General features: G+C 40.9%; 111 protein-coding genes (2 of these 111 cut by a window edge). 79 read left to right on the top strand and 32 right to left on the bottom strand.

Going from position 1 to position 115,343, the window contains the following annotated elements:
* The 6 genes from HPE63_RS07940 to HPE63_RS07915 form a co-directional block, all read left to right on the top strand.
* Positions 1-1,239 carry the 3' portion of a DUF6909 family protein gene (locus HPE63_RS07940; RefSeq protein ID WP_188313715.1) on the top strand. Its footprint begins 447 nt before the window's first position, so only the last 1,239 of its 1,686 coding nucleotides appear in the window; its start codon lies off the left edge, out of view; its stop codon occupies positions 1,237-1,239.
* A 6-nt stretch (positions 1,240-1,245) separates the two neighbouring features.
* Positions 1,246-2,247, top strand: coding sequence for a hypothetical protein (locus tag HPE63_RS07935; protein WP_188313714.1), 1,002 nt, complete (start codon positions 1,246-1,248; stop codon positions 2,245-2,247).
* A gap of 377 nt (positions 2,248-2,624) precedes the next feature.
* The gene (gene rfbC, locus HPE63_RS07930) at positions 2,625-3,170 is read left to right on the top strand and encodes a dTDP-4-dehydrorhamnose 3,5-epimerase (RefSeq protein WP_188313713.1); all 546 of its coding nucleotides are present in this window, start codon (positions 2,625-2,627) and stop codon (positions 3,168-3,170) included.
* 883 nt (positions 3,171-4,053) lie between these two features.
* Entirely contained in the window at positions 4,054-5,340 is a 1,287-nt protein-coding gene (locus HPE63_RS07925) for a flippase (protein ID WP_188313712.1), read from the top strand.
* A 4-nt stretch (positions 5,341-5,344) separates the two neighbouring features.
* Positions 5,345-6,334, top strand: coding sequence for a nitroreductase family protein (locus HPE63_RS07920; RefSeq protein WP_223198086.1), 990 nt, complete (start codon positions 5,345-5,347; stop codon positions 6,332-6,334).
* On the top strand, positions 6,331-7,437 hold the full coding sequence (locus HPE63_RS07915; protein ID WP_188313711.1) for a polysaccharide pyruvyl transferase family protein: 1,107 nt from the start codon (positions 6,331-6,333) through the stop codon (positions 7,435-7,437). Before HPE63_RS07920 ends, HPE63_RS07915 begins: the two co-directional genes overlap by 4 nt.
* 39 nt (positions 7,438-7,476) lie before the next feature.
* Here HPE63_RS07915 and HPE63_RS07910 read toward each other — a convergent pair whose 3' ends face one another.
* Positions 7,477-8,670 carry an O-antigen ligase family protein gene (locus tag HPE63_RS07910; protein ID WP_188313710.1) on the bottom strand — a complete coding sequence of 398 codons (1,194 nt, stop codon included), beginning with the start codon at positions 8,668-8,670 and terminating at the stop codon, positions 7,477-7,479.
* Positions 8,671-8,965: 295 nt separating this feature from the next.
* On the opposite strand from HPE63_RS07910, the gene HPE63_RS07905 reads away from it, so the two are divergent.
* The 6 genes from HPE63_RS07905 to purD all read left to right on the top strand — a co-directional run bounded on the left by HPE63_RS07905 (position 8,966) and on the right by purD (position 15,528).
* Positions 8,966-10,291: an O-antigen ligase family protein gene (locus tag HPE63_RS07905; RefSeq protein WP_188313709.1), complete on the top strand. Its 1,326-nt coding sequence runs from the start codon at positions 8,966-8,968 to the stop codon at positions 10,289-10,291.
* A complete protein-coding gene (locus tag HPE63_RS07900; protein WP_188313708.1) occupies positions 10,288-11,340 on the top strand; it encodes a glycosyltransferase family 4 protein in 1,053 nt (350 codons plus the stop codon). Before HPE63_RS07905 ends, HPE63_RS07900 begins: the two co-directional genes overlap by 4 nt.
* On the top strand, positions 11,337-12,038 hold the full coding sequence (locus HPE63_RS07895) for a WecB/TagA/CpsF family glycosyltransferase (protein WP_188313707.1): 702 nt from the start codon (positions 11,337-11,339) through the stop codon (positions 12,036-12,038). The genes HPE63_RS07900 and HPE63_RS07895 overlap by 4 nt, the downstream gene beginning before the upstream one ends.
* A gap of 116 nt (positions 12,039-12,154) precedes the next feature.
* Positions 12,155-13,234, top strand: a complete 1,080-nt coding sequence (locus HPE63_RS07890) for an MraY family glycosyltransferase (RefSeq protein ID WP_223198094.1) — start codon at positions 12,155-12,157, stop codon at positions 13,232-13,234.
* Positions 13,235-14,215, top strand: a complete 981-nt coding sequence (locus tag HPE63_RS07885; protein WP_188313705.1) for a UDP-glucuronic acid decarboxylase family protein — start codon at positions 13,235-13,237, stop codon at positions 14,213-14,215.
* 41 nt (positions 14,216-14,256) lie between these two features.
* Positions 14,257-15,528 carry a phosphoribosylamine--glycine ligase gene (gene purD, locus HPE63_RS07880; protein WP_188313704.1) on the top strand — a complete coding sequence of 424 codons (1,272 nt, stop codon included), beginning with the start codon at positions 14,257-14,259 and terminating at the stop codon, positions 15,526-15,528.
* On the opposite strand, the gene HPE63_RS07875 is transcribed toward purD, so the two are convergent.
* On the bottom strand, positions 15,523-15,744 hold the full coding sequence (locus HPE63_RS07875; protein ID WP_188313703.1) for a DUF6341 family protein: 222 nt from the start codon (positions 15,742-15,744) through the stop codon (positions 15,523-15,525). The two genes, purD and HPE63_RS07875, sit on opposite strands and share 6 nt — an antisense overlap.
* Positions 15,745-15,785: 41 nt before the next feature.
* Here HPE63_RS07875 and HPE63_RS07870 point away from each other — a divergent pair, with 41 nt between their 5' ends.
* The 3 genes from HPE63_RS07870 to HPE63_RS07860 are packed head-to-tail and all read left to right on the top strand — an operon-like array spanning position 15,786 to position 18,418.
* On the top strand, positions 15,786-16,721 hold the full coding sequence (locus HPE63_RS07870; RefSeq protein ID WP_188313702.1) for a DUF6427 family protein: 936 nt from the start codon (positions 15,786-15,788) through the stop codon (positions 16,719-16,721).
* A gap of 36 nt (positions 16,722-16,757) precedes the next feature.
* Complete coding sequence (locus tag HPE63_RS07865; RefSeq protein ID WP_188313701.1) at positions 16,758-17,360, top strand: DUF4254 domain-containing protein; 603 nt, start codon at positions 16,758-16,760, stop codon at positions 17,358-17,360.
* Positions 17,361-17,374: 14 nt separating this feature from the next.
* A complete protein-coding gene (locus tag HPE63_RS07860; RefSeq protein ID WP_223198085.1) occupies positions 17,375-18,418 on the top strand; it encodes a glycosyltransferase family 9 protein in 1,044 nt (347 codons plus the stop codon).
* 11 nt (positions 18,419-18,429) lie between these two features.
* Here the strand turns inward: HPE63_RS07860 and HPE63_RS07855 are convergent, their stop codons facing one another.
* From HPE63_RS07855 to HPE63_RS07835, 5 genes are all read right to left on the bottom strand, one after another.
* Positions 18,430-19,047, bottom strand: coding sequence for a TetR/AcrR family transcriptional regulator (locus HPE63_RS07855; RefSeq protein WP_188313700.1), 618 nt, complete (start codon positions 19,045-19,047; stop codon positions 18,430-18,432).
* 232 nt (positions 19,048-19,279) lie between these two features.
* Positions 19,280-20,335, bottom strand: coding sequence for an arsenosugar biosynthesis radical SAM (seleno)protein ArsS (gene arsS / locus HPE63_RS07850; protein ID WP_188313699.1), 1,056 nt, complete (start codon positions 20,333-20,335; stop codon positions 19,280-19,282).
* Between the two features lie 82 nt (positions 20,336-20,417).
* Positions 20,418-20,753 carry an arsenosugar biosynthesis-associated peroxidase-like protein gene (locus HPE63_RS07845; RefSeq protein ID WP_188313698.1) on the bottom strand — a complete coding sequence of 112 codons (336 nt, stop codon included), beginning with the start codon at positions 20,751-20,753 and terminating at the stop codon, positions 20,418-20,420.
* A gap of 131 nt (positions 20,754-20,884) precedes the next feature.
* Entirely contained in the window at positions 20,885-21,580 is a 696-nt protein-coding gene (locus HPE63_RS07840; protein ID WP_188313697.1) for a TIGR04282 family arsenosugar biosynthesis glycosyltransferase, read from the bottom strand.
* 319 nt (positions 21,581-21,899) lie between these two features.
* On the bottom strand, positions 21,900-22,952 hold the full coding sequence (locus tag HPE63_RS07835; protein ID WP_188313696.1) for a ferredoxin--NADP reductase: 1,053 nt from the start codon (positions 22,950-22,952) through the stop codon (positions 21,900-21,902).
* A gap of 141 nt (positions 22,953-23,093) precedes the next feature.
* On the opposite strand from HPE63_RS07835, the gene HPE63_RS07830 reads away from it, so the two are divergent.
* From HPE63_RS07830 to HPE63_RS07740, 19 genes are all read left to right on the top strand, one after another.
* Positions 23,094-24,563: a DUF5687 family protein gene (locus HPE63_RS07830; protein ID WP_188313695.1), complete on the top strand. Its 1,470-nt coding sequence runs from the start codon at positions 23,094-23,096 to the stop codon at positions 24,561-24,563.
* Positions 24,564-24,574: 11 nt separating this feature from the next.
* A complete protein-coding gene (locus HPE63_RS07825; RefSeq protein WP_188313694.1) occupies positions 24,575-25,270 on the top strand; it encodes an ABC transporter ATP-binding protein in 696 nt (231 codons plus the stop codon).
* A gap of 266 nt (positions 25,271-25,536) precedes the next feature.
* A complete protein-coding gene (gene porW, locus HPE63_RS07820) occupies positions 25,537-28,089 on the top strand; it encodes a type IX secretion system periplasmic lipoprotein PorW/SprE (RefSeq protein ID WP_188313693.1) in 2,553 nt (850 codons plus the stop codon).
* Positions 28,090-28,091: 2 nt separating this feature from the next.
* Positions 28,092-28,556: a bactofilin family protein gene (locus HPE63_RS07815; RefSeq protein ID WP_188313692.1), complete on the top strand. Its 465-nt coding sequence runs from the start codon at positions 28,092-28,094 to the stop codon at positions 28,554-28,556.
* Complete coding sequence (locus HPE63_RS07810) at positions 28,534-28,764, top strand: AtpZ/AtpI family protein (protein WP_188313691.1); 231 nt, start codon at positions 28,534-28,536, stop codon at positions 28,762-28,764. Before HPE63_RS07815 ends, HPE63_RS07810 begins: the two co-directional genes overlap by 23 nt.
* Complete coding sequence (locus HPE63_RS07805) at positions 28,764-29,156, top strand: DUF6168 family protein (protein ID WP_188313690.1); 393 nt, start codon at positions 28,764-28,766, stop codon at positions 29,154-29,156. The genes HPE63_RS07810 and HPE63_RS07805 overlap by 1 nt, the downstream gene beginning before the upstream one ends.
* Before the next feature lie 118 nt (positions 29,157-29,274).
* Entirely contained in the window at positions 29,275-30,408 is a 1,134-nt protein-coding gene (atpB, locus tag HPE63_RS07800; RefSeq protein ID WP_188313689.1) for a F0F1 ATP synthase subunit A, read from the top strand.
* Positions 30,409-30,477: 69 nt separating this feature from the next.
* On the top strand, positions 30,478-30,669 hold the full coding sequence (gene atpE, locus HPE63_RS07795; protein WP_089889166.1) for an ATP synthase F0 subunit C: 192 nt from the start codon (positions 30,478-30,480) through the stop codon (positions 30,667-30,669).
* A gap of 88 nt (positions 30,670-30,757) precedes the next feature.
* A complete protein-coding gene (locus tag HPE63_RS07790; RefSeq protein ID WP_188313688.1) occupies positions 30,758-31,258 on the top strand; it encodes a F0F1 ATP synthase subunit B in 501 nt (166 codons plus the stop codon).
* A gap of 6 nt (positions 31,259-31,264) precedes the next feature.
* Positions 31,265-31,804 (top strand): ATP synthase F1 subunit delta, encoded by a 540-nt coding sequence (atpH, locus tag HPE63_RS07785; RefSeq protein WP_188313687.1) that lies wholly within the window; start codon positions 31,265-31,267, stop codon positions 31,802-31,804.
* A gap of 45 nt (positions 31,805-31,849) precedes the next feature.
* A complete protein-coding gene (gene atpA, locus HPE63_RS07780) occupies positions 31,850-33,430 on the top strand; it encodes a F0F1 ATP synthase subunit alpha (RefSeq protein ID WP_188313686.1) in 1,581 nt (526 codons plus the stop codon).
* A gap of 37 nt (positions 33,431-33,467) precedes the next feature.
* A complete protein-coding gene (locus tag HPE63_RS07775) occupies positions 33,468-33,809 on the top strand; it encodes a four helix bundle protein (RefSeq protein WP_188313685.1) in 342 nt (113 codons plus the stop codon).
* 30 nt (positions 33,810-33,839) lie between these two features.
* Positions 33,840-34,700 (top strand): ATP synthase F1 subunit gamma, encoded by an 861-nt coding sequence (gene atpG, locus HPE63_RS07770; RefSeq protein WP_188313684.1) that lies wholly within the window; start codon positions 33,840-33,842, stop codon positions 34,698-34,700.
* A gap of 176 nt (positions 34,701-34,876) precedes the next feature.
* Positions 34,877-36,337 (top strand): lipopolysaccharide biosynthesis protein, encoded by a 1,461-nt coding sequence (locus tag HPE63_RS07765; RefSeq protein WP_188313683.1) that lies wholly within the window; start codon positions 34,877-34,879, stop codon positions 36,335-36,337.
* Positions 36,334-36,768 carry a dUTP diphosphatase gene (gene dut, locus HPE63_RS07760; protein ID WP_188313682.1) on the top strand — a complete coding sequence of 145 codons (435 nt, stop codon included), beginning with the start codon at positions 36,334-36,336 and terminating at the stop codon, positions 36,766-36,768. Before HPE63_RS07765 ends, dut begins: the two co-directional genes overlap by 4 nt.
* A gap of 151 nt (positions 36,769-36,919) precedes the next feature.
* On the top strand, positions 36,920-37,846 hold the full coding sequence (locus HPE63_RS07755) for a tetratricopeptide repeat protein (RefSeq protein ID WP_188313681.1): 927 nt from the start codon (positions 36,920-36,922) through the stop codon (positions 37,844-37,846).
* 3 nt (positions 37,847-37,849) lie between these two features.
* On the top strand, positions 37,850-38,635 hold the full coding sequence (locus tag HPE63_RS07750; protein ID WP_188313680.1) for a DUF4292 domain-containing protein: 786 nt from the start codon (positions 37,850-37,852) through the stop codon (positions 38,633-38,635).
* Between the two features lie 25 nt (positions 38,636-38,660).
* The gene (locus HPE63_RS07745; RefSeq protein ID WP_223198084.1) at positions 38,661-39,866 is read left to right on the top strand and encodes a murein hydrolase activator EnvC family protein; all 1,206 of its coding nucleotides are present in this window, start codon (positions 38,661-38,663) and stop codon (positions 39,864-39,866) included.
* 9 nt (positions 39,867-39,875) lie between these two features.
* Positions 39,876-40,724: an aldo/keto reductase gene (locus HPE63_RS07740; protein ID WP_188313678.1), complete on the top strand. Its 849-nt coding sequence runs from the start codon at positions 39,876-39,878 to the stop codon at positions 40,722-40,724.
* A gap of 36 nt (positions 40,725-40,760) precedes the next feature.
* Here HPE63_RS07740 and HPE63_RS07735 read toward each other — a convergent pair whose 3' ends face one another.
* Positions 40,761-41,282, bottom strand: coding sequence for an acyl-CoA thioesterase (locus HPE63_RS07735; RefSeq protein ID WP_188313677.1), 522 nt, complete (start codon positions 41,280-41,282; stop codon positions 40,761-40,763).
* A gap of 55 nt (positions 41,283-41,337) precedes the next feature.
* Positions 41,338-42,288 (bottom strand): HU domain-containing protein, encoded by a 951-nt coding sequence (locus HPE63_RS07730; RefSeq protein WP_188313676.1) that lies wholly within the window; start codon positions 42,286-42,288, stop codon positions 41,338-41,340.
* A gap of 104 nt (positions 42,289-42,392) precedes the next feature.
* On the opposite strand from HPE63_RS07730, the gene dprA reads away from it, so the two are divergent.
* Positions 42,393-43,496: a DNA-processing protein DprA gene (gene dprA, locus HPE63_RS07725; RefSeq protein WP_188313675.1), complete on the top strand. Its 1,104-nt coding sequence runs from the start codon at positions 42,393-42,395 to the stop codon at positions 43,494-43,496.
* 222 nt (positions 43,497-43,718) lie between these two features.
* On the opposite strand, the gene trpS is transcribed toward dprA, so the two are convergent.
* Positions 43,719-44,687, bottom strand: a complete 969-nt coding sequence (trpS, locus tag HPE63_RS07720; RefSeq protein WP_188313674.1) for a tryptophan--tRNA ligase — start codon at positions 44,685-44,687, stop codon at positions 43,719-43,721.
* A 71-nt stretch (positions 44,688-44,758) separates the two neighbouring features.
* Here trpS and HPE63_RS07715 point away from each other — a divergent pair, with 71 nt between their 5' ends.
* On the top strand, positions 44,759-45,529 hold the full coding sequence (locus tag HPE63_RS07715) for a lysophospholipid acyltransferase family protein (RefSeq protein WP_188313673.1): 771 nt from the start codon (positions 44,759-44,761) through the stop codon (positions 45,527-45,529).
* Between the two features lie 39 nt (positions 45,530-45,568).
* Here the strand turns inward: HPE63_RS07715 and HPE63_RS07710 are convergent, their stop codons facing one another.
* The 4 genes from HPE63_RS07710 to recA form a co-directional block, all read right to left on the bottom strand.
* On the bottom strand, positions 45,569-47,089 hold the full coding sequence (locus tag HPE63_RS07710) for an outer membrane beta-barrel protein (protein WP_188313672.1): 1,521 nt from the start codon (positions 47,087-47,089) through the stop codon (positions 45,569-45,571).
* Positions 47,090-47,149: 60 nt separating this feature from the next.
* Positions 47,150-47,716, bottom strand: a complete 567-nt coding sequence (locus HPE63_RS07705; RefSeq protein ID WP_188313671.1) for an RNA polymerase sigma factor — start codon at positions 47,714-47,716, stop codon at positions 47,150-47,152.
* Between the two features lie 26 nt (positions 47,717-47,742).
* Positions 47,743-48,162 (bottom strand): hypothetical protein, encoded by a 420-nt coding sequence (locus HPE63_RS07700; RefSeq protein ID WP_188313670.1) that lies wholly within the window; start codon positions 48,160-48,162, stop codon positions 47,743-47,745.
* 166 nt (positions 48,163-48,328) lie between these two features.
* Complete coding sequence (gene recA / locus HPE63_RS07695; RefSeq protein ID WP_188313669.1) at positions 48,329-49,333, bottom strand: recombinase RecA; 1,005 nt, start codon at positions 49,331-49,333, stop codon at positions 48,329-48,331.
* Between the two features lie 493 nt (positions 49,334-49,826).
* On the opposite strand from recA, the gene HPE63_RS07690 reads away from it, so the two are divergent.
* The 7 genes from HPE63_RS07690 (at position 49,827) to HPE63_RS07660 (ending at position 58,372) form a co-directional block, all read left to right on the top strand.
* Positions 49,827-51,068: a peptidase U32 family protein gene (locus HPE63_RS07690; protein WP_188313668.1), complete on the top strand. Its 1,242-nt coding sequence runs from the start codon at positions 49,827-49,829 to the stop codon at positions 51,066-51,068.
* Positions 51,068-51,298 carry a ferredoxin gene (locus HPE63_RS07685; protein ID WP_188313667.1) on the top strand — a complete coding sequence of 77 codons (231 nt, stop codon included), beginning with the start codon at positions 51,068-51,070 and terminating at the stop codon, positions 51,296-51,298. Before HPE63_RS07690 ends, HPE63_RS07685 begins: the two co-directional genes overlap by 1 nt.
* 55 nt (positions 51,299-51,353) lie before the next feature.
* Positions 51,354-52,385 carry an oxygen-dependent tRNA uridine(34) hydroxylase TrhO gene (trhO, locus tag HPE63_RS07680; protein ID WP_188313666.1) on the top strand — a complete coding sequence of 344 codons (1,032 nt, stop codon included), beginning with the start codon at positions 51,354-51,356 and terminating at the stop codon, positions 52,383-52,385.
* 139 nt (positions 52,386-52,524) lie between these two features.
* Positions 52,525-53,688 carry a PSP1 domain-containing protein gene (locus tag HPE63_RS07675; protein WP_188313665.1) on the top strand — a complete coding sequence of 388 codons (1,164 nt, stop codon included), beginning with the start codon at positions 52,525-52,527 and terminating at the stop codon, positions 53,686-53,688.
* Complete coding sequence (locus tag HPE63_RS07670; RefSeq protein WP_188313664.1) at positions 53,681-54,166, top strand: gliding motility lipoprotein GldH; 486 nt, start codon at positions 53,681-53,683, stop codon at positions 54,164-54,166. The genes HPE63_RS07675 and HPE63_RS07670 overlap by 8 nt, the downstream gene beginning before the upstream one ends.
* Positions 54,159-56,516, top strand: a complete 2,358-nt coding sequence (locus tag HPE63_RS07665) for a penicillin-binding protein 1A (RefSeq protein WP_223198083.1) — start codon at positions 54,159-54,161, stop codon at positions 56,514-56,516. Before HPE63_RS07670 ends, HPE63_RS07665 begins: the two co-directional genes overlap by 8 nt.
* A 701-nt stretch (positions 56,517-57,217) precedes the next feature.
* The gene (locus HPE63_RS07660; protein ID WP_188313663.1) at positions 57,218-58,372 is read left to right on the top strand and encodes a serine hydrolase domain-containing protein; all 1,155 of its coding nucleotides are present in this window, start codon (positions 57,218-57,220) and stop codon (positions 58,370-58,372) included.
* On the opposite strand, the gene HPE63_RS07655 is transcribed toward HPE63_RS07660, so the two are convergent.
* From HPE63_RS07655 to HPE63_RS07635, 5 genes are all read right to left on the bottom strand, one after another.
* Positions 58,369-59,523 (bottom strand): methionine aminotransferase, encoded by a 1,155-nt coding sequence (locus tag HPE63_RS07655; RefSeq protein ID WP_188313662.1) that lies wholly within the window; start codon positions 59,521-59,523, stop codon positions 58,369-58,371. The genes HPE63_RS07660 and HPE63_RS07655 overlap by 4 nt on opposite strands.
* A 48-nt stretch (positions 59,524-59,571) precedes the next feature.
* The gene (locus HPE63_RS07650) at positions 59,572-60,039 is read right to left on the bottom strand and encodes a very short patch repair endonuclease (RefSeq protein WP_188313661.1); all 468 of its coding nucleotides are present in this window, start codon (positions 60,037-60,039) and stop codon (positions 59,572-59,574) included.
* A 64-nt stretch (positions 60,040-60,103) separates the two neighbouring features.
* Complete coding sequence (locus HPE63_RS07645) at positions 60,104-60,853, bottom strand: succinate dehydrogenase/fumarate reductase iron-sulfur subunit (protein ID WP_188313660.1); 750 nt, start codon at positions 60,851-60,853, stop codon at positions 60,104-60,106.
* 7 nt (positions 60,854-60,860) lie between these two features.
* Positions 60,861-62,861 carry a fumarate reductase/succinate dehydrogenase flavoprotein subunit gene (locus tag HPE63_RS07640; protein ID WP_188313659.1) on the bottom strand — a complete coding sequence of 667 codons (2,001 nt, stop codon included), beginning with the start codon at positions 62,859-62,861 and terminating at the stop codon, positions 60,861-60,863.
* A gap of 12 nt (positions 62,862-62,873) precedes the next feature.
* On the bottom strand, positions 62,874-63,551 hold the full coding sequence (locus tag HPE63_RS07635; RefSeq protein WP_188313658.1) for a succinate dehydrogenase cytochrome b subunit: 678 nt from the start codon (positions 63,549-63,551) through the stop codon (positions 62,874-62,876).
* 377 nt (positions 63,552-63,928) lie between these two features.
* Here HPE63_RS07635 and HPE63_RS07630 point away from each other — a divergent pair, with 377 nt between their 5' ends.
* From HPE63_RS07630 to HPE63_RS07620, 3 genes are all read left to right on the top strand, one after another.
* Entirely contained in the window at positions 63,929-64,819 is an 891-nt protein-coding gene (locus HPE63_RS07630) for a RimK family alpha-L-glutamate ligase (protein ID WP_188313657.1), read from the top strand.
* Positions 64,785-65,768 (top strand): succinylglutamate desuccinylase/aspartoacylase family protein, encoded by a 984-nt coding sequence (locus tag HPE63_RS07625; protein ID WP_223198082.1) that lies wholly within the window; start codon positions 64,785-64,787, stop codon positions 65,766-65,768. The genes HPE63_RS07630 and HPE63_RS07625 overlap by 35 nt, the downstream gene beginning before the upstream one ends.
* A 192-nt stretch (positions 65,769-65,960) precedes the next feature.
* Positions 65,961-66,299, top strand: coding sequence for a hypothetical protein (locus HPE63_RS07620; protein WP_188313656.1), 339 nt, complete (start codon positions 65,961-65,963; stop codon positions 66,297-66,299).
* A 27-nt stretch (positions 66,300-66,326) separates the two neighbouring features.
* On the opposite strand, the gene HPE63_RS07615 is transcribed toward HPE63_RS07620, so the two are convergent.
* The gene (locus HPE63_RS07615) at positions 66,327-66,734 is read right to left on the bottom strand and encodes a DUF2721 domain-containing protein (protein ID WP_188313655.1); all 408 of its coding nucleotides are present in this window, start codon (positions 66,732-66,734) and stop codon (positions 66,327-66,329) included.
* A gap of 3 nt (positions 66,735-66,737) precedes the next feature.
* The gene (locus tag HPE63_RS07610) at positions 66,738-67,721 is read right to left on the bottom strand and encodes a ThuA domain-containing protein (RefSeq protein WP_188313654.1); all 984 of its coding nucleotides are present in this window, start codon (positions 67,719-67,721) and stop codon (positions 66,738-66,740) included.
* A 198-nt stretch (positions 67,722-67,919) separates the two neighbouring features.
* Between HPE63_RS07610 and HPE63_RS07605 the strand changes: the two genes are divergently transcribed.
* Together HPE63_RS07605 and HPE63_RS07600 are read left to right on the top strand one after the other, a co-directional pair.
* The gene (locus tag HPE63_RS07605) at positions 67,920-68,207 is read left to right on the top strand and encodes a hypothetical protein (protein WP_188313653.1); all 288 of its coding nucleotides are present in this window, start codon (positions 67,920-67,922) and stop codon (positions 68,205-68,207) included.
* A gap of 131 nt (positions 68,208-68,338) precedes the next feature.
* The gene (locus HPE63_RS07600) at positions 68,339-68,905 is read left to right on the top strand and encodes a peptidylprolyl isomerase (RefSeq protein WP_188313652.1); all 567 of its coding nucleotides are present in this window, start codon (positions 68,339-68,341) and stop codon (positions 68,903-68,905) included.
* A gap of 28 nt (positions 68,906-68,933) precedes the next feature.
* Here the strand turns inward: HPE63_RS07600 and HPE63_RS07595 are convergent, their stop codons facing one another.
* A complete protein-coding gene (locus HPE63_RS07595) occupies positions 68,934-72,095 on the bottom strand; it encodes a WD40/YVTN/BNR-like repeat-containing protein (protein ID WP_188313651.1) in 3,162 nt (1,053 codons plus the stop codon).
* 166 nt (positions 72,096-72,261) lie between these two features.
* Between HPE63_RS07595 and HPE63_RS07590 the strand changes: the two genes are divergently transcribed.
* Both HPE63_RS07590 and HPE63_RS07585 read left to right on the top strand, forming a co-directional pair.
* Positions 72,262-73,554 (top strand): aminopeptidase P family protein, encoded by a 1,293-nt coding sequence (locus HPE63_RS07590; RefSeq protein WP_188313650.1) that lies wholly within the window; start codon positions 72,262-72,264, stop codon positions 73,552-73,554.
* Positions 73,555-73,966: 412 nt separating this feature from the next.
* On the top strand, positions 73,967-74,704 hold the full coding sequence (locus HPE63_RS07585; RefSeq protein WP_188313649.1) for an ion transporter: 738 nt from the start codon (positions 73,967-73,969) through the stop codon (positions 74,702-74,704).
* Between the two features lie 1,141 nt (positions 74,705-75,845).
* Here the strand turns inward: HPE63_RS07585 and HPE63_RS07580 are convergent.
* A complete protein-coding gene (locus tag HPE63_RS07580; protein ID WP_188313648.1) occupies positions 75,846-76,739 on the bottom strand; it encodes an SDR family oxidoreductase in 894 nt (297 codons plus the stop codon).
* A 1,355-nt stretch (positions 76,740-78,094) separates the two neighbouring features.
* Here HPE63_RS07580 and HPE63_RS07575 point away from each other — a divergent pair.
* Together HPE63_RS07575 and HPE63_RS07570 are read left to right on the top strand one after the other, a co-directional pair.
* Complete coding sequence (locus tag HPE63_RS07575) at positions 78,095-78,385, top strand: DUF2188 domain-containing protein (protein WP_188313647.1); 291 nt, start codon at positions 78,095-78,097, stop codon at positions 78,383-78,385.
* Between the two features lie 210 nt (positions 78,386-78,595).
* Entirely contained in the window at positions 78,596-79,903 is a 1,308-nt protein-coding gene (locus HPE63_RS07570; RefSeq protein WP_317172907.1) for a cyclic 2,3-diphosphoglycerate synthase, read from the top strand.
* 810 nt (positions 79,904-80,713) lie between these two features.
* Here the strand turns inward: HPE63_RS07570 and HPE63_RS07565 are convergent.
* Positions 80,714-81,193 carry a hypothetical protein gene (locus HPE63_RS07565; RefSeq protein ID WP_188313645.1) on the bottom strand — a complete coding sequence of 160 codons (480 nt, stop codon included), beginning with the start codon at positions 81,191-81,193 and terminating at the stop codon, positions 80,714-80,716.
* An 836-nt stretch (positions 81,194-82,029) separates the two neighbouring features.
* Here HPE63_RS07565 and HPE63_RS07560 point away from each other — a divergent pair.
* The 9 genes from HPE63_RS07560 (at position 82,030) to HPE63_RS07520 (ending at position 92,523) form a co-directional block, all read left to right on the top strand.
* Positions 82,030-82,587 (top strand): hypothetical protein, encoded by a 558-nt coding sequence (locus HPE63_RS07560; RefSeq protein WP_188313644.1) that lies wholly within the window; start codon positions 82,030-82,032, stop codon positions 82,585-82,587.
* Entirely contained in the window at positions 82,587-83,231 is a 645-nt protein-coding gene (locus tag HPE63_RS07555) for a DNA methyltransferase (RefSeq protein ID WP_223198081.1), read from the top strand. The genes HPE63_RS07560 and HPE63_RS07555 overlap by 1 nt, the downstream gene beginning before the upstream one ends.
* Positions 83,218-84,714 (top strand): Eco57I restriction-modification methylase domain-containing protein, encoded by a 1,497-nt coding sequence (locus HPE63_RS07550; protein ID WP_188313643.1) that lies wholly within the window; start codon positions 83,218-83,220, stop codon positions 84,712-84,714. The genes HPE63_RS07555 and HPE63_RS07550 overlap by 14 nt, the downstream gene beginning before the upstream one ends.
* Before the next feature lie 18 nt (positions 84,715-84,732).
* Complete coding sequence (locus HPE63_RS07545; protein WP_188313642.1) at positions 84,733-85,104, top strand: hypothetical protein; 372 nt, start codon at positions 84,733-84,735, stop codon at positions 85,102-85,104.
* An 8-nt stretch (positions 85,105-85,112) separates the two neighbouring features.
* The gene (locus HPE63_RS07540) at positions 85,113-87,632 is read left to right on the top strand and encodes a DEAD/DEAH box helicase family protein (RefSeq protein WP_188313641.1); all 2,520 of its coding nucleotides are present in this window, start codon (positions 85,113-85,115) and stop codon (positions 87,630-87,632) included.
* Positions 87,629-87,808, top strand: a complete 180-nt coding sequence (locus HPE63_RS07535) for a hypothetical protein (RefSeq protein WP_188313640.1) — start codon at positions 87,629-87,631, stop codon at positions 87,806-87,808. The genes HPE63_RS07540 and HPE63_RS07535 overlap by 4 nt, the downstream gene beginning before the upstream one ends.
* A gap of 172 nt (positions 87,809-87,980) precedes the next feature.
* Complete coding sequence (locus tag HPE63_RS07530; RefSeq protein WP_188313639.1) at positions 87,981-91,049, top strand: AAA family ATPase; 3,069 nt, start codon at positions 87,981-87,983, stop codon at positions 91,047-91,049.
* Entirely contained in the window at positions 91,050-92,297 is a 1,248-nt protein-coding gene (locus HPE63_RS07525) for an McrC family protein (protein ID WP_188313638.1), read from the top strand.
* 1 nt (position 92,298) lies between these two features.
* A complete protein-coding gene (locus tag HPE63_RS07520; protein WP_188313637.1) occupies positions 92,299-92,523 on the top strand; it encodes a hypothetical protein in 225 nt (74 codons plus the stop codon).
* Between the two features lie 263 nt (positions 92,524-92,786).
* Here HPE63_RS07520 and HPE63_RS07515 read toward each other — a convergent pair whose 3' ends face one another.
* Both HPE63_RS07515 and HPE63_RS07510 read right to left on the bottom strand, forming a co-directional pair.
* Positions 92,787-93,689 carry a hypothetical protein gene (locus tag HPE63_RS07515; protein ID WP_188313636.1) on the bottom strand — a complete coding sequence of 301 codons (903 nt, stop codon included), beginning with the start codon at positions 93,687-93,689 and terminating at the stop codon, positions 92,787-92,789.
* 72 nt (positions 93,690-93,761) lie between these two features.
* Complete coding sequence (locus tag HPE63_RS07510; protein ID WP_188313635.1) at positions 93,762-94,454, bottom strand: DUF6799 domain-containing protein; 693 nt, start codon at positions 94,452-94,454, stop codon at positions 93,762-93,764.
* A gap of 468 nt (positions 94,455-94,922) precedes the next feature.
* Between HPE63_RS07510 and HPE63_RS07505 the strand changes: the two genes are divergently transcribed.
* The 4 genes from HPE63_RS07505 to HPE63_RS07490 all read left to right on the top strand — a co-directional run bounded on the left by HPE63_RS07505 (position 94,923) and on the right by HPE63_RS07490 (position 97,571).
* Complete coding sequence (locus HPE63_RS07505; RefSeq protein WP_188313634.1) at positions 94,923-95,468, top strand: RNA polymerase sigma factor; 546 nt, start codon at positions 94,923-94,925, stop codon at positions 95,466-95,468.
* 36 nt (positions 95,469-95,504) lie between these two features.
* Positions 95,505-96,062 carry a hypothetical protein gene (locus HPE63_RS07500; RefSeq protein WP_188313633.1) on the top strand — a complete coding sequence of 186 codons (558 nt, stop codon included), beginning with the start codon at positions 95,505-95,507 and terminating at the stop codon, positions 96,060-96,062.
* 64 nt (positions 96,063-96,126) lie between these two features.
* A complete protein-coding gene (locus HPE63_RS07495; protein WP_188313632.1) occupies positions 96,127-96,642 on the top strand; it encodes a hypothetical protein in 516 nt (171 codons plus the stop codon).
* A gap of 14 nt (positions 96,643-96,656) precedes the next feature.
* Positions 96,657-97,571, top strand: coding sequence for a hypothetical protein (locus tag HPE63_RS07490; protein WP_188313631.1), 915 nt, complete (start codon positions 96,657-96,659; stop codon positions 97,569-97,571).
* Positions 97,572-97,736: 165 nt separating this feature from the next.
* Here HPE63_RS07490 and HPE63_RS07485 read toward each other — a convergent pair whose 3' ends face one another.
* Positions 97,737-98,585, bottom strand: coding sequence for a C-GCAxxG-C-C family protein (locus HPE63_RS07485; RefSeq protein WP_188313630.1), 849 nt, complete (start codon positions 98,583-98,585; stop codon positions 97,737-97,739).
* Positions 98,586-99,131: 546 nt separating this feature from the next.
* Between HPE63_RS07485 and HPE63_RS07480 the strand changes: the two genes are divergently transcribed.
* Entirely contained in the window at positions 99,132-99,944 is an 813-nt protein-coding gene (locus HPE63_RS07480; protein ID WP_188313629.1) for a helix-turn-helix domain-containing protein, read from the top strand.
* Positions 99,945-99,987: 43 nt separating this feature from the next.
* On the opposite strand, the gene HPE63_RS07475 is transcribed toward HPE63_RS07480, so the two are convergent.
* The 3 genes from HPE63_RS07475 to HPE63_RS07465 form a co-directional block, all read right to left on the bottom strand.
* Positions 99,988-100,242: a hypothetical protein gene (locus tag HPE63_RS07475; protein ID WP_188313628.1), complete on the bottom strand. Its 255-nt coding sequence runs from the start codon at positions 100,240-100,242 to the stop codon at positions 99,988-99,990.
* A 505-nt stretch (positions 100,243-100,747) separates the two neighbouring features.
* Positions 100,748-100,933 (bottom strand): hypothetical protein, encoded by a 186-nt coding sequence (locus tag HPE63_RS07470; protein ID WP_188313627.1) that lies wholly within the window; start codon positions 100,931-100,933, stop codon positions 100,748-100,750.
* A gap of 91 nt (positions 100,934-101,024) precedes the next feature.
* A complete protein-coding gene (locus tag HPE63_RS07465; RefSeq protein WP_188313626.1) occupies positions 101,025-101,717 on the bottom strand; it encodes a hypothetical protein in 693 nt (230 codons plus the stop codon).
* Between the two features lie 220 nt (positions 101,718-101,937).
* On the opposite strand from HPE63_RS07465, the gene HPE63_RS07460 reads away from it, so the two are divergent.
* The 9 genes from HPE63_RS07460 (at position 101,938) to HPE63_RS07420 (ending at position 108,508) form a co-directional block, all read left to right on the top strand.
* Positions 101,938-102,126, top strand: a complete 189-nt coding sequence (locus HPE63_RS07460; RefSeq protein WP_188313625.1) for a hypothetical protein — start codon at positions 101,938-101,940, stop codon at positions 102,124-102,126.
* A gap of 30 nt (positions 102,127-102,156) precedes the next feature.
* Entirely contained in the window at positions 102,157-102,345 is a 189-nt protein-coding gene (locus HPE63_RS07455) for a hypothetical protein (RefSeq protein WP_188313624.1), read from the top strand.
* 54 nt (positions 102,346-102,399) lie between these two features.
* Complete coding sequence (locus tag HPE63_RS07450; protein ID WP_188313623.1) at positions 102,400-102,792, top strand: hypothetical protein; 393 nt, start codon at positions 102,400-102,402, stop codon at positions 102,790-102,792.
* 128 nt (positions 102,793-102,920) lie between these two features.
* Positions 102,921-103,415 (top strand): DinB family protein, encoded by a 495-nt coding sequence (locus HPE63_RS07445; RefSeq protein ID WP_188313622.1) that lies wholly within the window; start codon positions 102,921-102,923, stop codon positions 103,413-103,415.
* A 171-nt stretch (positions 103,416-103,586) separates the two neighbouring features.
* The gene (locus HPE63_RS07440; RefSeq protein ID WP_188313621.1) at positions 103,587-103,937 is read left to right on the top strand and encodes a bleomycin resistance protein; all 351 of its coding nucleotides are present in this window, start codon (positions 103,587-103,589) and stop codon (positions 103,935-103,937) included.
* 36 nt (positions 103,938-103,973) lie between these two features.
* Complete coding sequence (locus HPE63_RS07435; RefSeq protein WP_188313620.1) at positions 103,974-105,548, top strand: amidohydrolase family protein; 1,575 nt, start codon at positions 103,974-103,976, stop codon at positions 105,546-105,548.
* A 350-nt stretch (positions 105,549-105,898) separates the two neighbouring features.
* On the top strand, positions 105,899-106,615 hold the full coding sequence (locus HPE63_RS07430; protein WP_188313619.1) for a 3-keto-disaccharide hydrolase: 717 nt from the start codon (positions 105,899-105,901) through the stop codon (positions 106,613-106,615).
* A gap of 468 nt (positions 106,616-107,083) precedes the next feature.
* Positions 107,084-107,956 carry a hypothetical protein gene (locus tag HPE63_RS07425; protein ID WP_188313618.1) on the top strand — a complete coding sequence of 291 codons (873 nt, stop codon included), beginning with the start codon at positions 107,084-107,086 and terminating at the stop codon, positions 107,954-107,956.
* Between the two features lie 240 nt (positions 107,957-108,196).
* A complete protein-coding gene (locus HPE63_RS07420) occupies positions 108,197-108,508 on the top strand; it encodes a hypothetical protein (RefSeq protein ID WP_188313617.1) in 312 nt (103 codons plus the stop codon).
* Between the two features lie 116 nt (positions 108,509-108,624).
* Here HPE63_RS07420 and brnQ read toward each other — a convergent pair whose 3' ends face one another.
* The gene (brnQ, locus tag HPE63_RS07415; RefSeq protein ID WP_188313616.1) at positions 108,625-109,890 is read right to left on the bottom strand and encodes a branched-chain amino acid transport system II carrier protein; all 1,266 of its coding nucleotides are present in this window, start codon (positions 109,888-109,890) and stop codon (positions 108,625-108,627) included.
* A gap of 264 nt (positions 109,891-110,154) precedes the next feature.
* On the opposite strand from brnQ, the gene HPE63_RS07410 reads away from it, so the two are divergent.
* Entirely contained in the window at positions 110,155-110,373 is a 219-nt protein-coding gene (locus HPE63_RS07410; RefSeq protein ID WP_188313615.1) for a hypothetical protein, read from the top strand.
* Here HPE63_RS07410 and thiL read toward each other — a convergent pair whose 3' ends face one another.
* Positions 110,374-111,423 carry a thiamine-phosphate kinase gene (gene thiL, locus HPE63_RS07405; protein WP_188313614.1) on the bottom strand — a complete coding sequence of 350 codons (1,050 nt, stop codon included), beginning with the start codon at positions 111,421-111,423 and terminating at the stop codon, positions 110,374-110,376. It lies immediately after the preceding gene.
* Between the two features lie 175 nt (positions 111,424-111,598).
* Between thiL and HPE63_RS07400 the strand changes: the two genes are divergently transcribed.
* The 3 genes from HPE63_RS07400 to glgP form a co-directional block, all read left to right on the top strand.
* Positions 111,599-112,834 carry a choice-of-anchor B family protein gene (locus HPE63_RS07400; RefSeq protein ID WP_188313613.1) on the top strand — a complete coding sequence of 412 codons (1,236 nt, stop codon included), beginning with the start codon at positions 111,599-111,601 and terminating at the stop codon, positions 112,832-112,834.
* Positions 112,834-114,183: a hypothetical protein gene (locus HPE63_RS07395; RefSeq protein WP_188313612.1), complete on the top strand. Its 1,350-nt coding sequence runs from the start codon at positions 112,834-112,836 to the stop codon at positions 114,181-114,183. The genes HPE63_RS07400 and HPE63_RS07395 overlap by 1 nt, the downstream gene beginning before the upstream one ends.
* Positions 114,184-114,408: 225 nt before the next feature.
* Positions 114,409-115,343, top strand: partial view of an alpha-glucan family phosphorylase gene (gene glgP / locus HPE63_RS07390; RefSeq protein WP_188313611.1) — the 5' portion only. The gene runs 706 nt beyond the window's last position; the window shows 935 of its 1,641 coding nt (coding positions 1-935); it begins with the start codon at positions 114,409-114,411; the stop codon falls past the right edge of the window.

Here is a 115,343-nt window from a genome sequence, read left to right as displayed (position 1 = left end):
GTTCTAATTGAGGATACCGATAAGACGATCCGTGATTGGGGCAAATTAGAGGCTGCCGTTAAAAAGCAGGAACTATCGCGGTCAGATCGTGAAGTAGCTCTGATACATACCGCAAATATCTTAAACCGATCTTTTGAGGAAGTACTTACGTATTATAAGAAATTCGCCACTAAAAAGGAGCCCGAAAAATTTCTTCATATCATCTACTGGATGGGTAAATTGGCTATTGAAGAAGAAGTTACTGGAGATAAGCGGGCCATAACCTTCACTTCGCTATTACGCGAACGGTTGGGACATCATATACATGGGGAACGTTGGGCGAACAGGATAAAAGAGGTTTTGGCAAAAAACGATTTATTATCAAGGCCTATACATATAATCAGTGCCAATATGCACAGTGTCATGAATTCACTTTTCGCAAAAAAGGCTTTGCATAAGGAATACCCCAACAATGGCTCTTTGGATATTTACAAGGCTTTGAGTTCTTCTGAAAACCATTTATTACAAAAGAAAGTAAGTGATATCGCCAAAAAAAACGGTATGATCATCATTAACGATGATTCAGGAACCAATATTGATGTGCAGATCTTTGATTTGGCCAAATTGGGCAAAGATGCCTGTTGTTACGATTTAACAATGGATATTCCAAATGATCAAAAACCAGTTATATTTGTGATGGACTATGCCTTTGGGGAGCAAGCTTATGAAACGATTGATGAACTATTGAAACCATACAAAAGCACTAAGACAGGGGACATTTTCCTTGATGTAGCATCGATTTCAATAATGGGAAAGGCCGGTATTTTGGAAGGAGGCAAGGGAGATTTAATGATTCCGTCGGCCCATATTTTTGAAGGCACATCTGACAATTATCCCTTTAAGAATGAATTATCCGCAAAGGATTTTCAGGGGCACGGACTTGAGGTTTTTGAAGGTGCAATGGTAACTGTTTTGGGAACTTCCCTTCAAAATAGGGATATTTTGAAGTTTTTCCATAAATCCACCTGGAATGTCATCGGCCTGGAGATGGAAGGCGTACATTATCAAAAAGCCATTCAATCGGCTTCAAAGATACGCAAGAGCATTCGCGAGGATGTGAAGGTAAGATATGCCTATTACGCCTCGGATAATCCGCTGGAAACTGGAGGCACCTTGGCTTCCGGAGGATTGGGTACTACTGGGGTGAAACCGACGTATTTGATAACAGATAGGATTTTAGAACAAATATTTAATTCGTAAAGTATAATGAGCAACCAAGTACAACCACAAACCCCACCACCATCCGATGAAATAGATTTGGGACAGTTGTTCCAGATGATAGGAAAAGGACTTAATCGTATTTTCAGGAGTTTCTTAAGATTGTTCCTTTATTTAAAGAAGAATGCCCTTATTCTCCTAGGGCTTGTTATTTTGGGCGGTGCCATAGGATTTGGTTTAAATCAAATCATATCGAAAAAATTAAAGACCGAAGTTATTGTTAAACCTCAGTTGGAGAGCAAAAACTATTTATATGACGTGATCAGTGAAATACAGGCGAATATTAAGGCAAAGGACACGGCATTCTTTGCTATTAATGGTATTGATGTATTCAACTTTGATGGGCTCGGGGTTACTATCGCCCCTATGAATGAAAATAGGGTGAGTAGTGAAAGTGAAATTAAGTATTTGGAATTGCTACAAAGTTTTGAAAACACTGAGGCAATCGCGGATATTGTTAGGGCCGAATTGCAGAATAAAAGCTCTTTTAACCATCGAATCACTTTTTTCTACAAAGATGCGAAGGTTGGACAGCAATTTGCAAAAGGTGTGATGAAGTATATCAACACCAATGAATATTTTGATGGACTGATAACCGTGTATAGGGAAAATGCCACCTCTCGAATAGCTGAAAATAAACAACTTTTAAAGCAAGTGGATGAAATAATTACCGGTTATACCACAAAAATGGCCGAAAAGGATGCTATGGTCGGTAATGATAGAATCGTTTTGGACAATCAGGAAACGGTGAATATTACTGGTTTATTTGATCTTAAGAATAGACTGATCCAGGATATTGAATCCAAAAAAATGGAATTGGAACAACGTACAGAGCCTATAAAAGTTATAAATTTTGGAAAACCACAACAAATCCAAAAAGCTTTTTTTGGAAAGAATATAGTACTGATTCCCTTGATATTTGTTGGCGTGTTCTTCTTGGTTTCATTTTTGAAATATTTGAACAATAAATCAAGCGAAATAATAGTATAAAATATTTGTTACTATCGTAAAGGAAATTATGACCATTAGGTAGCTTAAACTTGAAGACATAGAATTTAAAGAACTTGATTGGCAATAAGCTGACCAGTAGTTTGAATCGCGCTACTACTACGCTGATTTACAGGTCAATTTTGTTTCTTGAAGCAGTCTTCCTAATTTGTTGAGGCAACTTGAAATCAACAGATATTGAAAACCGGATTCATAGAGATAGTAACGTATAATATGGGATTTATCGAAACGGAATAATTATTAAAGCTGGTACAATCCCTATTAAAAATGGTTGCTGAGAATACTTATTACAACTAGAATGAAAATTAATCGCAATATCATATCGAGCGCAGTCAAAGGGTTTTTATAGTTGAGAAAAAATGAAATATATAGAGACCAAACTTAAGGGTTGTTTTATAATTGAACCTTCATTATTCAATGATGATAGAGGGCTGTTTTATGAGTCCTATAAAAAGGTTGAATTTGAAGACCAACTAGGGGAAAGGGTTGATTTTGTTCAAGACAACGTATCGATTTCCAAAAAGGGAGTGTTGCGGGGGTTGCATTTTCAAAATGGGATTCATGCGCAGGCCAAATTGGTACAGGTAATAAAGGGAGAAGCTTTGGACGTGGTTGTCGATTTAAGGAAAAACAGCCCTTCTTATAAGAAACATTTTAAAATAAGACTTTCTGAAAATGATCATAAATTACTTTTTATACCAAAAGGTATGGCTCATGGATTTTTAGCACTTGAAGATAATACGGTATTTGTCTACAAATGCGACAACTACTACGATAAAGCCTCTGAAGCTGGTATAATTTATAATGATATTGATTTAAATATAGATTGGGTAATATCAGCCGATAAGCTAATTCTTTCGAAAAAGGATTTAGTTCTTCCAACAATGAAGGATTTGAACATATAAAATAAATTTTGGTTAATAGTATTCTTTTAAATTGTGAAAATATCCCCAAAAAGCATATAGATCCATATTATTTGTTAAGAATACAAAGGAAGAGGTTATTACGAAATTGAGAATGTCTGGGAAGCATTCCAATGGCGTTATTTAGATTATTGGATATAATTGTATAGTCTATGCAAATGTTGTATTGGCAGAAATTTAGATAAAAAAGGTCTTTGCCTTAAATGACGATGTCGTAATGACGTTTCCTATGGCTTATAAACCAGTTATGTGGACCCAATACAAAATTCTAGTGGAATGGGAATTCGATGAAGGCAAAGGAATGCACTGCATGTCAGAAAGCAGATTCAATTTAATCTATGAATAAGATAGATTCAAACATTAAGGATGGCAATTTTTTAAACAAATATTGGAAAATTAATATTTAGTGGAGTGCTTTTAGGGGAATTCTGATTTTGGAGATGATTTCTATATAACGTTATTGATGAAATCACCGGCCACATTGTTTATTTATTTAATTGTAGGGAAACAGTATGTTAATCTAATGCCATAATTCGGAAGAATATTCAATAACAATTGTCTGGGAGAACTAAGATTATGGAACATGCAACTCTACATGTGGCGAAGTAATCTTGTAGATTAGTTCCTTTGAGAGCACTTATTTTATAGTAATTTGATTAGGACGAGTAAGGTTGTTAGGGACAATAATTATTGTAGTTTTGCCAAATGACCAATATAATGTTTAAAGAACAGTAATAGTTTAGTAGATTGAACATAAACCGATTAATAATATTTAGCACACATCCTGAAGCCATAAAAATTGCACTTTGAGTAAAAGTATTTCAAAAACATTTAGAGTATTTTTAAGCCAAGGTATGTTTGTCCTATGATAAGAAAGAAAAAGGCAATAAAATCACTATCATTACTTTGGGCAGGCTCATTGATTGGCAGTGGAAGTACATTTGTTATTTATACGGTGCTTGCAAGGAAAATTGGACCGGAATCGTTTGGTCTTTTTTCATCTGCCCTAGCTACAATATCTATTTTTTCCCTACTTGCTGGCTTTGGAGTATCAAAAGTGTGGCTTAAACTCTTGGGAAAAGAGGGATGGGAAGGGATCAGATGGATTAAACCTTCTCTTAGTTTCGTTGTATTAACTCTCATCTTTATTACAATTGCTATTTTCTTGCTAACACTATTAGAGTTACACGATGATACTACTAGAAAGCTACTGATTATTCTAATATGCTATATCTATGGCTATATTGGTGTTGAACTGGTATGCTCCAAACTACAATTGGAAGAACGCTATAATCAATTGGCCATTTGGCAACTTCTTCCCAATTTATCAAGATTGCTCATTATATTGGCGTTTTATTATCTTTTGGATATTTCCCTATCAGTTATAAATGTTGGGTACATATATGCGATTATTGGATGTGTCTTTGCCCTTCTAGGAAGCTATCAATTAAATAAAATGAGTATGGGTAAGTTTGCGCTAAAAGGGCATGAACAGACTCAAAGAAAAATAGTGGAGACACCTAAAATCAAAGATGTACTCATAGAAGCATGGCCTTTTGGTTTAGCTAATTTGTTTGCCTTTATTTATGTTCAGAGTGATATAATTATGGTCAAATATATTTCGGGTGATACTGAAACGGGATATTATAATGTGTCTTTTGTAATACTTTCTGCTATTCTTATAATTCCTACTATTTTGTTTGGCAAGTTTTTGATGCCCAAATATCATAGATGGGCGAATCATGATACTGATAGGTTTTACAGGGTCTATAAGCAAAGTAATTTCATCATGCTTGTCACGGGGAGTTTAATTATGATAATAGTACTTTTGTCATCACAATTTTGTATACCAATAATTTTTGGAAGGGAATATATACCTTCAATTGTAATGATGAATATTTTGTCAATTACATTGCCAATTTCCTTTCTTGCCTATAGTGTTGGCGCCACCCTTGTTACAAAGGAACATATGAAATTAAAGGTAAAACTAATGGGAATTATTGCATTTTTAAACATTGTCCTCAATGTTTTTTTAATACCAAATTATGGGGCAAAAGGCGCTGCAATTTCGACCGTAATAAGTAATGTATTGCTTTTAGGCCTATATTACAAAGCAGTAAATAAACAAGTATTTGCTCAACAAAAAAAATAAAGAAATGAATCCTATCTGGAAAGAAGTCAGGCTCCTATTAAGAGGCACTTATCGGATAATTAGTGGCCTTAACGGGTTTGCCTATGATTTTAAGCGATTTCTATTTTATGGTGGCTGGCGGGAAAACTTATCTGATATGGAAATCAGAAATTATAACACTGTTATGGCTTATCATGGTTTAGAAAAAAGTTTAAGTTTTAAAAATCGAAACCCAACTTCCGGCTGGGGTAATGCTGAGCGTGTATTCTTACGCCTTAAAATTGCAAAAATGGCAGGGGATTATGGCTACCATGATAAAGCTGCCAAACAAGTTCTGATGAAATTCTTAAGTCTCCCTGAAAATATTGAATTGGAAAAATCAAGAAAGATGATTTTAGAAATGAATTCTATGGAATTTGATTCGGACGATGTTCATGGTGCAATTCTGTACCCTTTAAGTAACTACAAAATGGGAATTCTTAAACATCCAGAGGATTTTTTCTTATCAAGATACTCGCTTAGGGAATTTAGAGAAGATATTGTACCTCAAGAACAAATTAAAAGGGCATTGAAGCTTGCGATGAAAACTCCATCAGTATGCAATAGACAAGCTTGGCACGTATTTCATTCCAATGATTCCAGCATAATTAAGAAAGCATTAAGTTACCAAAATGGGAATAGGCCTTTTGGAGACAAAATACCAAATTTAATGATTGTCACCACAGATTTAAAAGCATTTTTCGCTGGCTCTGAGCATTATCAACATTGGATTGATGGCGGCCTTCTTTCAATGTCAATAATGTATGCTTTGCATTCGTTGGGGATTGCATCTTGTCCATTAAATTGGAGTCAGACACCGAAAAGGGATAAACAGCTCAGAAAAGCTATTAACATCAGCCCAAATCAAACAGTTATTATGATGATAGCTGCTGGTTATCCAAAGGATGTTAACAAGGTATGTAGCTCAACCAGAAGACCTTTGGAAGAAATATTTAGTAATATAGAATTAAAATGAAAATAGCACTAGTTACAATACATAAGGTTACAAATTATGGTGCAGTTTTGCAGGCTTATGCTACAAAGGTTGCCCTGTCCAAGCACGGGGAGGTGAGTATAATTGATTATCAAAATCGGCACCTAGCACAACATATGGATTTGGTGCGCTTTGAACTATCTGTTCATGGAATAAAAATGTTAGCTCATGATCTATTAAACTTGCCCAACCGTTACAAGTTGCTCTTAAGGTTTAGGAAGTTTATTTCCTCAAATATGAGTTTAACAAATGAATTCAAATCATCAGAACTTCTTGAGGGCAAAGCAGATAATTTTGACATCTATGTATGTGGAAGCGACCAGATATGGAACCCTGGTGTCGTTAGCGCAATACGTAAGCTAGACCCAATTTTTTTTCTTTCTTTCGTAAAAAGTGACTCTAAAAAGTTCTCATTCGCTTCAAGTATTGGCCATCACCAATATTCTGAGGACGAGAAAAAAGAAGTAAGAAAGTTGTTAAAAGATTTTAGCATGATTTCTGTTCGGGAAAAAGATGGACAAATAAAGCTACAGGAAATATTACCTGAAAAAGATGTATATCACGTAGTTGACCCAACATTATTGTTGTCTAAAAAAGAATGGTATGATAGTTTTAATATAAAAGAAGAGGAGCCAAATGAGAACTATATTTTGGTGTATTCTGTGCCAAGAACGACCTTAATTAAAAAGGCAATTGAATTCTTTGCAAAGAAACTAGACATGAAAATCGTGGCAATTGACAGAATGTTGTTGCCCATCACAAAAATAGATATGCATGTTAGAGACGCCGGTCCAAATGAGTTCATTCACTTATACGCAAATGCTAGTTTTGTTATAACCGATTCTTTTCATGGAACCTGTTTTGCAGTTAATTTTGAAAAACCATTTGCTTGTATTTCTGCTAATGAGAAAGCCAATAGACAAGAAAGTCTTTTGGAATTATTAGGATTAAGGGAACGGATTATGTACAAAGAGAACGATTTTAACACCTTGCCGTCTTTAGTGGATTATGTAAGCGTAACCAGGAAACTGGAAATAATTAGAAATGCATCTTTACAATATATAGCCGCTGCTGTGGATAAGTAGAGAATCAAAGCATCATTACAAATCATGTTTAATCCCGATTTACATGACATCAAGATTCCATTGAGGTTGTTTTAGATACATCAGACTAAACAATAGCCCAATGAATACAGCAGACATGCCCGCTCCAAAAACATGTCCCACTATTGTAGAAATAATCATTAGTATAGCCACCATTAAAAGAACCAGACTTGCGAATGGACGGTCACTTGTTATTGAAAATCGTTTAGCTTGGACAATTACATAAATTAACATTATGATAAAAAGTATAATTCCTAAGAATCCGTATGCAAAAAAAATATCGATAATGTCCATTTCAACAACTTTATGCCCATTCAGATATTCATATTTTGTTTGCCCAACACCTATTAGCTTTTCAAGTATATTATAGTCCTTCCAATAAGTCTCGAATGAATTTTGCAAGTAGGTGTTTCTGCTTGATAATATAAAGGTCCAGAAATCAAATTTGTCATAAAAATATTGTATTCTTAAAATCAAAGCCGAATTTTGTATGAATTTCCAAGAAGCAAAAAAAACAATAGGTAAAAAAACAACTAAAGATGCAACCAATGCGATTAGCTTTTTTGGGTTAAATGCTTTTTTGTAAAAAGGAATTGCAAAAAAGATTAGTATAATACCCAATATTGCTGTTTTAGAACTTATGGTTAATCCTGCTAGTAAATTAAGAATCAAAAAGAGATAATACGATTTCTTTTTCCCGTTTAACCACAATTTAAAGCCTAGAATAGAACTTAAAATAATAAGTAATGCAGAAAGTTCATTGCCAGCAAAAAAGAAACCCTTACTTCCTATATTACCATGTTCATAGGAGGGATAGCCAAGGCCTACGTACTTCAAAAAAATATTTATTACTAGGACCGTAAATGAAAACCGCACCAGCTGCATCAACTTGCGGTTAGCATAATCATTACTATTTTCAATGAATTCAACAAAAAATAGAAAACAGAAAAAAGGAGTAAGATATTTTGTTATTTTGATAATATCTTTAAATAGAAAAGAACTTTGATCGTCTGTTAGGAGTTGAGAGATGGATGGGGTTAATAAGAGTAATCCGATTAGTAAAGAAGTAATTAATAATTTTGGCTTAAAAAAAAACCTAATAAAGAGAAAAACAAGGATGAAAAATTTATAAAATTGTCCAAGACTAATAGGTAAATCAACGTTATTCTTTAACAATATCCCATTTACCATATCCACAGGTAAAAGAGCGAACATGAGAAGAATTATAAAACTGTCTATGTAGCTTAACTTTAGCATTAATAAAGGGTAAGATAATTACTTAGAAGGCTAAAAATACCATTTTATTCTTAGTTTCAATGGTTCTTTTGTAAACAGCCTAATCAAGAATATGGTAATTCAATATAGCTTAAATATGTTCAATAAATCTTAGAAGATGGTTTGCCAAAACGCAAAATATTTTCATTGGTTTAAACGAAGGTGTGGATATTAAACAATAGCTTTAAAAAGTAGAATTTAATCGTGTTATTTAAAAACCAAATTGCAAAGGAGCATGAATGGAAAATTTTTCTCAATTGTTAAAAAAAATAGACCAATAATCGGTTGGCAACTGTTTTTGAGAAGTAGTTTTTTCCTTTTTTCATTTTTCCTTCCACTAAATACTAGATTAAGTAATGCCTTTTTAATTGTATCCATGGTATTAGCTGTGATCTTTTTACATCAAAATCCGAATGCTAGAAACTTAGGTGTTCAAAAGAAAATGCTCATTTATTCTGTACTGCCTTTCTTTTTACTACATATAATGGGGCTTCTTTATACCAGTTATTTGGAAGACGGTTATCGGTATTTAGAGAAGACCATTTCTTTTTTACTAGTGCCAATTATTTTTCTGTTCTTTCGTAGGGAGCAACTATTGCAGATTTTGTCAGTACTTTTAAAAGGACTTTTATGCGGCTCAGTTATTTCTGTGCTGGTACTTGTGGGACTAAACCTGTCCAACTATTTTTTAAATCGAGAGACTTATTATATCAGCAGGGATTTATTTGACTATTACCATACCTATCAATATTATACTAAACCATTAAACCAGCACCCTACTTATTTAGGATTATATTATTTAACCAGTCTTATTTTCATGAATGAAATACTTCAAAGGATTTGGATTAAAATTACTTTAGTGATAGTATTTCTTATTGGTTTTCTATTTCTAAATTCCCGTATTATTTTTTTAGTAATACTATTATCTATGATACTATTTGTTCTTATATGGGGATACAGATTGCTAAAGATTAAAAAATATAAACTGCTATTAATGTATATCTTAGGCCTCGGTATTTTTCTTTTTACCACATTAAAGTTTATCTCCGGCACCTATATTGGTTATAGGATTAAGAATATATACAAGTTCGAAATTTCTACGGAAAATGAGGAAAAGTTTAATTCCAAAGCGAAATCCAACCCTAGAATGTCAAGATGGATTTCTTCATTGAAACTGGTAGAGGAACGCCCTTTATTTGGATATGGAATTGCAGACGAATATCCAAATTTAAAAATACAGTTTGAGAAAGATAAAATGTATGTTGCTTCAAAAATGGGATATAATGCACACAACCAGTTTATTGGCTATGCTATAAGATTTGGAATGGTAGGTGTTTTTTTACTTTGTTTTTTCTTTCTTATTAATGCAAAACTTGCTCTGACCATTAAAAATTATCGCTATTTTGTATTAATCCTAATAGTTTTTTGTGTTGCTATGGTCGAAAATTTCTTTGATAGAAATTACGGCATCACTTTTAGTGCTGTATTTTTCACCTTGTTTTCATATATCGGTTTCCAAACTCTTAAATCCAATATTGAAAACCAAAAATTGAATTCATGAAATTATACCTTGTTTCTAATATGTACCCATCGGCAAAAAATGTCAGGTACGGTATTTTTGTTAAAAGATTCAGGGAAGCCATTGAGAAGGATTATGATATTACGGAAATCGTTTTAACTAAGAAAAAAAGTTTAATAGCTAAAGGGTTAGGCTATTTTATCCTATACCTAAAGGTGATAAAACTATGGTTTATAGTCAAGGAAAAAGATATCGTATATGTGCATTTTCCGCTTTATTTTTCTCCAGTACTACTGCCACTTACTTGGAAAAAAACAACTCTTGTCTTAAATTTTCATGGAAGTGATGCGATTTTTGAAACCCCATTAAAGCGAGTTTTGGCAACTGCACTTAAGCCAATATTAAGCCGAAGCAACATAGTTGTTCCTTCGGCCTTTTTCCAAAAGGAAATTCAAGATGTTTTTAATTCAACAATCAAATCTATATTTGTTTATCCTTCGGGTGGCGTAAATGGGAAAATCTTTTATCCTAAAAAAACTGCTTCCAAAACGTTTGTTTTTGGCTTTGTATCTAATTTTATTGAAACAAAGGGATGGTCAGTATTTTTAAATGCACTTATTATGTTAAAAGCCTCTGATAAGATCACGAGATTCGAAGCCATTATGGTTGGAGATGGTACCGATTTAGAGAAAATCAGAGAGCAAATTAAAAGTAAAGAGTTACCCGTTATGCTTATCAAAAGTGTAAAGCAAGACCAGCTTGTAGATATTTATAGAAGATTTAATGTATTTGTATTCCCCACATATAGAGAGAGCTTAGGACTTGTTGGCATAGAGGCTATGATGTGTGGCATTCCCGTAATCGCAAGCAGGGTCCAAGGACCTATGGATTATATGGAACAGGGATATAATGGGTATTTGTTTAATATGGGAGACAGTAAAGATTTGGCGGAAAAAATGATGAAATTTTATAGACTCTCAGAGGAGGAAAAAGAAAAAATGAGCTTGCATTGTCTGGAGACCTCTAAAAAATATGATAATATAAAAGTTAAAAAAGAGCTGCTAACATGGCTGAAAACTATTAACTTATGACACAGATAGAAAGTGAGTCTATTAATAAAAAAAGGGTTTTTGCATTCAAAAGCAAAGAGCAATTTTTAGCTTATATAAATCTGAAAAAAGGATTACTGATAGCGCTTAACGCTGAAAAATTAAATAAATCGGATTCAAGATTAAATAAGATTATTAATGATAATATAGGTTATCCTGATGGTATTGGGGCTGTATTGGCATTAAGGAGAAAAGGGCTTGAATCAATAAAAATACCAGGAGCAGAATTCTGGTTAGATATTATATCCACTTTTTATAAAACCAAATCTTTTTATTTATTAGGCGCTTCACAACCGGTAATTGATGCAACGGTTAATAAGCTAAAACGTGAATTTCAAAATATTGATATTAAGGGTTTTAGAAACGGGTATATCAAAGATGGGGATGAAACAACAATATTGAAAGAGCTCAAAGAAAAAAAACCAGATTTTGTTTTTGTTGCTATGGGAAGTCCAAAGCAGGAATTTCTAATGACTGAATTTCTACATCATTACCCAGCTTTATATATGGGTTTGGGCGGAAGTTTTGATGTTTATTCAGGAGCGAAAAGTAGGGCCCCAAAAATATTCATTGGTTTGGGGCTTGAGTGGTTATATAGATTATTAAAAGAACCTACAAGAATATCCAGACAATTAAATTTAATTAAGTTCTTTTTTAAAATTATCTTTGGAAGGATATAAATGAACATAAACGGTTGTACTTTCTTGAAACAGCAATAGTATTATTCATAGGAGCTTTCCTTCTTACATACTTGACCATACCAAAAATAATTAATGTGGTTGAGTATAAGCGGTTAATGGACAAACCGAACCAAAGAAGTTCCCATACCTCCAGAACGCCAACATTAGGTGGCATTGCTTTTTTCTATACTCTGGTTTTCGCTCTTTTTTTTATTAGGGGGAGAGATGCTTTTGATGAGGCGATTTACATTATACCTGGCCTTACCATACTTTTTATTGTGGGATTAAAGGACGATTTGGTGGTGATATCACCAGGGGCGAAATTAATAGCCCAAGTTTTTGCAATTGCCTTTATTTTGAGCAATCCCAGTTTCACTATAGGCTCGCTTAACGGTTTTTTGAACATCAATGAAATACCGTATTATCTGTATTTGATTATTGGTGGCTTCATGATGCTAACTATCATTAATTCTTATAACTTAATTGATGGCATAGACGGGTTGGCATCAGTTGTGGGTATTGTCATTTTGGTAATTTATACAACTATTTTTTATTTGACGGAAGAGTATTTTTTTGCATTAATAAGTATTACTATGAATGCAAGTCTTATTGCCTTTTTGGGTTTTAATCTTTCCTCGGAAAAAAAGATTTTTATGGGGGACACTGGATCATTGATTGTAGGTTTCATTATAAGTATTTTAACTCTAAAATTTTTGGCATTAAAACCCCATGTTTATACAGATTTACCTTTTTTACTTGAAAATGCTCCATTAATTGCTATAAGTATATTAATAGTTCCTCTTTTTGATACAGCAAGAGTATTCGCTATACGAATTGCGAACAAAAAAGCGCCGTTTTCACCAGACCGCAACCATACACATCATGTGCTTATCGATTACTGGGGACTAAGTCATAAACAAGCAAGCTTTATTATTGGATGTTTTAATTTGCTTTTTGTTATGCTCTTTATTGTATTGGGTAGTACGGCAAAAAATTTGGGTATGGTTATTATGTTGGTCTCAGTGGTTGTACTTTTGAGTTATATTTTTTTTAAATACAACTACAATATCACCACCTTGAAGCAAAAAATAATGCTTAAACGAAGGGTTGACAAGATTAAGGCTAAAGTGGAGAGCAAAAATGACACACGGAAGAACAAGAAAAAAGTCGATCAAGACACAAAAGCGAAAGAGTAAATGAAAAAAGTATTAATAACAGGTGCCGCAGGATTTTTAGGATCCCATTTATGCGATAGGTTCATCAAGGAAGGTTTTCATGTAATCGGCATGGATAACTTGATTACCGGTACCCTTAAAAACATAGAACATCTTTTTCCTTTAGAGCAGTTTGAGTTCTATCACCATGATGTGACCAAGTTTGTACATATCCCTGGAAAGTTGCATTATATCCTGCATTTCGCCTCCCCCGCCAGTCCCATCGACTATTTGAAAATCCCTATCGAAACCTTAAAGGTCGGTTCCTTGGGCACTTTGAATCTATTAGGGGTAGCCAAAGAAAAAAAAGCCCGGATTTTAGTCGCCTCAACGTCAGAGGTCTACGGGGATCCTTTAGTTCATCCCCAAAATGAAGATTATTTTGGCAACGTAAGCCCTATAGGCCCACGTGGCGTGTATGACGAGGCAAAACGTTTTATGGAATCCATTACCATGGCCTATCATCGTTTTCATAATGTGGATACCCGTATCGTTAGGATTTTTAACACTTACGGATCAAGAATGCGATTAAATGATGGTAGGGTTGTGCCTGCTTTCATGGGCCAGGCGTTGAGGGGTGAGGATCTGACCGTTTTTGGGGATGGTTCCCAAACACGATCATTTTGCTATATCGATGATCAGGTTGAAGGGATTTATCGCCTACTCATGAGCGATTATACCAATCCTATTAATATTGGTAATCCGCACGAAACTACCATACTGGAATTCGCCCAGGAAATTATAAGATTGACCGGTACCGATCAGAAAATCATTTATAAACCGCTGCCCAAAGATGACCCCACGCAACGGCAACCGGATATAACAAGGGCTAAGGAAATTTTAGGCTGGGAACCTAAGGTAGGTAGGGCGGAAGGCCTAAAAAAAGTTTTTAATTATTTTAAGTCGCTTACTCCAGAAGAGCTGCACGACAAAGAACATAGGGATTTTTCAGGTATTGCATAGATTATTACAGGGCAAGCTGTATTTTTACGCAAACTTTTATTATGGATATTCTTATTCTTGGGTCTGGAGGCCGTGAACATGCCATCGCATGGAAATTAAAGCAAAGCCCTAAACTTAAAAATCTTTTTATTGCTCCTGGAAATGCGGGAACCGCGACCATCGGCACGAATATACCCATTGGTGTAAATGATTTCAAAGAGATCAAGAAAACGGTACTTTCCAACGCCTTGGATATGGTGGTTGTTGGTCCCGAAGATCCATTGGTGAATGGCATCCATGATTTTTTTCTTAATGATCCCGAACTTAAGCATATTCCGGTTATAGGCCCGCAAAAGGCTGCTGCCACCTTGGAAGGGAGCAAGGAATTTGCCAAGGAATTCCTGTTCAGGCATAATATCCCAACGGCTGCTTATCAAAGTTTTACTGTAGACAAATTAGAGGAGGGGTACGCTTTTCTAGACACACTTACACCGCCTTATGTTCTAAAGGCCGACGGATTAGCGGCTGGCAAAGGGGTCGTGATCTTAAATAATCTGCAGGAAGCCAAGGAGGAACTTAAAAATATGCTGGTCGGCAGTAAATTTGGGGATGCGAGTTCCAAGGTCGTCATCGAGGAGTTTTTAGCGGGAATTGAATTGAGTGTTTTTGTGCTTACCGACGGCAAGGGGTATAAAGTTTTGCCTACGGCCAAGGACTATAAACGAATTGGTGAAGGGGACACCGGTTTGAATACAGGGGGTATGGGGGCCATATCACCGGTTCCTTTCGCAGATAAGGTTTTTATGGATAAGATACATGAGCGCATCGTGAAACCGACGGTAGAGGGCCTTAAAAAAGATAACCTACCTTATAAAGGGTTTATATTCATCGGATTGATTAAAGTGGGGGATGATCCTTATGTAATTGAGTACAACGTGAGAATGGGAGACCCGGAGACCGAAGTGGTGATTCCGAGGATAAAAACCGATTTAGTCACCATTTTTCAAGCCGTAGCCAATCAAACACTGGATGCCATAGACCTTGAACTGGATGACCGCACGGCCTCAACAGTCATGCTGGTTTCAGGAGGCTATCCTGGTGCCTATGAAAAGGGAAAAGTCATTAGCGGTTATGAAAACTTTGCGGATTCAATCGTGTTTCATGCCGGTACGGACTATAAAAACGGGAATGTAGTAACCAATGGGGGCAGGGTTATGGCAATCACCTCCTACGGAAATGATTTTAAGGAAGCTTTACAAACATCTTATCAAAATATCAAGAAGATACATTTTGATATGATGAACTTTCGTAAGGATATCGGGTTTGACTTATAAATACGAATGGGAAGTAATCGATTTGTCTTCCTCCCCACTATCATTGTACTTTTTAAGCTGAAGCATCCAATATACAAATGCAATGGAACATAACGCAAAGAAAATCCAGTTCACCGTATTGGCTACCCACCAGTTTTCCATAAACCTAAAAAAGTCGTAGGGCCAGAAAAGTCCATTTACGAATAAATCCTGTATGCCTTCAAAAAATGCCTTCATCTAATTAGTATATTTACGAAGCAAAAATATAAAAACCCGAGATGATTACAAGCATTTTTGGCAAAACTAAACCCATTAACTACATAATTGTACTCACTTTTTTGTTTTTGTTCTACTGGGGGGTACATTTTTCGCTTTACGATAGGGTTTATGAGCCAGAGGAATTATTAGGGCAAACCTTCATTTTAGGGCTTCTACTTTTTTCTGTTTTTATTGTCAACTTTGTTGTAAAAAGAAATAAGATAACCTTGGCAAATTCATATGCCATTTTATTTTATGCACTCCTATTGGTTGTTTTTCCGGAAACGTTGACCGATAATATGGCCATCCTAAGCAATTTCTTTGTTCTGTTGGCCATAAGAAGGTTAATTAGTATGCGTTCCTTGAAAAAATTAAAAATCAAGATTTTCGACGCATCGATTTGGATTATGTTTGCCAGTCTTTTTTATGATTGGGCCATTCTATTCCTGCTTGTGGTCTTCATTGCGATATATATCTATGAGCCTAAGAATTTTAAAAATTGGCTAGCCCCTATTGCAGCTATTTTTGCGGTACTCATGATAAGTTCCGCTTACCTGGTATTGACCGATAACCTCGAATTCCTTTTTACCCATTATCAGTTTTCTATACAGTTCGATGTGGGGTATTACTTAAATTGGGCAAGCAGTTCCAAACTTATCATCTACATGCTGCTTTTGTTTATTTTGACTATTATGGCCTTTATTAAACTCGGTAATTCAGGTATTGGAAAAATAGTGACAACTCGACTAATTGTATTTTCCTTGATCATTGGGTTGATCTTGAATGTATTGATTTCTTCAGAGGACCTCCATCCCATTCTCCTCACTTTTTTCCCTGCCTCTGTGTTGATGACAAGTTATGTTGAGTCGATCAAGCGTGATAATATTAAGGAAATAGTATTGATATTCTCAATTTTGATTCCCTTTGCCGTCTTCTTGTCCATCATTATTTTATAGGAAATAAAGGGTATCTTTACAAAAAATAAAAGTTAGATGTTCAGTTCTTTTGCCAATCGTATTTTTAAGGAGTGTATTTTAAAATACCATAAAATCGATACCGTAGACCAACCTTTTGAAAACCCATATCCAAAAGATGATATAGCCCATTTGTTATATCGTAAGAATTGGATCGATACGGTACAATGGCATTACGAAGACATTATTCGAGACCCGAATATAGATCCGATCGCCGCCCTGGATCTAAAAAGAAAGATCGATGCGAGCAATCAGGATAGGACCGATTTGGTGGAGTACATCGATAGTTATTTCCTTAAAAAATACCAATCGGTTGAAATTAAGGAAAACGCTACGATTAATACAGAGAGCCCGGCTTGGGCCATTGACCGATTGTCTATTTTGGCGCTAAAGATCTATCATATGCAAGAAGAGGCCGATCGCAGGGATGCCTCAAAAGACCATATTGAAAAGTGCCGTCAAAAATTGGATGTGCTCTTGGAACAACGAAAGGATTTATCCACTGCCATAGACCAATTATTGAGCGATATTGAAACCGGGAACAAGTACATGAAGGTTTATAAGCAAATGAAAATGTACAACGATGACGAGCTCAACCCGATACTCCGCGGGCAAAAATAATCTTCTTGTTTTTTATGAAAACTAAGAGCAAACACCTATTGGTAATCAGATTATCTGCCATGGGTGATGTTGCCATGACGGTTCCGGTCCTGAAATCGCTGCTGGAGGCCTATCCTGAACTTAGGGTCACTGTTTTGACCAGAGGCTTTTTTGCACCAATCTTCGATGGATTGGAAAATGTATCGGTTCATGTTGCCGATGTCTCCGAAAAACACAAAGGGATTTATGGAATTTGGAAGCTCTATCGCGAACTTCGAACACTGAAATTTCATGCCGTTGCCGATTTGCACAACGTATTGCGTAGTAATATCCTCAAACCGTTTTTCCGTTTGGGCGGTACTCCGTTTGTGCAAATTGATAAAGGAAGAAAAGAGAAAAAGGCATTGACGGCCCCAAAAGGCAAGGTTTTCTCACAACTTAAAAGCACCCACCAACGTTATGCGGATGTTTTTACCCAATTAGGATATCCTTTTACACTTCCCAATACGAACTTCTTAGGGAAAAGAAAAATGACGGCTAAGACCTTGGAAATTATTGGAAGCAATTCGAAGAAATGGGTGGGTGTAGCCCCTTTTGCCGCGTATTCCGGTAAAATGTACCCCTTGGATTTAATGGAAAAAGTAGTAAGCGAACTAAATAAAACCAATCAGTATAAAATATGTATGCTTGGGGGTGGTCAAAAAGAAAAAGAACTATTGGAAATCTGGGAATCTAGATATAATAATTGTCTTTCCCTTATCGGCAAACTTTCATTCGAAGAGGAGATAGCATTGATTTCCAATTTGGACCTAATGCTTTCCATGGACAGTGGTAATGCCCACTTGGCGGCCCTATTTGGGATACCCACGGTAACCCTTTGGGGGGTGACCCATCCGTATGCAGGGTTTTATCCCTATGGGCAAGATGCAGACAATGCTTTTTTATCCGACAGAAAAACTTATCCCTTGATACCCACTTCCATCTATGGGAATAAAGTGCCCCAAGGCTATGAAAATGTAATGGCCACCATAGACCCGGATAAAGTTCTTAAAAAAGTTACTCTTCTATTGAACGCCTAATCGCTTATGGGCTATAGTGTCGGTTGTTTTACCTCTATCGATTTAAAGTATTGTTTAAGTTGTGCCATGAATCTGTATTTTCGCGCACTGGGAGAATTTTCTACCATAAGGGTACGAACGCCAATGTACGAACTCATTAAGAACAGTGCTACGCCCTCAGCATCAACATGCCGATCAATATGTCCGTTGAATTTTCCTTTTTGGATAGCCGATACCAAGTTCACTTCCCAGATTTTAAGAATGTCGTTCAAGTGTTTCATGATTCTTTCATTCTTACCATTGAATTCATTCAGGAAGTTGTTTAAGACAAATCCACAATCCATCTCATTATGAACAGCGGTTTCCAATGCATTCTCAAAACAATTGGTAATTAAAAATAAGGCATTATCATGTCCTTCTATAGGCTCAATGAGCATACTATATACTCTGCGCACCAATAAATTTTCGATAATTTGGATAAAGTAATCCTCCTTCGAATCAAAATGATAATAGAACGCGCCTTTAGAAAGCGATAGCTCTTTTAAAATGTCATCAACACTGGTATTGTAATAGCCATTTTTGTAAAACAATTCCAAGCCTGTTACTTGCATTCGTTGCATGGTTGCCATGCGTTTTAGGTTCTTATCCATAAGATTGGGTTTAATGGTTAAATAGACCGTTGAGTCTATACAAAGAACCTCCAACCTTAAGTTATGCACAGTAAATTAGGACGTGGCAAGGGAAAAAATCGTTAAAATGCAGAAATCCCGATGTACTACATAACTTTTTAAACAACCCACAAACCACCCGGTCGGTTTAAAGGTATAATTATACGGACAAATGGGTAGGCTAAATCCTACAAAACGCTGATTTCGAATAAAACTAGGCTACTGTTCCTTGACAACTACTACCTGCACCCGCTGTACAGCCATAACAATGTTGGGAGATAATAATGTTCCTGTCATTAAGGATATCTTCATTATAGTCCTTAATATGTTTTATTCTACTGGCCACCTTTAAATCCAACATCTGGTTAAAATCACAATCATAGAGCCAGCCATCCCAACTGACCGAAATCGTGTTGGTACACATTACATTTTCAACAGCCGTAGGGTTATAGGCCTCAACCAATGCATACATATAGTCTTCATAATTTTCAGAAGCGATCAAATAATCCAAAAATCGGGCAATAGGGAGATTTGTTATCGCAAACAGATGATGAAACTTGATATTAAAATCCTCTTGCAAGGCTTTTTTGAAATCCTTTTCCATAGCAACCTGATCTCCGGGCAAAAAGGCACCGGAAGGGTTATAGACCAAATCCAATCGCAAATCACTCTCGGGCAGTCCATAACCTACGGCATTTAATTCCTGTAAAGCTTTTATCGATGCATCAAACACTCCTGATCCACGTTGTTTATCCGTTTTACCACGCGTATAATGGGGCATCGAGGAAACAATATGGATGTTGTGTTTTTTAAAAAACCTTGGTAAATCATGATATTTTTTATTAGCCCTCATGATAGTTAGGTTGGAACGTACGATAAAATCCTGTATCCCAGCCTTGGCCGCTTCTTCAACAAACCATCGAAAGTCGGGGTTCATTTCGGGCGCACCACCGGTAAGATCCAAAGTATGGGCACCCGTATTGCGAATAACCTCCAAGCAATATTGCATGGTTTCACGGGTCATGATCTCCTTGCGATCCGGCCCGGCATCGACATGGCAATGCTCACATACCTGGTTACACATATAGCCCACATTGACCTGAAATATCTCCAACTTTTTCGGGGTCAAGGGGAAATGGCCCGTAAGGGCTATTTTATCCTTAAAATAAGGCAGTTCCCCTGCTTCGAAAATACCTCCGTTAAGGATTTTCAATTGATTATTTGTTTCAGCAAGCTCGTTATGCCTTGCATGTAGTGATTTTGTAATCATTTTTTCGTTGTTCGTTGTTCGTAGATCGTTCTAATTGTCAGTTACTAAACCGACAACCGTCAACAATCAATACACAACTATTCTACATTGATAATTTATTGTATTTGTTCATCATTTGTACGCCATGCACCAAGGTTGCCCCACTTTCAATGGCGGCCCCTGCATGAACGGCTTCCATCATTTCTTCTTTCGTAATTCCTTTTTGCAAACCGTCTTTGGTATAGGCATCGATGCAATATGGACATTTGACGACATGGGCAACAGCCAGGGCTATCAAGGATTTTTCGCGTGCCGACAAGGCCCCCTCTTCAAACACCTTTCCGTAATAGTCAAAAAATTTCGTTCCTAATTCCTCACTCCATTCCGTAATATTTCCAAATTTTCGAAGATCTGCCGGGTCGTAATATGATTTTGTCATTTGATGTATATAAATTGTTTAGTATTTCACGGTGATATGCCCATTCCATTTGAAATGTAAAGGGCGATGATCACCAATTTGATGCGTTATTTTACGGTTGTTAAAAAAATAATGGGAAGGGCATAGTGATGCTATGCTACCATAGGCAGCGGCGACCCCCTATTTTGATGGGCCTTGAAGATAAACTGAGCAATGTAAGGATGTTCAGTCTTATAATAGGAAACGGTTGTCGCAATCAAGGACAAAACAATCCTTTTGATACAATAAGTAAGCTGATTTGTGTATTTGGATAAAATAGTAAGATCCTGACTGTCGTCGATATCAACTAATCGTTCAAGGGGCACAAATTCGAATGGTGTGTTCAAAAAATCCCTTTCTAGTCGGGATGCCAATTTGGAGGTTTGCCATGGCAAATCCTTGAATTTTTCCGGATCAAAGTTTTTTCGGTGCAATCCCATCAGGTAAAAGCCACCATCTGCTGAAGGACCAATGACCGACTTATTTTGGGCCAAAAGTAGTGCCGCCCTTTGAATATGGGAAGCTTTTAATTGGGGGGAATCGTTTCCGATGGTGATAATCTGCCTATAACCCCTATTAAAAATGTCCTGTATGGCGTTTGTAAATCGTTCGCCAAAGGAATCACCTTCTTGCTCCTTCTCCGAATAATGAAAATATGGCAGTTCGGTTCTAACCGCTATTCTCAAGGTATGTTCGGAAAACGCAGTGAACAACTGATCTGCATTTTGGATTTTTTTGCGCTTTTTCTCCGCCTTCGAAGAGAGTGCAAAAACCAAAATAGCGGTATGATGTTCGTTAGATGCGTTCATGTAATCCTAGTGACCCGTAAATTTAAATAAATCCTATTTCAATTAGGTCGAAACGGCACATTATTCTTTACAAAGAAAAGGGGTTATCTATATATAAATATTAAAAGGATAACCGACCGGTGAGTTTAATCCTGGCATTATTATAAAGCGGGAATAAGCAAAATGGCAGTTTAAACCGACTCAAAACAGGACGAGTTGCAACACTTGTATGCTTTTTATAATTCAAAAGGGAATTCACAAACCAAAGAGTTTGTAAAAGGGATAACTTAAGCACCCCATTTGGGGCTAGTCCTTTGCTGGGATTAGTCGGGGTAAGGGTTTAAACATCGTCATAATCGATTTTAAGTGTTGGCGTAAGGGGCCTAGCCTGGCAGGTAAGAATCAATCCCTCTTCAATTTCACCATCGGTGAGTATCTGGTTTTTTACCATTTCGGCTTTCCCTTCAGTGATCCGGGCAACACAACTGCTGCAAACACCCCCTTGACAGGAGTACGGAGCGTCAATATTTTCTTTTAAGACGGAATCAAGAACAACATCGTTCTTACCCATGGTCAAGGTAAATTCCTCCTCATCCAGGATAATGGTTACTTGGGTTTTACCCCCAGTAGCCGCTGGTGTAGCTTTGGCAATGGTCTCGGTGGTCGTGAACAATTCAAAATGGATGATATCCTTGGCAACCCCATTTTCTTGAAGCGTATCGCTCACTACTTGGATCATTTCTTCCGGCCCACATAGATAATAGGCGTCAAAGCGGATATTCTTATGTTTGTTTTTTAGGGCATAATTTACCGATGAAGTATCGATTCGCCCAAATAACGAACCTTCTTCTTGCACTTTACTATTGGTAAAGTAGACAAAAAAACGAGTGGCATATTCTAACTGGAGTTTTACTAGATCTTTATAGAACATGGTCTCCGTATTCGATTTGTTGCCATAAACCAATACGAGTTTATTATGGGGATTACTCGTCAAAACCTCTTTAATAATGCTCATAATTGGCGTAATACCGCTACCTGCGGCAAATGCGGCCACATTTTTGGGGGCACTGGTAGGTTTAAAGGTAAAACGACCTTCGGGTGGCATTACTTCTAGCTGATCACCTATTTTCAATTTGGTATTGGCATAATCAGAGAATCCGCCTTTGTGGGTACGTTTAACGCCCACCGTGATATAATCGCGTTTTGGGGAAGAACAAATGGAATAGGCCCTACGTACTTCCTTTCCCTTTATTTCCTTTTTAATTGTGATATATTGCCCAGCATCAAAGGCAAAGGTTTGTTTTAGTTCCTTGGGGATAGTAAAGGTAATCGCAACAGAAGTTGGGGTAAGCGATTTAATACCTTGAACCGTTAGGACGTGAAAATTGGACATGTCTTACTCTTTCATTGATTTTTGAAGTGCAAAACTAAGCAAAGCAGTGACCATATAAAATGGGATTTTAAAAAATGTTCCTAAAATGTAACAATAGCCTGCATTCTAATACTAACACCACAGAACAAAAGACCAACCTGTATGTTCAAACATTTTGTAAACCTTCAATGGAAATCTTTTTTTAGGTCTTCCAACTTTGGAAAAGGTCTTGCCCTTAAATTACTAATGGGCTTTTTTGCCATCTATATGATGGTGTCATTCGCGGGTTTAGGCGTGGCGCTTTATTTCATTCTAAAAAAAGCATTTCCCGACACCGACCCCATGCTGATCGTTAGTGGGTACATGTTGTATTGGGTATTAATAGAACTTTTCTTTAGATATTTCATGCAAAAGTTGCCAGTAATGGATATTAAGCCGCTCCTGCTTTACCCCATCAATAAAGGGAAGATTACACATTATATTTTGGTGAAGTCAGGCCTTTCGGGCTATAATTTTCTGTCGCTTTTCTTTGCCGTACCATTTTCGATTGTTTTGATGGCACAAGGGTATCCTATCCTTAATGTTCTAGGCTGGTTGGGTGCGATTATTGGCATGGTCCTAACGATAAATTACACGAACTTTATAATCAATAAGAGCGATAAGGTGCTCCTGATTATAGGAGTAGTTATTTTAGTGCTGTATGGTTTGGAGTATTTTAAGGTTTTTCCTGTAAAGGACTATGTAGGCCAATTGTTTTACAGCCTATTTGAAAATCCTATTTTGGTAATAATCCCCTTAGGCTTAGCCGTAGGCACGTATTTCATCAATTATGCCTTCCTTAGAAAAAGGCTGTATCTGGATGCATCGATTAAAAAAAAGACTATAGAGGCCACAACATCCGAATTGGGCTGGACCAAGCGTTTTGGGGATATTGCCCCCTTTCTTCAACTGGATTTAAAACTGATCTGGCGAAACAAGCGTACCAAAATGCAGGTTTTTATTTCTTTGGCCTTCATTCTCTACGGCTTGATTTTTTATGGTATGGATCCCTATGGGGAGACCAGCACCATTTTCCTCTTTGTAGGCATTTTTATGACGGGTGTTTTCCTTTCCAACTTCGGCCAATTTATTCCCGCATGGGATAGCGAGTATTATAGCATGATGATGTCCCAGAACATTCCTTTGCGAAAATACCTCGAATCGAAGGCCGGTCTTATTTCAGTTAGTGTCGTTGTGATGTTTTTGCTTTCGATCCCTTATGTATACTTTGGATGGAAGATCTTGGCGATCAACTTGGGTTGCGCCCTATACAATTTAGGGGTAAACGTGCCGGTAATTCTGTTTTTCGGATCTTTCAATAAAAAACGGATTGACCTGAATAAAAGTGCGATTGGCAACATGCAAGGCACCAGTGCCACACAATTTCTGGTACTATTGCCCCTTATGGTGGTTCCGAGCGTAATATATTTTACCTTAAAAACTTTCGTATCCTTCGAAGCGGCCCTGATAACCCTTTCCGTTATGGGAATTATTGGTTTTGCGCTAAGAAAAACACTTTTGGACAAGGTGACTGAAGCCTATAGAAAAAGAAAATATAAAATGATTGCCGGATTTAGGGAACAAAACAGTTAATGGATTGTATTATGATCACAACACAGCATTTGACCAAAAGATATGGAAACCAATTGGTTTTGAATATAGAGTATTTGGAAATCCCAAAGGGCCAAAGTTTTGGTCTGGTCGGGAATAATGGAGCCGGAAAGACCACCTATTTCAGTTTATTATTGGATTTGATTCAGCCCACTACCGGCCATATCGTCAATAACGACATACAAGTGAACACCAGTGAAGAATGGAAACCATTCACCTCATCCTTTATTGATGAGTCTTTCCTGATCGGCTATCTAACCCCGGAAGAGTATTTTCACTTCATCGGGGAGCTACGAGGTCAGAATAAGGCCGATGTCAACGCGTTACTTTCCAATTTTGAGGATTTTTTCCATGGGGAGATATTGGGCCAACGAAAATATTTGCGGGACCTCTCCAAAGGGAACCAGAAAAAGGCGGGTATTGTGGCTTCATTTATCGGTAATCCCGAAGTGATCATTTTGGACGAACCTTTCGCCAACTTGGACCCAACAACACAGATTAGGTTAAAGGCGATTATAAGGGATTTGGCGGCCAAACAAGGAATCACCGTTTTGGTCTCAAGCCATGATCTTATGCATATAACCGAAGTATGTGAGCGCATCGTGGTCTTGAATAAGGGGGAAATCGTTAAAGATATACAGACCTCAACGGAAACCCTCCGGGAATTGGAAAGCTTCTTTGCGGGATGACCTGCTAAACAATCTGCGGGGCATGCCGAAGTATAGAACCATCGTAAGAGGCTTCCTTGTAAGTCTTGTTGACCGGGATATTCATAAGAGTTCAACCCAAGACGATAAGGGACAAACCCTTGAGGTAGAATAAAACCTTACCAACTATTCTTCATGCTTTTGGTAATAAGCATTTGTCAAGACAGTTAAAAAACTGCATTTTATCGACCAACTACATAATAATCCGGTCGTTTTTAAGTTAACTAGATGTACGAATACCGAGAATTTTGAAGCTTCGATATAAAATCATCTTTTTGGCCGTTTTGGCTGCAATCATCCTAAGTGCCTGTTCCACTAAAAAAGACGCATTCCTAAATAGAAATTGGCATGCCCTGAATACTAAGTATAATACCTTGTACAATGGCGAAATTGCCTTTGAACAGGGTCGCGAGGAACTCAATTCCGGATACAGGGACGATTATTGGGAAGTGCTGCCCATTGAACGTCTTGAGGTTACTGATGATATCAAATTGGATTCCGAGGACAATAACCCCAACTTTATAATAGCAGAGGAAAAAGCCACCAAGGCTATTCAAAGGCATAGCATGGATATCGCAGAGGTAGAACGGAATCCGCAGACCGATGAGGCTTTTTTGCTCTTGGGCAAGGCTCGGTATTTTGACCAGCGCTATATCCCCGCTTTGGAAGCCTTTAATTATGTATTGAGAAAATACGAAGAAAGCGATAAATTGAATGAGGCCAATATTTGGAGGGAAAAAGTGAACATTCGTTTAGAGAATGAAGAATTGGCCATAAAGAACCTGAAACGCTTGATGAAGTTGGAAAAACTACAGGATCAGGAATATGCCGATGCCCGGGCAATGATGGCACAAGCCTATATCAACTTAAATGCACCCGATACCGCCATACAACATTTAAAGATCGCATCGTATTATACGAAGAAGAACCCTGAAAAAGGAAGGTATTACTATATCATTGGCCAATTATACAATCAATTGCAGCACAAAGACAGTGCGGGCTATGCTTTTGATAGGGTCATTGAACTGAACAGAAAATCGCCCCGTGTGTATATGATCAATGCACATTTGCAAAAAATAAAGAATACTGAACTGACCAGCGAGAATCGCGAAGAACTATTGGAGTATTTGACCGAATTGGAGGAAGACAGGGAAAACCGCCCTTTTTTGGACAAAGTCTATCGCCAAATTGCGGAATATCATTTGGCCAACGAAGCCGATAGCTTGGCCCTGGTATATTTCAACAGATCATTGCGTTCTACCCAGAACGATACGAAGCTCAATGCACTGAATTATGAGAACTTGGCGGAACACAATTTTGATCTCAACGAATACCAAACCGCAGGGGCCTATTACGATAGTGTTTTGACCAATCTACCCGAAAACACAAAGAAATATAGATCCATAAAAAAGAAACTGGACAATTTAGAGGATGTTATCAAGTACGAGAACATCGTTCAATATTCGGATAGTGTAATTACTTTGTTTAACCTACCAAAGGATAAACAAATAGCTTTTTTTGAGGCGCATATCGAAGCCTTGCAAAAAGCCAAAGAAGAGGCCGAAAAGAAAGAGGTAGAACGTATTACCGAGGGTTTCGCGGCCTTTACGCAAAGCAAGGGAGGAAAAGAAAACAAAGGCAAGTTTTATTTTTATAACATCACCAGTTTGGGTTATGGCAAGAACGATTTCACCAACAAATGGGGAAAAAGGGTTTTGGAAGACGATTGGCGATGGTCGAATAAGAATACTATTTCGATATCTGAAGAAGATGCTGGTATTGTAGACGGAGGTCCTCAAGAGTTGGATCCGACAGACGAAGAGAAATTTTCCTTGGATTTTTATATGGATAGGATTCCAACCGATATCGCTATTATTGATAGTCTAGGTACTGAACGTAATTTCGCCAACTATCAATTGGGATTGATCTACAAGGAAAAATTCAAGGAGAACTTATTGGCAGCCGGAAAATTGGAAGAGGTTCTGAAATCGAACCCAGAGGAGCGATTGATCCTTCCTTCCAAATACAATCTCTACAAGATTTATGAGGAAGAAGGGAGTCCGTTGGCCAGTGATATGAAAGCGAATATCATTCAGAATCATTCCGATTCGCGATATGCCGAGATACTGTTGAATCCTGCTGCGGTACTTACGGGCAATTCGAATAGTCCCGACGCCCAGTACGAGCACCTTTATAAAATGTTTCAAAATCAGGAGTTCTTAAAAGTAATTACCGCGACCGAGGAAAGTATAAATAAATATACGGGCGACCCCATTGTTCCTAAGTTTGAAATGCTGAAGGCCAATGCCATTGGCAGATTACAGGGTTTTGAGGATTATAAGGAAGCGTTGAACTATGTGGCCCTGACCTACCCGAACAATCCGGAAGGTAAAAAGGCGGAACAGATGGTCGCCGAACAATTGCCCAAGTTGGAATCCAAGGAATTTTCACCTGAATCCGTTGCTAGTGGCACTGGGAATTGGAAAGTGGTCTTTCCGTTTAAAAGACATAGTAACCAAGAAGCATTACAATTGATGCAACGTTTGGAAAAATCAATTCAGGATTTAAAGTATAAAAATATCGTTTCAAAGGATATCTATAATCTGGAAGATCAATTTGTCGTTGTTCACGGATTCAAGTCAAGGGATTTTGCCTTGGGTTATGTTGAACTGCTAAAAAATAATAGGGATTACAGAATTAGCAAGGAGAATTTTGTAATTTTATCTTCCAACTATAAAACCATACAAGTACATAAAAACCTATTGGATTACAAGAATTACGTTTTAACCCCAAAACCATAAACATGTTTTCAGACAAACAAAAACCCAGAGCTATGAATGAACTAGGTGGACAACCCAACAGAATCGAAAAAAACACAAAAATCAAGGGAGATATCATTTCCGAAGCCGATTTCCGTATCGATGGTAAACTCGACGGCAATGTTAAGACCTCAGGAAAGGTGGTCATTGGCAAGGATGGCTATATCCATGGTAAAGTGGAATGTGTAAATGCGGATATCGAAGGCAATTTCAATGGCGAACTTTTAGTATCGGACCTATTATCCTTAAAAGCATCAGCGGTGATCGAAGGAACGGTTTCGGTAACAAAATTGGCCGTGGAACCTGGAGCTACGTTTAATGCTTCCTGTACCATGAAAGGCAAGGGAGGGTCGTTTAAAAGCAGCAATCCCGCCATTACCACCAATGAATTTAAATCATCGTTAAGCAGCAGTGCTAAAACCAGTAATGGACCAGCAAAAGCCTCCTAGTAAAAAGAACAATCTTAAAAATATAGCATTGCTCTCAGGTATCGCTTTTGAGATGGGTGCAATCATCTTTTTAGCGGCCAAAGGAGGGATATGGCTCGATGAACACTATCAAACCGATAAAAGAATATTTACGGCAATTGCCACACTTTTTGGTGTGGCAATTTCAATTTGGGTAGTTTTGCGGCAACTGAAAAGAATTAAGTATTAATGTCAAAGATCAATCCCATTGTACAGTTTCTTATTGTATTGACCCTATCGTTAGGTTTCGCCTTTTTGCTCCATATAACGGTTCTTAATGCCGAAGGACTGCCTCAATATGACAATTTGATTGGGCTTTCTTATCTGGTGAATAGTATTCTGGCCGCAATAATTTTTATTGCCCTTTATATTTTTAGGGGTAAACTGAAAAACCAGATCGGTTTTCTTTTTATGGGCGGTAGTTTTTTGAAATTCATCTTTTTCTTCCTATTGTTTTATCCAGCTTATAAAATGGATGGTGAAATGAGCAGATTGGAATTTGCCGCTTTTTTCATACCCTATGGAATCTCTTTGGTAATCGAAACGGTTTTCACGGCTAAAATGCTTAAAAAACTATATTGAAAATTACATTCTGTTATCTTACTTAAATCCAACAAAATAAACTCCAAAATGCTTTTTTCTTTTTAGGAGAATAGCTTACATTTGCACCGATTTTTAGAGACCGATATTTTTAAGCGATATGCGTAAACCGTTATTATTGAAAATTTTTTTGGCCGCTGTGCTTCTTCTGGGTAATAGTTCTTTTGCGAATGTAAAAGAGGCTGCTTCCGATGAACCAAAAAAGGATCTCAAGACCGAAATCAAGGAATACATTAGCCACCACTTACAGGATTCACATGATTTTTCATTGTTTTCATATACCAATGATGCAGGTGAACATGTATATGTCGGATCACCTTTACCGGTTATTTTATGGGACAATGGTCTTAAAATCTTTTCTTCATCCAAATTTCACCATGGCGAGACTTTAGCTGAGGTAGATGGGAATTATTATAAATTATACCACAGTAAAATATACAAAACCGATGCCGAGGGGACCATCAATTACGATGGGGAGCACCACCCTACCAATGTAAAGCCTTTGGATTTTTCCATTACAAAAAGTGTGGTTATGATGATGGTAACAGGTCTGTTGTTGTTATGGCTTTTCAGCAGCCTTGCGAAAAGCTATGTTAAGAATAACAGTGTACCTACGGGTATTGGCCGCTTCTTTGAGCCAATTGTACTATATATCCGAGACGATATTGCCATTGCGAACATTGGTGAAAAGAAATATAAAAGATATATGCCCTTTTTATTGACCGTATTCTTTTTCATCTGGTTCCTGAATATGTTTGGTCTGACCCCTTTGGGGGTTAATGTGACCGGTAATATTGCCGTAACCACGGCTTTGGCCGTTATTGTTTTCTTGATTACGAATTTTACGGGAACGAAGGATTATTGGAAGCATATTTTTGACCCACTAGGTGATGGAATGCCTTGGTATGGTAAATTGATCATCTATATTATTTTGGTCCCCATAGAAATTTTAGGATTGTTTATTAAGCCATTTGCACTCTTGATACGTTTGTATGCGAACATGACGGCCGGTCATGTAGTTTTGATGAGCTTGATCGGACTGATATTTATTTTTAAGAGTTGGATAGGAGGTCCATTATCGTTTGGTCTTTCCTTTGCCATAACGCTTATTGAGGTATTGGTAGCGCTTTTACAGGCTTATATTTTTACGATGTTGGCTGCCTTGTATTTTGGGTTTGCATCCGAGGAACATGACCATGGGCATGAAGAAGATGCGGAATTGGTTCATTTGTAACTGAAAATGTGATGCCGTTATTTAAAAGTAGGCAATAAAATTGAATGTTTAATTTTTAATATATATTTTATGGAAATCCCTAGTGTAATAGGTGCAGGTTTAGCGGTTATCGGTGCTGGTATCGGAATCGGAATGATTGGTGGAAAGGCAATGGAAGCTATTGCCCGTCAGCCTGAAGCTTATGGAAAAATTCAAACAGCGATGTTGATAGCAGCAGCGCTTATTGAAGGAATTGGTTTCGCCGCTATTTTTGCCGGATAAACGAGACAAGAAAAACAAACAGTTATGACGGTTGGTCATAACTGTTTGTTATTGTTTTAAAATTTAGGGGATAGCATAACAAAACATTATGGAAAAATTAGTAAATGACTTTTCATTCGGCCTTTTCTTTTGGCAGATTATTTTGTTCGTTCTTTTGCTTTTATTACTGCGAAAGTTCGCATGGAAACCTATTTTGAATGCCGTGAACGATCGGGAAGATGGTATTAAGGATGCCTTGGCCGCTGCTGAAAACGCAAAAAAAGAAATGCAGAATGTAACCGCGGACAGTGAGAAATTGTTAAAGGAAGCCCGTGCTGAGCGCGAAGCCATGTTAAAGGAAGCCCGTGAAATCAAAGACAAAATGATTTCCGATTCAAAAGAGCAAGCGAAGATCGAAGGTGATAAAATGATAAAGCAGGCACAAGCTGCCATTGAGAGTGAAAAGAAATCCGCAGTTGCGGATATAAAGAACCAAGTGGCGGAACTATCCATTGATATCGCCGAGAAAGTCATCAAAGAGCAATTGGCCAATAAAGACAAGCAATTGAAATTGGTCGACGATATGTTGGGCGATATTAAATTGAACTAATCGAGAATGAACGATACGAGAGCCGCCATACGATACGCGAAAGCAATTTTGGATATTGCCGTTGAAAACAAGGCAACAACTGCTGTCGAAAATGATATGCGTTCTGTGGTCAAAACTATTTCCGATAGTAGGGAATTAAAGGATATGTTGGCGAGCCCGATTATAAAGGCCGAGTCCAAAAAGAAAGCCTTAAAAGGTATTTTTAAAGGCGTGCACCCAGTTACCGAAGGTTTGATAGGTCTTCTCGGAAGCAACAAACGAATCGGGATGTTGAACGAGGTGGCGCTGAAGTACATCATTCTCAATGAGAAATTAAAAGGTCAAGATGTAGCTTTTGTAACTACAGCTGTGGCATTAACGGCGGAATTGGAAAAGAAAATATTGGCGCAAGTAACCAAAATAACCGGCAATAAGGTTACTATTGAGAACAAAATCGATGCGGGTATCATCGGTGGTTTTGTCTTAAGGGTCGGGGATTTACAATTTGATGCTAGTATCGCCAATAAATTGAGCAATCTAAAAAGGGAATTTACAAATAGTCTATAATATTTTTTAAGGCGCAAGAAGCCTAAAACTTTATATCTAAAACAAATGGCAGGAGTAAAAGCCGCTGAGGTATCAGCAATCTTAAAACAGCAACTATCAGGATTTGAAGCAAACGCTACTTTAGACGAAGTAGGCACCGTTTTGCAAGTAGGTGATGGTATTGCAAGGGTATATGGACTTTCCAATGTACAATATGGTGAATTAGTTGAGTTCGAGGGTGGCCTTGAAGGTATCGTTTTGAACCTGGAAGAAGATAATGTAGGGGTTGTACTTTTGGGCCATTCCAAGGAAATCGTTGAAGGGGCCGTCGTAAAACGTACCCAACGAATCGCATCGATCAAAGTTGGTGAAGGCATCGTTGGTAGAGTAGTCGACACCTTGGGATCTCCTATCGATGGTAAAGGACCAATTTCGGGTAAATTGCTTGAAATGCCTTTAGAGCGTAAAGCTCCAGGGGTAATTTTCCGTCAGCCAGTTACAGAACCTTTACAGACAGGTATAAAGGCTATTGACGCTATGATCCCAGTTGGTCGTGGACAACGGGAACTGGTCATTGGCGATCGTCAAACAGGTAAAACAACGGTTTGTATCGATACCATCCTGAACCAAAAGGAATTTTATGATGCAGGGGAACCTGTTTATTGTATCTATGTTGCGATTGGCCAAAAGGCTTCTAACGTGGCGAATATTGCGAAGGTCTTGGAAGACAGGGGCGCATTGGCATATACAACAATAGTTGCCGCCAACGCATCGGATCCTGCCCCCATGCAAGTATATGCTCCGTTTGCAGGCGCCGCTATTGGAGAATATTTCAGGGATACTGGTAGACCGGCCTTGATTATATATGACGACCTTTCCAAACAGGCAGTAGCGTATCGTGAGATATCATTACTATTAAGACGTCCACCAGGACGTGAGGCATACCCTGGGGATGTATTCTACTTACATTCCAGATTATTGGAACGTTCTGCCAAGGTAATCGCAGACGATAAGATTGCAAAAAACATGAATGATTTACCCGACCCATTAAAATCTATGGTTAAAGGTGGAGGTTCACTTACTGCACTCCCCATTATCGAGACCCAAGCAGGTGATGTATCGGCTTATATTCCAACAAACGTAATTTCCATCACCGACGGACAGATATTCTTGGAGCAAGATTTGTTCAACCAAGGGGTTCGTCCTGCGATTAACGTTGGTATCTCGGTATCCAGGGTTGGGGGAAATGCCCAGGTAAAATCAATGAAGAAAGTTGCTGGTACCTTAAAATTGGACCAAGCACAGTTCAGGGAATTGGAAGCCTTTGCCAAATTCGGTTCCGATTTGGATGCGGCAACATTGAACGTGATAGAAAAAGGACGACGTAATGTTGAAATCCTTAAACAGGCACAAAATGACCCTTTTAAGGTCGAAGATCAGGTGGCCATTATTTATGCAGGTTCTAAAAACCTATTACGTGATGTCCCCGTTGAAAAAGTAAAGGAGTTTGAAAACGATTTCCTTCAATTTATGAATGCCAAGCATAGGGGTGTATTGGATTTGCTTAAAGCGGGCAAGTTAACCGATGAGGCTATCGAAACATTAACCTCGGTTTGCAAGGATTTGACAGGAAAGTACAGGAATTAAATGAAGAATTCTGAATTCTGAATTCAGAATAAGAAGGATGGGATATCAAGAAAAGAACAACCCAATCGTAGATAAAAGTTTTTATTTTGGATGTGAAATAGTTCTTTTTTGTCGGATTCTTAGAGAAAAGAAGGAGTTTGAGATTGCCCATCAATTGATAAAATGTGGAACAAGTATTGGCGCTAATGTGAGGGAATCCCAGAGAGGAGTAAGTATTAAGGATTTCAAAAATAAATTGGGAATTGCACTTAAGGAAGCAGATGAAACAGCATATTGGTTGGATATTATAGAAGAAACGATAATAGAGATTCCAAGTCAATTAAAGTTCAAATGCGAAGAGTTAATTAAAATGTTAGTTACAATAATCAAAAATTCTTAATTAAGAATTCTGAATTCATAATTAAAAAAAATGGCCAACTTAAAGGAAATACGAAACAGGATATCATCGGTTTCTTCAACGATGCAGATAACCAGTGCCATGAAAATGGTATCTGCCGCAAAGTTAAAGAAGGCACAGGACGCCATTACCGCGATGAGACCCTATGCGAACAAGCTTACTGAGCTATTACAAAGCTTAAGTGGTAGTTTGGATGCGGATACCGGTAGTGCCTATGCCGATAATCGTCCGATTAAGAAAGTATTGGTAGTTGCAATTACTTCGAACCGTGGATTATGTGGCGCTTTTAATACCAATATCATTAAGCAGAGTACAACTTTGGCCACTGAAACTTTCCAAGGAAAGCAGGTCGATTATATGGCCATTGGAAAGAAAGCCAACGATATTTTAGGCAAAAAGGGAAGAATTGTGGCTAACCATAGCGATGTCTTTGATCATTTGACTTTTGAGAATGTCGCATTTATTGCCGAGGAAATGATGGAGTTGTTTAAGAATGGATCCTATGACAGGATTGAATTGGTATATAACAAGTTCAAGAATGCTGCGACCCAAATAGTCATGTCAGAGCAGTTTTTACCCATAGTCCCAGCTACAGAAACCCAAGGTTCAAGTTCCGATTATATCTTTGAACCTTCCAAAGCGGATATTGTAGAACAATTGATTCCAAAATCCCTTAAAACACAGTTGTACAAAGCAGTGCGCGATTCGTTTGCCAGTGAGCATGGTGCCCGTATGACGGCAATGCACAAAGCAACTGATAATGCAACCGAGTTGAGAGATCAACTCAAATTGACGTATAACCAAGCAAGACAAGCAGCGATTACCAATGAAATCCTAGAGATCGTTGGTGGAGCGGAAGCATTGAACAATTAATAACATAACATATGGGGTGCAATCCAAATATCATCTTTGGTAATCAAAAGCACCACAATCGTATTAATATACAGACCTCACATTATGTGGGGTTTTTTTTGGCCATATTGTCATAAATCAAATCTGCTTTGTCGCCTTGGTATAAATACCTATTTTTAAACCCTAATTATCCTTGATTGAACCTCTTTAAGAAACTTTTTAAGCAGACCGCTATCTATGGTTTGGCAACTGTTTTGCCGAGGATGCTTTCCTTTCTGTTATTGCCCTTCCATACTGATATATTGGAAACCGCGGATTATGGTCAACTTTCTGTCATTTATGCCTGGTTTGCTATCTTCAATGTGTTTTTGGCCTATGGGATGGAAACGGCATTTTTCCGCTTCTACAATGGCTCTGATAAGCGCGAAAGGGTGATTGCCACTTCCTTATTGTCTATTGCGGGTACGACCCTATTGTTTATGGTCTTTGCCCTATTGCTTCAAAAAGGGATTGCCCAGGCATCGGGCATCAATCCATATTACCTGAAATTTGCAATTTTGATATTGACGTTAGACGCGTTGGTCATTATTCCGTTTGCATGGTTACGTGCAACTGAAAAACCTATGCGTTACGCTGTAGTGAAAATATTGAACGTTGTTGTTAATCTTGGCTTGAATGTATTTTTCCTGTACTTTTTGCCAAAGGCCGCCACTTCTAACCCGGGCGGGCTATGGGGAAGTATCTACAAACCTGATTTTGAAATATCCTATATATTCATTGCAAACCTGATTGCAAGCGCACTAACGCTTCTGTTAATGCTTAAATTGTATGTTAAGACCAAGTATGTATTCGATAAAATAATATGGAAGAAAATGGTAAAATATGCCCTCCCTGTGCTAGTGGCCGGCGTTGCTTTTACTATAAATGAAGTTTTCGATAGGATCTTATTGGAAAAGCTATTGCCGGCCGATGTGGCCGATAGCCAAGTGGGCATGTATTCAGCCTGTTATAAATTGGCATTGTTCATGACATTGTTCGCGACGGCGTTTCGCATGGGTATAGAGCCATTCTTTTTCAGTCACTCAAATACGGCCAATCCTCAAAGGGAATATGCCCAAATAACCAACTATTTTGTAGTTTTAGGGAGTATAATTTTACTGGGTGTTGTCGTTTTTGCCGATGTTCTCAAAGAATTGTTCGTAAGGGATCCGAAATATTGGGAAGCAATGGATATTGTTCCCATAATCATTCTTGCCAGTTTTTTCTTGGGCATTTACCATAACCTTTCGGTGTGGTATAAGATTACCGATAGGACCAAAATCGGCGCTTATATTTCCATGATCGGGGCGATTATCACAATCATTATAAACTTTGTATTTATTCCCTATTTTGGGTATATGGCTTCAGCTGTGGCAACGCTTTCCGCTTATGGGAGCATGATGCTTCTATCTTTGTTTTTTGGTAGAATGTATTATCCCATCCCCTATAACTTTAGGAAAATTTCCTTTTACCTAGCAATCTCTATACTATTCTCCTTCTTGTCATTTTATGTTTTTAACCGTAATCTGTTCTTTGGCATTCCATTATTGCTTTTATTTTTAGGAATGGTTTATAAACTTGAAAATGATAACCTTAGAAAAATATTCTTGAAAAAATGAAGATAAAAATCATTAATAAATCGACCCATGCCTTGCCCCATTATGAAACCAAGGCTTCGGCTGGCATGGATTTAAGGGCCAATAATCCGGAGTCCATTATTCTACAACCCTTGGAGCGAACTATTGTTAAGACCGGACTTTTCATTGAGTTGCCCATCGGTTATGAAGCCCAGGTGCGCCCTAGGAGTGGCTTAGCCGCCAAAAAGGGAATTACAGTACTCAATGCCCCTGGAACGGTAGATGCGGACTATCGCGGCGAGATTGGGGTTATTTTGGTCAATGTGTCCAACGAACCTTTTACCATTAAAAATGGGGAACGCATAGCCCAACTGGTCATTGCAAAGCATGAACGTGCGGAATGGAATGAGGTCGACGTATTATCCGATACCAGTAGGGGCACAGGAGGCTTTGGAAGTACCGGAACAAAGTAAGAATATCGCCAAATTGTTTTGTTAATTTTCCCAATTTGCCGGCATCAAAAAGGCTTTAAGGGTGTTTTAACAAAAAAGTTGAAATCTCTGGAATACTTATTGATAATTTTAACCCGTTATTCAGTATAATGGTTTTTCTCAAGATCCAATAATGAAACTAATGTATGCTATAGTGCTTTTATCTTTACTGGCCTTTCCTTTTTCGGGAGGGGCACAGGTCCGGGAAATGGATATAGATGAAAGTGCTGAGGTCTTTTTGGAGGACTATTCCGATGCGTTTCAGGAGCATTTTTTTGAAGCCTTGAAACAGAAGGGAATCGAGAATTATGACAAGGCCATCAACCTGCTTTTGGAATGTAAATTGATTGATGCGACCAATTCTGTGGTAGACCACGAATTGGCCAAGGTTTATTTGGTAGACAAGCAATATGCCATGGCGCAGGATTATGCCATTTCCGCCCTGTTGTCAGAACCCGAAAATTTATGGTACCTCGATACCTTGGTGACCGCCATTCAAATGCAAGGTAGTTCCTTGGATCAGATGGATATCAACATACCCCTTGAAAATGACAAGCTTAGGGAAAACTTGGCGCTGATCTATTTTAAACAAAAGAATTATGAAAAGGCGTTGACTATTCTATCCAGCACCAAAAACTCTACGTTCACTAAGGATCTAACAGCCAAGATCAAGGATTCAATAAGCAAATATGAGGTTCAGGAAGAAAAGGAGGAATTGGTTATCGATGAAGAAAAAAGAACCAATCCAATTGAAGAACTCAAGGGGCAATTGGCCGATTTAATGATAAAAAATGAATATACCAAATTGGCCGAGCTTAGTGAGGAAGCTATGGAGGATTTTCCGTCCCAGCCTTATTTTTATTATCAAAACGGATATGCATTGAACAAATTGGGCAACCATAAGGCGGCCATAGAGGTATTGGAAGCTGCTTTGGATTATATGTTGGATGATATCCCACTCGTGAACAAAATATATCAGGAATTGGTCGATGCGCATACGGCCTTGAATAATTCTTCGAAGGCAAATATGTATCTTCGTATGATAAAACCCGGGTTTTAGACTATGGCTACCGTAATAAGATGGGCACGATTCAGTGTTTTGATACTATTGATATTTTCATGTAAATCCAAGAAAATCGTCACCGATGATGCGGTCAAGGAAAACTTGTCGGCAAAGGCTGTTATCCGAACACATTATCAAAATCAAATCCGCTTCAACACCTTGAGTGGTAGAATGAAAATCGGTTATTTTGATGGGGAGTCCACGAAAAGTGTTACCGTTAGTTTACGAATGCAAAAAGACAAGGCCATTTGGATCAGTGCTCCATTAGGGGTGGTCAAGGCCTATATTACACCGAACAGGGTCTCATTTTACAACAAACTTCAGAATGAATATTTTGACGGGGATTTCTCCTATCTGAGTAATTTATTGGGTACGGAACTGGATTTTGGAAAAATGCAAAATTTACTTTTGGGCCAGGCCCTTTTTGATTTAAAAACCGAAAAGTATGATATTTCCCATACAACATCCGATTATATATTAAAGCCCAAACAACAATTGGCATTATTCAAGACACTTTATAGGATCGAACCAGAAAATTTTAAGATAGCTTCCCAGCAATTGTCCCAACCCTTAAAACAAAGGGTATTGGATATTACCTATCAGAATTATCAGAAAATCAATAATAGGGTATTGCCCAATGAAATAATAATCACGGCCATCGAAGGTGACTCCAAAAACATCATCGATTTGGATTATCGGAGTATCGAGTTCAACCGGTCCTTGAACTTTCCATATAAAATACCGAAAGGTTTTAAAAAGATAGAAATAAAAACCGATGCCCTGTAGACGTATTATCTTCGTTTGCTTCCTTATGTTATCGACGTTACTATCGATACAGACCTCCTACGCACAAACTAATGAACAGAAGGCATTGGAAGCGAAAAGGGAACAACTTCAAAAAGAAATAAGCGAAATAAACCGTCTATTGTTTGCGGAAAAAAAGGAGAAGGGCAATGTTTTGGACCAAATGGAGGCATTGGATAAAAAAATCAATGTACGCCAACAATTGATTCGGGTCACCAACCAACAATCGAACTTATTGAACAGGCAGATAAATGCCAATATCCGGAATATCTCAAAATTACGGGAGGATCTTAATGTATTGAAGGAGGAATATGCCACGATGATACAAAAGTCGTATCAGAATAAATCGCAGCAAAGTAGATTGATGTTCCTGTTGTCTTCCGAGAATTTTTACCAAGCCTTTAAGCGCATGCAGTACATGAAACAATATACGCAGTACCGCAAGGAACAAGGCGAAAAGATCATAAGTAAGACCGATGAGCTAACCCAATTGAATGTGGACCTTACCAACCAACGTAAGGAAAAAGACCAATTGGTAGCAACGAACAACAGGGCCAAAGCCCAATTAATGAAGGAAATGAATAGCCAAAAGGAGCTATTGGGTAGTATTCGAAAGAATGAAAGTAAATATGCCAGGGCTATAGATCAGAAAAAAAGGGAAGCCCGTAAAATAGACCAACAGATCGAGAGGTTGATTCGCAGCGCCATTGCCGCTTCCAATAAGGAGGCAGGGACCGGCAAGACAGGCAGTGTTTCATCGAATAAATTTGTATTAACCCCCGAAGCGACCTTAGTTGCGAATAATTTTTCAGCGAACAAGGGAAAACTCATTTGGCCCGTCGAAAAAGGGATAAAAAGTCAAGGTTTCGGAATCTATAAAGATCCTGTCTATCCCGGTATTAAGCATCAAAGCAATGGTGTAATCATAACTACGGACGAAGGCGCAAAGGCCAGGGCCATTTTTGAGGGTGAGGTAATCGCGATACTTTCGGTCCCTGGGGGTAATAAAGGGGTGCAAATAAAACACGGCAACTTTATCAGTACGTATTACAACTTATCGGACCTCTATGTAAAAAAAGGGGACAAGGTCGGCATCAAGGCAGAACTGGGCAAAATATATACCAATCGGTCTAATGGCCAAACACGACTAAAATTCTATCTTTATCAAGATACATCCCGCTTGAATCCCGAAGAATGGGTGTATCAACTATAATTTCTTTATATGACTACTAGGCTTAAAAGAATCACAGATCTCAAAGGAACTTTTGAACTGCATAACGGTATAAAAATGCCCTATTTTGGCTTGGGCGTTTATTTGTCCGAAGATGGGCAAGAAGTCATCAATGCTGTAAAATGGGCGATTGAAGCAGGTTATAGGCATATTGATACGGCGGCTATTTATAATAACGAAAAAGGGGTCGGGGAGGGAATCAAGCAAAGCGAAATCAATAGGGAGGACATTTTTGTAGTCAGTAAGGTCTGGAATGCTGACCAGGGGTATGAAAGCACCCTCAAAGCTTTTAATGAGAGTCTGGAGCGCTTGGATTTGGCGTATCTGGATTTGTACTTGATCCATTGGCCGGTGAAAGGCAAGTTCAAGGATACATGGCGTGCCTTAGAGCACCTGTACCGCCAAAAGAAAATAAGGGCTATTGGGGTCAGTAATTTTTTGAAACACCATTTGGAGGATTTATTGTTGTCCGCGGAAATTGTACCTATGGTCAATCAAATGGAGTTTCACCCCTATTTAGTGCAACAAGATCTCATCGATTACTGCAATGCCCATCAAATACAATATGAAGCTTGGTCACCTCTGATGCAGGGCCATATCTTCAATCTGGATAGTATTAAGAAGATGGGGGAAAAGTATGGTAAATCCCCCGCCCAGGTCGTGTTACGATGGAATCTTCAAAAAGGGGTGGTGACCATACCCAAGTCGGTCAAGAAAGAGCGGATTATTGCCAATGCCGATATTTTTGATTTTGAATTGTCAAAAGCGGATATGGCTTATTTAGACGGACTCGAAAAATCTAAAAGATTCGGGCCCGACCCCGACACCTTTGATTTTTAATGTAACCCTTAGATAAACGAAGGCAGCTTTTTAACCTTATTTCCCACTCTCCATAAACAAGGCCCTGAGTTCCGTGGCTTCACTGGGTTTCATTTTCTTTGCCAACACCAAGCTCAGTTGTTTCCGACGCAATGCGGCCGCGAACCGTTCTTTTTCCAAGTCGGTAACCGGTTCTAACGGAGGAACCTCAATGGGTTTGCCGGTCTCATCTACGGCTACGAAGGTATAAATGGCCTCATTCGCCTTTGAACGTTTTCCATTATACCGGTCCTCCATCCAAACATCGATGTAAACCTCCATCGAAGTCTTAAAAGCTCTTGAAACGGCAGCTTCCACAGTGACGACGCTACCCAAGGGGACGGCTTGATTAAAGGCCACATGGTTTACAGAAGCCGTCACGGTAATTTTTCGGCTATGACGACGTGCCGCAATACTAGCCGCCCTGTCCATACGGGCCAAAAGCTCACCTCCGAACAGATTGTTCAGTGGGTTGGTCTCACTGGGGAGTACCAAATCGGTCATTATCGTACGTGAATCGCTGGGATTTTTGGCCTGCATAATAAATTTTTATGCAAAGATACCTATTTAACAGAGGATGTACGGAAAAATAGTACTATCGAATGGATAATAACCACGCATCTTGGGATTGCGTATTTTTGATCGATCTAAGGTTTTGCAGGGCCTCATCAACATCGCTATGGCTGCTGTAGGTGACCATATGCAAACCATGATTATTGGTCCCAAGATAACGGGCATCAAATCCACGTCTTTTCAAAAGTCGGATTTTTTTATCCGCATTTGCCTTGTACCGGAAAGCTCCCGCAACTATGTGGTGTATTCCCAATTGCGGTTTTTCAGAAACAACTTTTAGGGTTAATGTAGGTAACTCTAAAGGGGCAGTATCAAAAAAGGTGGCTTCCTGAATGCTTTTAGCAACCTTTTCCTGGGCCTTTTCAACGACCAGTTGTCGTTGGTTTAACCCTTCGTTATATAATCTATATCCTGTCAACCCCGTTGATAGGGCTAAGAGAAATATAGCGGCATATTTTAAATAAGGGCGTAGGGAATTTTCCTTTCTACGTTCTGGGGTAATGATAAAAGGAACTTTTTCCTCCATGGCAAGTACCTCTTTTTTCAAGACTTCCCTAGCAATAGGGGTTGAAACAAAGGATGACAATCCAAAGGAAGACGTCAAATGGTTGAGTTGATAGGACGGTTGGAATAAAATTCTCCCATCCTTATTAGATTTTAGGTCACCAAGGTTCTCCAATGTTAAACGATTCCCCTGATTTAAGGTATGCTTCCATGTGTCCACCACGGTCGTTACCTTTTCTAGCATTTCCTCATAGGTGCACTTTTCCACCTCGGCCATATAAGACACTAAAAGGCCGTCATTGGAGGATAATTGTTTGTTGAATGACAAGGATTTTGAAGGAGGGGAAAACGAATGGCTCTGTATATTATGTACGGAGGATTTATATTGGGACAAAAAGCCACCAAAACCGGGCACGACCACACAGTTATATCGATAAAGTAAATCGGAGATATAGCGTTCTAAGACCATCGTAACAAATATTATAAAAATTATAGTGGTTCAATAGCTTCAACACCACTTTTTATTAACATATTATTTTTGGTAATTTGTGGATAACTAAGCACGCAAGATAAATGACTACAGATGAATTAATTGCGGTATTAAGATTGCAGAACATTCCGAATATTGGCGATGTCACTGCCAAAAAACTCATATCGCACTGCGGTAGTCCAACTGCCGTTTTCTCCGATACCTTGAAGAACTTGCTAAAGATCGATGGTATAGGTACTCTTACAATAAAGGGCCTTCATGATGCCGAACATCTTGAAGCTGCCGAGAAGGAAGTGCAGTATATTTTAGATCATGAAATCGCTTACACCTATTTTACCGATAATGAATACCCTAGATATTTAAAGCACTGTATCGATAGCCCATTGATCTTATTCAAAAAGGGTAATATAGATCTAGAAGAACGGAAGATTATAAGTATTGTAGGTACAAGGAATATTACAAGTTACGGGATGGCTTTCTGTGAACAGTTGATTGAGGACTTGGCTCCTCTAGACCCCATCATCGTAAGCGGATTTGCCTATGGGGTTGATATCTGCGCCCAAAAAACCGCCTTAAAACATGGATTACAGACCATAGGTTGTTTGGCCCATGGATTAAACCAGATGTATCCGAAGGTACACGCGATGTACGTCTATGAGGTTCAAAAAAATGGAGGTTTTATGACTGAATTTTGGAGTTCAAGTAATCCGGATAGGGAGAATTTCCTAAAGCGCAACCGAATAATCGCAGGTATGAGCGAGGCTACCGTTGTTGTTGAATCTGCAGAAAAAGGGGGCAGCTTGGTAACGGCCGATATCGCGAATAGTTATGACCGGGAAGTATTTGCAGTCCCGGGTAGGGCGCAGGATAAATACAGCTCGGGCTGTAATAATCTTATAAAACAACAAAAGGCCCATATGATCACATCGGCCGCCGATTTGATTTATTTATTGGATTGGGAATTGGATCAAAAGGAAACCAAGGTGATACAGCAACAATTGTTCGTTGAATTGGATAACATTGAGAAAACGATCTATACGTATTTGCAGAAAGAGGGAAAACAACTATTGGATACTATTGCGTTAGATTGCCAACTTCCCATTTTTAAGGTTTCTTCCACCCTTTTAAATATGGAAATGAAAGGGATTGTTCGCCCTTTGCCCGGAAAACTGTTCGAAGTGGTTTAAGAAGTATATATAGGGAGTCATTCGAATGGAATTTTCTATCTAGAGAATGGGACTACAATTTATTTTTTACAGACCAAGTAGTTTGTATTTTTAATTTCGACCTTTGGAAAGTTCGTTAAAAAGGCATTTCATCGATGAAGTGCGGACTAAAAACCGAAGTCGCTATTCAATGGATTTCTAATATAAGTGGCTATAACAGACTGATCGGTTTGTTTCTAGGAATCAATATCCGACTTTACCCCTTACCCTGTTCAGGACAACATCGGCCACTTTTTTGGCTTTCCCAGCACCGATTTCAAGGGCCTGGTCAATCTCATCCAAATGGCTCATATAGTAATCGAACTTTTCACGGGCAGGCCCAAATTTTTCAAGGATTACTTCATACAAAGCTTGTTTTGCGTGTCCATAGCCGTAATTTCCACCTTTATAATTAGACCTCATTTCAACGATTTGCTCTTTGGAGGCTAAAATCTTATAAAGGGCGAATACATTGTCGGTATCCGGGTCTTTGGGATCTTCCATGGGGGTACTATCTGTCTTGATGCCCATAATCTGTTTGCGCAATGCCTTGTCGGGTTGAAAGATATTGATAAGGTTGCCCTTGCTTTTACTCATTTTTTGTCCATCCGTACCTGGAACGTACATAGTGTCCTCATGTATTTTGCCTTCTGGCATAACAAAAGTATCACCAAATTGGGCATGAAAACGTGACGCAACATCCCTAGTCATTTCAATATGCTGTAATTGATCCTTACCCACAGGTACGATATTCGCATCGTACATTAAGATATCTGCGGCCATAAGCATAGGATAATTGAACAAGCCGGCATTCACATCGGCGAGGCGATCAGCCTTGTCCTTAAATGAATGGGCAAGGGTTAGCCGTTGATACGGAAAAAAGCAACTAAGATACCAGGCCAATTCGGTAACTTGGGCAACGTCGCTCTGTCTGTAAAAAACGGTTTTTTCGATATCCAATCCAAAAGCGAGCCAAGTAGCTGCGGTTGCATACGTATTGTTCCTTAATTCATCACCATTTTTAATTTGGGTCAGGGAATGCATATCCGCAATAAATAGGAAAGATTCGTTTTTGGGATCCTGTGCCATTTTTACGGCTGGGATGATAGCACCTAGGATATTCCCCAGGTGTGGTACACCTGTACTTTGTATGCCAGTAAGTATTCTTGCCATTGCATTGTTTTAAAGAAGCACAAAGGTAAAACAAATCATAAATAACTGGTTCAAATTGTTATTTTTGATCAATGCATCGTATAGTACAAAATATTGGATTCACTTTATACCGCATTTGGTTTTATATATTGGTCTTACTGCCCATACTTCTCTTTTTGCCATTTTTGGTGATTACCACGATATCGGAAAAAACATATCCCCAGTTTTTCTGGTTGGCCCGTAACTTATGGGCAAGACCCATATTATTGGGCATGGGTTGCCCACAAAAAATATATTGGGAGCAGAAACTGGTTCGGGGCAAAAGCTATATGTTGGTTGCCAACCATACGAGTATGTTGGATATTATGTTGATGCTGAGGATCAGTAAAAATCCTTTCGTTTTTGTCGGCAAAAAGGAATTGGTGAAGATCCCCCTTTTCGGGTTTTTCTACAAACGTGTATGCATCATGGTAGATAGGGAAGATAGTCGCAGTAGAACAGGTGTGTATCGCAGGGCCCAACGAAGATTGGATCAAGGATTGAGTATCTGCATTTTTCCCGAGGGAGGGGTTCCTGAAGAACACATTTTATTGGATGAGTTTAAGGATGGAGCCTTTAAGATGGCAATTGCCCACAATATTCCTGTGGTACCCATGACATTTTATGACAATAAAAAACGCTTTTCCTTTACTTTTTTGAGCGGAGGCCCTGGATTGATTCGGGTCAAGGTACATTCCTTTTTTGAGACTTCAATATTGGAGAATGAGGACAAAACGACCTTACGAGAAGAGGTTCGCAATGTAATTCTACGGGAATTGGTAAAAAACCGAGAGGATAAATCCCTAAATACCACCAAGGTTTAAGAAGTTTGGGTCATCTTAAACCACGGGGTTGAACAACCTTTAAAATTTAAAATTCAATCCGCTATACACACCAATGGTAAAAGGTCGGAAATCACCGGCAGTATCTGAAAAGGTATTTAGTTGATATTTGAATATGGGTTCTATATTCAATTCTATTTTCGAAGTAAACTTATAATTCACACCTAATCCTATATTGGTACTGAAATTCATGGTATTCAAATTATTGGCCTCACCCATTTCGGTCGTTAATTCACCGGATGTTAACGAAACAGCGTTATCTACCAGGAACAATGAACTAAAACCACCAATAAGATCGACCCCGAATTTAGTATCGACTAGGGCATATTTAAGTTCCAACGGAACCTCTAAATATCCAATTTGCTGGGCCATCACCCCTGATAAAGAAGGATTTTGGGCAGCTGCATCCGAGGCGGTCTTGCTGCTTAATGTACTTATACTGTTGGTTTTACTATCCACTATGATATTCCTAGAGGCATTGCTATAGTCAATATTTTCAATTTGTCCGTTCCCGAAACTCTCCAGGGTAGAGGAAAACTCCACATCATTGGTATTGTAGCCATAATCCACTTTATGAAGGCCCGTTTTAATGGAAAGTTTTTTGCTTATCTCGTAAGAAACGGCCAGACCATAACTCAGGTTGACATCACCGGATTTTGAATTGGGAACGAATATCGAATGAACGGGTGAACCACTTCCAATCGCATTGAAATAGACAGGTGCAATGCTCGGGCCGGCAGACCATTTGCTTTCTTTCGCTTCGGAAATCACATCTTCCTGTGTTTCCAAAGCTTCAAATAGCAATTTTTTATACCCTTTGGTTTTTTCCTCTGTCCCATTATCCTTATCCGCTACGATGGCATCGTCTGTAGCGTTTAGGTCATTGTTATCCGGGGTGTTTTCATCGCTTTTTTGGCCCGCCGACGGGTTATGGGCATCAGTATCGTTTGCTACGACCTGTTCACCAGCGACCACAACGGATTCATGCTCTTTGGTAAGGACATTTTCACCTTCATCGATTTTGTCCGTTTCACCCTCGTCCTGGACTGCGATTTGGGCAATTTCAGGCTGCTGTGTTAGTAAAGGTCCTTGGTTTTTGCGATTGGCCACTTCTCCTTGGGTTTTAGGGGTAGTCGCTGTCGCAGGGGGTGTGTTGAATGGCTTTGTTTTGGCATCGACCCCATTGGTCTCTTCATTTTTAACATGATCCGATGGAGTTTGCTCTACGATTTCCGGTGTTTTTGGGATAGGGGATTGCTCAATTTCCTTGATTTGCCTTTGGGGGTCCTCCTTTACCTGATCCACGTCAGTGATGATCGTATTGGGATCAGTGCTATGATCCTTAAACGGATTGGTTAGGAATAAACCAATTGCCAATACGGCGGCTATTCCGCCCAGTTTCCACCAAAAGGGGATAACTTTACGGCTTTTCTTCTTTTTATTCAAAGAGGTCTCTATTGATTTCCAGACTTTTTCGGTAGGGACGTCTGAAAAGTTCGAGAATTTCTCTTGGAATAATTTGTCCAAGTTTTTTTTACTCATTTTGCTATGTGTTAAGCAATGTTCATGTTATTAAACCTGTTGTGGTCAACCGCTACGGTTTCACATAGGTCCTCCCAAAGCCAGTATCAATATGCTGATAATGGCCTTGGTCGTTTTATTTTCAATTTTTTCTTTTAAGATCATTCTTGCCCTGGCAAGGTTTGATTTTGATGTGCCCGGCGATGTGCCGAGCATGGTACTTATTTCTTTGTGCGAATATCCATCCAACACATAGAGATTAAAGGTCAATCGGTATTTATTTGGTAATTCCTGTATATACTTCAGTAGGGTCTGAAGTTCAATATCGGCATATCCGGTGTCTACGTCTACCTCTTCCTCTATATTTTCGGAAACTACTTTTAAATATTCTACTTTCCGGTATTTCTGTAATACGGTGTTTACCGTAATGCGTTTGATCCAGCCTTCAAAAGAGCCCTTCGATTTATATTGGCCTATCTTTTCGAATATGGTCATGAAACTGTCATGAAGGCTATCCTCGGCTTCCGCTTTATTGCGTGAATATTTAAGACAGATACCGAACAGTATATTGGCGTATTGCCTATATAACTGCTCATGTGCCTTCCTATCCCCTTTTTTACATTTGTTTATGAGCTCTTCTAGACTCAAAATATCGGTTAGGTTTTTATAATGGTCTAGTTCACCGGAACTACAACCTCTAAAAATTGCGGGTCTCCGTTTGCATCTTCCCCTTGATAGAATCGAAATAAATAAGGTTCGGAATAAATCACAACAAAATCAAATGAATCTTCTATTGTCCGGATAGCTTCTGTACACACTTCTTGATCGGTTCTTTGTGAGCCTATGGCAACAACTTCCCTAGTGGTAACATCCTCCTTGGTTACATCAAACCCTTCAAAGTAAGTACACCCATCAGGTAAGGTATAGGTAACATTAATTTGATAGGTTGCATCGAGGTCAAATGATTCAGGCATTTCTACACTTTCGATCTGTAAGGCTACAAAACGAAAGTTCGGGCCGTCATCCCCCAAATCACAGGAATTAATGGTCAGTGCTACCACAAGCACCCAAAGTGCTATAAATCTCCTTTTCATAAACTAATGATTTATTTATTTCTAAGATGAAATTATAGGGTAATGGTTGCGTTTACTACAGTTAAGGTACAAGAAAAGTCGTTTTGAACGTAAATATTCAGCCCCAATCGACAAAAAAGGCGCCAAAAGGCGCCTCATCATTCTTACCGGTAAAAAATCAAAGGACTTATTTAACGGCTGTTATAGCCTCTCGGATTTTAGCCTCCAATTCCTCGTACAATTCGGGATTGTCGTTTAATAGCGCCTTTACAGCATCCCTACCTTGCCCAAGTTTGGTATCTCCATAGCTGAACCAAGAACCACTTTTCTTTATAATTTCATATTGCACTCCCAGATCAATGATCTCTCCTATTTTGGAGATGCCCTCACCGTACATAATATCGAATTCCGCCAGTCTAAAAGGAGGGGCCACCTTGTTTTTGACCACCTTCACCCGTGTTTTGTTACCTTGAACGGCACCATCAGTATCCTTGATCTGTGTAGAACGGCGAATATCCAATCGTACCGAAGCGTAGAACTTTAGGGCGTTACCTCCGGTAGTGGTTTCCGGATTACCGAACATAACCCCGATTTTCTCCCTTAATTGGTTAATGAAAATCACGGTACAATGGGTTTTGCTTATCGAGCCGGTCAACTTTCGGAGCGCCTGTGACATTAATCGGGCATGCAATCCCATTTTTGAATCCCCCATTTCCCCTTCAATCTCACTTTTAGGGGTCAATGCGGCAACTGAATCGATGACCACAATATCAATGGCCCCGGAACGGATAAGATTATCCGCGATTTCCAATGCTTGTTCCCCATTATCCGGTTGTGAAATAATCAAATTGTCAATATCAATCCCCAATTTTTCGGCATAAAAACGGTCAAAGGCATGTTCCGCGTCGATAAAGGCGGCGATACCGCCATTTTTTTGTGCTTCAGCAATGGCATGCAATGTTAAGGTGGTTTTACCGGATGATTCTGGACCGTAAATTTCAATGACCCTACCTCTCGGGTAGCCGCCGACACCAAGTGCGATATCAAGACCCAAAGACCCCGAAGGTATTACTTCAACATCCTCAACGACACTATCCCCCATCTTCATAACGGCGCCTTTGCCATAGGTCTTATCCAGTTTATCCAAGGTTAGTTTTAATGCTTTTAATTTTGCTTCTTTTTCAGAACTCATCTCATATAAAATTAGGAACGCTAATTTACCATTTCTTTTTTCAAAATACCATGCCTCCAAATTATTTTGTGCACTGATAGGGCAAATGGGTAGGATAACCAACGCAACCTTTTTAAAAAATGCACATCTTACTAAAAATGGTATATACTAACTCAATATACGAACCATTTGTCTTCGGACAGTGGGCAGTGGTGGTCATTTCCTTTTTTGCATTTGTAAGAATGTTATGAAAAAGAAAAAAAATGGGGTGGCCAATAAAGAGTCTTGAAATCTCAAGGCTCTTTTTTATTTCCAAAAATGTAATTAAACGAAGACGCTCAAAATGCAGGGGAGAGCAGACCCTAATATTTTGCGGGGGGTAAGGTTTAGGCGATTTTAGTAGCCTTCTGCCGTTAGTTGCTTGCCAACTAGGACCCTGATTTTAAAGGGATAGGATGATTATTTGCCTATAAAATGTATCTTTGCAGTCCAAAAAATACAGGGATTTGAAGTTATGACAAGAAATGGAAAGATAGAACTAATGGCCCCCGCTGGGAATTTCGAATCCCTACAAGCGGCTATCGATAACGGGGCGGATTCGGTCTATTTTGGTGTTGAGCAATTGAACATGCGGGCACGGGCGACCATCAATTTCACCCTGGAAGATCTGCCCATGATTACGCGCCGTTGTAGCAAAAAGAAGATCAGAACGTATCTAACGTTGAATACCATCATCTACGATCATGACCTGTCTGTAATAAAAACGGTTTTGGATGCCGCCAAAAAAGCGGATATCACCGCAGTTATTGCCATGGATCAGGCGGTTATCGCCTATGCCAGACAAATAGGGATGGAGGTTCATATTTCGACCCAAATAAACATAACCAATATTGAGGCCGTCAAGTTTTATTCGCTTTTTGCCGATACCGTTGTTCTAAGCCGTGAATTGAGTTTGCGACAGATCAAGAATATCTGTGCACAAATACAAAAGGAAGGCGTAAAAGGACCTTCGGGCAATTTGGTCGAGGTTGAGGTTTTCGGGCATGGGGCATTATGTATGGCGGTTTCGGGAAAATGCTATCTAAGTTTGCATTCCCATAACTCATCGGCGAATAGGGGGGCTTGTAAGCAGAATTGCCGAAAAAAATATACGGTTATCGATCAAGAAAGTGGTTTTGAGATCGAGATTGATAATGAATACATGATGTCGCCCAAGGATTTGTGCACCTTGGATTTTCTAGACCAGATAATCGATGCTGGCGTTAAGATATTGAAGATAGAAGGCCGAGGTAGGGCGCCTGAATATGTGGCGACGGTTACAAAAACCTATAGAGAGGCTATCGATGCCCATGACCAGGGGACATTCACCCAGGAAAAAGTAGATACTTGGATGAAGGCATTGGAAAAAGTGTATAATCGAGGCTTTTGGGGGGGCTACTATCTCGGTCAGAAACTAGGGGAATGGAGCGATGGCCCGGGCACACAGGCCACCCAAAAGAAATTGTATGTGGGTAAAGGGGTGCATTATTACCCCAGGCCTGGTATCGCGGAATTCAAGATCGAGGCTTTTGATATAAAGGTCGGTGATACCTTATTGATCACCGGGCCAACCACCGGTGTGAAAGAACTGGAATTGCAAGAGGTTATGGTAGACGACCTACAAACAAGAATAGCCGAAAAAGGGAATAATTGTACTTTTCCAACGGGATTTAAGGTTCGGCCTTCGGACAAATTGTATAAAATCGTAAAGGAATAATGGTTGTCGTTACCTTGCAGCGAAAAAAATGCATTGGGTGCAACTATTGTGTGGAATTGGCCCCTGAACAATTTCAAATGTCCAAGAAGGATGGAAAATGCGTTCTGTTGAAATCAATGGAAAAAAAAGGGTTTTTTACCATCAAATCACATGACAATGCCATTTATGAACCCTGCAAGCAGGCGCAATTGGCTTGTCCCGTTAAAATCATAAGCACGAAAATAGTGTAACGATTATACTATCTTTGCGGCCTAAACTATTCTTTAACTTAACGATTGGTATAGCATGCAACTGTACAATACTTTAAGTGCAAAGGAAAGGGAAACCCTTATTGAACAGGCCGGAAAGGAACGCCTGACCATTTCCTTTTACCAATATGCACATATAGGAAATCCATCAATTTTCAGGAACCATCTGTTCTTGAACTGGAACGAGCTCGATGTTCTTGGGCGTATTTATGTGGCCCATGAGGGTATAAATGCCCAATTATCGGTTCCGGCGGATAATTTCGAAGCCTTCAAGGCGCATTTAGACAGTATCTCTTTTTTGAAAGATGTGCGATTGAATATTGCCATTGAACAAGACAATAAGTCCTTCTTGAAATTAAAGGTAAAAGTCAGGAATAAAATATTGGCCGATGGTTTGAATGATGCAACCTTCGACGTGACTAATAAGGGCGTTCACGTGGATGCAAAAAGATTCAATGAATTGATCGAGGATCCCAATACCCTTTTGGTCGATATGCGGAATCACTACGAAAGCGAGATAGGGCATTTTAAAAATGCCATTACCCCGGATGTGGACACCTTTCGCGATTCCTTGGATATCATCGAAAAGGATCTGGAGGAATTCAAGGAAGATAAAAACCTGGTCATGTATTGCACAGGAGGAATCCGCTGTGAAAAGGCCAGTGCCTATTATAAACACAAGGGTTTTAAGCATGTATTTCAGTTAGAGGGTGGAATTATTGAGTATGCAAGGCAGGCAAAAGACCAAAACCTTGAGAATAAGTTTATTGGAAAGAACTTTGTTTTCGATCACAGAAGAGGGGAACGTATTTCCGAGGATGTGATCGCACAATGCCACCAATGTGGTAAATCTTGCGATGTTCATGTAAACTGTGCCAATGAGGCATGCCATCTGTTGTTTATCCAATGCGACGAATGCGGAGCGAAAATGAACCATTGTTGTTCAGATGAATGCAAGAAGATCCATGCGTTGCCCTATAAAGAGCAAAAAAGACTTCGAAAAGGCAAAGTATATAGCAATAAAATCTTCAAAAAAGGGCGCTCCGAGGTATTGAAGTTCAAAAAATAGCAGGGTTTAAAGAAGCGTAATTATTCAATTGTATTTCCCCGCTTTACATCTGCAACAAATTATACTATCTTTACGATTAAGATTAATATGAACCTTTTTTGGGGAGATTGAAGGGTTTTCCCAAATCAAGATACAAAATATGGGTTGTAACAGTTGTTCAACCGGTAAGGACGGACAACCAAAAGGGTGCAAGAACAATGGGACTTGTGGCACCGATGGTTGTAATAAATTAACGGTATTCGATTGGCTTTCCAATATGTCGCTTCCGAATGGTGAAAAACCGTTTGACATTGTTGAGGTCCGATTTAAAAATAGCAGAAAGGAATTTTTTAGAAATTCTGAGAATATTTCGCTTTCAATAGGCGACATAGTGGCCACCCAAGCACCATCGGGTCACGATATAGGTATGGTCACCTTAACAGGGGAACTCGTTCGGGTTCAAATGAAGAAGAAAAAGGTTAAACCCGATGCCGAGGATATCCCTAAAATATACCGAAAAGCCAGCCAAAAAGACATTGACATTTGGCAGAAGGCAAGGGATCGGGAGGAAGAAATCAAAAAACGATCCCGAGAGATTGCCATCATCTTAAAATTGCAGATGAAAATCTCCGATGTTGAATTTCAAGGCGACGCTTCAAAGGCTACTTTTTATTATACGGCCGAAGAACGTGTTGATTTTCGTCAATTGATAAAGGATATGGCCAAGGCCTTTGGAATTCGTATCGAGATGCGACAAATAGGTTACCGCCAAGAAGCACAACGACTGGGAGGCATTGGTTCTTGTGGGCGGGAATTATGCTGTTCGACATGGTTGACCGATTTTAGGTCTGTAAGCACGGCCGCCGCCCGTTATCAACAACTATCACTGAATCCTCAGAAATTGGCCGGTCAATGTGGCAAGCTAAAGTGTTGTCTTAACTATGAGCTCGATCTATATTTGGAGGCGCTGAAAGACTTTCCTCCCCAGGACACCAAATTATTTACGGAGAAGGGAATGGCATTTTGCCAGAAATCCGATATTTTCAAAGCCAAACTATGGTTCTCTTATAAAGAGGACCCATCCAATTGGCATATATTATCAAGGGACCAGGTCGTTGAGATCATGGCCAAGAACAGGAAGAAAGAAAAAGTTGCCAGTTTAGAGGAATATGCCGTTGACAATATTGTTGAGGATAAGGTGGTTTTTGAAAATACGGTTGGTCAGGATAGCCTGACCCGTTTTGATAGGCCAAAAAGGTCCAATAACAGGAACAAGAATAAGAAAAGGAGGAATAACAACAAAAGACGTCAAAAGAATGCTTAGGATTTGGATAGCCTTGGTAGGGGTTGTTTTTATGGTTTCCTGTGATGATTCCATCGTGAAATCGGATTTTAAGGCGACAACCCATGGGTCTTGGAACAGGGATAGTATAGTTGAATTCAATTTCTCGGGATTAGACACCCTTCAATCGCACCAAATGTTCATCAATATCCGTAATGACAACACCTTTCCGTACAGCAACCTTTTTCTGATAGCGGCCCTGGAAGATCCCAATGGGGACACGGTTACCGATACCTTGGAATATCTGATGGCCCAACCCGATGGTACCTGGCTGGGCAAGGGGCATGGTAGTATTAAGGAAAATAAATTATGGTATAAGGAAAACATCGTTTTTCCTTCTTCTGGCGTATATACTTTACGCTTGTCCCATGCAATGCGTAAAAATGGCAATGTAGAAGGTGATGTAAATTTGGAGGGCATTACCGATGTCGGATTTGAAATTGTAAAAAGTAATGAGTAAAAATATGGCAAAGGCCAAGAAGAAAAACACCAATAAGGGCTTTTACAAATATATTAAATGGTTCTGGATCCTTTTTTTTGGCGGGGTTATTTCCATTGTGTTGATATTTCAATTGGCGGCTTGGGGCTATTTAGGAGAAATGCCCGAATTCCAACATTTAGAAAATCCTCAGACCAATTTGGCATCGCAAATCATTTCTTCCGATGGTTCAACTTTAGGAAAGTTTTACTTGGATGACAATCGTACTCCGGTAGATTATGAAGATTTGCCCCAAAATTTAGTCAATGCTTTGGTGGCCAGTGAGGATATTCGTTTTTACGATCATTCCGGTATTGATGCTATTGGATTTGCGCGGGCACTTTTCTTTTTAGGAAAAAGAGGCGGGGCAAGTACCCTATCACAGCAATTGGCACGTCAGATTTATGTAGGACCAAGGTCCAGAAATTTAGTCGAAACAATTAAGCAGAAGATCAAGGAATGGGTGATCGCTACCCAATTGGAAAGAAGGTACACTAAAGAAGAGATCATTAAAATGTACCTTAATATCTATGATTTTGGAAACAATGCAGATGGTATTCGTTCCGCATCCCGCATTTATTTTGGCAAGGAACCCATTGATCTGAAGATTGAAGAGTCGGCCATGTTGGTCGGTATGTTGCAAAACTCTTCCTTATACAATCCTTTACGACGGGAAGAATTAACATGGAACAAGAGAAATCTTGTTTTGTCGCAATTGGCAAAGTACGATTATATAAGCGATGTGGAAAAGGATTCCCTTCAGCCTATGAAGATCAACCTCAATTACAATCCCGAGAATCATCGGGAAGGACTTGCGACCTACTTTAGGATGTACCTACAGGGTTTTATGAATAAATGGATCAAGGAGAATCCGAAACCGGCCATTGAAGGGGAACGTGATACATGGAGCCTGTACCTCGACGGATTACGGATTTATACCACCATTGATTCCCGTATGCAGGCCAATGCCGAAGAAGCGGTTCAAGAGCACATGGAACGGTTACAGGCGGAGTTTTTTCACCAAAACACCCCAGACCGTAATAGTACGGCACCGTTTCTGGATTTGGAAAAAAGTGAAATAGACGGCATTATGGAGCGCGCCATGAAGAATTCAGATCGTTGGCGCGAAATGAAAAGACAGGGCAAATCGGAAAAGGACATTCGTGCTTCCTTTAACAAAAAGACCGAGATGACGGTTTTTGACTGGAAAAGCGATGCCCATGAGAAAGATACCGTGATGACCCCAATTGATTCGATCCGGTATTATAAGATGTTCCTAAGAACGGCCATGATGTCGATGGAGCCCCAAACGGGCCATGTAAAGGCGTGGGTAGGCGGTGTTGATTATCGACATTTTCAATACGACAATGTATATCAAGGAGCACGACAGGCAGGATCGACCTTTAAGCCGTTTGTCTATGCAGCGGCCATTGATCAGTTACGATTATCACCATGTTATGAATTGCCAGACACACAATATTGTATAGAGGCAGAGAAACACGGAAATCCTGAACCTTGGTGTCCCAAAAATTCCGAAGGCAAATTTTCAGGGGAGATGTATACATTGAAAAGGGCCTTGGCTAATTCCAAAAATAGTGTAACGGCCCAATTGATCGATAGGGTCGGCCCTAAATCTGTTGTTTCTATTGTGAAGAACTTGGGAATTACTGGAGAGATTCCAGAAGTACCTTCGATTGCTTTGGGAACACATGACATCAATGTATATGAAATGGTGGGGGCTTATGGAACCTTCGTAAATCAAGGGGTATACGTAAAGCCTGTAATGGTTACCCGGATCGAGGATAAGAACGGTACGGTATTATTTGAATACGTTCCTGAGACCAAGGATGTGTTGAGCAAAGAAGTCTCCTATGCCATGGTCAACTTAATGGAAGGTGTAACCCAAGGGGGTTCAGGAACCCGCCTAAGAACTACGGGATATGATAAATGGAGACCGGAATACAAAGAGATAATCACAGGATATCCATATGAATTCAAGAACCCTATTGCCGGTAAGACGGGAACGACCCAGAATCAAAGTGATGGTTGGTTTATGGGCATGGTCCCAAATTTGGTCACCGGGGTATGGGTCGGTGGGGATGACCGAGCCATACATTTCAAGACGATCACCTATGGCCAAGGGGCATCGATGGCCCTACCCATATGGGCACTATACATGAAAAAGAACTATGCCAATGAGGAATTGGGTGTATCCGATGGCGAATTTCCCAAACCTGAAAACATGTCGATCAATTTAGATTGCACAAAACCTGCAGTAGATCCGGAAAAGGATAAGGATTTGGATGACGATCTTGACGATTTGGATTTCTAAACGGCGTATAGATTTAAAAGCGTACTAGCGGATTATGCCCTTACTTTTTAGCGAAAGTTTAGGGCATTTTTAATACCTTATTTTAGTATAGGTAGATTTTCATTGATTATTCAATACACAAGATCTTGTGTTCGTAAAACAGTACATACTGTCCACGAAGCTTTAAAAAGGGTGACAAATGGAACGACCTTGATGCTTGGAGATGGCCTATTGTGGCCTTTTTGAAATGGAAATATGGGAGCTAACAACAGGTTTTTCATCGATGAAAATTACCTTTCATTTTTTTCACAACATATTAATCATCGTTCACAACAATAATTAAGGGAACAACATCGTTTTAAACTATATTTATAGTGTATTAAAAAATTAACCCCAAACCCTATCTACAAACCTATTTATTATGGATGCCCAAATGAACCATGCCCCAATGAAAGATGAAATCTTAGTGTATAAAAATGATTTTTATCACGGAGTAGTTTTATTGATCAAAAAGTTGTTTATGCTATAATCATTTTTAAAAATGATATGAATTAGAGCCACGCCCACAACGTGGCTCTTTTTTTTATTTTCAGGGCCTATCAAAAACCCAAATGCATCTTTTTACATAAAATGCACCCTTATTTTATCGAAAAAGACAAACCATCGGATTGGTGAATACGATTTGATTTGATTAACTTCAAAGAAGATTAAAACCATTTCTTATGCGCACCATTAAGTTCCTTTATGTAATCCTATTATGTACCTCATCCTTAGTTGCCCAGGATAACTTTTACTTTCCGGAGAGCAATGCCGAGTGGCTGGAAAAACCCTCCAAAGATTTTAAGATCAATGCGGACAAACTCCTGGAAGCGCTTGAATTTGCAAAGAACAACGAATATTCGGGCTCTAGGGATCTGCGGATTGCCATTTTACAAGGGTTTGAAAGGGAACCTTTTCACGAAATCCTAGGCCCGACCAAGAAGCGGGGTGGACCGGCCGGAATGATCCTTAAAAACGGCTATCTGATTGCCAAATGGGGAGACACAAAACGTGTTGATATGACCTTTAGCGTCACCAAGAGCTTTCTTTCGACCGTTGCAGGTTTGGCTTTGGATAAAGGCCTGATTGCCAATACAAACGATAAGGTGGGGCAATATGTGTGGGATGGTACTTTTGGGGGGGACCATAATGGAAAAATCACTTGGGAACATTTATTACAACAGAACTCGGACTGGTCCGGTGAACTTTGGGGAGGAAAGGATTGGGCCGATAGACCACCTATGGAAGGCGGACTTGACGATTGGAAATTTCGTGCTTTGAATGAACCGGGGACCGTCATGGAATATAATGATGTTCGGGTAAATGTTTTGGCATACGCCCTTACCCATGTATGGCGAAAACCATTGCCTTGGGTCCTTAAGGAAAACATCATGGATAAGATCGGGGCATCGACCACATGGCGCTGGCACGGGTACGGGCACGCATGGACAGAAATCGACGGACTTCAAATGAAGTCGGTGACGGGCGGAGGGCATTCAGGGGCCGGACTTTTTATCAATACCGAGGATATGGCCCGTTTTGGACTTTTGTTTTTGAATAAGGGAAAATGGAAATCAGAACAGCTGATCAGCGAATCATGGATTAAAAAGGCCATTGCACCTTCAAAGCCGAATGTGAATTATGGGTATATGTGGTGGCTGAACAAAAAAGGGGACCGACATTGGGAGGGTCTTTCAGAAAATATATATTATGCTGCCGGCTTTGGTGGAAATTTCATCGTCATTGACCGAGAAAATGGGTTGGTTGTGGTTACCCGTTGGTTAGAACCCGGTAAAATCGGGGAAATGATGACCTTGGTGAATGCTTCCTTGCCTTAGAGGTTGCATAAAATCTCAGTGGCCTTTTCAAGGGTGTCCCGCGTTTTGGCAAAACAAAAACGCAATACCTTATTGTCTAAATCCGCAACATTGAAAACCGAAATGGGAATACAAGCCAGTTGATGCTCTACAATCAATCTTTTGGCAAAATCAACATCGCGTTCGTCCGTAATATGTGCATATCCCAGCAACTGAAAATAAGTGCCTTGGGAGGGTACTATGGTAAAGCGTGAACCTTTGAGGGCTTTGAGAAAATAATCCCTTTTTTCTTGATAAAATTCGTTCAGTCCCAAATAATGCTGAGGTTCTGCAAGATAGGTGGCCAAGGCATGTTGCACCGGATGGTCGACACTGAATACATTGAATTGATGCGTTTTTCGAAATTCATGCATCAATTCGGAGGGAGCTGCGCAATAACCCACCTTCCAACCGGTAACATGGAATGTTTTACCAAACGAGGAGCATACAAAACTGCGGGAGGCCAAATCATCAAATCGAGAGGCACTTTCATGGGTATGGCCATCAAAAACGATATGTTCATAGACCTCATCACTGACAACGATGATGTTCGTATCGGCCAAGCTTTGTTGTAGCTCCAGCATATCGGTTTTGGAAAGTATAGTGCCACTGGGATTATGGGGCGTATTGATAATCACCATTTTGGTCTTTGGGGTAAGCTTTTCCCTAAAAACGGACCAATCTACCTTAAATTCGGCATTCAGTTGCACATAGATGGCAATACCCCCGTTAACTTCGATGGCAGGCTCATAACAGTCATATGCCGGTTTTATGACGATAACTTCATCCCCTTTGGTCACAAAGGCCGTGATGGCGGTAAAAATCGCTTCCGTAGCACCGACCGTTACCGTTATTTCAGTTTCCGGATCATATGCCCGATGATGTAATGCGGCAATCTTGGCCGCAATGACTTCCCTTAATTTGGGCAACCCGGCCATGTGGGCATATTGGTTGTGACCCTCATGCATGGCCTTGGAAACCAAATCCAATAACTTAGGATCAGGGTCGAAATTCGGGAAACCTTGGCTGAGGTTAATGGCGTCATACTTTTTAGCCATTTTACCCACGGTAGTGAAAATCGTGGTTTTCACCTTGGGGAGTTTGGAATTGATTTTATGTGGATAGTTGGGCATATAGGATATCTGTCTCCATAAAAATAATAAAACCAGTTCGGTATTTTGCTACTGCTGCCCTAAATGGGAAAGCACTTTTTGCAGGCACCCTTCCAAATCCTTTTTTATTTCTTTTTCCCAAAAACGGAATACCGCATAGCCCAAGCCTTTGAGTTCTGTATTAACCTCCTCGTCCCGCTGCATGTTCCGTTCAATTTTGGCGATCCAGAAGTCCCTATTGGTTTTTACTTTCGGCTTTCGTTCTCTCCAATTATAACCGTGCCAAAATTCCCCGTCTATGAATACAACGGTTTTATACTTATTCAAGACGACGTCGGGTCTTCCTGTCAATTTCCTGGAATCGATCCTATAGCGGTATCCGGCCGCCCAAAGGGCTTTGCGAAAGGCCAATTCGGGTTTCGTATTCTTACCACGGATCTTTCCCATGATCTTCGAACGTTCCGGAGTGGTATAAAATCCTGATTCCTCATTAAAACGAGGCACTTTTATACGATTTTCAGCATAGGATTTGGCCATTCATAAAGATAAAAAATCCCATCCGAAACCGGATGGGATTGTCTAAAATTCGTCAGTATCCCTTTTAGAATTTGATAAGGTTCGCTTTTACCAGTTCCCTGTTCATACGGGCAATGTTCTCCAAGGAAATTCCTTTAGGACATTCCACCTCACAGGCCCCGGTATTGGTACAGTTACCAAAACCTTCCAAATCCATTTGCGCCACCATATTTTTAACCCGGTCTACGGCTTCTACCCGTCCTTGGGGTAATAGGGCATATTGAGAAACCTTGGCCCCTACGAAAAGCATGGCCGAAGAATTCTTACAAGACGCCACACAGGCCCCGCAACCGATACAGGTAGCAGCATCCATTGCCGTATCTGCGGCATATTTGGAAATGGGTATGTTGTTGGCATCCTGGGTGTTCCCTGAGGTATTGACCGATATAAATCCGCCAGCTTGTTGGATCCTATCAAAAGAAGACCGATCTACGATCAAATCCTTGATAATAGGGAAGGCCTTGGCCCTCCATGGTTCAATGGTAATGGTATCCCCGTCCTTAAAACTGCGCATATGTAATTGACAAACGGTAATCTCCCTATCAGGGCCATGTGCCCGCCCATTGATAAACATGGAACACATACCGCAAATTCCTTCTCGGCAATCATGATCAAAAGCAATAGGTTCCTCATCCTTATCGATCAGATCCTGGTTTAATACATCCAGCATTTCAAGAAAAGACATATCCGGAGAAACATCGTCAAGTTGATAGGCTACCATCTTGCCTTTCGCTTTTGCATCTTTTTGACGCCATATTTTTAAGGTTAATTTCATAGGTTTCCTATTTATAACTTCTTTCTTTAACTTCTATATCACTATACTGCAACTCTTCTTTATGGAGGGCAGCATCCGATGGCTCCCCTTTATATTCCCAAGCAGCAACATATTGGAACTCTTTCCTTCGTTGGGCTTCGCCCTCCGCGGTTTGGTATTCTTCCCTAAAATGCCCACCGCAGGATTCTTCGCGATGTAAGGCATCCTTGGCAAACAATTCACCCAATTCCAAGAAATCGGCTACACGTCCTGCCTTGGCCAATTCCTCATTATATTCATCGGCCCGTCCAGGGATCTTAACATCTTGCCAGAATTCCTTTCTAAGCGTCGCTATTTCCGTAATGGCTTCTTTAAGGTCTTTGGCGTTACGCGACATACCACATTTGTTCCACATGATTTTCCCCAACCGCTTGTGGAAATGATCAACGGAGTATTTCCCGTTGTTATTGATCAATTTGTCCAAACGTTCCTTAACATGGTTCTCCGCTGCATCGAATTCAGGGGAGTCTGTTGGAATAGCGCCTGTTCTAATATCATCGGATAAATAATCCCCGATGGTATAGGGCAATACGAAATACCCATCGGCCAATCCTTGCATTAGTGCGGATGCCCCTAATCGGTTCGCGCCATGATCGGAAAAGTTGGCTTCCCCTATGGCATATAAACCGGGAACCGTGGTCATCAAATTATAATCGACCCAAATACCACCCATGGTATAATGTACCGCTGGATAGATCATCATAGGAGTCTCATAAGGGTTTTGATCAACAATCTTCTCGTACATCTGGAAAAGGTTGCCGTATTTACTTTTGATCATCGCTTTCCCCAATTGGGTAACAAGGGCGGCATCATTTTCATCCAATCCTTTTACATGGGCCTGTTCCTTACCGTACCGTTGTATGGCTGCGGCAAAATCCAAATACACGGCTTCCCCAGTGGCGTTTACACCATGGCCGGCGTCGCATCGCTCCTTAGCGGCCCTTGAAGCCACATCGCGGGGCACTAGGTTACCGAAAGCCGGATATCGGCGTTCCAAGAAATAATCCCTGTTTTCCTCTGCAATTTCAGTGGGCTTTAATTTACCGGCTTGAATTGCTTTGGCATCTTCTATTTTTGCAGGAACCCATATTCTACCATCATTACGTAAGGATTCTGACATTAATGTCAATTTGGATTGATGGTCCCCTGAAACCGGAATACAGGTGGGGTGGATCTGGGTGAAACAAGGGTTGGCAAAAAAAGCGCCTCTTTTATGGGCTTTCCAAGCAGCCGTTACGTTACTTCCCATGGCATAGGTAGACAGGTAAAATGCATTCCCATACCCACCGGTTCCTAAAACCACGGCATGGGCCGAATGGCGTTCAATTTCACCGGTAACCAGGTTACGGGCGATGATTCCCCTTGCTTTGCCATCGACGATGACAACATCGAGCATCTCATGACGATTGTACATTTTGATCTTCCCACGTCCGATCTGACGATTCATGGCAGAGTAGGCACCCAATAGCAATTGTTGCCCGGTTTGGCCTTTGGCATAAAACGTTCTGGATACCAATACGCCCCCAAAAGAACGGTTGTCTAGCAGTCCGCCATAATCACGGGCAAAAGGCACGCCTTGGGCCACACATTGGTCTATAATATTTACAGATACTTCCGCCAACCGGTATACATTGGCTTCCCGGGAGCGATAATCCCCTCCTTTTACGGTATCATAGAATAAGCGATATGTAGAATCCCCATCACCTTGATAATTTTTGGCCGCATTGATACCCCCTTGTGCCGCAATAGAGTGCGCTCTACGGGGCGAATCTTGAAAACAAAAGGCCTTTACGTTATACCCCAGCTCTGCCAAGGAGGCAGCAGCTGAACCGCCCGCCAAACCGGTGCCCACGACGATAATATCGATCAATCGTTTGTTGGCAGGGTTTACAAGATCTATTTTGTCCTTATAAGTGGTCCACTTGTCCTTAATTGGTCCTTTCGGCACTTTTGAGTCTAATACAGACATAAATAAATGGTATTAATGGTTAAAATGATGGAAAAGAGCAACTACAATAAATCCTAATGGAATAAGTATTGAATAGGCCTTGCCAATATTTTGAACTGTTTTTCTTCTTCCCATGGTCGCCCCAATGGATTGGAACGCAGAGGTGAATCCGTGTAATAAATGCAGCGCCAATAACACAAAGGCGATGACATAAGCGCCAACGCGCAATGGGCTTTCAAACTTATGAACCAATTCCTCATAATAGCGATAGCCTTCCCCATCGGATAATAAACCGCTCATATCGCCTTGAAGGTACTTCACGTTCATTTCAGGAATCCAGAAATCAATAAAGTGTAATACAAGAAACGCCAAGACCACCCCACCACTTAAAAGCATATTCCGGCTCATCCAAGTTGAATTGGCCGACCCAGTGTTCTTGACATATTTCACTGCCCGGGCACTTCTGTTTTTCAGTTCCAGGATAAAACCCATCACAAAATGGAAAACTACACCGAATATCAGTACCGGCTGCATCGCAAACTGAATCAAAGGATTGGTGCCCATAAAATGGGAAAATTCATTGAAAACGTCTTTACTGAAAACGGAAGTAAGATTTACCGATAAATGAATGATTAAAAAAATAATCAGGAAAAAAGCAGAAAGCGCCATGGCATACTTCCTACCTATTGAAGAATTAAAGAACCCGCTCATTGGTAGTTGATTTTGGGTGCAAATTTACTGTAATGGCAAAATATGAACAAACTTTGAAGAACTTAAGTTTCCTTATTTAGACTCATTTTAAGGACAAAAAACGATCTGTTTAACGTTTTTCGCCCAAATAGCCCCATCAAAGGGGATTGCTTAAACAAGGCGATGGAGGGAATTTGTAGGTAAAGGGAGGCCAAATGGTTTGTAAGTCGATGAAAAGGGATAGAAGTTATCTTCAAAATCCTCAAGTTATAGCGGTGTAACTTTAGCAGTAATAAATCACATCCCTTCATGATACCGTCCTCATTTTTTTTGGGTATTATATTTTATTAGGCATTTTCTTTTTTTTCAACGATCTTACCCGTGGTAAAAATTAGGACATGGATATTGGACTGCTTTCCGTAAGTATGAATGTATATTCCACAAAGCGTATCGCGGAAGAGGCAGAAAACCTTGGACACTATATCGAACTGATAGACCATACCAAATGTTCGGTCAAGTTGGGGTCGGGCAAGCCGAAAGTGTATTATTTAAATGAGAACATCACCGATGTCTTCGATGCCATTATCCCTAGAATAGGGGCCAAAGTCACTAGACATGGTGCGGCTATCGTAAAACAGTTCGAAATGAACGGGGTCTTCAGTACTGCCCGTTCCTTGAGTATAATTCGGGCCAGGAATAAGGTGCGGACACTCCAGATTCTATCGCGCAAACACATTCCCATTCCAGAGACCCTTTTTTCCATCAATCCCGATGATATTGCCGAACAGATCGAACTTTTGGGAGGCCCTCCTGTAATCATCAAGCTTCAGGAAGGCACCCAGGGATTGGGGGTGATTTTGGCGGAAAGCAAAAAATCGGCCAAATCGATCATCGATACGTTTTATAAGATGGATACCAGTATCCTAATCCAAAAATATATAGAGGAATCGAATGGCGAGGACATCCGTATTTTTGTCGTGGGCAACAAGGTGATTTGCAGTATGAAGCGATGTAGCGATGTGGAGGAGTTCCGCTCCAACGTACATCGGGGCGGACTTACCGAGGCGATTACCCCCACGGCGAAAGAGCAGCATATGGCTTTGAAAGCGACCAAACATCTTGGTTTGGGAGTTGCCGGGGTAGATATCATCCGTTCCAAAAAAGGGCCTTTGCTCATTGAGGTCAATGCTTCACCAGGGTTACAAGGGATCGAAGCGATAACTGGAGTGAATATCGCAAAGGAGATAATTTTGTATGTTGAAAGAAATGTTTCGAGAAAAAGAAAATAAAAACATAGAGATAGGCGGGGAAACCGTTATTCCCGGTGAGGAAAAATTGGTAAAGATCAAGATAGACAGGCTTCCGACAGGGACCCTTATCGATATCCCGGTCTATGTGTTCAATTCAAAACAACCCGGACCTACCGTATTGATACAGGCCGGTTTGCATGGCGATGAGATCAATGGGATTGAGATCGTACGCCGTATGTTACAGGATAATCGATTCAAGATCACAAAGGGGGCGATTATTGCCGTGCCCATATTGAATATATTCGGATTTATCCACTTTTCCCGTGATGTACCCGATGGAAAGGATGTTAACCGAAGTTTTCCAGGCACAAAATCGGGCTCTATGGCAAGTCGTATAGCATATCACTACGTTTCCGAGATCATGCATCAAATGGATTTTGCCATCGATTTGCATACTGGGGGTGCCCAACGGCATAATTTCCCCCAAATACGTTTTACCCAGGAAGATGCGGACAGCAGGGAATTGGCCGAGGTGTTTAACGCCCCGTTTTCGTTTCCATCCCGCTTGATCAAAGGGTCGTTTCGCAATGCCGCATTTCGTTTGGGCAAACCCGCTATTGTTTTTGAGGCCGGGGAAAGCATGAGGTTCGATGAGTATTCGATCATGGAGGGTATGCAGGGTATTTTGAATGTGTTGAAACATTTCACGATGATCTCAAAGATAGAACCGATGTACGTTGAGCGTATGGCATCGGTTTTCTTGGCGAATCGTAAATGGCTTCGTGCCCCCACGGCGGGAATGTTCATTCCTGAAATTACGAACGGGAGCGAAGTGCGAAAAGGACAGGAAATGGGACTTATTACGGACACCTATGCCAAGCGGAGCAAAAAAATCAAGGCCCCTTTTGACGGCTTTGTCTTTAGTATCAACCACCAGGCGGTGGTCAACCAAGGTGAGGCCCTTTTTCATGTAGGTTCGCCTTTCTAGGCCTTGTACCTAATTACAAATACCAATACCAATGAGATCGCTTCGTACCTCGCGAAGACGAACCATGTGATTATTTAAAAGGATATCGATGTCCGTTCGAGCGCAGTCGAGAACTATTAACTTAATCAAATAAGGAGGTCTCGACTGCGCTCGACCAGACATTTTCGCACATGATCTTCTTAACAGAATCACATGGATTGCCAGCCCAACGAGTTATTTCGACAAGACAGCTTTCGTACTCCCAAAGATGAATACATTGCCTTTTGTCATTCCGTAGAGGGTACGGAATCCACTGGGATGAAAATCAAACGCCTTCTTTATCAATACCAAAGAGATCGCTTCGTGCCTCGCGAAGTCGTATCAAACAAACCGATGGGTCTGTTTTTTATTCAAAACCCGTTATTACCCCACTTTAGAAGGACTTTAGCCGACATTTTACGCCCCAAAATCGATTCCATCCTAGTTTGGATGGGAGAACAGAACGGTCAAAACAAACTGATCGGTCGGTTTTGGCCAACCCGCGGTTTTTGACTTTTCTAAAGCTAGCCCAATGCCAGACTATGGCTTTTTTTGGGCTTCAGCGGTTATATCCTCCAATTGAATTGATAGCGCTTTGGTCGATAACTGCACTTCGATCAACGAGAGGATCAATGAAATCATCAAGGCCAAAAGACTAATGCCGAAAACCAGGTTGGCCCAAAATTCAAGCTCTATATAAATAAGGAACATGGTGATGACACTGAACAAAAAGCTTAAAATGGCTACGGCCTGCATGTTCTTGATGATCGATAAGCGTTGGCGTAATTTCTTCACTTGGAGTCCTACTGCCGGGGAGGCGGTTTCTTGGAATTTTTGGTGCAATTGTCGAATCAGGGCGGCTATTGCCAAATATCGGGCGTTATAGGCCAACATCGATAAGGAAATCGCAGGGAAGAGCAGGGCGGGAATACTAAGGGTTAGTTGCATGGTTTATTCTATGGTAAAATTACGACTGTTCGATTGTTCTGCAGTAGGAAAATCATGGGGGATGGGAATGGTAACCCCTCCTGTGGCGGCCCATTCAGCCCCTCTGAGCATGGTGGTGATAAAACCAACACATTGCACGGAATAATCGGCATGCCCCAAGATGGAATGGAAAATACGTCCCTGGCCATACTGCAACACCATCATCGCCGGTTCGTGGCGGCCAGAACCATCCTGTTCCTCGGCGGCATAGGTAGTTGCCAAAACCTCCATGTTTTCCGCAGGGCCACGTAATTCTTGATATAATTCGTCTTTGGTGTGCATCCATTTTTCGGGCATTCCCTTGGTTATCGGATGCTCGGTATTTCGCAATTGGATTTGATATTCATGCTGAGGGCCGTGGGCACCTGCATGTCCGGGGGTCATATCCCGTATCAGCTCATCCGTATCAGTATAATAGACATAAGGGCCGTCTTTTTCGTTTCGATCTCCCCATCCGCCCAAACCGATCATCTGGTTATAGGCCGGCCATTCGGGAAAGGAATTGTCCGCGGCATGAAAAACGACCAGGCCACCTCCATTTTCCATATAGGCTTCAAAGGATTTTTGGGTTTCATTAGGCCATGGCGCGGCATTCCATCCGAAATTGCAAATGACCACATCATAGTTTGAAAAATCAGGGGCATAATTTGGGTCCGATTTGGGTTGCTCCACGATTTGGGTGTTATCAACCCTCTCAACCGAAAAATCGGTAAGATAGGCCTCGCCTTTCCAGGTATAGGCGGTGCGTTTTACATCGGCCGCGAACATTCCGGTTTCTTCCAGATACTTTTTGAGCATAAAGGTGATCTTGGGCCATTGGTCGTGGTTGTTCTGTCCGTCAATGATCAAGGCCTTTAATTTAGTGTTTGAAGTGCTGGCATCTTTTTGGGCCATGGCGATATATGACAAAAAAACCGAAAAGATCAGGAGGATGGATTTTATACGCATTGGGCTATACTTTTAAGAGGGTTAAAATTAGCGCTTGGTTTGGCCAATCACAAGGTTTTCAGCGTATTTTCCATGATTATCAAATCAATACATATTAGAGGGAATAACCATTAAAATGATATTTTAAACACCTAAAAAATAATAAATTATAAAAAAATGAGTTAAATTTAGAGATAATAATCAACTAAACCTTAACAAATGGAAGAGTATTTACCGTTAATCATTCAACTGGTTTCAGGCGCCCTAGGGGGCAATGTGGCCGGGAAATTATTAAAGAACATGTCCTTAGGAACACTGGGCAACTCCATCGTAGGAATATTGGGAGGTGGACTAGGAGGACAACTACTCGGCATGTTGGGCCTAAGCGCTGGCGCTGATGCCGGGGCCATGGACATCGCAGGAATTTTGAGCAGTGTTGCCGGCGGTGGTGTCGGAGGCGGTGTTTTAATGGCCATTATTGGGGCGATCAAAAAGGCCATGGCATAATAATACACGATAACCAACTTAAATCAGGGAGAGGGGCTAAATCAATTTAGCCCCTTTTTTTTGTCATTCCGCACTGGGAAGGCTACCCAAACACCCCTCTTTTCTTTATCTTAGCACAAAGATCTTGGCTTATGTCTAAATTGTTGTTTCCCCTCTTGTTCGTACTGTCAACATGTGCAAGGCAGAACTATGAAGTCGCCCAGATAAAAACGCCCCAAGGCGAAATCTTGATTTGGTTGTATGAGGAAACCCCGAACCATAAACAAAGCTTTTTACAATTGGCCAAGGAAGGCTATTGGGATTCGTTGACCTTCAATAGGGTCATCCCCGATTTTGTGGCCCAAGGCGGGTGTCCCGATACCCCGGAAGGGTTTACCGACCCCGAATATTTATTGAAACCGGAGTTCAACGACGACTTGGTACACGACTATGGGGCCGTAGGTGCCGGAAGGGATAATAACCCGGACAAGCTCTCCGCCCGTTGCCAATTTTATATTGTACAGCATAAAGAGGGGGTGCATCGCCTGGATGGGGATTATACCATTTTCGGCAAGGTCATCAAGGGCATGGAGGTCGTCGATGCCATCGTGAACTCCCCTAGGGATTCTATGGATGCCCCCTTAACGCCTATCCCTATGGATATCGATATCGTTCGCATGAACGCTGCCGAACTTCAGGAATATGCCGTAATCAAATAGTTTTTTTATACTAAAACTTTTTCCCTAATTACGATTTGATTTTTTTATCCGTCTGGATCTGCAACTTGCTCTTTTTCAATTGGGCGTTCAACCGTTTCACTTCCACCTTCATGAATTTTTCAAAGCGCTCATTAACGTTTTCCAAACGGGTATTGAAAATGGCCTGCACCTCCCGTTGTTGGTCCGTCGGTTTAAAATCCACCCCATTGGCCCCGATATCACTGGCCAAGGCACTAAGTCGGCCATACAGTTTCATGGGTGCCCTAAAGGCATCTTCCCGTGCCCCGGTCAAATGGATGTCATACAAGGCCCCGGCTATGTTCTGGGCCATGGCCCGCAATGCTGTCGCATGTTGTATATCGTTTTCCTGCTTCAGGCTGGGAATAATGTCATTCAGCTCTGACCGTATGCCTTCAATATCATTGATCATGGTCACGGCCAGGTTCATGGCATCCCGCAATTCCAACGAAAAAGCCACCTGCTCCTTGATATCTTCCAACGAGCCTTCTGAGGTAGGGTCCTTTAATACCTCCACCTCACGCACATATTCTTCCTCCCCTATACGAAGCTTCACTTTATAGGTGTCGGGAACGGCCCGCGGCCCGAATTGCCCACGCCAAAGATCCAAATCCCAGGTGACCAAGGGGCGCCAACCTTCCCCATTGAGCTGTACCCAAGGCCTTCCGGGAGGGGTGGACTGTAATCGGGGTTTATAGGTAGGTTCGTACCGCAGATCCCATTGGGTCCGGTGTATGCCCTTATCATTTTCCCCTTTTAAGGTCCTGATGATGGTATTGTTGGCATCCATGATCTGTATTTCTACCTTTTGATCGGTGCTATCTTTCAAATAATAGTTGATTCCAGCCCCATAGGCCGGATTTCGTCCTGAATTGTTGCTGGGCCCATCGGTCTTTATGCTTTGTTTGTCATGAAAACGGTAGGTGGGTCGTACACTGAACAAATGGGCTTTTTTATCCTTGGCATCCAGATCGAATTCCCGCAAGGGTGAAATATCATCCAGAATGTAATACCCCCTTCCATAGGTACCCACGACCAGATCATCAAAACGTTCCTGAATTTCGAGCCAATACACGGGCGCGGGCGGCAGGTTGTTGCGAAGGCGCATCCAATGTGCCCCATCGTCGTGGCTGATGTAGATCCCATTGTCCACTCCGGCATAGAGCATGCCTTCCCGCTTGGGATCTTCCTTGACCACATGTACGAAACTGTGTACGGATTTCGGGATACCACCACTGATCAACGTCCAATTTTGCCCGTAATCACTGGTCTTATAAATATAGGGATCAAAGCTGCCCATCTGGTGCAAATCCACACTGATATAGGCGGTTCCTTTTTTATACCGAGAGGTTTCTATGTTGGATATGGTCCCCCATTTCGGGAGATCCGGAATATTTTCGGTCACGTTGGTCCAAGTTGCCCCTCCGTCCCGGGTCAGCTGTACCTGTCCGTCATTGCTTCCCGTCCATAGAAGTCCGGCTTCCAAGGGCGATTCCACAATAGCGAACAAGGTGGAGCCGTCAAAGGTCATCAGGTTATCCACGGCAATGCCTCCGGAACTCTGTTGGTGCGATTTGTCGTTCAGGGTAAGGTCGGGACTGATCACCTGCCAACTTTGCCCATTATCATCGCTTTTATGTACAAATTGACTCCCCACATACACCCGATGTTTTACATGGGGCGAAAAGGCCAGTGGAAAATTCCAATGCCAGCGGTATTTTAGATCGGCCGGGGCCCAACCGTACCCCGCTTCGGGCCAAACCCGAACGTCTCGGGCATGTCCCGTTTTGGCATTGTAGCGTTCGAGTCCACCATCATAGCAGCCCGACCATACGATATCATTATCAAACGGATCGGGTTGGGCAAAGCCACTTTCACAACCCCCGACCCCTTTCCAAAGACCAATCGGTATATAACCTTGCAGGCTATTGCTCGGCCCCTTATAGGAATACCCATCCTGTCGGTTGCCATAGACATTATAGGGCACTTGGTCATCGACGGCCACATGGTACATTTGGGCAATGGGGAGCACTATGCGTTGAAAGGTTTCGCCATGGTTAAGACTAATGCTCGCCCCCCCATCATGGGCCACCATGATCCTATCCGCATTGGTAGGGTCGACCCATATATCATGGTTGTCGCCTCCCGCTTTATAGCCGCCTTTGATCGTTTTACCCCCATCTTTGGAGGTGCTGAACTTCACATTGGCAAAATACACCTCGTCGGGATCATCGGTAGAAACCGCCATACGGGTATAGTAGGGGGCCCGTTCGTTAATATCGTGATTGCGGGTCTGTAGTGTCCAGGTATCCCCAAAATCCTCGGAACGGTAGAGGGCCGGACTATCGATTTCAAAAAGGGCGTAGACCACTTCAGGGTTGGAATGTGAAATGGAAACCCCGGTTTTCCCCACGGGATTGTCCTTGCCGCCGGGCAATCCTTTTTTCGAAAGGGCCTCCCATGTATCGCCCCCATCCAAAGAGCGGTAGATGCCACCCCCAGGTCCCCCGCTGTTCAAGCCCCAAGTATTGATATGTATCGACCAAAGTCCCGCTAAAAGGCGATCGGGATTTTTAGGGTCCAGGGCAATGTCGGCCGCCCCGGTGTTTTCATCGATAAAGAGGATCCGTTTCCAACTTTTACCCCCGTCGGTGGTTTTGTATACCCCTCGGTCTTGTTGGGGTGCGTAGGTATGGCCTAAGGCGGCGGCATAGACGATATCGGGATTCGTCGGGTGAACGATGACCCGGCCGATACGCCCGGTCTTTTCAAGGCCCATGTTCTTCCAAGTCTTTCCGGCATCCTCCGATTTATAGATCCCGTCTCCCATGGCATGGGCAGGGCGGATCACAAAGGTCTCCCCCGTACCCACCCAAACGATATCGGGATTGGTAGGGGTGATGGCCACCGAACCCACGGAGGATACTTCTTGGGCATCGAAAATCGAATTCCAACTGACACCCCCATCGTCGGTTTTCCATAGGCCTCCTGAGGCAGCGCCAATATAGTTGACCATGGGGTCCCCGGGGACGCCCGCAATAGCGATGGTACGGTTGCCTTCGGGCCCGATAAAGCGGAATTTCAAATTGTTGAATACCTCGGCATCGGTCTGTGCATGGTTGAGGTTGGAAAGTAAAAGGAAAAGGCAAACGAAGCGTAAAATTGATTTCATATGGATAAACTAAACGGAATACATCCCGGAATTGAATAAAATGTAGGCGGCGTTCAATGCTTGGGGATAAAAGGGGCAATTTTTTGGTTGGACTAAGATAATTAATTTTATAAACCGGCACTTTCCCTATCGTAATTATTAAATTTATGGTCTAAAACCTTTCCACATGAAATACGAACCCATCAGCAGTAAACTTTTTATAAAAAACCGTAAGAAATTCATGGACCGGATGATCTCATCCAGCATTGCGGTCTTCAATTCCAACGATGTATATCCCATAAGTGCCGATAGTACCATGCCCTTTGAGCAACATCGGGATCTCTTTTACCTGAGTGGGGCCGACCAAGAGGAGACCATTTTACTGCTGTTCCCGGATGCTGTGGAAAAGAAGCACAAAGAAATCCTTTTTGTTCGGGAGACCAACGACCATATCGCCGTATGGGAAGGCGAAAAACTGACGAAGGAAAAGGCCACGGAAATCTCCGGAATTGAAACCGTGTATTGGTTGCAGGAGTTCGACAAGGTGTTTTTTGGCCTGATGACCGAGGCCGAAACCATTTATTTCAATACGAACGAGCATTACCGCCAGTCGGTGGTCACCCAAACCCGGGAAGACCGGTTTATTCGCGATTGCAAGGTAAAATTCCCCGCCCATAAGGTAGCCAAGAGCAATCCCATTTTGCACGACCTTCGTGGGGTAAAGGAACCGGAGGAAATCGATGTGATGCAACACGCCTGTAATATCACCGAAAAGGGATTCCGAAGGCTGTTGGGTTTTGTAAAACCCGGTGTTTGGGAATATGAGATCGAGGCCGAACTCTTGCACGAATTTATCCGTAATCGCTCCAAAGGGTTTGCCTATACCCCGATCATCGCCTCGGGGGCCAATGCCAATGTGCTGCATTATATCGAGAACAACCAACAATGTAAAAAAGGGGAACTGCTGTTGATGGATGTGGCGGCCGAATACGCCAACTACTCCAGCGACCTTACCCGAACCATTCCCGTGAGCGGGCGGTTCACCGACCGCCAAAAGCAAGTATACCAATCGGTATTGCGGGTGAAGAACGAAGCGACAAAATTGTTGGTCCCCGGTACCGATTGGGCCGAATACCATAAGGAAGTGGGCAAGATGATGACTTCGGAACTGTTGGGCTTGGGCTTATTGGACAAGGCCGACGTAAAAAACGAGAACAAGGATTGGCCGGCCTATAAAAAATACTTTATGCATGGTACCAGTCACCATATCGGGTTGGACACCCATGATTACGGGGCCTTAAAAACACCCATGAAGGCGAATATGGTCTTTACCGTGGAGCCGGGTATTTACATTCCCGAAGAGGGTATGGGCATCCGGTTGGAAGATGATGTGGTCATCCAGAAAAAAGGGGAGCCTTTTAATTTGATGAAGAACATCCCGATAGAGATCGAGGAGATCGAGGATCTTATGAGTAAATAGTTGATAGTTGTTGGTTGATGGATTTCAGATATCAGATGTCAGGGTTCAGAAGTTAGAGGTCAGAATTTTGACGTCACCCAAAGCACACTTGTCTAGCGTAATTTTAGTGAAGGTAGGGTCGAAGGGCAAGATACTTGACGAAATTCAGAATTGTCTACTGCAAACACTTGTTGACCAAGTCTTGCAATAACAAACTTTCGACTTTCGACTTTTGACTTTCGACTTTGAACAAGAAACCAGAAACAAGAAACCCTAAACCAGATGTCAGATGTCAGAGTTCAGACTCGGAAAATCACCCTGTGCGCACGTGTCTACCGTAACTTTAATGAAGGTAGGGTCGAAGGGCTGATTGTGAAATAGATGCAATTACATTTGTATATTAGCGGATAAACCTCTGTTTAATATAAAGCAAATGAAACAAAAAATATGGTCAATAATTGAGGATAACACCACATTAGAAGGAAGAATTTTCGATTATTTTATACAAGTTTTAATTTTACTTTCACTGATAGCTTTTTCATTAGAAACTTTACCAAATAATTCTGAAAGGACCATAAATTTTCTGAATGCATTTGAAGTAGTTTGCGTAATTGTATTTACAATAGAATACGTTTTGAGAATATATGTTTCAAAACATCCATTTAAGTATATTTTCAGTTTTTATGGGATTATAGATTTATTGGCAATATTCCCTTTTTATCTCCAAGCGGCTGTAGATCTGAGGGGTTTAAGGGCCTTTAGGGTTTTTAGGATTTTCAGGGCCCTAAAACTTGTAAGGTACAACAGAGCACTCCAGCGCATTCATTTAGCGGTTAAAATCATCAAAGAAGAAATTGTACTTTTTTTCATTATCACTTTAATTCTTATCTACCTCACATCATGTGGGATTTACTTTTTTGAAAATGAGGCGCAACCTGAATTATTCTCATCTATTTTCCATAGTCTTTGGTGGTCCATAGTCACCCTAACAACGGTGGGTTATGGGGATGTATATCCAATAACCGCAGGAGGGAAGATTTTTACATTTGTGGTATTGATCATAGGCGTAGGAATTGTTACTGTTCCTGCAGGATTGGCGGCTTCGGCTTTATCAAAAGCAAGAGAGATAGAACAGGAAAATTTCGATCTTAAGAATCAATCAAAAAAGTAAATCGAACTTTGGTAAAAAGTCGAAGAAATGAATTCGATGAGCTCCCGCAGTTAACTTATCGCCATCCTAATGTTTCTATAGGTCGTCTTCGCAAGGCACTAAGCGATCTTATGGGTATTGGTAACCAAAGCGAGTGATTTTTCATTTAGCTCACGCTATTTTTGTTTTAGAAAAAGAGTTCGTGAATCTTCGATTTCTTTGCTCGCCCAAAGAAACCGAAAAAAACCTGCCTGCCGGCAGGCAGGGAAAAGGCGCCTTATCCGAGGCATTTTTTCTTTTCCCAAAAGAAAAACCGTGTCTGAAACTCCGCGTCGTTGCGTACCGCACCTCCTGTTATCGGAGCTTTCAAACCCTATGCTGCGGATAAGGGACGACTCCATGGAACTTATTGCCATCCTAATGTTTCTATAGGTCGTCTCCGCAAGGCACTAAGCGATCTCAATGGGATTAGTGACCAGAATCTAGAAACCAGAAATCAGATTTCAGAGATCAGAGATAAGAGTTCAGATGTCAGACTTCAAACTTCGTACTTAATACCCTATACTTTGTACTAAATACATCAAACTCCAAACTCCAAACTCCAAACTCCAAACTCCAACCTTCAACTTTCCAACTTTCCAACGTTCCAACTTTCGACATTTGACTTACATCAACCAGAAACAAGAAACCCTAAACCAGATGTCTGATGTCAGACTTCAGATGTCAGACTTCAAACTACGTACTTAATTCTCTATACTTTGTACTAAATACATCAAACTCCAAACTCCAACCTTCAACTTTCCAACGTTCCAACGTTCCAACTTTTGACTTACATCAACCAGAAACCAGAAACCAGAAACCAGAAACCAGAAATCAGAGATCAGAGGTCAGAGATAAGAGTTCAGATGTCAGACTTCAAACTACGTACTTAATACTCTATACTTTGTACTAAATACATCAAACTCCAACCTTCAACTTTCCAACGTTCCAACGTTCCAACTTTTGACTTACATCAACCAGAAACCAGAAACCAGAAACCAGAAACCTTAAACCAGAGATCAGAGATCAGAGATAAGAGTTCAGATGTCAGACTTCAAACTTCTTACTTAATACTCCAAACTCACTGTGTGCTGTTGTTTTCGCCTATCAATCAAAAATAGGATTACCCTTTTGCGAAATCACTCACAGAGATCAAGGGTAGTTGAAATAGGGCATTAGCGGGTTCCATATTGATTTCACTGCCTTTCGCTACATTCAACATAAGGGAGGCGAAGGATGCACTTAAGGGGTCTTCAGCCGCATCCCTTTGTGCTTTCAGGGCTGCTTCGGGAACAAATTCGAGTTCAAATTTCCTTCCTTGGAGTGTCTCGAAAATTTTCACGACTTCGAGGGGACTCAAGGCCTCTGGCCCCCCTAGGTCAATACGTTTGTTCATGGCCTTGGGGTTATCCAAGGCGGCTACGGCAAATGACGCAACGTCTTTTAACGATATCCAGGAAACCCGGTTCTTCCCGTCCCCATAGATGGTGACTTTGCCGTTGGCAGTATCAAAACCCAAGGCCGGACCAAGCCATACTTCCATAAAACAGGTGGGGAGTAAAACGGTATAGTTCAATCCACTTGCTTCGAGATGTTGCTCTACCTTGCGTTTGGCCGTCTGTAAGGGAAATTCACCCAACATGGTACAGAACGATACATATACGAATTGACCGATACCGGCACCCACCGCAGCATCGATCAAATTAATTTGCCCATCGTCATCCACGGCTTGGATGGAATCCCCTTCCTGTCGGGACAACGTTGAGGAAACGGTGGAAATAACGGACGTAACCCCGGACAGGGCAGTACGTAATGACGCCTTATCTTTTAAATCACCTACTGTGGTTTCAACCCCTAATTCCTTTAAATGGGCCACTTTTGTTGGGTCGGAACTGGCGCGCACTAAACCCTTTACCTTCTTATTCTTTTGCCGTAATTGACGGCAGATTTCACTGCCTAAAAATCCCGTAGCACCAGCTACAAGTACTGTCGATGAAGCATTGTTTGAACTGTTCATATCCGATGATTTAGTTGTTTTACATTGTGATGTCTACACCGAGTCCTTTGGGAACACCAAATAAAAGTGGGGAGGCCTGGGTGCTAATTGCGGAGGAAACATTAAGATATTAAAAAAACCATTAGTATGCAATATGCTTGGGATAGAATTCAGAGGTCAGATATCAGAGGTCAGAATTGGGATGTCACCCTGTGCGCACTTGTCTACCGTAACTTTAGTGAAGGTAGGGTCGAAGGGTTGTAGGTGAAATAGTTGATAGTTGAAAGTTGTTGGTTGATGGATTTCAGAAGTCAGATATTTGTCATTCCAGCCCTGCCTGTGTCTTCGCGAGGCACGAAGCGATCTCATGGGTATTTGTAACTAAGGCGATTTGTTTTTCATTTAGCTCACGCTGTTTTTATTTTAGAAGAGGAGTTCGTGAATCTTCGATTTAGCTCACGCTATTATTATTTTGAAAGAGGAGTTCGTGAATCTTCATTTTCTTTGCTCGCCCAAAGAAACCGACGAAGGAGGTTCACGAATACCTTAAAACACACAATATGACATGAGTAAAACGAAAAAAACCTGCCTGTGTCTTCGCGAGGCACGAAGCGATCTCATGGGTATTTGTAACTAAGGCGATTTATTTTTCATTTAGCTCACGCTGTTTTTATTTTAGAAAAGGAGTTCGTGAATCTTCATTTTCTTTGCTCGCCCAAAACAAACCGACGAAGGAGGTTCACGAATACCTTAAAACACACAATATGACATGAGTAAAACGAAAAAAACCTGCCTGCCGGCAGGCAGGGAAAAGGCGCCTTATCCGAGGCATTTTTTCTTTTTTCCAAAAGAAAAACCGCGTCTGAAACTCCGCGTCGCAGCCTACCGCAGCTCCTGTTATCGGAGCTTTCAAACCCTATGCTGCGGATAAGGGACGACTCCATGGAACTTATTGCCATCCTAATGTTTCTATAGGTCGTCTTCGCAAGGCACTAAGCGATCTCAATGGGATTAGTGACCAGAAACCAGAAACCATCAACCAGAAACGAGTTTTCAGATGTCAGACCTCAGACTTCAGACTTCGTACTTAATACTTCGTACTCTATACTTAATACTTAATACTTTGAACCAGAAACCATCAACCGTGCCCCTTCTTCCGTCTTCAGTCAACGTTCCAAACTTCAACTTTCCAACTATCGACTATCGACTTTCGACTTTCCAACTTTTGACTTTCGACTTTGAACCAGAAACCAGATGTCAGATTTCAGTGATCAGTAGGCGGAATTCGCTTGATTTTTTTAGAACTTTGTACCTTGTGTCTGAAACCCGCAACCAGAAACCTTAAACCAGAAACCCGGAACCTAAGAAACCGCACCATGCCCAAAACCAACCCCTCCAAATCTTGGATCACCGTTTTGATCGAATTGGTAGAAGTCTTTTTTAAAAGTTCACGTCAAAGCAAACAAGGTAGAACATGGCACCAACACGTGGTACCCTATGAGAACGATTGGGCCGTGCGGCGCGAAGGCAATAAACGCATCACCTCGAAACACCGACGCCAAGATACCGCCATTCGGAAAGCAAAACGCCTGGCCCGGAAATACAAGGCCGATGTGATCATCCATAGGGAAGATGGTACCATACGCGACCGTATCAACTATGATTAGACTGTTTTTCCGAACGTTCGGATAGGATTTTAAATCCGACAAAACCCATATGATTTCCCGAATCCCATGAGGTGATATTAATCATTTCAAATACGGAATTCCCCGAATATCTTCGCACATAGTAGATAAACCTAAAACGTATTCCATATGAAGAAAAAAAGAGTTCTGATCATGGGCGCTGCCGGCCGTGATTTCCACAACTTCAATACGGTGTATCGGGATAACGAAGCTTACGATGTCGTGGCTTTTACGGCAACACAGATCCCGAATATTTTAAATCGTAAATACCCCGCCTCCCTCGCCGGGAAAAACTATCCCAAGGGCATCCCGATCTATGACGAGAAAGACCTTGAAAAACTCATCGATACCTTAAAAGTCGAGGATGTTGTTTTTTCCTATTCCGATGTCTCTTACGAATACCTGATGCATAAAAGCGCCATGGTCAATACCGCCGGGGCTAATTTTGTGTTGCTGGGCACGAAAGCGACGTCCATCAAAAGCACCAAACCGCTGATCAGTATCGGGGCGACCCGCACCGGCTGTGGCAAGAGTCAGACCGCAAGGCGATTGATCGAGATCCTCATCGAAAAAGGCCTGAAAGTCGTGGCCATCCGTCATCCGATGCCTTATGGCGACTTGGAAGCACAGAAGGTACAACGGTATGCCAGTCTCGAGGACCTCGAGAAATACGAGTGTACTATCGAGGAAATGGAGGAATACGAACCCCATATCGTTCGGGGCAATGTCATTTATGCGGGCGTCGATTACGAAGCGATCCTTCGCGCCGCTGAAAATGATCCCGACGGTTGCGATATCATCGTTTGGGACGGAGGAAACAATGATTTTCCATTTTACACCCCTGACTTGCACATTACCGTGACCGACCCGCATCGACCGGGTCATGGACTGTTGTATTATCCGGGGGAGATCACCTTGAGAATGTCCGATGTGGTGATCATCAATAAGATCGATAGCGCCCCTCCCGAAGGTATTTCCGAGATCCGTAAAACGCTTGCCGAAATAGTACCACGTGCCATGGTCATCGAAGCGGCCTCACCGATCAGTGTAGCCGATCCCGCGATGATCCGAAACAAAAAAGTGTTGGTGGTCGAAGACGGTCCCACCCTAACCCACGGAGGGATGAAAATCGGGGCCGGAACCTTGGCTGCGGAAAAATACGGTGCTGCCGAGCTGGTAGATCCACGACCGTTCCTGGTAGGGCAACTGAAGGATACCTTCCGTGCCTATCCTGGCATCGGGACCTTATTACCGGCCATGGGCTATGGTAAGGACCAACTGCGTGACTTAGAAGCGACCATCAATGGTAGTGATTGTGATGCCGTAATCATCGGTACGCCCATAGACCTGAATCGGGTAATCGATATCAAAAAACCGAGCACAAGGGTCTTTTATGACCTTCAATCTATTGGGAAACCGAGCCTTTCGACGGCTATAGCGGAATTTTTGGTGAAGCATGGTATTGGGATCGGGAAAAGCAGGAAAGGGCAGCTTGTTTAATTAGGACGAGCCCATACGCTGGTTAATGGGGTATGAGGTACGAAGTGCGGACTGATAATCGTCTTCGCGAGGGACGAAGCGCTCTCAATGGGTAATGGTAAATAAGGCGATTAATTTTTCATTTCTTTTGCCCACCCAAAAGAAACGAAGCAAACCTGCCTGCCGGCAGGCAGGGAAAAGGTGCCTTATCCGAGGCATTTTTTCTTTTTCCAAAAGAAAAACCGTGTCTGAAACTCCGCGTCGCTGTGTACAGCAGCTCCTGTTTTCGGAGCTTTCAAACCCTATGCTGCGGATAAGGGACCTCTCCATGTAAGGTATTGCCATCCTTATGTTTATTTGGGTCGTCTTGGTGAGGTTAGAAGCCTGCCGACCGTAGGTGTGGAGGGGAATGAATTCCGCTTCAGCGGAAGAAAGGGGAGGTCGATTTTCAACCCATCTACTTTATGTGGAACAAAGCTTTTTGGTATTCCCTATTTATAACTCCCCGCCTTGGATGGAGCCTGCCGACTGTAGGTGGGGACGGGAAAGGATTCCGCATCAAGTACGAATGACAAAACGAATGGCGTACGTCTTCGCGAGGCACGAAGCGCTCTCATGGGGATTAGTGAACAGAAACCGGTTTTCGGTTTTCAGATGTCAGAGGTCAGATAACAGATTTCAGATTTCGGATTGCAGATATCAGAAGTCAGATAACAGATTTCAGAACTTTCAACTACCAACCTTCAACTTTCGACTTTCCAACTTTCGACTTTCGACTTTGAACCAGAAACTTGAAACCAGGAACCTGAAACTTCTTACTTAATACTTCTTCTATTTCACCCAAAACCAACCATGGCTTCCGGCGACGGCCCCGGCGGTGGTGATCAAACTCAGGATCAATAAGATCCAATGGGCGCGATGCATGATCTTAAAGGACCGCGTAGGGTTTTCGTTCCCGTATTTTCTGTAGAGTTTATGCAGTACCAGGGGTTCTAGGATAAATAAAACGATGGTAAACAAGATCCAGACCAAGGTCATGGCATGGATCCACCAGAAGGTATAGTCCAGATATCGGTTCCAGGCATCGAGCACATACAGCATATAAAACCCGGAAAGCCCGGTCAATACCGTGGTAATTTTAGCCTGAAGGGCAAACCGACCTTCGATCTGTTCAAAGGTCTTTAATTGCTCTTCTTTAGAGGTCATCTTTTTTACGGCCGGGATGATCACGGTGGTGACCATCGCCACCCCGCCGATCCATAATACAACGGCGACGATATGAATGACCCTTGCCAAGGTAAAATACTCCATGGGTAATATTATTTTGCCTAAAATTAGTGTAAAAAGTTGTTGAAACCCCCATTCCGTACCCTGATCCGCACAAAACGGAATTCAGATATCAGATTTCAGAAACTTGAAACCAGAAACTTGAAACCAGTTTTCAGACATCAGACTTCGTACTCTATACTTCGTACTCCAAACTCCAAACTCCAAACTTCGTACTTAATACTTAGTACTCCAAACTTCGTACTTAATACTTAGTACTCTATACTTAATACTTCATACTTTAAACCATCAACCATTACCCTTCTTCAGTCAATGTTCCAACCTTCAACTTTCAACTTTCGACTTTCGACTTTGAACCAGAAACTTGAAACCAGAAACCAGGAACCTGAAACTTCAAACTTCTTACATCTTACGTCTTACCTCCCATATGTTAAAAACCAAAAAATCCTTTTTTGTGTCGAATTATTTTCTATCTTTAATATATCGTATTCAGGGTGCCGTTATTAAGTTAAGGGCTGAGAGTCAAACCTGCTGATTTATTGGATAATACCAGTAAAAAAATACGATACCAAAGGGAATGTTAAATGAGTAAAACCATTTTCATTCCCTTTGTCTATTTCAGCCCTTTTGGGTACCATACCGCCCATAGACACAGGCGTTTTTTTATGGCCTTACCTAGTCTCGGTTTTCGGTCGTATTTCTATGATTTGTATCGGATTTATTAGGTCTGTTCAATTAGATAGGAAAGTGTTTTATCAGGAACATTTTAATGGTTAACTTTAACGGGAAATTACTTATTACTTGAAAGTTTCCCTTTTAATTTTTTATTAAGCGGGATTGTTTTTTAAACAAGAAAATAAATGCCAGAATGCACGGAATGTGGTGCCTACACCAAATTCAATAATGGACTCTGCACAAATTGTTACCAAAAAGAAAACGGAAACCCTTGGGTTTCTGGTGTAATCAAAGGTAGAATTGCAGAAACCATTGTAGAACAACTTTTTATCTCACTAGGTTTTCAGGTTTTCAAATATGGGATGGAGAACTCCATACCAGGTATCTCAGATTTATTGAAAGGGGTTCGAGGCGATGTTTCCAAAAACATTCGTCAAATGCCAGACTTTGTTGTCTTTAAGGACAGTCAAGCTCACTTTATCGAGGTCAAATTCCGTAAAAGTGGTTGCTTGAAATTATCGGACATTGATACATACGGCGCTTATCCGTTCGAAAATGCGCTTTTTGTATTGCTCTCTCAAAAACACATTAAGTGTATTTCTTATAAAGAACTCAAAGAAGGCAAAGAAATTCATGAAAAATGCAGAAATTGGTTGGGCAGCAGAAAAGAATTTGAAACCGATAAAGATTTGATTATAGATTATTGTAGATATGCCATCAAGTTTTTTGAAAATGTAGAATAGTGAGCCAAGTAAAATCTAAAAAACGAGTGACTGACCATGGTGAGGTTTTTACTTCTGAAAGAGAAGTGAACGCAATGCTTGACTTGGTGAAACAAGAAACTGAACGAATAGACTCACGGTTTTTAGAGCCTGCCTGTGGTAATGGAAATTTTCTAGTGGAGGTACTCAGAAGAAAACTTTCCATTGTTGAGGCTAAGTACAAAAAGAGCCAATTAGAATTTGAGCGTTACGCTGTAGTTGCCATTTCCAGTATTTATGGCGTTGATATTTTAGATGATAACGCACGAGAGTGCAGAGAACGCCTGTTCAAAATCTTTAATGAGCAATACACCAGACTTTACAAAGCTAAATGCAAAGAGGATTGCAGAACTTCCGTACGGTTTTTATTAAATAGAAATATTCTTTGGGGCGATGCGTTAGATTTTACAAACCCTGAAACAAAAAAACCTATTGTTTTTTCAGAATGGTCAGCTATCAATGGTAGTATGCTAAAAAGACGTGACTATGTATTCAAATTTTTGGTTGAGCAAACACACCAATTTTCCATGTTTAACGATGAAGGCAATGCAGGCGCAATAGATGAACCTATAAAAGATTACCCTTTAATGCACTTTTTAAAACTGGCAGACTATGTTGCAGATTAACTATAACCCAGACGTCCTATCTTGTCTTGCCAATTTGAGCAATGACGAGGTTTTTACGCCCCCTAAATTGGTTAACGAGATTTTGGACTTGCTTCCGCAGGAATTATTTCAAAGTAAGGAAACCACTTTTTTAGACCCAGTAACCAAATCAGGAGTGTTTTTACGTGAAATTGCCAAAAGACTAAATGACGGACTCAAAGACCAAATCCCAGACCAACAAGAACGGGTAAATCACATTTTTACCAAACAGGTATTTGGTATTGCTATCACCGAACTTACTTCACTTTTAGCAAGAAGAAGTACCTATTGCTCAAAAAAAGCAAATGGAGAATTTTCCGTTACCACTGCCTTTGCAACGGAACAGGGAAAAATAAAATATGACCGGTTGCAGCATACTTGGCAAAACGGCAAATGTACCTACTGCGGGGCAAGCGAAGAAGTGTACAGCAGAACAGAAGATTTAGAAACCTACGCTTATCAATTTATCCATACAGATAAGCCACAAAATATATTCAATATGAAGTTCGATGTAATTATCGGGAACCCGCCTTATCAATTAAATGATGGAGGCGGTACTGGATCTAGCGCAAAGCCAATATACCAGCATTTTATTGAACAAGCAAAACGTCTTAAGCCACGATATTTGTCAATGATTATTCCAGCTAGATGGTATTCAGGTGGCAAGGGTTTAGATAGTTTTCGTAATGAAATGCTTCAGGACAGAAGTATAAAAGAACTTGTTGATTACGTTGATTCACGGGAGTGTTTTCCAGGAGTGGATATCGCGGGTGGTATTTGTTATTTTTTGTGGGACAGTGGGTATAATGGCATGTGTAAAGTTATTACAGTGCGAAAAGGTGAAAAATTAGAATCTGTTAGATACCTTAATGAATTTGATACTTTCGTGCGAGATAACATAGCCGTTGGTGTCATTCATAAGGTCAAGAGTCAAAATACTAAATTTTTAAATTCCCTTGTCTCTAGCAGGATGCCATTTGGTCTTAATTCCAAAGTACGCCCATCAAAAAAAGGTGAATTAGAATTAATTTCCAGTGGAGGTAGGGGTAAAATTTCAAAATCCGCTATAACCTCTGGAAAACAATACGTTGACAAATGGAAAGTTTTACTCTCAAAAGCTTCAAACGATCATGGTGGTCAGCCTGATAAGGAGGGTAAACGCAGAATCTTCTCGAGAATAGAAGTTATGCCACCTGGCACGGTATGTACTGAATCTTATTTAGTAGTCGGCGCATATTCATCTGAAATGGAGGCAATCAATTTGACAGAATATTTGAAGACCAAATTTTGTAGATTCTTGGTTTCAACAATACTTCTAACGCAAAACATTACTAAAAGTAAGTTCATATTTGTTCCAGACTTAAACATGCAACAAAAATGGACTGACGATCACCTCAATATTAAGTATAATTTAAGTAAAGATGAAATTAACTTTATCGAGACTGTAATTAGGGAAATGAATTAATCTTTAAATTATTATAACATGTACAAACAATCCTTTGGGTCCAAAAAGCAAATTATATTCAATTCAGAAGGAGAATTCTATGAGTTCCTAGGCTATCTAACAAAAAATGACGGAACAACAGTTTTAGTATGGGAATTCAATGATAAATCTGGAGCTTGGGCTCAAGAGGGAAGAATTTTATTTTTTTCTCAACCGCAAAACTTAAGAGCTGATCTTTCACAGACCGCCGGAGTAGGAAGAATCGTTTCTAGAGTAAACTGTAATGAATTTATTGAAAATCTCAAACAAAACCATTCATTCGTTCTTGGTGAGATCCAAGATGTTGCAGCAGTTAGAAATACAGTTCCTCAACAATTTTTGGGAGATTTTGACAATGGTCGTCAGTTATAATTTTTTATATGGACATAAAGTTATTTCCTAAAAAATCAGAAGTTACACCTACTGTTTACGCCTATGAGTTGCCAAACGATACAAGTCGTAAAGCGCAGTTGAAAGTAGGTTTCACCAACAGAACAGCTCAGAATCGAATCAAGGAACAAGTTGGTGCAACAAGAGCTGAATACCGTATTGTGTTAGAAGAAAGCGCCATGCGTAACGATGGTTCTACTTTTATGGATTATGATGTACATCGTTACCTCAAAAACAAAGGCTTTAAAAACGCAGATGGAGAATGGTTTCATTGCACTATAAAAGATATTAAAGCAGCACTAATTGCGGTAAAAAAAGGTGAGCTAAACGAAGAGAATCGGTCCTTAAACTTTAAAATGCGCCCTGAGCAAAAAAAGGCTATAGAACAAACTGCCTATTATTTTAAAAGTTTTGATAGAACATCAAGTGCTCGCACACCCGAGTTTTTGTGGAACGCCAAAATGAGGTTTGGTAAAACATTCACAGCTTATCAGTTAGCAAAAACAATGAACTGGAACAAGGTGTTGGTCCTCACTTTCAAGCCAGCCGTAGAGAATTCATGGCAAGAAGACTTAATGTGCCATGTAGATTTTGAAGGTTGGCAGTTTATTAGTAAAAACACAATAGAAGATGAAGTAGACGAGACAAAACCATTTGTTTGCTTTGGTTCATTTCAAGATTTTTTAGGAAAAAACACTTCTACAGGAGGAATTAAAACCAAAAACGAATGGGTACATGCAACAAACTGGGACTGTGTGATTTTTGATGAATACCATTTTGGCGCCTGGAACGAAAACTCAAAAGCTTTATTTGAAGAGTTATATGAAAACGGTGAGGACGAAGATTTAAAAGACTTTGAGCGCAAAGTCGGAAAAATTGAAAATTTCGATGCAGATATTATTCCTATTACCACCAATCACTTTTTATATCTATCGGGCACCCCTTTTAGAGCATTGACTTCAGGTGAATTTATAGAAGAACAAATCTTCAACTGGACGTATACTGATGAGCAAAATGCAAAAGAAGAATGGGTAGGCGAAAACAACCCCTATGAAAGTTTGCCTAGAATGGTGATGCTTACCTATCAAATGCCAGACTCCATTAAGGAAGTGGCTATTGGTGGTGAGTTCAATGAGTTTGACCTGAACGTATTTTTTGAAGCCAAAGGTGATATGGAAAATGCCCATTTTGTCATGGAAGAATTTGTACAAAAATGGCTAGACTTGATAAGGGGCAGCTTTTCAGCCACAACACTAGACGACCTAAAACTGGGGGCTAAAAAACCACCTATGCCGTTTTCAGATTCTCGTTTATTGAGCATTCTAAACCATACTTTTTGGTTCTTACCAAGTGTGGCTTCATGCCATGCCATGAAAAACTTAATGCTCAAACCTAACAATACCTTCTATAAAGACTATAAAATAATAGTTGCTGCCGGTACTCAAGCTGGTATAGGGGTTGCCGCTTTACCTCCTGTATTAGAGGCAATGGATAATCCTTTAAGCACAAAGACCATAACCCTATCTTGTGGTAAGCTTACTACCGGGGTTTCCGTTAAGCCTTGGACGGGTATTTTTATGTTACGGAACTCCTCTAGTCCTGAAACCTATTTTCAAGCTGCTTTTAGAGTTCAAACGCCTTGGGCAATAAAAAACCCAGATGGTGAATCACCGAACAAAACAGAAATTATTAAAAAAGAATGCTACGTTTTCGATTTTGCACCAAATCGTGCATTAAGTCAAGTAGCAGATTATGCTTGCCGTTTAAATGTAAATGAATCAAACCCGGAGAAAAACGTTGCCGAGTTTATTCACTTTTTACCTGTTCTAGCCTATGACGGCAGTTCTATGAAACAGGTAGATGCTGCTGGCGTTCTAGATATTGCCATGAGCGGAACAACAGCAACTCTTTTGGCACGTAGGTGGGAATCAGCATTACTCGTAAATGTTGATAATGGAACACTTGAAAGAATAAAGAATAATCCTGACGCTCTAAACGCATTAATGAGTATTGAAGGTTTCAGGTCCTTAAATCAAGACATTGAAACTATCATCAACAAATCAGAAGCAGTTAAAAAAGTCAAGAAGGAGAAGAATGATAAAGAGATGACCAAGAAAGAAAAGAAAGAGTTATCTGATGAAGAAAAGGAATATAAAAGCCTCAGAAAACAAATTCAAGAAAAGTTAATCAAATTCGCCACACGAATTCCTGTTTTCATGTACTTGACGGATTATAGAGAACATACTTTAAAAGATGTTATTACACAATTGGAGCCTGGTTTATTTAAAAAAGTGACAGGATTAAATGTAAAGGATTTTGAAATTTTAGTGAGCTTAGGAGTATTCAACAGCTCATTAATGAATGATGCTGTTTACAAATTCAAAAGATATGAAGATGCAAGTCTAGAATACACTGGAATTAACAAACACCAAGGTCAAAATGTTGGAGGTTATGATACTGTCTTAAGTAGAGAAGACTATAATCAAGTTTATGTAAACCAATCTGAATGAAAGCCACTGAACTCCACATCATTAACTTTTTACAAACGCCCAATATCCAATTATGGGCACTGCCTCAGCCACTTAACAAAATGACCAAAAAATCACTTTATGTAGATATGGCCAATGTGCTGGTGGATTTTCCAGCAACTATTAGTGAAAGCGACGAAAACAATCGCATTAGTTAGTGAATTCTATGACTTTTGTCAGTAAATAGCTCGGCACTTCCTGTTACCTTGCTATACCTCTTATCTGCCTTCAAAAATGATATAAATAAAACAAAGGTTATTCGACCCTATTGGGTGTAAATAGAACTTTAAGTATTTATTTAAAAACGAGTTCCAAATAGAAAAACATCATATGATTCCAAATAACATTACAAAAGAACATATTGAAAAAGCAATAAAAGAGATTGACGAAAACGGGATTCGAAAAGGAAGACATTCTTCAACTTATGACCTAATTCATGAGGGCAAAGCATATCCTCCCAAACTCGTAATCTCAATTGCAAATAAGTATGCAAATGGTATTGAACTGGATTCAGGTGATTTTCTAGGGGGTAAAGGAACTTTTGCTTTTGAATTATTGGAAAAAGAAGGGTATGAAATAGTTCAAAAAAATGATCCTGTAAAAACGCTAATCGAGAAATACAAAAAGCGAATTTCTGAAAATAATTTGAAGGATGAAGTCTACAAATGGGAACTTTTAAAACAGTATGGGGGGCGACCAAATACTAATGCAGATGATTTTTATCAAGAGCTAAAAGATGTTAAGTTTGGCAACTTAATGTATGCCATGGGGCAGGCAGTCATATACGATTTGGCAAAAAGAAAACCAGAAGAGACGCTGCAATTATTTGTAAATCTCTTTGATGAAACTAAAGATTTAACAGAGAGGGTTAAATATTTTAATGAAGAATCGCTAAAAATATACAGAGGATTGGGAGAGACGCTCCAACATCATCAAGATGAAAGGTCTATTTCTACCTATTTAACTTTTCACTACCCGGATAAATATACTTTTTATAAATCCTCATTTTATAAAAAATACTGTAAATTATTAGGGATAAAAGAGGCTAAGAAAAATGAAAAATACACCCATTATTTAAATCTGATTAAGGAATTAATAGAAGACTACATTATTCCAGATAACGAGCTAATTGAGCAAGTAAAAGGTTTAATACCTGAGTATTATGACGGTAGTAATCATAATCTATTGGCCCAGGACATTCTATATCAGATACTAGAACAAAAAGGCCAGATGAACTTTTGGATTTTTCAAGGAAATCCAAAAGTATTTGACTTTGAAACAGCGTTGAAGCAGGAAATTTTGACCGACTGGACGGTGAGTGCTCACAAGGACAAAATAAAAGTTGGTGATAAAGTCATCTTATGGATAACCGGGGATAATTCTGGATGCTATGCCTTAGCAGAAGTGACTTCAGAACCTCATGAAAGAACTTCTTCACCAGATGACCACCTATGGCAAGAAGAAGATAAAAGTGAATTAAAAACAGATGTCAAAATCACTCATAACTTAGTTGATTCTCCAATTCTAAAAGAAAGTATTGATTCATTGGAAGAATTAAAAGATTTAAAAGTTGGTAATCAAGGAACCAATTTTTCAGCAACTGAAGAAGAATATAAAACTATTCTTGATATAGCATTATCAAATGACAATAGTATATATTCAACTGTAAGGAAGGTTTTAGACCAAGAGAAGCTTGACAAGTTTATTTCTTTTCTAAGAAATTACGTGAAACATAATAAATTAGAACCAACTGATAAAAGAATAAGTTTTAATGTAAGGCCAAATAAAAATCGTCTTGCATTTATTATCGGAAACCGTTATTCATTAAGTATTCAAAAAGTAAAAAGCAAAACAGAATTTTCATTTATTTCTAAGAATATTCTAAGCAAAAAAAGTGGCCATTTTACCAACCACAAGGGTGAAATTGAAGCATACTGGAATGAAGTTGAAGACCTAGAAGGGTTCGAGGAAAACATAAATGAAGGATTTAAAATAGAACTACTAAGAAATAACAATAGCCCTTTCAGGCGATTTACCAACCAAGATTTTATTAATGATATATATCAAACGGATATTAATATGAACGAAAAAACCAATAAATCGTTTAAATCCTTGAATACAATCTTATATGGTCCACCAGGGACGGGGAAAACTTATAGGTTAAGAGAAAAGTACTTCGAAAGATTTACAATAAGTGAAAGTTCCTTGACTAAAGAACAGTTCATTTTAAATCTTGTATCTGATTTAACGTGGTGGCAAACTTTTGCAATCGCATTATACGATTCTGGTAAAACATCGGTAAACCAATTATTGGAACATGAAATTGTACAGGCGAAGGCCAGTTTATCCAATGCGAAAAATATTAGACCTATTGCATGGAGCAGAATGCAGGCACATGCGGTTCCTGAATGTCCTCATGTGAATGTTGCCGATAGCAGCGAACCTTCACTTTTTTATAAAGAAGTAGATTCTGAATGGCGCGTTGTTACTGAAAAAGTCGAGAGCTTATATCCGGAAGGTGTCGAAATATTGGAACAGATTAATAACTTTCAACCAAATGAAGATAAAACTATCAAGAATTATGAATTTGTGACCTTTCATCAATCATTTGGTTATGAAGATTTTGTAGAGGGTATTAAACCAAAATTGGATGAAGGTAATTCTACACTTGAATATGAAATTAAAGAAGGGATATTCAAGAAATTATGTCAAAGAGCTGAACAAGATCCGCAGAACAATTACGCCATTTTTATCGATGAAATCAACAGAGGTAATGTTTCAGCAATATTTGGCGAACTCATTACCCTTATCGAAGATGATAAAAGAATAGGCAAACCACAGGAATTAAGGTTGAAACTACCATATTCAAAGACTGAATTTGGGGTCCCTGCCAATCTCTACATAGTTGGCACCATGAATACTGCGGACAGGAGTGTAGAAGCTTTGGATACTGCTTTACGAAGAAGATTTTCATTTCAAGAAATTATGCCTGATATTAATGTGATTGCGAATGAAAAGGTAGAAGATATTAATCTATCTGAAGTTCTTAAAACCTTAAATTCTCGAATAGAATTGTTGGTAGATAGAGATCATACTATTGGTCATTCCTATTTTATTAATGTTGATTCTAAAAAGTTATTGGCTAATGCTTTTAGCGATAGAATTATTCCATTATTACAAGAATACTTTTATGGTGATTATGGTAAAATAGGATTGGTTCTTGGTAAGGGTTTTGTAGAGAAACTTAATAATAACAAAATTGATTTTGCAAGTTTTGATTATGAAGGTCAAAACGATTTCAAAACCCCGACTTTCGTTTTAAAGAAAGTAAATGAAGATTCTATAGTCGAGGCAGTTAATTTGTTATTGTCCGATAAAGAAAATAAACAAGAAAATTAGTTGTTAGGACATAAACCCATATCAGTTTTTGAACATCAACGCCTCAGAATTGGCGAACATGCTTTTACCAGAGATCATTTAGACGCGTTGTTAAAATTGAACGAATACCATGAAGGGGTCTATTTTGAACCCATTGCAAAGGGTATAAAATTTAATCAATATGTAGGGGTAATTCAAGTTGATGGCTTAACCATTGAAATCAATCCAAAAGCAGATAAGGATGACTCCGAAGAAAAATGGAAAGGGGTTCTTTTAAAAATGCTCCAGGCATGTGGTAAGTTAAAGGCCTCTTCAACTGGGCCCGCCCATGTTCGCAGGCAACATTTGAATTTACTTGAAGTTTATTTTGAGCTGTATTTACATGAAGTCGATGGCCTTATTCGAAGAGGGCTGTTAAAGAAATATCGACTGGAAACCAAAAATACCAAAGCCTTAAAAGGAAAACTCGAATTTGCCGGAAACATTAGACACAATGTGGTACATAAGGAACGATTTTATACTACCCATCAGATTTATGATACCAATCATATACTCCATCAAATTATATATAAAGCTTTGGATATAGTTGATCATTTTTCAAAAGGTATGCGCTTGTATGATTTTAGCAAGAGAGTGTTGTTGAACTTTCCAATAGTAGATAATAAAATTATTACTTCCCAGCATCTTGAAAACATTAAAATAGGTCGAAAAACAAAGGGTTATCAATATGCCTTAGAACTGGCTCGTCTTATAATTCTTAATTACTCACCTGATATTTCCAGTGGAAAGGAAAAGATGTTGTCCCTATTATTTGACATGAATCAGCTCTGGGAAGAATTTATTCTTAAACAGGTTAGAAAAGCTTGTATAGGTACCGATATTGCAGTGGAAGGACAAGAATCCAAGGATTTCTGGGAAAATAATTCCCTACGCCCAGATATTGTTTTAAGGAAGGGCTCCAAAACCTATATTATTGATACAAAATGGAAGCGGCCTTCATCAAACTCAGCATCAGTAAACGATTTAAGGCAGATGTATGCGTATTGTCGTTTTTGGAATGCTGAAAAGGCATTATTGCTCTATCCAGGGGAAACAAGAAAGAATCGTTTTAATGAATATAAAACAGATGATTACTCCAGTTTTGAAGGCGGCGTTGGTGAAATAAATCATTATTGTAAGATGGGCTTTGTATCTGTAATTGATGAAGAAACGGGTTTTTTAGATGACACAATTGGAAACAAAGTGTTAGACCTCTTAGACATTTTTTAGCATGGCGGCAAAACAAATGAACATCAAAGACTATAATAAGCAAGAGGCCACATTAAGGCTCTCCTGTACATGTGGTTGGGAAGGAAAGGCAAAAGAGGCGTATGGGGAGCTGTATGAAGCCGTATTGGATTTTGAATGCCCCAAATGCGATACAACGCTATTGATCGTCGATCTTATCGTAGATGCCCAAAAGTATTTTGATCATAAAGCATCGAAAAAACCCTAGCAATAAAAATCACGTATGGGCCAACACCTGTACGATCGCTTTGCGCATATCGCTATTGGCTGCACGCTTTCTTTTGGCAACAATTGTTTAAGTGCAGCATTTTCTAAAATAATCAGCTATTTCCTAAAACATCCTTAACCGCTTTGCACCCCCCATGGTTAAGATAGTCGGTATGCGCCTCCAGCTTTTTAAAATGTTGCCCGTAAATTTCGCTGCATAGTATAATATGGGTGGTTGCCCCTTGCAAGGGGTAAACAAAAAGGTCATTTCCTTTTTTTGGTATACAACCAGTAACTGATCCCGACTGAAAAATAGAACACGTTCTCCAAATCTTCGGTTATAACGGTATCTGCCGTGGTAATGGTCGCACTACTTTGTGGGAATGCCAAAACCGGGGTAAACGAAAAAATAAACTGCTTATGATAATAGTGTAACGGAAGGCTCAATTCAATATTCAACAGATTGAATTTTGAGGCTTCGGCAATTTCGACCGAGGTAATCAAAGTTGGCTCTGTACTCCCCGAACCCATACCTTGGCCTTTGCGGTTTCCCAACCGGCTGGTGCTGTAATATTCTTGATAAAAGTATTGGGATCCTGCATGTACGGCTATAGAAGGCGCTATCAAAAGTTTATGATCGGCCGCATAAAACGTACGATCGATCATCGCACCCACAAAAAAATCGGCAGCACTTTCGGTATTGAAATAGCTGCTGGCCGAGAGCGTCACCTCAAAAGCCTTAAAATCGTAGGCAAGTAGGCCCGTAAGATCGGCAACCGTTTCCGATTGCACATTATAACTATCTTCATTGAAAAAATAGGCGGTGCCCGAAATGCCACCACTTAACTTTTCGGAGCTAAACAGATACCCAGCGCTTATTAAAAATAGATCCACCCTGTTCGCTTCGGAACCGGTCAGATAGGATACGGAGGCATCGGCAAAAAAGCCGGATGTATCATAATAGCCTATAGATGGGAAAATATAGGGGGCGGCTATCGAATCGCGTCTCCCCATAAATACGGCATCATTGATATAACTCAAGTCGGCCAAGACGTACGATGGGGTATCACTTGACTTCTCCTTAACGGGTTTTTTAATGTTTTGTGCGATCAGTCCAAAATAGAAAGCAGGTACCATTAGCGCAAACAGTAGTAATCGACTTTTCATGATAAACATTTTATATTGGAAAGAAAAGGATATTGCCCTGACGATAGCGTCAGGGCAAGACCCCTTATAACTTTATTTAACGCTCTTTTTACCTTTCCGTTTTGGAAGATTGGGTTTCTTTACCCCTGTTTTTGTTTTTTTCATCATCTTCTTGTTGGCTCCTATATTCTTTTGAACCATCATTTTTTGATGTTGATAGGTGTTTTTAAAAACTTCGCCCTGCATATTCAAACATTCACCATCTTGCAGTTGCAATTGTTTGCGATCCCTCAGTTGATATGTACCATCTGGATTTACACTTCCACCATCTGCCAATTGAAGCTGTGACTGCAATCGGTTTTGGGATTGGTTTTTGATCTGGTACATTTCCCCATCGACCAACATGTATTGCATACGGTTTTGATTGCGTTCTTGTACTTGCTCTTGCGCCAAGCCTTTGTTCTCTTGGTTTACTTTGTAACGATATTGGTATTCATTTCGATATTTGATACCGTCACCGTCCAAGCATTCGCCATTTTTCAATCGTAACTTTATACCTTCCTTTGTTTGGTACGTGCCGTCTGGTTGTACCACCGTACCGTCTGCCAAAGTTTGTTTTTCCACCAAGCGTTGTTGGGCGCGATCCTGAAGTTGTAGCATTTCGCCATCGACCATCACCAATTTGGTGCGATCCTGATCTTGGATCCTATCCTGATCCCTTTCCTGTGCAGTGAGCATAGTGGTTCCTAGAGCCACAAATGCTGCCATTACTAGTATTTTTTTCATGGTATTATAGAATTAGATTTAAAAAATTCTTTTAGGGAAACAATTCGATTTCCAAACCGTTTCACATTTCTTTAGACCCCTCTTTTTTGCTTTAGTTTGAAATATTGGGTTGAAAATTTTTGAGCTCTACATTGGGATGTGGTATTTCTATTTTCAGGTGGAAGGAAGCACGTTTTGGCTTAAGACTTTAGGGCGGTTTTTTATAGGAAATGGTTTAGGGGACTTCCCCAATGTTCGAAATGGGTTTGTTGGAATTACCGATGGAAGGCCCGGTGGTGTACCCTGGAACTTTTGTACATCAATCTAAAAATTCAGCTTGAGATAATTGTATGCAATCGGAAGGAAAACGAAAATCATCACCTAAAATGCCAAGGCCGGCCTATTGTAATTCCTTAAAGATCCAGTATCTTTTAGGTGCCTTACCAAACTAATTTTAAATATCAAGGTCTAAGGTAAAAACCCGAACTCTTGAACACGGACACCGCTCTTATAACAAGACTTAAAGATCCAAAGCAAAGAGATGAAGCTTTCAGCGATTTACTTGACACCTATCAAGAGCGACTCTACTGGCATATTCGAAAAATCGTTATTACGCACGACAACGCCAATGATGTGCTACAAAACACATTCATCAGAATTTATAATGGCATACAAAATTTTAAGGGAAAAAGCGCCTTGCATACATGGATGTATCGAATCGCCTATAACGAATCGATTCGATTTCTAGAGCAACAAAAAATAAAGACATCCTTTGATTTGGAGGATGACAATGCCGAATATCTCAACAAGTTAACAGCAGATGTCTATTTTAATGGGGAAGAGTTGCAACTGAAACTGCACACTATTATCTCTAACCTATCGGATAAACAACAGCGGGTGTTTCAAATGAAATATTTTGATGATCTAAGTTTTAGGGAAATATCGGAAATTCTCAACATAAGTGAAAACACCTTAAAATCAAGTTATTACAGTGCAGTTAAAACCATTGAGGAACAAATTACTGTCTTAACGTAACAAACTATTTAAAAAAACAAAGGTCTAACCAATACCATGAGTGAATTCAATAAAAATAAGAAGCATCGAGCAGGGCAATCTGGCAATCACTTTTTAAGGAAGGCTAGCCTTAAAAAAAGTCTTGCCCAAGAGCATAAGGAATATCTGGGAATGGACGTACCGGAAGGCTATTTCACCAAATCAAAGCATACTATTTTAAAAAGTGTACAACCTAAAAAAGCACAAAAACGAACGGTATTTGGGCTTAAACCTATTATCGCCTATCGCATTGCAGCTTCTATACTGCTTCTCGTCGCGCTTACTTTTTGGTGGCAGACCACCAATAACGAAAACAATTTGGAAATGATAGATGTTGAAGTAGTCGTTAGCCCAAATGAACTTGGCAATGCAGATGATTTTTTGGTAACATCCCTACTTATTGATGATGCGGATATAGATCAATTTGTAAATGAGTTTATCACTGAAGAAATTATTGTTGAGGCGGAACTTTCCGAACAACGGTTAGAAAATCTATTTATCAATTCCCTTTTGATAGAAGATTCATTAATACATGGATATATAGATGAAAATCTGATCGAAAACATAGTTTTATAGTCCAAACGAACTATTTCAAAAAAATAGGTTCTAAGAACTGAACGCACAAAAAAAATGAGTAGTCATGAAAACAAAAGTAAAAACCCTCATAGCACTTTTTGGTCTTGTCATGTTTTTTATATCGGGTAGTTTTCTTTTTGCCCAAGAAACCGATCTTGCACCGATCATGAACCAGTTATCGCAAGAACAACAAGAAATGTTGCAAACCCAAAGACAATTGATGTTACAAAATCGCGAACAACTTAGAGCTTCGTTAACAGAAGAGCAGTTGGCCATTTTAAAAGATAAGACCCAAACTAAAGAACAGATGCGACGTCGCCTACGGGAGTCTTTTTCTGAAACTCAGAACGATTTGGTACAAAACCAGGAAAGGCAATTACGCCAGGTTAGAAATCGATTCAGGGAATCTTTGACCCAAGAGCAAAGACACATGTTAAGGGAACGTGTACAGCAAAACAGGCAATCGCGAGATCAAGGCGAAATCAGGAACCAACATGGTTTTGGGGGCGATGGGGAACGTCCCGGACGCAAGGGCCCGGATAAAGGCACTGGAGGTAATAATGGAAATGGTGGAGGCTAAGATCTGAAAATAGGATGAACATCCATCGTTATATACAGAACAAAGGATTAATGGCAGTTTGGTTGCTACTGTGTACAGTGGCAACCACTCCTCATTTATATGCCCAAGAACCGGAACAAGGGGATGAGATCGATCTGCTGTTGGACGAGCTTTTTTTTAATGACCAACAATTTCTTGATGATATCTTAAATTCCCTTGATAAATACGACTTTCTCTACACCAACGTTTCCTTAAATAGCCATACCTATTTTACCGGACGTGAATCTGCAGTGGACCAATTCAATATCGTACCCCAAATCTCCTATTATAGCTCTTCGGGATTCAACATGAGTATTTCAGGGATTTTGTACGAATCTTTTGTGCCGCAATGGGATTATACCAATGTATCGGGGGGTTATTACAACACTATTGGCAAAAAAAAACACGTTACCTTCAACACAGGGTACACCAGATACTTTTATACCAATGGGTGGGATACCTTTACCAATTCGTTGGACCTGACATTGGGGTTGAGGAATAAAAAACGGAACCTTGGCACAAAACTTACGGCCTCATACTTATTCGGGACCGACCAAGCCTTTCAACTTGTTTCACGAACCTATGTGAGTGCAACGCTTACCAAACAAAAGAATTTTGTCCTAAGGTTCAGACCACAACTGAATTTTGTGATTGCACAACAAACCATTGCCTTGGAGCAGCTGAATACGCAAGGCAATGAACCAACGACCGAATTTATTTATGATGATATTTTTGACCTATTGAATACACAATTGAACATTCCGTTGGCGTTGGCCACCAAATCATGGGATTTAGAATTGGGGTACAACATTAACTTTCCCTCCCCGGTTGCATCTGAACCCAGCTTAAAAACCACTGGTTTTTTTAATTTTTCTGTCGGCTATTTAATCGATTTGAATACGAAAAAATAGTTCGCGGGGCACTTTTGGTTTATGACTTTTTACAAGATCGGATAGTATTGTGTTCGGCGAATGGTATGCTTACGTATGGGCCAATACCTGTACCATCGCTTTGCGCTATTCGCTGTACGCTTTCTTTTGGCAACAAATGTTTCAGCGCAGCATTTTCTAAAATAATCAGCTATTTCCTAAAACATCCATGACCGCTTTGCACCCCCCTTGGTTAAGATAGTCGGTATGCGCCTCCAGATTTTTAAAATGTTGCCCGCAAATTTCGCTGCACAGGATGATGTGGGTGGTTTCTTTATTAAACCGCTTTAGTATTTTTTTAGCGGTCTTATTGTTAAAATAGGGCGGGTTCTTTCCGGGATGCGCCCGGCACCAGTCCACCATCTTTTTCCATAGGGCGGCACTTAAGGCCCCACAGGCATTGCCGCTTAACCCAAGGCCACCGGCAAAGCCCGCCGCCATAATCTGTTCCTCTTCACTGCCCCCCATGTGCCGTACCACCTCCGAGGCACAGTTTCGTAGTTTTTCTGGGACGTTGGGTGGTTCGGCCATGCCTTCCACGGCCGCGGCTACGGCTTCGGGCGCCCATTGTTCGGCGAGGTTGAAGCAATGGCTGTTTTCCATGCCCTGAGCCGTGACCTTCGTCATGAATTTCGTCATCCCCAAAAAAGTGCTGAGGTCGTACCCGATGATGGCCTTGCAATTGGCCGTTCCCGACCGTTGTTCAAAGGAGGTTAAAAGCTGTTGTGTTGCGGCCACGGCTGTGGCCATGGCGGTGTTCGGATCTTGTTCTTTACGAAAAGCTTCGGCCCCTACGGCCAAGGCAGCGCCCCAAAGCATGCCGCATTGGTAGCCTTGGTTCATAATGCCCCCCGCCAGGGGATTCAAGGCGCGTTCTTCTACCTCCTGTATATGTCCAAATTCGCGGTTTAAAATATGGGCAAAGGTCCGGGAACAGGTGCCACATTCTTTAAAAACCTTTTTGGTATCATTTTGTTTTGTTATCGAAGGGTTCATTTCACTAGAATTTTTCGGTTTACGGTGGTTGGTATCAATCGGTAGGCCCGAGTACCAAGGGGTTATCCCCACCATTCGGTAAAAAAAGGGTGGGACTATTTCCTAATGTTCCTTAAATCTATGTCTTCGTACCAGTAGTGACAATGACGGGTATCAGTTTAGGGGATTTCAGATTTCAGAGATCAGATTTCAGACATCAGATTTCAGATGTCAGACCCCTCCGTCCCGCTGGGGCGGGACACCCTGCCAAAGGCAGGCAGGCTTCACCTCTTCTTGAGGGGAGGACTTTTTTGCGTCCATCGACTTTATGTGGAGCAAAGCTATTTGACTTTACCTTTTTTATAACTCCCCTCCTTTGTAAAGGAGGGGAATGAATTCCGCTTCAGCGGAAGAAAGGGGTGGTACCCTTCGTACTTTCGACTTTCGACTTTCGACTTTCAACCAGAAATCAGAAACCTGAAACTAAAAATTGCCCTTGGAAAATTTTAGAGGCCGCCTCTTCCAATTTCGGCCATAATTTGTTAACTTGTAGACAAACAAGCTGTTATGTCCATCTCCATGGAAAGTCCTGCCCTTTCTGCCACCCGCGATTTTCGCGTGGTCATGGTTTTGGAGGCCGGGGACGCCATTCACAGCAGCTTTGCCCGGCAGTTGGATATCTTTTCCCAGAAATTCCATCGGAGTATCACCAAGACGATCCATCAATTCAAAGGTCATATAGTTAAGCACGATAACCATCGGTATGAGGTCTTCTTTACCAGCAGTACCAATGCCGTGTTATGTGCCCTAAAGATCAAATACAACTTTAAATATATCGGCCAACGTGTGGACAGCAACCACAAACATCTGGGTATTGGCATTAGTGTAAGCCCAGAGGATAACCCTGCAGAAACCACAGCCCGGGCTTCCCAATTGTGTGAAATGGTACCAGGGCCCATAGTGATCACCACAAAGGTGAAGGAGATGTACGAGCAGGAGAATAGGCAGGCGAAGATCGATCCGGACCTGATCCGTACGCTAAAGCCCAAGGAAGAACGATTTTTGGCCCAGGTGATGGCTTTTTCCCAAACCCATTGGAACAACCCCCGTTTTACCCTAAAAACGCTCGGTACCGAACTGGGTTTAAGCAGGGCGCAACTGTATCGCAACCTTAAAAAACTGACGGGCAAACCGCCCACGGCCTTTATGCGCGAATACCGTTTGAACAAGGCCTTGCACCTCTTACACCTGCAATTCGGCAATATTTCCGAAGTCGCCCATGAAACGGGCTTCAACAGTCCCACCTACTTTACCAGATGCTTTGTGAATACCTATGGTATGCTCCCATCAAAATATGCCCAATTGAACCTGCGGGTATAGGGGAGAAACCGGTTTTCAGAGTTCAGATTTCAGATTTCAGAAGTCAGATATTTGACATTCCTGCCCTACGGCTTCGCGAGGCACGAGCAATCTCATGGGTATTGGTAACCAAAGCGAGTGATTTTTCATTTCTTTTGCCCACCCAAAAGAAACGAAACAAAGAAAAAGGTGCCTTATCCGAGGCATTTTTTCTTTTTCCGAAAAGAAAAACCGTGTCTGAAACTCCGCGTCGCTGCATGCTGCAGCTCCTGTTATCGGAGCTTTCAAACACTATGCTGCGGATAAGGGTCCTCTCCATGGAAGGTATTGCTATCCTTATGCTTATCTGGATCGTCTTCGCGAGGCTCGAAGCGCTCTCAATGGGATTAGTGACCAGAAACCAGAAACCTTAAACCAGTTTTCAGATGTCAGACCCTTCCGTCCCGCTAGGGCGGGACACCCTGCCAAAGGCAGGCAGGCTTCCCCTCTTCTTCAGGGGAGGACTTTTTTTGCGTACATCGACTTTATGGGGGAGAAGGCTTTTTGGTATTCTCTTTTTATAGCTCCCCTCCTTGGATGGAGCCTGCCGACCGTAGGTGGGGAGGGGAATGAATTCCGCTTCAGCGGAAGAAAGGGGAGGTACACTCCAAACTTTCAACTTTCGACTTTTGACTTTCGACTTTGAACCTTAAACCAGAAACTTGAAACCTTAAACCGGCAACCGCGCTCCTTCTTCCGTCTTCAATCAACTTTCAACTTTCGACTTTCGACTTTCGACTTTCGACCCGAAACCTGATTTCTCCCCTAATATGGTCCTTTTTGTGCTAGCTCTTCTCGGTAATGGAGAGGTTGATCACAATGGCCATCAACAGCCAGATGATAAAAGTTTCCCCATGGGTCATTTCATAGGTAGACCCCGCCATTTTGGCCAGCATTAAGACAATGTAGACGATAACAGGCGATAGTAGCAAGCTCACCACTAGAACGATAATCGATTTTTTGTAATCCATAAGACATTGGTTTAGTTATTTAATTGGAATCATTTATAGCGCAACTTAAAAAGCCGTAGCTGGCAGTCAACAACAGCCTTTAAATTTAGGTTTATTTCTTCTTTTTTCCTTTGGCTTTTTTGGTCTTTTTCTTTTTCCCCAATTTGCTTAGTTTGTTTTTCAGTTTTTTGACTTCCTTGTTCTTGACCGCTTTCTTTTTTGCTTTTTTCAACTTTTTCTTAAGGGCTTCCACTTTTTTGTCGGCTTTTTTGGCCGTTTTCTTCAGCTTCTTTTTTAGCACCTTGATTTTTTTCTCGGCCTTTTTAACTGTTTTGTCCTTCGTTTTTTTAACGGCCTTTTCAACGGCAGTACCAGCTGCCTTTAGCTTGCTCTCTTTATCAGTTTTAGCCGCTTTTTTCTGCTTGGGCGCAACGGGTGCTGCCATGGTTTTCTTGGGTTCGGCGACTACGGTTGTCTTTTTGGGGGCGGGTGTGGCTGCGGTGGTTTTGGCGGGAGTCCTTCGTACCGGGGCTTTCCGCGCTGGGGCTTTGGTTGCTGTGGCCGTACTTTTGGCCGGTGCCCTTTTTACGGGAGCTTTGGGTTTCGCAGCCGTGGTGGTCGTTTTCCGTACCGGGGCTTTCACTCTGGTCTTTGCTGCGGTCGTTGCAGGGGCCCTTTTTACAGGGGCTTTGGGTTTTGCGGCCGTGGTGGCCGTTTTTTTGACCGGGGCTTTCGCTGCGGTTCTTGTTGCGGTCGTTGCAGGGGCCTTTTTGACCGGGGTGTTGGGCTTTGCTTTCTGTTCCATAGGGTGTTTTTAGAATATCTTTTAAAAATTACCATAAAAAGCCCAATACTGCAATAGGAGGGGCTGTTTTTTTACTTCAAGAAGCACGGTAATTCAAAATAAAATTTTTTAGCGTCTCAAAAAATGAGACTGTGTCCTTCTACTTTGGCGGTATCAAACAAGAAAATTGCGCAATTTTTAAGTTTTCGATAAAAACAAAGTGTAACTAAAAGAGTAAAAAATGAAAAATTTGGAAAAATTTGAAGTACGTGAATTAAGTGCTCAAGAAATTGCAGAAATCGAAGGGGGTTTTTGGAATTACGTTGTCAGTGCCATAGCTTATGTAGCTTATGAGTGGGCAGCTAATCCCACGGCCCATAACAATGCTGTTGCAGAAGGGTATAACAGCTATGAAAGTAAAATACCTTAATAAATAACACAATACTAAAAAACCAGAATTATGAAAGATTTAAAATACAATAACTTAGAAGAATTAAGCTTCCTTGAGTTGAATGAGTTAAACGGAGGAAATGAGCTTACCGAATCCATTGCACGTGCAATAGGGTGGTTGGGAGCTGCACTACAGGATGGTGCTAGATGGACATTTATTAACAGTGCCAATGATCCCTCTATCTCCGGGTTTATGTAATAAGGTACTAAAGGGATGCTTTTCTTAGGCATCCCTTAATTTTTGTATTACAAAATGAAAAAGAAAGCCGTCCTATTTCTTGTTCCATTCATCGTTGTCAGTTATTTGCTCCATAACGATTATAGGGCCTATAGTTATAAAAACCATATCACTGATTTTGGATTGGCCGATGTGGGGTATAACCTATTTGCGGTAACCTTAATGGCCTTACTGTCCTGGACAGGGGCATTTAAATTTTCCAAAAACAAATTTTTAGATATTTTAATAATTACCGGCACGTACGTCTTTGTAGAAATTGTCAGTTATTTTATCCCACTTTTCGGGGTTTTTGATATCAAGGATGTCATTGCCTTATTGTTTAGTGGTACTTTGACACTATGCCTATTTAGATTTTTTGATAAAGAGGCATTCGAGAAAAGCAGAGTTGCCTTGAAACAGTATTTCTGAAAGTCCGTCAACCCCAGTCCAAACCCAATATCCCAAGATAAAATCCAAAGGTTTGCTTGTAAGTGAATAATGGCTATATTCAAGGGTTAATAGCCATACTTAGAAACCGAAAAAAGAAGAATACGACCATGGATCGATCTATACAAGAAACGCTTTGGCGACAATTCGGGGCAAGTATCGATATGCTCGAAAATGCCATAAAACTTTGCCCCCCTGAATTTTGGGATACCGAGAAATATTTTTGGTACAACGCTTACCATGGTCTATTCTGGTTGGACTATTACCTTACGCTTCAACCGGATACGTTTGCGCCACCATCGCCATACACCTTATCTGAATTCGATGCCTCCGGTAAGATGCCGGATAGAGCCTATACCAAGGAAGAACTTCTTGCCTACCTCGGGCATTGTCGGGAAAAATGTCGTGATCTCATCTTAGGTATGACCGATGAAATTGCCAGATCACGTTGGGTAAACGCCCATAAGGACTATTCTGTTCTTGAGATTTTGCTGTACAATATGCGACATGTACAACATCATGCGGCCCAACTTAATCTATTGCTTCGGCAGGAAATCGACGATGCCCCGAAGTGGGTTTCCGTTACCAAAAGAGTTCTGGAATAAAAAAATAGAAAACGGTCCGCCCACAAAAAACCAAGTCACATCGTCGTTCTGAGTCATAATCCAGGAATTCGATAATAATTGAAAATAAACTAAATTCAAGGGTTGGGAGTCCGTAAAAAGACGGTCCTCACGACATCCGATAAAAATAAAATCAAAACAAAACACACCACCATGCTGACAGCCATACACCCCAAATTACCCATGCGCAACAAAGGGGCCACGAAGGATTATTATGTGAATCAATTGGGTTTTATGGTACTGGGGGACTATGGGGATTATCTTATGGTCAAAAAAGAGGGCATCGAAATCCATTTTTTCGAGTTTAAAAGGTTGGACCCTAAAAAGAACTACGGCCAGGTGTATATACGCACCAACAACATCGCCGAACTCTACCAAGAGCTCTTGGAACGTAAGGTCCCGATCCACCCTAACGCCCCCTTGGAAACAAAACCCTGGGGCCAACGGGAATTTTCACTCCTCGACCCCGACAACAACCTACTGACCTTTGGGCAGGCGATCTGAATTTTACCTATCTTCAAGGGGGTAAATTTATAAACCATGGGATATAGACCAAAAGAATCTTCAAAATGGTTACCGTTGCTCATGTCGGTCCTTCTTTTCGCAGGTTGTAAACAAGTAGATTTAATACAGTGCGATAATTGCTATGCCATCACCAATACGAACGTCATTGATGTGGCACAAGGACATGCCGATACCGCAATGACCTTGGTAATTCAGGATAACCACATACTGGAAGTAGGTAATATGGCGATGATGGATATCCCTAAAGAAATCCCTACCATTGATGGGCGCGGTAAATTCGTAATTCCCGGCCTTTGGGACATGCACGTGCATTCCTCCTTGGATACCATTACCCGAACGATCCTCTTTCCTCTATTGATCGCCAATGGGGTTACCGGTATTCGGAATATGAAGGCCGATTGTTATGATGAGGAATACCCATGTGCAAAATATAACGATGTATCTATAAACACGGCCAAACAATGGCGGACGGAGATTACCGAAGGGCGTTTATTGGGCCCGCGTACTATTTTAGGGAGCCAGATGGTCAACGGTCCCCGAAACGATTCCTCAACGGTCCTGAGTCCTGGCACACCGGAACATGGGCGGGCCCTTGTGCGTTTTTTAAAGGAACGCGGGGTCGACTTTATCAAAGTGTATGAGGAGTTGCCACGTGATGTATATTTTGCGGTGGCTGAGGAAGCCAAGAAACAACACATAGTTTTTGCCGGTCATGTCACCTATACCATCAAGGCGTCAGAAGCGGCAAAGGCCGGCCAAAAAAGCATAGAGCATTGTTGTGAGGGGAATATCATGGATGAATGCACGACCTTGGAAGACGAATTGCGCAAAAAGTGGGCGGCCGCCGTTGAAAAGGAAACCTATGATCTAGGGAAGCTCATTCTGGAAATGGAGGCCACCTATGATGCCGGTAAATGCGACCGTTTGTTTGAGGAGTTTGTAAAATATAATACGTGGTTTACCCCTACGCTATTGGTTTCAGAAAGCAGATACCCCTACTATTTTGACTGGAAAACCGATAAGCGCCTAGCCTATATTCCGAAATCGGAACAGGAATTATGGCAAAAATGGAACGATGAATTTGATGATGTTTTTGGCTTATGGGATGAAACCAAGCAAAAGACGATGCGAAAACGACGCTTTGAGATCGTACGGGCCATGCATCAAAAAGGGGTTCCCCTTTTGGCGGGATCGGATGCTGGGGAATCGGGTATCTTTTGGGGCTCTAGTTTGCACGAGGAGTTGGATCTTATGGTGGAAGCGGGATTAGGAGCCCCGGAAGTCCTAAAAACGGCCACCCTTAATCCGGCCATCTTTTTAGAGGCAACCGATTCCCTCGGCACTATTTCGAAAGGGAAACTGGCCGATATCGTCGTCCTCGATGCGAATCCGTTGCTCGATATACGGAATACCAGAAAAATCAATGCCGTGGTAGTGAATGGGCGTTACCTGGATAAGGCAGCGCTTGATTCGATACTGAGGCATGTGGCCCTGAACGTTAGGTCCCGATACACCCCAACGCCCCTTTGGAAACAAAACCCTGGGGCCAACAAGAATTTTCACTCCTCGACCCCGACAACAACCTACTGACCTTTGGGCAGGCTGTTGATCGCTGATGGCTATACGCTTTATGATTTGTACTTGATTTTAGTAACCAGAAACCGTTTTCAGAGTTCAGAGTTCAGAGTTCAGAGATCAGATGTCAGATATCATACACCATACTTGGTACTTAATATTCTATACTTTGTACTAAATACTTCAAACTTCAAACTTCAAACTTCAAACTTCAAACTTCAAACTTCAAACTTCAAACTCCAAACTCCAAACTCTAAACTCCAAACTTCAAACTCCAAACTCCAAACTTCGTACTTTCGACATTTGACTTTCGACTTTCGACTTTTGAACAAGAAACCCGTAACTTTAAACCTTAAACTCCAGTTATGAAAGTATATCCATTTCTCCTCTTGTCTTTTTCGTTTTTGTTCTTCGGATGCAATACGTCTGAAGACGGATGGACGGCCCTGTTCAATGGCGAAAACCTCGACGGTTGGCACGCTTATGGGGCAGAGGCCATCATCGATGGGTGGTATGTTGAAAATGGCGAATTGGTCTATGACTTTCAACGTCGTGAAGGGGGGGCAAGCTCCAATCTGGTCACCGATGATACCTACACGAATTTTGAACTCTCTTTGGAGTGGAACATTGGTCCCCATGGAAATTCCGGACTCTTTTGGGGGGTGTTGGAAGAAGAACGATATACGCATCCGTATGAAACGGGCCCTGAAATCCAAATACTCGATGATAATTGGAAAGACTATGTAGAGGAACGTGGCGATATAAATCGTGCGGGATCATTATATGGATTATTGCCACCTTCGGCCATCGTTAGTAAACCCGCTGGGGAATGGAACCACTACCTACTTCATATCGATCATTCGGAGAATATAGGGTTCCTAGTTTTCAACGACGTTGAAGTGTTGCGTTTTCCGGTACATGGACCCGAATGGGAAGCTATGATCGCAGCCTCCGGATTTTCCAAATGGCCCGATTTCGGGACGGCCAAAACGGGTCATATAAGTCTCCAGGAATATGGGGGCAAGGTCGCCTTTAGGAATATTAAGATTCGGATATTACCTGAAGAAGGCCAAAGGCAATAAGGTAAGGAGCTCGCACGAACCCACTGGCGGCCGGCAGGCTTTGCAGTGAAGACAATGACTATAAATACCCCTTGTGCATTTTGATGGTATCGTTTTGACTTCAGGGGTCAGTTCGAGTGTTTTTTCGGAATGCAATGAGGAAAAAACGTATCGAGAACGGATTTAGAGGTAACATGGTTCTCGATACGCTCGATTTCCGATGAAAAAAACGGTAAATCGAGCACTCGAACCCACATTCTTGCAAAATCAAACTCGATAGTAAATCACAAAAGCTTCGAAATGCAGCATATTTGAAATGCCGCATAACGGTCGGGTCGATTATTTCATTCAGCTGACCAAAATCATTTAACATTATTTTATATTATTCTAATTTTTCTATCACGTTCCGGTGACCTTAATATCAACCGCAGTCCTCTACTGATTTTTATGACAAATTATCATACAGATATTAACTTAAAATACTATCCCATGAAAAAAAAATTCTCCTTTTTCGTTTTGCTAAGTTCAATCGCATTCGTAGCAAATGCCCAATCTTATAATTTAGTTGACGCTTTTTATGAGGGTTCAAATGGAATAAACGCCACTACCCGTGTCCAAGTCGATAAATATGGAGGGACTATCGTTTCAGACAGAATATATAGTGATGATTGTGGGGGGGATTTTCATATAAAATGGTCTTTTTCAAAAGATATTTCAACGCTTGAAGAGGGTGAGGAATTTGTGGTTTACACGAAATGTGATGGTTGTACCTCTTCATGTGGTTTCAGAAGCGCGATTGCCGTAGCTGGTAGTTCAGGAAATATTACAAGTATACCAGGATTCAATTATACGTATAACGGTAATATGGAGGTAGTGGCGTCAAACACCAATTCTTTCAATAGTAACGATTGGTACAATGGGTACAGTACCGCTTCTTTTACCGTAAAAGCCAGAACCAAGAAAAAGGTAAATTATACCGCGTTTTATCTAATTATTGGCAACCATAAGGTTTACTACGTATTTCAATATGGTGAAAGCAGGTATAGCGACCCGATACCAAGACCGAATCCAAAAAAAGTCGATTGTTTGGCTTTTATAGGCTTGGGTCAAGCAGTCAATGGGTTATCAATGGGCGCTTATGAAGGTTATGGGTACACTTGGATGCTTCAAGCTATAGATATCGGGATAGCACATATAGAAGCTTCAAATTGCATGAGTTCAACGTATTTAAGAGATTTAAGAAACCGCATTAATTATGCGCAAAATACCAAAATCTTTTTGGACGAAATTGAAGCATATCGAAAGAGTTTATACGATGAAGCCGCTCAATATTGCGCTCCTTGTAAACAATGCTCCGATTGATTTTTAATAAAAGCATCAAGGTATTTTTTTAGGGTTTGTTTGTCATTGATGGGTTCGGATTTTAAAGCACAACCGATAGCGAAGGCAAGGAGCAAAAAGTGCTCCCCTTTTTTAAATGGATTATTTTTTTAATTCTTTATGAAAAGGGCAAAAATTTAGGAGTAATTAACGATTACGAGTTGAGGTCGTATCGAACTTTTAGCTATCTTTTGGGGTAAGCGGTAATTTAAACTGGGACTAATGAAAAAGATAAAAAAGATCGGCGTGTTCTCCTTTGCAAAATTCCAAACCGTTTTGGGTGCCCTTATGGGCATGGTTTGTGGGGTGATATATGCGTTTGGCGGATTGATCATCGACGCGCTTGTGACTGTGGGCTGGCTGACGACAACAGAAACGCCGGGATTGAGTTTTGGAACCGTACTTGCATTCGGGGCACTGATCGGGATGCCCTTCATAGGTGCTGTTGCCGGATTTTTGTTCGGAATCGTTGAAGCCGTACTGTATAATATTTTTGCAAAATGGTATGGGGGATTGCCATTGCACTTTGAATAATACGTCTGCTTCCAGATAAAAGCAAGAGCATGCCCGAAGTAGTCTATTGATGCAGTCCGTTGTGAATCCAAGGGCACGTTTCACATCAACGCCATTGTGGTAAAAAAGTCCCGGATTTATTTCTTAAGCACGTTCGATAGGCCAAAAACCACCAAGGCGGGCAACACCCATCCCATTCTATATTCACTAAGTGCAATTTGCCGTACATAGGTTGGCAATACATCGTTCATTTCAATACTCCCTAAAAAATCGGGGATACTAAAAAGGACCGTCGCACCGATAACTGCCCTAAACACCGTTTTAGAGGCAAATTTTTCCGGCAGCACATTCAAAAGGATCAAAACGATAGTGATGGGATAGATGAACATCAGGGCCGGAACAGCAACGGCAATAATATAATGTACATCGAATTGCCCCATGGCCACCCCAAGCACACACCCAATGATGGCAGTTAGGGTATAGGCCTTTCGGGAATCGCCGAATCTGAATTTTACAAAATCGGCCGTCCCGGTTACGATACCCACGGCCGTGGTAAAACAAGCTAGGCTTACCAACACACTTAAAAACAGATGGGCCGTATTGCCCAAGGTTTTGATACTGATTCCGTTCAATAAGGCCGTTCGTGAAATATCGGCTTCAAATTCGTTGTGCATCAAGGCCCCGGTAAAAATGAGTCCGGCATAGATAAGGAAGAGTCCGAGTCCGGCCAAGCCCCCTGCATTACGGATCAGGCGTTTTTTCTCGGTATAGGAAGCTTTTTGCTTTTTAAGATCTATGGAAATAATGATGACCCCACCCACCACAATGGCACCAATGGCATCAAAGGTTTGGTAGCCTTCCAAAATTCCATCGGTAAAAGGATTTATAAAAACGGTCTCCCCAAAATCAAAAGGATACGAAAAGGTGGCAATGCCCAAGATGAACAACAGAATACCAATGATTGCGGGGGTCAGTACCTTTCCCAGGATGTCGAGGATCCTTGAACGGTTCATGACAAAGACAAAGACCAGTCCAAAATAGACCATACTGGTCAGGATATAGGGCGTACCAAAAAAGGGTTGAATGGCAATTTCGTGGGTCACTGAGGCGGTGCGTGGGGAGGGCAGGGCGATCGAGATGGCATAGATGATAAAAGCATACCCCAAGGCAAAGGTGGGGGAGACCTTTTTCCCAAAATCGAAGATGGTGCCCTGTAACCGGGCATGGGCCAAAATCCCCAAAATGGGTACCAAAACCGCCGACAGGACAAACCCCAAGGTCACCAACCACCAAAAGTCACCGGCCTTAAACCCGAGTTGAGGGGGTAGGATCAAATTGCCCGCTCCGAAGAAAAGCGAAAAAAGGGCAAAGGCAATCACCAGGGTTTCCTTGGTTTTCTTCATTGGTTGTAATTTCGGGGGAAAGATAGGGTAAATCCGTGGGTGGTAAAATAGGTATTTCATCGAAAAAAATAAACCGTTTGTCGAATTTGATGCGCTTCATCGAATATATGGACGAATGGCTTGGAGATGCCCAATAAAAAACAGTATGAACACGTTAAGGTATAAAGTGTTTCATGAACCACTTTTGAAATTAGACCAAAAACAAGAAATTCGCATTTGTCCCACACCCAAATCGAGGATGAATGTCCGCCTAAAACCTACATCATGAAGAAAGTAATATGCCAGATTTTTGGACACCACTACGCCGTCTCCAAAAAAGTTACCCACCACATCAAAGAATACAAATGCATTCATTGTGGCAATGAAGTTACGACCGATGCTACTGGAAATCTTTCGGTTTTAACCCCGGAATTACAGGATATCAACAATACATTGGAAAATCTATATCAAAGAAGACACAATACTGCGGATCACGCAGCCTAATTATGTTTTGGCAAATGAATTCCAACCCTGAGCGGTCAATGGAATTTTAGAGTTATTCCTGGAAATTAAGTGAGCGCCTTCGTTCTCGGCTGTCATGTGCCCCACGACAGTCATGTTAGGATTGCCCTTTATTTTCGGGAATTCTTTTTGGTCTAAAGTAAACAAGAGCTCATAATCTTCCCCTCCACTTAAAGCGACCAAGGTACTATCCATCTTAAACTCCTCACAGGCGGAAATCACCGTGGGATCCAAGGGAATTTTATCCTCGTACAGATGACAGCCCACCTTACTGTGCTTGCATAGGTGCAGAATTTCAGAGGAGAGTCCGTCACTGATATCGATCATGGCCGTAGGGTGAACGTCCAGTTTTTTGAGGAGTTCAAAGATATCCTTTCGGGCTTCCGGTTTCAATTGGCGTTCCACGATATAGGAATAGGGTTCAAGATCGGGCTGACTGTTCGGGTTTACCTTAAAGACTTCCTTCTCCCGTTCCAATACCTGAAGGCCCATATAGGCGCCCCCGAGATCCCCGGTAACCACCAAAAGGTCATTTTCCTTTGCCCCGGACCGATATACGATATCGGCGGCCTTTGCTTTGCCCAATGCCGTAATGCTGATGATGAGTCCGGTCATCGATGAGGTGGTATCGCCCCCAACAAGATCAACCTTATACAATTTTGCGGCCAAGGTTATCCCTTCATAAAGTTCTTCCAAGGCCTCTAGCGGAAATCGGTTCGAGACGGCTATAGATACCGTAATCTGGGTCGCTTCGGCGTTCATCGCATAGATGTCCGATAGGTTCACCATAACGGCTTTGTACCCCAAATGCTTTAAAGGCATATAACTTAGGTCGAAATGAACCCCTTCGACCAAAAGATCGGTAGATACGATGGTTTTGCTCCCTTTAAAATCGAGAACGGCGGCATCATCCCCGATTCCTTTTAGCGTCGATTTTCGGGTTATGGGGAAATGTTGTGTCAGATGGTCGATCAATCCGAATTCCCCCAATTTTTCCAGATCCGTCTTCTCCTGATTCTTGTCTTCTAGCATCTGGCAAAAGTAAGAAGCAGGGACCTTTGCCAAAAGGATTTGCCCGGAAATTTTCGTGTGGGATTGGGTTGAGGGCCAAAAACCATAACCCAGCTCCTGTCCGAGCCAAGCTGCAAGGCCTCTAGGGTAAAATATTAATCTTATCTTTATGACAAAAAGAACTTAAATCAATGCTATGATAAAGAGTGCGTTCTACCTATTCCCAGTGCTTTTACTGTTAAGTATGGGCTGCTCCAAAGATAAAGGAAATGCGGCCGAGGAAGATAATTTCGTGCCCGAACCCCAAGTAGGCTTCACCCCCTGTGAAAATGGAATGGCAGGTATTTATCCTTGCAATGGCTATGACCTTTTAGGTCGAATTTCACTTGCCGAGTTCAGGGCATCGGAAGGGAATGATGTCTGGGGTTGGACAGACCCTACCACCAACAAGGAATATGCCTTAATGGGATTGGAAAATGGCACCGCTTTCGTGGATATCACCGATACCGAAAACATGGTGTATTTGGGAAAATTACCTTCCGCCACGGGCTCGAGTTCCTGGCGCGATATTAAAGTATATGAAAATCATGCCTATATCGTTTCTGAGGCCGATAACCACGGTATGCAGGTTTTCGATCTGACTCGATTGCGAAACGTTACCGATACCGCTCAGGTTTTTGATAATGACGGCCGGTATACCGGTTTTGGCAATGCCCACAATGTAGTGATCAATGAAACCACGGGTTTTGCATATCCTGTGGGTACGGCCAGGAATGATGCCTTTGATGGGGGCGTGCATTTCATGGATTTACAAGATCTTAAAAACCCCGCCTTGGCAGGTGGCTATGGCGCCAATGGGTATACCCATGATGCACAGGTGATAACCTATAACGGTCCGGATACGGATTATACGGGGGACGAAATATTTATCGGGGCTAATGAGAACCAAGTTGCTATCGTTAATGTGACCGATAAAGCGAATCCTGTGGGAATTTCCACATTTGGGTATGATTTTATTGCCTACACCCATCAAGGATGGTTTACCGAGGATCATCGGTATTATATTTTTGGCGATGAGCTCGATGAAGTGAACTTCGGTTTCGATACCCGTACCTTGGTTTTCGACGTTTCCGATTTAGATAACCCCGTCTTACATACGACCTATACGGGCGAAACCACGGCCATTGACCATAATGGATACGTAAAAGGCAATCAATATTTCTTGGCGAATTATAGGGCGGGCGTTAGGGTGCTCGATATTATGGGTATAGCGAATAAATCGATTTCCGAAACAGGGTTTTTCGATACCTACCCATCGAGCAATAGTGCCGGATTTGATGGGGTGTGGAGTGTTTATCCCTATTTCGAGAGCGGGAAGATCTTGGTCAGCGATATAAACTCAGGATTGTTCGTGATTAAAAAGTCGGAATAATGAAAAAATGGGTGGGTTTACTTTTGGTTCTAGGGATACTCGGCTGCTCTGTTGAAGCCGATAACAGCTTTTATATCGACCCGAATTTAAATGCGGAATTCTTGGGGGAAGTGGAATGGATCAAGAATTTTGGGGGTTCGGGGGAAGAAACGGCCCAGGCTGTAATCCCGACTACCGATGGGGGCTTTGCCATTTTAGGGTACACCAATAGTACGGATGGGGACCTGGTGGGCAAGTCGCTTGCAGTCAATGATTATTGGTTGTTGAAGTTGGATGCTGATGGGAACCTACAATGGAATAAAACCTATGGCGGCAGCAAGGACGATAGGGGTCAATCGTTGGCCCAGACCAAAGATGGGGGGTATATTCTTACGGGATATGCGATGAGCGATGATGGGGACGGCAGTAATAATGAGGGTTTTCATGACAATTGGATTTTAAAATTGGATGCATCCGGGAGTTTGGAGTGGGAACAAAGTTTTGGTTTTTCGGGCCATGATCATTCCTATGATATTATTGAAACCCAGGATGGGGGCTACTTTTTCATTGGCTTTTTGGATATTACCGCAGCCCGGGCAGATGGGTTTACCGAAAAAGGACACTATCTTACGCGTCATGGTGTGGGTGAGTTTTGGGGTACGAAATTGGATGCCCAGGGCAATATGGAATGGAGAAGGTATTTCGGGGGCACAAATAACGATAGGGCACATGCGGTGGTACAGGCCGATGATGGGGGCTTTGTACTGGCCGGATTCTCGGAAAGCGACGATTTTGATATCAGTGAAACCAAAGGTAGTTATGATTTTTGGGTGGTGAAGATTACAGGTTTAGGCGAATTGGTTTGGGAACGATCTTTTGGCGGTTCGGGCATTGAAATTTCCTATGATATCGCCAAGACCAACGATAAGGCATATGTGGTTACGGGCAATACCTTCAGTGATGACACTGATGTCTCAAATAACAAGGGCGAATCGGATTTTTGGTTGATCAAGATCGATGACAACGGGAATCTTTTATGGGAAAAAACCTATGGAGGCACCCAGTTTGATGCCGCACAAGGGGTGAGTGCCAGTTGGGATGGGGGCTACTTCTTGGCAGGGAATTCCAAAAGCTTGGATATCGATGCAACGTACAATGGGGGGGAGAACGACCTGTGGGTGGTAAAGACAGCGTCCAATGGGGATTTGCTTTGGCAAAAATCGTTTGGGGGTTCGGGTTTGGAGTATGGTTTTGATGTCTTAGAAAATCCCGATAAAAGCATCATCGTCGTTGGGGAAAGTGCCAGCACCGATTTCCCGGAACTAGAGAATAAGGGCATGTCCGATGTGATCGTGATCAAAATCAGATAGACTGCCATACCGCCTTGTCAGGGCGTTTGTCTGTAAGTCGTTGGTTTATGCACTAGACGTAATTTCCACTTCGTATTACATCCTATTATTTAATAAAAAAACAAGCTTGGGATTCCGATTTCGGGATAAAAACCCGCCTATAAGTGAGAAGATGTAAAAATAGCGACCACTACACCTATTTTACACCAAATTTTGTTAATTTCGCCCCCTTAAAATGATATTACAATGACATCAGAATATAACAAATGGCATCACCCGTATACGCCAGCAAAGGAATTTAAGAAAAAAGTCGCCTATTTCAGCATGGAATTTGGCATAGATCAAGCCCTTAAGATCTATTCGGGCGGGCTCGGATTTTTGGCCGGATCACATATGCGTTCGGGTTTTGAGCTAAAACAGAATATGATCGGTATCGGAATGCTGTGGAAATATGGCTATTACGATCAAGGGCGGAATGGGGATCAAACCATGCGTGCCAATTTTATTGAAAAGAACTTTACCTTCCTAGAGGATTCCGGGCTTGAAGTAGAGGTTAAATTACACGACAACCCTGCGGTCAAGGTACGTGCGATGGTCTTGAAACCGGAGATTTTTGGCACGGTGCCCATATACTTGTTGACTACCGATGTGGAAGGCAATGATTATTTATCAAGAACTGTTACCAATTATCTGTACGATGCCAATTATTTGACCCGTATTTCCCAAAGTATCGTATTGGGAATTGCCGGGGCGAAAATAGTGGAAGCCTTGGGAGGGGCCGATGTTTACCATTTGAATGAAGGACATGGCTTGCCTGCATTTTATTACCTTAAGGATAAAGGCGTGAAAAAAAACCAAATGGTATTTACTACGCACACCCCTGAGAAGGCGGGTAACGAGGAGCGCGATGGGCGTCATTTGAACCGTTGTGGCTTTTTTGGTAGATACCTTTCCGAACAGGAACTTCAAAAAGAAATGGTCAATGGGGGCATGATCAACTATACGGTATCGGCCCTTAGAATGGCTAAAAAATCGAACGCGGTATCAAAGTTGCATGCCAAAGTAGCCCAGGGCATGTGGAAAGATTATCCCGGTACGAGCAAGATTATACCCATTACCAATGCGCAGAATCAAAAGTTCTGGCAAGATGAGGCCATAGAAAAGGCTCATAAGACCAAGAA

This window comes from Maribacter arenosus (assembly GCF_014610845.1).
Taxonomy (GTDB): Bacteria; Bacteroidota; Bacteroidia; order Flavobacteriales; family Flavobacteriaceae; genus Maribacter_A; species Maribacter_A arenosus.
The sequence above is the reverse complement of the archived record's forward strand: the minus strand, read 5'-3'. Positions and strand labels throughout refer to the sequence as shown.

Excerpts from the sequence above, each read along its gene's own strand:
- HPE63_RS07805 (WP_188313690.1), top strand. The coding sequence starts at position 28,764 with ATGTCAAAGATCAATCCCATTGTACAGTTTCTTATTGTATTGACCCTA.
- HPE63_RS07775 (WP_188313685.1), top strand. The coding sequence starts at position 33,468 with ATGGGATATCAAGAAAAGAACAACCCAATCGTAGATAAAAGTTTTTAT.
- HPE63_RS07845 (WP_188313698.1), bottom strand. The coding sequence starts at position 20,753 with ATGACAAAATCATATTACGACCCGGCAGATCTTCGAAAATTTGGAAAT.
- HPE63_RS07835 (WP_188313696.1), bottom strand. The coding sequence starts at position 22,952 with ATGTCCAATTTTCACGTCCTAACGGTTCAAGGTATTAAATCGCTTACC.
- HPE63_RS07920 (WP_223198086.1), top strand. The coding sequence starts at position 5,345 with ATGAATCCTATCTGGAAAGAAGTCAGGCTCCTATTAAGAGGCACTTAT.
- HPE63_RS07460 (WP_188313625.1), top strand. The coding sequence starts at position 101,938 with ATGAAAAATTTGGAAAAATTTGAAGTACGTGAATTAAGTGCTCAAGAA.
- thiL (WP_188313614.1), bottom strand. The coding sequence starts at position 111,423 with ATGCTAGAAGACAAGAATCAGGAGAAGACGGATCTGGAAAAATTGGGG.
- HPE63_RS07470 (WP_188313627.1), bottom strand. The coding sequence starts at position 100,933 with ATGGATTACAAAAAATCGATTATCGTTCTAGTGGTGAGCTTGCTACTA.
- HPE63_RS07885 (WP_188313705.1), top strand. The coding sequence starts at position 13,235 with ATGAAAAAAGTATTAATAACAGGTGCCGCAGGATTTTTAGGATCCCAT.
- HPE63_RS07635 (WP_188313658.1), bottom strand. The coding sequence starts at position 63,551 with ATGAGCGGGTTCTTTAATTCTTCAATAGGTAGGAAGTATGCCATGGCG.
- HPE63_RS07495 (WP_188313632.1), top strand. The coding sequence starts at position 96,127 with ATGAAAACAAAAGTAAAAACCCTCATAGCACTTTTTGGTCTTGTCATG.
- HPE63_RS07815 (WP_188313692.1), top strand. The coding sequence starts at position 28,092 with ATGTTTTCAGACAAACAAAAACCCAGAGCTATGAATGAACTAGGTGGA.
- HPE63_RS07665 (WP_223198083.1), top strand. The coding sequence starts at position 54,159 with ATGAGTAAAAATATGGCAAAGGCCAAGAAGAAAAACACCAATAAGGGC.
- HPE63_RS07550 (WP_188313643.1), top strand. The coding sequence starts at position 83,218 with ATGTTGCAGATTAACTATAACCCAGACGTCCTATCTTGTCTTGCCAAT.
- HPE63_RS07715 (WP_188313673.1), top strand. The coding sequence starts at position 44,759 with ATGCATCGTATAGTACAAAATATTGGATTCACTTTATACCGCATTTGG.
- trpS (WP_188313674.1), bottom strand. The coding sequence starts at position 44,687 with ATGGCAAGAATACTTACTGGCATACAAAGTACAGGTGTACCACACCTG.
- atpA (WP_188313686.1), top strand. The coding sequence starts at position 31,850 with ATGGCAGGAGTAAAAGCCGCTGAGGTATCAGCAATCTTAAAACAGCAA.
- recA (WP_188313669.1), bottom strand. The coding sequence starts at position 49,333 with ATGAGTTCTGAAAAAGAAGCAAAATTAAAAGCATTAAAACTAACCTTG.
- HPE63_RS07935 (WP_188313714.1), top strand. The coding sequence starts at position 1,246 with ATGAGCAACCAAGTACAACCACAAACCCCACCACCATCCGATGAAATA.
- HPE63_RS07615 (WP_188313655.1), bottom strand. The coding sequence starts at position 66,734 with ATGCAACTAACCCTTAGTATTCCCGCCCTGCTCTTCCCTGCGATTTCC.
- HPE63_RS07580 (WP_188313648.1), bottom strand. The coding sequence starts at position 76,739 with ATGAACAGTTCAAACAATGCTTCATCGACAGTACTTGTAGCTGGTGCT.
- HPE63_RS07755 (WP_188313681.1), top strand. The coding sequence starts at position 36,920 with ATGAAACTAATGTATGCTATAGTGCTTTTATCTTTACTGGCCTTTCCT.
- rfbC (WP_188313713.1), top strand. The coding sequence starts at position 2,625 with ATGAAATATATAGAGACCAAACTTAAGGGTTGTTTTATAATTGAACCT.
- HPE63_RS07655 (WP_188313662.1), bottom strand. The coding sequence starts at position 59,523 with ATGCCCAACTATCCACATAAAATCAATTCCAAACTCCCCAAGGTGAAA.
- HPE63_RS07490 (WP_188313631.1), top strand. The coding sequence starts at position 96,657 with ATGAACATCCATCGTTATATACAGAACAAAGGATTAATGGCAGTTTGG.
- HPE63_RS07395 (WP_188313612.1), top strand. The coding sequence starts at position 112,834 with ATGAAAAAATGGGTGGGTTTACTTTTGGTTCTAGGGATACTCGGCTGC.
- HPE63_RS07595 (WP_188313651.1), bottom strand. The coding sequence starts at position 72,095 with ATGAAATCAATTTTACGCTTCGTTTGCCTTTTCCTTTTACTTTCCAAC.
- atpE (WP_089889166.1), top strand. The coding sequence starts at position 30,478 with ATGGAAATCCCTAGTGTAATAGGTGCAGGTTTAGCGGTTATCGGTGCT.
- HPE63_RS07530 (WP_188313639.1), top strand. The coding sequence starts at position 87,981 with ATGATTCCAAATAACATTACAAAAGAACATATTGAAAAAGCAATAAAA.
- HPE63_RS07860 (WP_223198085.1), top strand. The coding sequence starts at position 17,375 with ATGAAAACTAAGAGCAAACACCTATTGGTAATCAGATTATCTGCCATG.
- HPE63_RS07480 (WP_188313629.1), top strand. The coding sequence starts at position 99,132 with ATGTCCATCTCCATGGAAAGTCCTGCCCTTTCTGCCACCCGCGATTTT.
- HPE63_RS07520 (WP_188313637.1), top strand. The coding sequence starts at position 92,299 with ATGGCGGCAAAACAAATGAACATCAAAGACTATAATAAGCAAGAGGCC.
- HPE63_RS07540 (WP_188313641.1), top strand. The coding sequence starts at position 85,113 with ATGGACATAAAGTTATTTCCTAAAAAATCAGAAGTTACACCTACTGTT.
- HPE63_RS07430 (WP_188313619.1), top strand. The coding sequence starts at position 105,899 with ATGAAAGTATATCCATTTCTCCTCTTGTCTTTTTCGTTTTTGTTCTTC.
- HPE63_RS07475 (WP_188313628.1), bottom strand. The coding sequence starts at position 100,242 with ATGGAGAGGACCCTTATCCGCAGCATAGTGTTTGAAAGCTCCGATAAC.
- HPE63_RS07560 (WP_188313644.1), top strand. The coding sequence starts at position 82,030 with ATGCCAGAATGCACGGAATGTGGTGCCTACACCAAATTCAATAATGGA.
- HPE63_RS07610 (WP_188313654.1), bottom strand. The coding sequence starts at position 67,721 with ATGCGTATAAAATCCATCCTCCTGATCTTTTCGGTTTTTTTGTCATAT.
- arsS (WP_188313699.1), bottom strand. The coding sequence starts at position 20,335 with ATGATTACAAAATCACTACATGCAAGGCATAACGAGCTTGCTGAAACA.
- HPE63_RS07650 (WP_188313661.1), bottom strand. The coding sequence starts at position 60,039 with ATGGCCAAATCCTATGCTGAAAATCGTATAAAAGTGCCTCGTTTTAAT.
- HPE63_RS07605 (WP_188313653.1), top strand. The coding sequence starts at position 67,920 with ATGGAAGAGTATTTACCGTTAATCATTCAACTGGTTTCAGGCGCCCTA.
- HPE63_RS07450 (WP_188313623.1), top strand. The coding sequence starts at position 102,400 with ATGAAAAAGAAAGCCGTCCTATTTCTTGTTCCATTCATCGTTGTCAGT.
- HPE63_RS07630 (WP_188313657.1), top strand. The coding sequence starts at position 63,929 with ATGGATATTGGACTGCTTTCCGTAAGTATGAATGTATATTCCACAAAG.
- HPE63_RS07690 (WP_188313668.1), top strand. The coding sequence starts at position 49,827 with ATGACAAGAAATGGAAAGATAGAACTAATGGCCCCCGCTGGGAATTTC.
- dut (WP_188313682.1), top strand. The coding sequence starts at position 36,334 with ATGAAGATAAAAATCATTAATAAATCGACCCATGCCTTGCCCCATTAT.
- HPE63_RS07515 (WP_188313636.1), bottom strand. The coding sequence starts at position 93,689 with ATGAAAAGTCGATTACTACTGTTTGCGCTAATGGTACCTGCTTTCTAT.
- HPE63_RS07545 (WP_188313642.1), top strand. The coding sequence starts at position 84,733 with ATGTACAAACAATCCTTTGGGTCCAAAAAGCAAATTATATTCAATTCA.
- HPE63_RS07685 (WP_188313667.1), top strand. The coding sequence starts at position 51,068 with ATGGTTGTCGTTACCTTGCAGCGAAAAAAATGCATTGGGTGCAACTAT.
- HPE63_RS07425 (WP_188313618.1), top strand. The coding sequence starts at position 107,084 with ATGAAAAAAAAATTCTCCTTTTTCGTTTTGCTAAGTTCAATCGCATTC.
- HPE63_RS07510 (WP_188313635.1), bottom strand. The coding sequence starts at position 94,454 with ATGAAAAAAATACTAGTAATGGCAGCATTTGTGGCTCTAGGAACCACT.
- HPE63_RS07890 (WP_223198094.1), top strand. The coding sequence starts at position 12,155 with ATGGACAAACCGAACCAAAGAAGTTCCCATACCTCCAGAACGCCAACA.
- HPE63_RS07750 (WP_188313680.1), top strand. The coding sequence starts at position 37,850 with ATGGCTACCGTAATAAGATGGGCACGATTCAGTGTTTTGATACTATTG.
- HPE63_RS07870 (WP_188313702.1), top strand. The coding sequence starts at position 15,786 with ATGATTACAAGCATTTTTGGCAAAACTAAACCCATTAACTACATAATT.
- HPE63_RS07895 (WP_188313707.1), top strand. The coding sequence starts at position 11,337 with ATGACACAGATAGAAAGTGAGTCTATTAATAAAAAAAGGGTTTTTGCA.
- HPE63_RS07640 (WP_188313659.1), bottom strand. The coding sequence starts at position 62,861 with ATGTCTGTATTAGACTCAAAAGTGCCGAAAGGACCAATTAAGGACAAG.
- HPE63_RS07875 (WP_188313703.1), bottom strand. The coding sequence starts at position 15,744 with ATGAAGGCATTTTTTGAAGGCATACAGGATTTATTCGTAAATGGACTT.
- HPE63_RS07435 (WP_188313620.1), top strand. The coding sequence starts at position 103,974 with ATGGGATATAGACCAAAAGAATCTTCAAAATGGTTACCGTTGCTCATG.
- HPE63_RS07745 (WP_223198084.1), top strand. The coding sequence starts at position 38,661 with ATGTTATCGACGTTACTATCGATACAGACCTCCTACGCACAAACTAAT.
- HPE63_RS07410 (WP_188313615.1), top strand. The coding sequence starts at position 110,155 with ATGAAGAAAGTAATATGCCAGATTTTTGGACACCACTACGCCGTCTCC.
- HPE63_RS07905 (WP_188313709.1), top strand. The coding sequence starts at position 8,966 with ATGAATGGAAAATTTTTCTCAATTGTTAAAAAAAATAGACCAATAATC.
- HPE63_RS07400 (WP_188313613.1), top strand. The coding sequence starts at position 111,599 with ATGATAAAGAGTGCGTTCTACCTATTCCCAGTGCTTTTACTGTTAAGT.
- HPE63_RS07675 (WP_188313665.1), top strand. The coding sequence starts at position 52,525 with ATGGGTTGTAACAGTTGTTCAACCGGTAAGGACGGACAACCAAAAGGG.
- HPE63_RS07535 (WP_188313640.1), top strand. The coding sequence starts at position 87,629 with ATGAAAGCCACTGAACTCCACATCATTAACTTTTTACAAACGCCCAAT.
- HPE63_RS07840 (WP_188313697.1), bottom strand. The coding sequence starts at position 21,580 with ATGAACGCATCTAACGAACATCATACCGCTATTTTGGTTTTTGCACTC.
- HPE63_RS07440 (WP_188313621.1), top strand. The coding sequence starts at position 103,587 with ATGCTGACAGCCATACACCCCAAATTACCCATGCGCAACAAAGGGGCC.
- HPE63_RS07645 (WP_188313660.1), bottom strand. The coding sequence starts at position 60,853 with ATGAAATTAACCTTAAAAATATGGCGTCAAAAAGATGCAAAAGCGAAA.
- HPE63_RS07790 (WP_188313688.1), top strand. The coding sequence starts at position 30,758 with ATGGAAAAATTAGTAAATGACTTTTCATTCGGCCTTTTCTTTTGGCAG.
- HPE63_RS07670 (WP_188313664.1), top strand. The coding sequence starts at position 53,681 with ATGCTTAGGATTTGGATAGCCTTGGTAGGGGTTGTTTTTATGGTTTCC.
- HPE63_RS07485 (WP_188313630.1), bottom strand. The coding sequence starts at position 98,585 with ATGAACCCTTCGATAACAAAACAAAATGATACCAAAAAGGTTTTTAAA.
- purD (WP_188313704.1), top strand. The coding sequence starts at position 14,257 with ATGGATATTCTTATTCTTGGGTCTGGAGGCCGTGAACATGCCATCGCA.
- HPE63_RS07465 (WP_188313626.1), bottom strand. The coding sequence starts at position 101,717 with ATGGAACAGAAAGCAAAGCCCAACACCCCGGTCAAAAAGGCCCCTGCA.
- HPE63_RS07730 (WP_188313676.1), bottom strand. The coding sequence starts at position 42,288 with ATGGTCTTAGAACGCTATATCTCCGATTTACTTTATCGATATAACTGT.
- HPE63_RS07700 (WP_188313670.1), bottom strand. The coding sequence starts at position 48,162 with ATGAAAAGGAGATTTATAGCACTTTGGGTGCTTGTGGTAGCACTGACC.
- HPE63_RS07500 (WP_188313633.1), top strand. The coding sequence starts at position 95,505 with ATGAGTGAATTCAATAAAAATAAGAAGCATCGAGCAGGGCAATCTGGC.
- HPE63_RS07925 (WP_188313712.1), top strand. The coding sequence starts at position 4,054 with ATGATAAGAAAGAAAAAGGCAATAAAATCACTATCATTACTTTGGGCA.
- HPE63_RS07855 (WP_188313700.1), bottom strand. The coding sequence starts at position 19,047 with ATGGATAAGAACCTAAAACGCATGGCAACCATGCAACGAATGCAAGTA.
- HPE63_RS07830 (WP_188313695.1), top strand. The coding sequence starts at position 23,094 with ATGTTCAAACATTTTGTAAACCTTCAATGGAAATCTTTTTTTAGGTCT.
- HPE63_RS07445 (WP_188313622.1), top strand. The coding sequence starts at position 102,921 with ATGGATCGATCTATACAAGAAACGCTTTGGCGACAATTCGGGGCAAGT.
- HPE63_RS07660 (WP_188313663.1), top strand. The coding sequence starts at position 57,218 with ATGCGCACCATTAAGTTCCTTTATGTAATCCTATTATGTACCTCATCC.
- HPE63_RS07585 (WP_188313649.1), top strand. The coding sequence starts at position 73,967 with ATGAAACAAAAAATATGGTCAATAATTGAGGATAACACCACATTAGAA.
- atpB (WP_188313689.1), top strand. The coding sequence starts at position 29,275 with ATGCGTAAACCGTTATTATTGAAAATTTTTTTGGCCGCTGTGCTTCTT.
- atpG (WP_188313684.1), top strand. The coding sequence starts at position 33,840 with ATGGCCAACTTAAAGGAAATACGAAACAGGATATCATCGGTTTCTTCA.
- trhO (WP_188313666.1), top strand. The coding sequence starts at position 51,354 with ATGCAACTGTACAATACTTTAAGTGCAAAGGAAAGGGAAACCCTTATT.
- HPE63_RS07710 (WP_188313672.1), bottom strand. The coding sequence starts at position 47,089 with ATGAGTAAAAAAAACTTGGACAAATTATTCCAAGAGAAATTCTCGAAC.
- HPE63_RS07910 (WP_188313710.1), bottom strand. The coding sequence starts at position 8,670 with ATGTTCGCTCTTTTACCTGTGGATATGGTAAATGGGATATTGTTAAAG.
- HPE63_RS07565 (WP_188313645.1), bottom strand. The coding sequence starts at position 81,193 with ATGGAGTATTTTACCTTGGCAAGGGTCATTCATATCGTCGCCGTTGTA.
- HPE63_RS07620 (WP_188313656.1), top strand. The coding sequence starts at position 65,961 with ATGGATTGCCAGCCCAACGAGTTATTTCGACAAGACAGCTTTCGTACT.
- HPE63_RS07590 (WP_188313650.1), top strand. The coding sequence starts at position 72,262 with ATGAAATACGAACCCATCAGCAGTAAACTTTTTATAAAAAACCGTAAG.
- HPE63_RS07625 (WP_223198082.1), top strand. The coding sequence starts at position 64,785 with ATGTTGAAAGAAATGTTTCGAGAAAAAGAAAATAAAAACATAGAGATA.
- HPE63_RS07740 (WP_188313678.1), top strand. The coding sequence starts at position 39,876 with ATGACTACTAGGCTTAAAAGAATCACAGATCTCAAAGGAACTTTTGAA.
- HPE63_RS07420 (WP_188313617.1), top strand. The coding sequence starts at position 108,197 with ATGAAAAAGATAAAAAAGATCGGCGTGTTCTCCTTTGCAAAATTCCAA.
- HPE63_RS07900 (WP_188313708.1), top strand. The coding sequence starts at position 10,288 with ATGAAATTATACCTTGTTTCTAATATGTACCCATCGGCAAAAAATGTC.
- atpH (WP_188313687.1), top strand. The coding sequence starts at position 31,265 with ATGAACGATACGAGAGCCGCCATACGATACGCGAAAGCAATTTTGGAT.
- HPE63_RS07455 (WP_188313624.1), top strand. The coding sequence starts at position 102,157 with ATGAAAGATTTAAAATACAATAACTTAGAAGAATTAAGCTTCCTTGAG.
- HPE63_RS07735 (WP_188313677.1), bottom strand. The coding sequence starts at position 41,282 with ATGCAGGCCAAAAATCCCAGCGATTCACGTACGATAATGACCGATTTG.
- HPE63_RS07575 (WP_188313647.1), top strand. The coding sequence starts at position 78,095 with ATGCCCAAAACCAACCCCTCCAAATCTTGGATCACCGTTTTGATCGAA.
- HPE63_RS07600 (WP_188313652.1), top strand. The coding sequence starts at position 68,339 with ATGTCTAAATTGTTGTTTCCCCTCTTGTTCGTACTGTCAACATGTGCA.
- dprA (WP_188313675.1), top strand. The coding sequence starts at position 42,393 with ATGACTACAGATGAATTAATTGCGGTATTAAGATTGCAGAACATTCCG.
- HPE63_RS07825 (WP_188313694.1), top strand. The coding sequence starts at position 24,575 with ATGATCACAACACAGCATTTGACCAAAAGATATGGAAACCAATTGGTT.
- HPE63_RS07865 (WP_188313701.1), top strand. The coding sequence starts at position 16,758 with ATGTTCAGTTCTTTTGCCAATCGTATTTTTAAGGAGTGTATTTTAAAA.
- HPE63_RS07810 (WP_188313691.1), top strand. The coding sequence starts at position 28,534 with ATGGACCAGCAAAAGCCTCCTAGTAAAAAGAACAATCTTAAAAATATA.
- brnQ (WP_188313616.1), bottom strand. The coding sequence starts at position 109,890 with ATGAAGAAAACCAAGGAAACCCTGGTGATTGCCTTTGCCCTTTTTTCG.
- HPE63_RS07915 (WP_188313711.1), top strand. The coding sequence starts at position 6,331 with ATGAAAATAGCACTAGTTACAATACATAAGGTTACAAATTATGGTGCA.